Source organism: Flavobacterium sp. 1, assembly GCF_002797935.1.
Lineage (GTDB): Bacteria > Bacteroidota > Bacteroidia > Flavobacteriales > Flavobacteriaceae > Flavobacterium.
Genome location: NZ_PGER01000001.1, coordinates 1845483 through 1960825 on the forward strand (window position 1 = coordinate 1845483; position 115343 = coordinate 1960825).

The following is a 115343-nucleotide window of genomic DNA, read 5'->3' on the forward strand; positions in this document are numbered from 1 at the left end:
TTCTTTGGTATGCAACCATTTCAAGCGATTTAATCAGCTCTGAAACTGGCACCTCTACTCCAAATTGACTTCTGACTGCTTCGCCCATTGGAGTTCCACTAACTGCTACTACTGCTTTAAAACGTCGCTCTGTTTGTGCCACACTTAATGTATATCCACCACCTGCACAGATACCATATACTCCCATTCTTTCAGTGTCAACATAGGGCAATGTAGCTAAGAAGTCTGCTGCACAACGAGCGTCTTCAACACGAACAGCCGGGTCTTCAAGTAATCTTGGCTCACCCTCACTTGCTCCTTGATATGAGGAATCATAAACTAAAACAACGTAACCGTGTTTTGATAGTTTTTCAGCATACAAACCTATAGTTTGCTCTTTTACACCGCCCGCAGGATGAATGCCAACCAATGCAGGATATTTTTTATTTTCATCAAATCCTTCTGGTAAATGAAGGTTTGCAGCGAGTGTATTTGCTCTGTTTTTAAAGTTTACTGATTTAATCATTGTTTAATATTTTTTATTGTTGTAATAAATTATTGATACTGTTTTCATCTTATTATTAATTTTAAATCATTGAATTTTCCCAGGCTCCCTTAGTATCAATCCCAGTTTTATCGGCCAATTCTTCAATAAGTTTAATTTCTGATTCGGATAAATTGATTTTCATTGCGTTTTGAATATCATCTATTTGTGAAGTTTTGGTAACACCGATAATAGGAAGTGTATTTTTTGCAATAGCCCATGCAATTGCAATTTGGGCTGTAGAAGCATTTCTACTACTGCCAATTTCTTTCATGGCATTGGTTAATTCTTCCAACTGCGGAAGTACTTTATTGTAAGTGTTACCTCGTCCACTACCTTCCGGAAGCGGATTATGGGTGTTGTATTTTCCGGATAATGCACCTTGTTCCAGCACCATGTACGCAAAGAAAGTTATATTGTGCTTTTTGCAATAGTCTAATATCCCAGCTTCTTCGGACGAACGGTATAAAAGGCTGTAATGATTTTGCACTGCTGAAATCGAAAATCCATCTTTTGAAAGTATATCATTAGCATATTTGATTTCTTCCAAATTATGATTTGAAACACCAACATTTTTTACTTTACCACTCTTTAATAAGGGGATTAAATAAGGAGTCCATTTTTGAACATCTGTTGGATTATGAATCCAATAAATATCTATATAATCAGTCCCTAGGCGTTCCAAACTACTATTCAACATTTCTTCAACCGGATTTGAAGATGACCCGGCAAGTTGAGGAGTAAACTTAGTTGATAAAACTATTTTTTCACGTGGATAGTTTTTTATGGATTCACCTAAAATATTCTCTGATGACCCCATACCATAAACTGCTGCTGTGTCCCAAAGTACTAGGCCTGACTTATATGCTTCGTCAAAAACCTGTTTTACATCTTCAGAGTTCAAATTATTCCCAAAAACCTGATCCCCTCCGGCAAAGCCTGTCCCCCAAGACCAAGTACCAAGTGCTACTAATGGTAAATTTTTCATTGTGATTGTGTTTTAAATTGTGAAGTAAAATTACAATCACCACAAGAGTATTAATTGTACAAAACGGCTAACTTTAAAAGAACGGAGATAGTCTCAAAAAAGAGTAAGTGACATCTTTAATACAATGAAATCCTTTTTTTATCACCTATTGCTATGGGCAGGACTTCTGTCAGTTCAAGAGATTTTACCATATTCTCAACGGTAGATTTATATTTTTTGAAATGAAGTGCTTGTGTGTGCTCTTGATAAGCTGCTACGCTGGCATAAGTTTCTAAAATTGTAATATGAGCAGGATTATTTTTGTCCTGAACGGCTGAATATGCCAATACACCCTTTTCAAGTTTCAAGGCGGTTTTCATTTGCTCTTTCAGGGCAACTTTATAGTTTTCTAATTGGGTACTGTCCACCACAATTTTTGCAATACGCATATAATTGTTAGATGCTTGTGCAGAAACTTTAGCTGAAATAAATAATGACATAACCACAATTGTTAAGATTGATTTTAGTTGCATACCTAAATTATTTAAGGATTCATTCTTTTGAAAATACCTTGCAATTGTTCTGACCCGGCTTTTGACATCATTTCGCTAAGACCAAAAGTCAATTCGTTTTTACCTTCTTTTATTTGCTGAAAAATGGCATCAATAAAATCACTAACTGGTGGAAACTCATCGTGCAAACCAGCACCTCCAAGATCAGTATTCAATGCAGGTGGAATTATTTCAATCACTTCAATATTCTGAGGCAAAAGTAAATGTCTTAATGATAATGTTAATGAGTGAAAGAAGGCTTTTGTGCCACAATATACAGGCATTTGGGCCATTGGCGTAAACGCTAAACCCGATGTTACATTGATTACAGTATTTAAATTTTTCAACTGAGTAAATAAGGTAATTAAATGCAATGGTGCTAATACATTAATATTTATTTCAGTTTGTGCCTTTTCGTAATAATCTTTATCCATTGGATGAACTCTGTTTTGAATACCTGCATTATTTATCAAAACATTTAAGTCGCTGTGATTTTCGGCAATCCAATTATATAAATCAATACGGTCTGCTTCATTTGCTAAATCGCAAACTTTTGTTATTACGGAAGGATACTTATTTACAACTTCTTGTAACACATCTTGTCTTCTGCTACAAATAATTACTTGATTTCCCTCAGCAATAAATCTTTCGGTTAAACCTAAGCCTATTCCTGTAGCTCCGCCTGTTATTAGAATTTTGTTATTTGATAGTTTCATTTTCTTATTATTTTATAGTTTAAACCTGTTGGGTGAAATTATTAAAAACGGTTCTCGATAAATTTTTTGTTCCGTTTTACTACACAAAAAACACTCGAACTGACGTTTTTAATAATTTATAATCAAAATTTTAATTAAAAGATGTACGAAATTCTAAAGGAGACAAACTAGTTCTGGCTTTAAAAAGTTTACTGAAAGATTGTAAATGCTCAAAGCCCAATTCGTAAGCTATTTCACTTACTGTTAAATTTGTGGTAGATAGTTTTTCCTTTGCTTTTTCAATTAGTTTTTCGTGTATATGCTGTTGAGTGCTTTGCCCTGTATGGGACTTCAACAATCCGTTTAAATAACTTGGTGATATATTGAGTTTCTCAGATACATGTTTTACTGTTGGCAATCCTTTTTGCTTTGCTAAACTATCATCGAAATAATTGTTTAATAATTCTTCTAATTGACCCAAAACTTGATGATTGGCTATTTTTCTTGTGATAAATTGACGCTGATAAAACCGCTCCGAATAGTTCAATAAAGTTTCTATTTGGGATATGATAATATTGTCACTGAATTTATCAATGTTTGACAAGCATTCCTGCTTAATATTCTGTACAATTTGGCGCAAAGTGTTTTCTTCTTTTTCTGAAAGGAACAAGGCTTCATTTGTAGCATAATTAAAAAAATCGTATTTTTTTATTTGTTTTGCCAAAGAAGTATTCCATAGAAAATCGGGATGAAACAACAGAAACCAATCATCAGGATTCTGAATTGAATGTTCTTTTATATCAATTCCAAAAACCTGATTAGGTGCCATAAAAAACATTGTTCCTTCATCAAAATCATATTTTCGTTGTCCATATTTTAATTTGCCATCCATTTGCTTTTTAATGAAAACCTTATAAAAGCCAAGTGAAACATTTAAAAAAGCCTCTTTTTCAATTGGGATACCCGTGTAGCCATCTATCACACTTATTAGTGGGTGAAAAGGTGGTGGTAAGCCTCTTTTTTTATGATACTCACTAATAGATTCTATCTTTGTCAGGATACTACTTTTCATTATACAGAATTATGCTTTTCTTTTTAACAAGTACAAATTTGGGCAATTTAGAAATATACTATTTAGCTTAATCAACTTTTTGTTTAGTCAAAAGATGTAGTGTTTATTTTTAAAATACTTAATCCGTTATTTAACTCAAACTTTCAACTTCAAAAGTTTCTCTGCATTCCTGTAAGCTATTTTCTCTTTTGCTTCGTTGGGGATAGTGAATTCAGCAACTCTTTGCGAAATTTTTTTTAGTACAAAATGCTCTTCAATGGTAATTATTTTTTTTAATGGCTTCATTTTATTTTTATAACTGGTTTGTCCAAATACTGATTCACTATTTATAGCAGAACTTATTCCCACTAATCCTGCGGCATTTAAAAAATCTCGTCTATTCATCAGAATATTTTGTCACATTACCTTTTTTTGAAAATACTGCAAAAGCATAATTAAGCTGTATAAATACTAATAAACCAATACTTAAATAAGCATTGATAAAACAACACAGTGCCGCAATAGTATATAGTATTTGTGATTCAATTATTCTGTTTTTAATTGATTTAGTTACTTCTTTTTGCTCAGTATCATTAATGCTTAAAATGTTTTTTTTCTTTGCGTAATACCAATTGATCCCTAATAATTGCCCCAATAAGCTAAGATTGAACCAATAGATAAAAATTGAAAACTTAAAGTGGATATATTGGCTTAAAAAAGCTGTTGTAAAAGGCATTATTGAGATTGCCAGTAAAAAAAATAAGTTTATCCAGTTCAGGTTTCTATCGCTCTTGCTAATATAATGAAATTGACTTGATTGAGCCAGCCAATAAATACCCATAGTAACAAAACTCAGAAAGTAAGTGAGTAATTTAGGTGTAAGCTGAAGAAATGTAGTGATAAGATCTTTTTCGCTATGTATCAAATCATTTACAGGTACTTTAATATCTAAAGCCAGAAAGGTTAAGGCAATGGCGAATACACCATCGCTTATGGCTTCAATTCTTTGTATACGGAATCCTGAGATTAAATTGTATTTATTCATTTTGCCAAAAATTACTTTTGGCAAAAATCTCTATAATTCTGGGTAAATAAATTGTACAAAACGGCTATTTTTTAAAATAACGGTGGCGGAAATGCCAAACATTCTTTTAAAAAATCGGTTAAAATGAGATTGGTCGGTAAAACCATATTGAAGCGAAGCATCAAAAAAAGTTTGCTTGCTTTGTATTACAGAGGTTAGTACTGCTTTTATACGTTTCCAAAGAACATATTGCGAAAAAGGCAATTCTACTTGCTCTAAAAACAAGTGACGTGTTCTTTCCTGTGACAAATGAATATGATTTGCTACTTTTTCTAAAGTTAGGCTTTCACTTAAATTTTGATTAATAAATTCCTTTGCCTTTATAATTCGATCATCTGTGCTTTCTTTTGTAAGTGGTTTTATAGAAAGGCTAAAAATATCGTACAGCAAATTATCCGACAAGTTTTTAACATCAGTAGTAGTTAAATCAGGCTTAGAAAAATCCACCTCTAGTTTATCCAATTGTTCTTTTGAAAGGATGGTTTCAATATCAATAAAAATTTCTTTATTCAAAATTTTTTTAAGCTGTTTTCCAAGGAAACTTTTACTTTCTATATAATAAACTAAAAAACTCCCAATAGGTGCAGTGCAGGAATGCCTGGTGTATTTGTCAATAATAAAACCTTTTAGATTTTTATATTGTTTATTTTCTATTACACTATCATAAGTGAATTTTGTGCTTACAACGATTTGATAGCAACTATGATAATGTACATCTACCCTAGAAATATCAGTATAGAAGCACATTACATTTGTTGTGTCAATATTTACCATTTTACCTTGATTTGGAATGTAAATATAGTTTTTTATATTACATCACAAAGTGTGCATACTGATGCTGCTTCAGCTTTGCTGACTCGAAAATAAACTTTTCATTATAATAGCTCCTTTTTGCAAGCCTCTTATCCTGAAACTTACCTGCAAAATCTAATTCCATTCCTTGCTATAATAAAGCACTCATAGTTTTTATTTACATGTTCGGAAAGAAAAATTATATATTTTTTTAGACAAAAAAACTATGTTCAAAATAAATTAAGAAGTAGGCCAGTTTATTTCAAACTACCGTTAAATCAATATTATCAAGCAATTTTCCAATGTTTTGAAGTTTTATACTTGCCAATTTTTGAGCAATAGTAATACTTTCAACAATGGTTTTACTGTTCAATTTTGCATACAGAAAACCACTCCAAAAAACATCACCAGCACCGTATTTGTCTCATGACCAATAAAGTCAATTAGTACTTCGCCGATGCATATAATGTCTATGGTTTTCTTCATTTTAAACTAAAAAAATAAAATTTGTATGTATGCTTTGATGTAAAATCACTGCTGTTGCTGCACTCCATGCGCAAAAAGGAACTCCATTTGGTGGCTTTTGTTTCACTGTTGAAGTTTTCATAGAAACTATAATTCTCTATGGCATTTGCTTTATTTATGCTGTTTAATATCATTTCATCCTTATTTTTTTGTTTTTTGAAACCAAAGCCAGAGAATTGGCAAAAGCATCAAATTGCGTTTTATAACCAGCTGGATAAAAAGAACATGGCATGAAATCTTGAATTTTTACCTTATTATATGCTCTTTCGTAGTATTTCTCTCCAATAGAATTTGATGTGTAATTAATCTCAATTTGTTCTGTTATTTTTTCAATTCATCATAATAAAAAACTATTTCTTTGGATGGTACGTTTTCCTAATCCACTCACTGCTAGAGTAAAAATATATCGGCTTCTAGAGACATAAATTGTCCCCATTTTGTCTGTAAATTTTCTGAACTCATAATTTCATTTAACTACTTGTTAATCTATTGAATATAAGCAAAATACATGTGTTTTAAAACTGGTTTAAACATGTTTTTTATGAGCCAAAAACTACTAAAAACCTTATTGTTATGACCTGCGTTTCTTTATTTTTGCAATTACAGAATTGTATTCCCTGGTGTTATATTCTTAACCAATTCTCCACCTCTCCATTTCAAAATTATTTTTAAAGGTACATTTGTCTGGATTTTTAAAATTGGCTTTTTGGTAACATTATTTCTTTTCATACAATGAATATCAAGTAAACCAGATTTGCCATAAGGGTATTTGTTTATACCATATTCATCAGTTAAGTTCACATCAATTATTAATTCATTATTTGGCACATTAGGACGTATGCCAAATACGTATTCAAATAATACATTGATTGGGACTAAACCTGTCCAGCCAACAAAATTTGAATGGTCATTCCCTTGCGCTTTGTCCGGTGCATAGTTTTCCCAAAAAGTATTTGTTTTGTCAAATACTTCCACAACATTATTCAGGTGATTGATGGCAATCTGATAGGCCAACGGATCGAAACCGTATTTAGTGAGACCGCGTAATACCATGTAATTGGTAGGAGCCCAAACAGCTCCATTCCAATACCCACCGTCAGGATTAAAATTTGCATCATCGGCCGATAGGGTTGGAACCATGTGCTTACGTGCAAACATTGAAGTATCCTGAAGATGTTTAACAAAATCATTAATTCTATTTTCCGGAACTGCACCTGCTAATAATCCCCAATAGGAAGCTATACTTTTAGTTTTGCTTAAATCTCCATTTTTAAATCGATCAAAATAATATTTCTCTTTTTCATCCCACATATAATTGTTTATTTGACTGGAGAGCTTGTCAGTTTGGTTTTTAATATCAACAACATCGTTCTCACGCCCCAGCACTTTGGCCATTTCGATAAGTATTTTAGCAGAATAAACTTCTTGAAATGAAGTGTCAATCCATGACAAAAATCCGTGACTCCATGCCGCATTAAAGTTTTTTGCCATTCGGTGTTGATTATCCATTCCACAGCCCCATCCACTTGAGTAATAGGTTCCATCAGGCCAGGAACGATAGGTATAAAACCATTCATAATAAGCCAGAAGTACCGGAAAAACATTTTTTAACCTATCGGTATCATTATAATTTAAAAAATACTCCCATTCCGACCATGGCATAATATTAGGACCGGTGCTGGAAGGATCAAAGCGTTCGAAACAATCACTGCCGTCACTCTCTCTTATTTCACGACAGATAAATCCATCACTATGCTGCTTTGCATAAAAGTTATTTAATGTATTTTGGAAATTAAATACAGATTTGGCGTATTTACCATACATGGTCATAAAACTACAGTCCCACATAAAAATATTTCCGTTAAAAGCCGGATCGATAAATGGTGAAACAAAACCACTACTTTTATTGACTTGCTTAAGATTTGAAAAAGCAATTTCCCATGCTCTCCAATAACATTTTATCACATCAGGTCTGACATTCCAAAAAGGCTCTGGTAATCGTTCTTTTGCTTCAACAAAAGCAGGAGGAAGGGATGTATCAATAGCCTTCCCTATATAAGGATTTAGCTCAACTAACTTATTTTTTACGTGTGTATCGGCATAAGGTTGTCCAAAACATGTAAAACCCCATAGATTAATGATTAAACTAAAAGCTATCAATTCAGCAGTTCTTAGAATCTTGGAATTTCTCATATTAATTTTCATCATATTGGAATAATTTGTAAAATGATTCTCGTTTTAACATTGATTGTGGTTTAAGCATAATGCGTATGATTCTCTCAAAGAGAATATTATTTATCCAAAACTGTTGCTAATCAAGGAAACCTTAAAATTAATAAACTAATGTTTGAATTGCATGCGCAGGAATTACTACCACTGTTTTTTCTGAAGCAATGATCAAATTATACGTAATCTCTTTATCAGACTGATTCATGACTACAGTAGCTATTTTCCCATCCATATTTAGGAATGAAGTACTTAACAAACTGCTTCTGCTTACTGCTGTACTTATTCTTTTGGCATCAGGGTGAATAAATTTAGAGAAATGACCGATATAATAATAACTAGGGGTGTAAATTAATTCCCCTGAATTGATGTCAGCATGAATTGGAGCAAAACAAAAATTGCCCACATGGTTTGGACCTCCGTTTTGGTCCAAAAGAATATTCCAGTCTGTCCAGCCAACAGTTCCATTATTGAAATCATTAATCATAGAAATTCCATATCGTTCACCGTTTGCCCAAAATTGATATTTTTTGGCATCAAAACTCTCAACACAACCTTCAGTAAACAATAAATTTTTAGTTGGATATTCTTCCTTAACTTTACGAACATTATCAAACATGGATGCTCCTCCTGCCCAGGATTCATACCAATGAAATCCCATTCCCCAGGCATATTTTGAAGCTTCCGGGTCTGAAAAAATAACATTCGCTCTTTGATTTATCAAATCACGATTGTGATCCCAAACCACAATTTTTTTATCTCCCAAGCCTTCTTTTTTCATTGTTGGTCCAAGAAAGTTTTTCAGGAAATCTCTTTCAGCTTCAGCTGTATAGACGCAAGATTCCCAAGTTTGAACCGCCATAGGTTCATTTTGAACCGTAAGACCCCAAATTGGGATTCCTTCTTTTTCATAAGCTTTGATAAATTTTGTGTAATAATTTGCCCAAGACTGGTAATACTCCGGCAATAATGTACCACCTTTTAACATATGTTTATTGCTTTTCATAAAGGCCGGTGGACTCCATGGCGAAGCATAAATTGTTAATTTTCCCCCAGCAGTTTTCATGGCTTCTTTAATCATTGGAACACGATATTGTCTGTCGTGGTCAATACTGAAAGTCTTTAAATCGGTATCGCCTTCTTTGATATAAGTATAACTTCCACTGCTAAAATCTGAACTGTGAATTGTTGTTCTTAGCAATGAATAGCCTATCCCTTTTTCTTTATCATAGTAGGCGTTCATAAATTCTTGTTGCTTGTCTTTGGTCAATTTTGCAAAAACCTCAGCACTGGCGTCGGTAATTGCGCCTCCAATTCCCAAAAAGGTTTGGAACGTTTTTTTAGGTTCAACAAAAACGGAGACTTCGGATTCTAAAGGTTGTTTAGACGCCGAGAAAACTAATTTATCCGTAAGTGTCATCCTTAATTTTGTATTGTCTGCCGTGGTGTAAACGGTAACTGTTTTGCCACTTACTAAAAATGGTTTTGACTGGATTTTATTTTTTTGCTGGGAATATGTGTTGAATATAACCAGCAAAATCATTGCTAACATTGTTGCTTTCATAATTTATTTGATTGTTATCCTTATTTTTTCCGAAATATTATTTGATGAATTCCCTATATAAATTAGATAATCGCCTTTTTCCAGATTCCAATTTGAAATAGATTCATCATAAAAACTCAAACTATTTACGTCAATCGAAATTGTAAAATCAGCAGTTGAACCTTTTTTAACTGCAATTTTTTGAAAACCTTTCAACTCTTTTTCAGCTCTTTTAACTTTTGAATTTAGTTTTCCAATATATACTTGTATTACTTCTGAACCATCCCTGTTTCCGGTATTTGAAACATTTCCTGAAATTAAAATGGAATCGTTTTTCGCATATTCTTTCTTGTCTGTATTCAATTTCGAAAACTCAAATTTTGTATAAGACTGTCCTTCCCCAAAAGCAAATAAGGGCTTAATTTTCTTGGTATCGAACCATCTGTAACCAACCAAAATGTCTTCTTTGTAGTATTGATTGATACTGTCTCCAGGGTAGCTCAATTCTCCAAAAGAATGTGCCGCATTATCGCTTAATTTTTTAGGAAATGAAAAAGGCAGTTTTCCTGAAGGATTTACATCTCCACTAATCACATCGGCAATTGCATCCCCGGCAACACTGCCTAAATACCAAGCCTGCATTAAAGCTTTTACCTTAGAAATCCAGGGCATTTCAACAGCATTTCCACTTACTAATACAACTCCTGTATTTGGATTAACTTTTAAAAGTTCATTTAATAATTCGTCTTGTCCAAATGGTAATTTATACTCTTTTCTATCCGATCCTTCACAATCCTGAAGGTGATTTTTATTTAATCCGCCAAAAAACAATACAATATCTGCTTTTGAAGCTGCTTCAATTGCTTCTTGTTTTAGTTTATTTTCATCTAATCCTGAAGGAATAACCCTGTCATAGGCTGAAGGACCAGAGGCATAACCCATTGCGTGAATTATAGTGGCGTTTTTATATCGATTTTTCAATCCCTCCAAAGGAGAAATTTCTGTTTTGGCTTTCAATTCAGATGAACCGCCACCAATTGTCATTGGTTTTGTTGCATTTTCGCCAATAACTGCAATTGTTATTTCTTTTGAGTCATTGATGGGGAAAAAAGAGGCCTCATTTTTTAATAACACAATCCCTTCACCCGCAATTTTTCTGGCAACAACTATATGTTCCTGATTATTCACTCTTCCAAAAGGACGATTCGAAGCCATGTTTGTACGAAACATTAATCGTAAAATTCTTCTAACTTTATCATTTAAAACTTCCTCATCAATTTCGCCGCTTTTAAGTAATTTTAAAAAAGGATCAGCCAAATAATAGGAATCGTAAGCATTTTTTGTAGATGTTGTCAACCCATCAGTGCCAGTTCCCATTTCTATATCTAAACCATTAAGAGCCGCTTGTTTTGTATTATGTACGCCGCCCCAATCAGATATGACTACGCCATCAAAATTCCAATCTTTCTTTAATATAGAATTCAATAATATGCTATTATGACCGCAAAACTGACCTTTATACAGGTTATATGATCCCATAATTGACCAAACTTTTCCTTCTTCAACTGCTGCTTTAAATGCCGGTAAATAAATTTCGTGTAAGGCTCTGTCACTTACTTCAACATTTATATGACCTCTCCATAATTCCTGATTGTTGAGAGCATAATGTTTTACACAAGCAGCAACTCCATTTTGCTGTACGCCCTGAATGTATGGAACCACCATTTTCGAAGCCAAAAACGGATCTTCTCCCATATATTCAAAATTTCGACCATTTAAAGGGGAACGATACATATTCACGCCCGGACCTAATAACACATCCTTTTTTCTGTAACGAGCTTCTTCGCCAATACTTATTCCATAATCTTTAGACAAATTAGGATTAAATGTTGCCGCTAAACAAGTCAATGCAGGAAATGCAGTTATAGAATCGTTTGTCCATCCGGCATATCCCCAATTATCCCAATTAATTTCTCCGCGAACTCCATGAGGACCGTCAGACATCCATAATTCGGGAATGCCCAGTCTTTCGACTCCTGGAGTACTAAATTTAGATTGTGCATGACACATTGCCACTTTTTCCTCTATGGTTAAAGAAGAAATTATATGGTCTATTTTTGCTTCTACAGATTTTGTATTATTAATATCTTGAGCATTAGCAGTTATAACTGTCATTGTACAATAAATTATTAGTAATAATTTATTTTTTAAAATATTCCTAAACATAAATTTCAGTATTATTATTTGTTATTTAAAAAATGAAAAAGCCATGCTTCAAAACACTGTTTTTTAGCTAATTAAGACTAAAGCATAAGTAACCATTGATGAGTTTTTTTGCATGACATTATTTTTATGGTAATTAAAATAATAATTTTATAGAAAATGACCCATAATCAAAAGAGAATGGGCCATTCTACTAACTCAAACATTACTACTAATCCTAATTTTGTGTGAGCACATTATTATTGTTAATCTTTACAGCTGGTATTGAATATAATTTATATTTTTCTGCAAAGTTGCCATTATAATTTTTTTAAGATGCCGGTATTAATTTAAAATACCAAGCCCTTCCAGCTTCTGTTGCTCCTACTCTGATATACATATACGTTGGTGTTAAAACCAGAATTTCATATTCTTTCTGAGAAGATCCCATTCCAATATACGTATTAACACCCGCTAATAGGATACTTACCTGAGTAGATGGGGAATTTTCAGGTTTAGATGGAATAGCAGGCGCTCCTGATGATGCTGGAACGAAACTAAAACTAGAAGTTCCTCCGCCATAAGAATAGCATCCTTCTCCACCTGATGGAATTCCCGGAAGAGTTGTCGACGAACCTCCTTGTGTAAATGCCCCTTGTGGTGTGGCTACTTGTAAGGAATACGTTCCTGAAGCTACAACTTTAGAAAAAGTAAAAATGGTGGAATATAAACAATCTGCTTCACCTACTTTTTGATTTACTCCGGCTGACCACCAATTTGGATAAATCGATTCTGCATCGAATGCACCTGTAGCAAAATGCCCTGGTACACTTTTATCAACAATCCAGGATTTTGATGAATTGTTTGTTAAATTTGTAACAATGGCAGGGTCAACGGTAAAATCACTTCTTACCGTAACCTCCTTAGTAACATTTGTAGAAGAGCCGCCTTTACCATAAGCCACAACAGTAATCCTGTAGGTATTTACCCCAACAGTAGTGAATTTCTTGGTTGTAGTACCATTAGGTAAATTCACTAAATCTACTGCTGTACTGGCATCATAATCTATTTTATACCAAAGAGCATTATCTCCTGTTACAGAAATTTTTACGCTCCCCGAACCATCACCGTTTGGATGCGCTGCATCCTGTCCAATAACTTCTGTTTTGACAGCAATGTTTGATGGAGCTGTTAAATCTCCTAACGCATAGTCTTCCTTACTACAACTGTTTAATGTTAGAAGCAACACAAGAAAAACTCCAAAATTGAATTTTATATTTGTTTTCATATATGTAAAATTTATTTGATTAGTGGTCATATATGTTATCGCCTTTTTATTTATTAGTGTTTGCTTACGCAAACTTATTGTTAATGGCGATTTCATAGTTTTGTTTTAATTTGTTAATCTAATGTTATCCAAGTAAATAACTTCACCAACTCCTGAATCCGAATCATTGTAGCGCAAAACAAGCTGTGTAAATTTGGCTCCAGCAGGTATTCCAGAAATAGTGCCATAATCAAATACAATTTCTTCCCAAGCACCAGATGTAGCGAACGGCGCTTTTAGTACTGCAATCCCATTTCCTGGAGCTCCATCTACAGCCCATTCAAATTCAATATTTAATTTTTTACCAATATTTACAGGATTCGGATTGTAAGCCAAAACTTTGATTTTTTTTCCATAAGTAAAATTGACAGGGATATTCAATGGACTATAGGTACCGCTCCATGTAGCAGCTCCAACTGGTTTTGTATATTTAGCGACAGTTGCACTTGTATTTAAACCGGCAGCGTTTGGATTTGCCACTTTAGAAAAAGTCACATCACCAAAAGTTCCAAAAAAGTAATCTACTGCTCCGCTTTCAAAATCTATAGGCAATCCGAATAATGTTTTTGTCCATTGGGCTGTTGCAGCACCACCACTTTGAGCTATTACTTTCAAAACAAACGGACCTCCAGTTGCTGGGTAAGTATGAGCTGGCAATTCTTGGTCTATAGCCATAGGTGTACCTACTTCATTCGCGACATCTCCATAATATACTAAAAATGATTTAGCGTATAATGCCTCAGCTTTTACCTTCATTTCCCAAGAAGTAGTAACTTTTAATTTTTCAGGCACTCTATATACAACCTCTAATGGAAATGTTTGTTCCGTTTTAACACCAGAAATTGAAGTGGCGATAATTTTCACCGTGTATTTCCCTTCTGGATAAGCATGGGTTGTACTTGCTCCGGGAGCAATTGTCGCTGGTAATTCGGTACCTTCTCCATAAACTACTTGAAACGAAGTCGCACCATCAGCTGTTGGAGTTATTTTTACTATTCCCGAATTATCAGTACTGATGTCAAATATTTTATTGACATTCGCTGACGAATCAGTACCCAAAAGATCAATATCCTTATTAATTCCCTCAACAGTACAACTTATAGTGACAGCCAGTAAGAGTACAAAGCTGAAAATAGATTTTATTTTTTTCATAATTTTATCTTTTACTAATTATATCCAGGATTTTGTTTCAATTTAGTTCCTTGAAGCTCACTAGTTGGTATTGGCCAAATTTCATCTTTACCAGCAGCAAATCCTCTATTTGCTAATTTAGTCGCGGCATCTCCCCACCTTACTAAATCAAAGAATCGGTGACCTTCTCCTGCAAGTTCCATTCTTCTTTCGTTTTTAATAGCAGCAAGTGTAACCGGAACAGATGGCAAACCAACCCTTGCTCTTACTGCATCCAATAATGCTTGTGCTCTTGCACCAGAACCCAATGCTTCTGCTTCCATTAAATATGTATCTGCAAGTCTAATCACATAAGAATTCTGTTGGTAATTTATCTCTACAGCTCCACCACCAGTGGTCTTATCCGAATTTCTTGGCATAAATTTATTTAAGAAATACCCTGTATCCTGATAGCCTTCAACATAATCTGCCTGACCTGCTGCTTTTATTGCTTTCATGTCAAATATTGTTGCTCCAAATCTTGGGTCTGTTTTAATAGCATCGTACAAATCCTGCGTAATAACATCAAAGCTCCATCCTGGTGCCAAGTCTGCGGCAGTGGAACCTGAAGTTCTTGAGTAATTTCTAACCCCTACCATAACATTCAATGTATTTCCTTCATCCATTCCAGAACCCCAAAACCACCAATCAGAATTACCTTTATTTGTATGTGATACTTCTAAAAGTGACTCTGCATTAAATTTGTTGGAAAACACCCATAAATCACTATAGTTAGATAATAATTTATTGCCGTATTGATTTGCTGCACCCGGTGTACCATTTACCTGAGCCAAAACTGCGGCAGCTTCAGCCTTTTTGTTATCATATAAATATACTTTCCCAAGCATTGCTTGAGCAGCACCTTTGGTAATGCGTCCACCATCTGTTGCAACTGGAACACTAGTTGGCAAAACAGGTATTGCTTCTAATAAATCTTTTTCTATTTGGGCATAAACTGCTTCGGGAGCGGCCTGTTCTACGTCATACATATTAGTTGCAGTCAAAGGATCCAATAATAATGGAACATTCTTGAAGATTCGCACCAAATTGAAATAATAGATAGCGCGTAATGCTTTTGCTTCAGCAGCAAATCTGGCTTTCAGATTATCAGACATAGCAACATTTGGCAATTTTACAAGCAACATATTGGCTCTGAAAATTCCCTGATAATGGTCAGTCCAAAAAGGTCTTAGTACATTTATTGAAGTTAGCGTGTGTTTAGAGAAAGCTTGAATTCCCTCTCCGTCTGTAGCACTGCCACCACCTGCATAATGATCATCTGAACCTGCATTCATTACGGCAATCATATTTTCAAAACTGCCTGAATTTTTTCTGATTATATCATATACTCCAACAAGAGCAGCTGTTGCCTGTGCTTCATCTGCATAATAATTATCTGAAAGGAAAGATCCCTTTGGTTTTATATCCACAAACTCCTCAGAACAAGAACCTAAGGAAATCAGTGCTATCACAATAAATAAATATTTAAATTTTATCGTTTTCATAATTCTTGATTTAGTATTAAAATTGTAAATTAACTCCAAGCATAAACGTTCTTGCTTGCGGATAGATTCCTCTGTCTATTCCAAATACTCCCCCGCCAATTTCAGGATCATATCCAGTATATTTGGTTAATGTAAATAGGTTTTCAGCAGTTAAATACATACGAACTTTATTGGCTCCAATTTTGCTAATCACATCACTTGGTAATGAATATCCTAACTGAACTAATTTTAATCTCAAATAATCTCCTTTTTCAAGATAAAAGTCAGACATTTTACCAAAATTGCCATTGGTGTCATTATTTGTAAGTCTTGGATAATCATTTGATGTTCCTTCTCCTGTCCATCTGCTTAATGCAATAGTCTGATAATTGGCATCACCAACATCTAACCTACGCAATCCTTGAAAAATTTTATTCCCAGCCACGCCTTGGGTAAAAACCATAAAATCGAAATTTTTATAATCTAAATTCAAGGTCAAACCGAAAGTATATTTTGGAATATTACTTCCCAAAAATTGTTTGTCTTTATCATCTATAGAACCACTGCCATCTGTATCAACCCAACGAAAATCTCCCGGGTGTGCATTTGGCTGAATTAAGCCGCCTGAAGTATTTGTATAGGTATTAATTTCTGCTTGGTTTTGAAAAATGCCTGCTGTTTTAAATCCGTAGAAAGAATTGTAGGATTGCCCAACTTGCGTTCTTGTAACCTGTCCTATTGTTGGAAAACCTGCGTCTCCAGTAATATAATCTGAATCAGCAGCGATATAAGTAACTTCGTTTTTCAGGTAAGCTACGCTTCCATTAACCGAGAAATTCACTTCTCCTAATTTCTTTTTATACCCTAATTCAACCTCAATACCTTTATTTTCCATATCAGCAACGTTTCCTGCTGGATTTGTAGCTACCCCAACATATCCCGGAATGTTTATAGGTCGTAAAATTCCAGCAGTTTTTTTCTTGTATAAATCTACCGTAAGATTAAGCGCATTGAAAAATGTAGATTCAAAACCAATATTCGCTTGAGAAGTTTCTTCCCATTTTAAATCAGGATTATCAAGCGTAAGGTTAGCATAGCCACTGGCAATTGCCCCTGTATTTCCAAAAGAATAATTGTAGCCGCCATTAACTAAAGAAAGATATCTGAATTCTCCAATGTTATCATTTCCAACAATCCCATAACCTCCTCTAATTTTCAGTGTATTAAGTACATCGTTTTCTTTCCAAAAATCTTCTTTGGTTACTACCCACCCTAAATTGAATGAAGGAAATACTCCAAATTTATGATTGATTCCAAAACGGCTTGAACCATCTCGACGAACAATTCCAGTGAATAGGTATTTTTCTTTATAATCGTAATTTATACGTGAGAACAAAGAAGTTAATTTATGCTCCGTCAAATCATAAGTACTGCTTTCTCTGTTAGATTGTGGAATATCAAAGTTGAAAGAGGCATCACGATAATTTGTAATAGGCAATCCATACATTTTAGATGTAGATCCACCTCCGATATTATCTACATAAGATCCTTGTCCCAATAAAACTGTCAGGTTATGATTCCCGAATTTATTTGTATAGGTTACTATGTTTTCAATATTCCATGCAAAACTTTTGTTTTGACTTTTACTGAAACTATTTTTAGACACACTATAAGTAGCCCCTAAATAATAAACAGGTGTAAAAATTTGTGAATCCCAATAGCTTAATTTGCCTCCAAGAGTTGATCTCACTTTGATATGCTTGTTTATTGCAGCCTCCAAATAGGTGTTCCCAACAAGATCATCAGATGCACCATAAGCGCCTAATCTAATTTTGGTATAGGCCAAAGGGTTAACCATCCCTTGACCAACTAAACTTGAAATTCCGTAAGGATTTCCATTAGCGTCTCTAATTACAGCATTTCCGCTATATGGAGCTGAATTGGCTTTTATAGGATCCGTTTCAACCAAAGGAGTAATTGGATCCAGGTTGATTGCAGAAATTAATGGTCCATTGGATTCATTATTTGCATCGATGCCAGATGATTTAACATGAGTAAATGCTAATGTTTGTCCAAAAGTGAAAAATTTAGATAATTTATGAGTCGAATTTAAACGAAAACTCTTTTTGTTATATTTCGAATTTTCAGTGGTAACGATTCCTTCCTGATCCTGAATCCCAAAAGAAGCATAAAAAGTTGAAACATCATTTCCTCCACTAATACTTAATTCGTGTGAATAACGCATAGCATTAGTATTAAAAATAGCTTTTTGCCAATCTGTACCAGTACCTAGAGCAGATAAATCCGAAAATAGTACAGGTCCTCCAGTCGCAATTGATTTTTCATTCATTAAAGCACCATATTGTGTTGCATTTAATAAATTCAACGTCTTTTCCGGTGATGAAATTCCTGCGAAACCATTGTAGTTTACAGTCATTTTTCCTGATTTTCCTTTTTTGGTTGTAACCAAGATAACTCCTGATGCAGCACGTGTTCCATAAATGGCAGCTGAAGCGGCATCTTTAAGCACTTCAATGGACTCAATATCCGATTGATTAAGAAATCCAATTCCTCCTGCATCTACAACAACACCATCTACAACCCAAAGTGGGTCGTTACCGGCAAAAGTAGTCACGCCTCTAACCCGAACTGTAGAATTTGAACCAGGCTGACCAGAACTGGCGGCAATGGTAACTCCGGAAACTCTACCCTGCAGTGCTTGTTCTACACGTCCATTAGGAACTTTTTCCAAATCCCTAGCTCTTACGCTTGAAATCGCACCGGTTGTCACACTTTTCTTTTGGGTACCATACCCTACTACTATCACTTCATTTAAATCTTGTGATGCAGGATACATTTTTACCTCCACTGATGTTTGACCATTAACAGCCAAATCAACAGTTTTATAGCCGATAAAACTGATTGACAAAACTCCATTCTTAGGAGCATTAATTTGAAACCTACCATCAAAATCTGTCGCACCTGATAATGACGTTCCTTTTAAAATTATGGTTGCCCCTGAAATAGGCACTCCTTTTTCATCAATTACTTTTCCCTTAACAGTTAGGTCTTGAGCCTGCCCGTAAACTGAGAATAGAATAGATAAAAAGCAAAAAATAAACAATTTTGTTAATTTCATTTTTCTAAATTTTTTGGTTAATTAATTAGTAATTTGACGCAATATTAAAGATGTTTTTTTTGCTATTCGGAATTTTATTGCCAAACAAAACCTTATCAAGTCTAATTTTAAACCAAAACAAAACCTTAGCAAATTATTTTTAAATAATTGATTACCAATGATTTAAAAATAATTTTTATTACAAACTGAATTATATTTTTTCAAAAAGAAACTACATTAGCAAAAAAAGCAATAAATTTATCTGTTGAAATATTTTTTCCCGTAAAAAAGAGGAAATTGACTACTCCAATTTTAAAAAGAAAATATTTTTTCATACAAATCAAATTATTATATCTAAAATTGAGTTATGAGACATATAGAATTAAGTATGATTTTTTTCCTACTCTTTGTAACCACCTTTTTTGGTCAAATCAAAAGTATTGGAGTTCCAGACATTCGAAATTATAAAAGATCTGATTATAAAGGAGGCCCTCAAAACTGGAATATTGAGCAAGATAAAAATGGAAATATTTACTTTGCCAACAATAATGGTCTATTCCAATTTGACGGTGTATCATGGCGAAAGTATGCCCTGCCAAATTCTCCCCTTATTAGATCAGTAAAAATTGATGATTCGGGCAAAATATTTGTTGGAGGCTCTGATGATTTTGGCTATTTCAAACCTAATTCTAAAGGAAAACTGAAATATTTTTCTTTATCTAAAATGGTAAATACAGCTAAAGTCAAATTAACTGGCTTCATTTGGAAGATACATATACATAAAGGGGAAGTTATTTTTCAATCTTTTGAAAGAGCATATATCTATAAAAACAACAAAATTAGATTATTAGAGGCTCCCACAAAGTTCCAATTTTCATTCCTAGTAAATAACCACTTGTATTTTCAAGATAAGACAGCAGGGATAGTAGAGTATAAAAACGGAAAACTATTCCAGCTAAAAAATACCACCATTTTAAATAATACGGAAATCTGGGGTATCTTTCCTATGTCCGAGAACAAGTTGCTCGCCGCTACTTTAAACAAGGGGCTGTTTATTTACAAAAATGATAAAATGATACCATGGGGTACCGAAGCAAATGTTTTCATCAAAAAGAATGGTTCACTTGGAGGCGTAGCTATAAAAGATAAATTCATTGTTCTCAATTCAGTTTTAGACGGAATAATTATTTGTGATTTAAACGGGAAAATTATCCAGCATATTGATCGCACCAAAGGACTCCAGAATAATACCGTGCTAACCTCTTTTATTGACAACAAGAATAATCTTTGGCTTGGTTTAGATAGCGGAATTGCATTTATTAACGAAAACTCTCCCTTTAGCTATTTTGGTTTTAGTTATAATCTAGGTACTGTTTATGGATCAGTCGTTTATAAAGAAAATCTGTATGTGGCAACAAATCAAGGCGTTTTTTATCATCCTTGGAACAAAAACTTCAAAGAAAGTGGTTTTACACTAGTAACAGGAACGACAGGTCAAGCCTGGAATATTAAAGTAATCGAAAACCAATTATTATGTGCACATAACAATGGGGCTTTAGTCATTGAAGGCGGGAAGGTTATAAAAATACTGGATAAAAATGGTTATTTTGGATTTCGAACAATCCCCAGTCAGCCAAAATTTGTCATAGGATCAAATAATAGCAATGGGTTTGCCATATTTGAAAAGACAGCTAATGGTTTAGAATTCAGAAATCAAATTGAAGGCCTTTATAAATCTTCTATATCTTTCGAAATTGACAATGACTATTTATGGCTAAAAAATGATGGATTATTATATCAAATGGCACTGTCTTCAGATTTAAAAAATTTTAAATTCATAAAAACCATTCCTAATTTATCCGTTAATGATAAAGGAGTTGGAACGATTCAGAAAATAAATAACTGTATTTATTTTCAAACAAACAATCATTTTTACAAATATTCAAAAGAACTAGACTTATTTTATGAAGATAAAAAAATGAGTTTGATCTTTAAAGGCATTCCCAAAATTAAAGCACTAACTGAGGATACCAATGGAAACCTCTGGTATGCATTTAATGAATCATTAGGCGAATTAATGAAAAACAGCAACGGCAGCTATACAAATATTGTTGCCCCATTTTCAAACTTGACAGGTAATTTAGTCGATAATTATCTTTCTGTAAATACCATCAATCCCCAAGACATATTTATAGGACTTATAGACGGATTAGCACATTACGATTCCCAATTATTAAGCAATACGGTAAGTAAGCCTATCGTTTATATTCGAAGTTTTGCTTTTTCAGGCGACACAATAATCTTCGGGAACGAGAAAAAAATAGCTGAAAAATATTTAATCCCGTATTCTGCAAATCATGCAAAATTTACATTTTCATCCCCCACTTATGAAAATCTTGAAAATGTTGAATTCTCTTATCAATTAGAAGGTTTTGATGACAAATGGAGTAATTGGTCAACAATTTCATTTAAAGAATATAACTACTTAAGAGAAGGTAATTACAAGATGAAATTAAAAGTAAGAAATAGCTATGGAATTCAATCAGAAGAAACATTTATCCCTTTTACAGTTTCTCCACCATGGTATAGACATTTTTTAGCGTATTTAATTTATATTCTGCTTACAGTTTTATCAATATTTTATATGAGACAAAGAACAAAAATAAAAATAAGAAGGAACAAATATTATGAAACCATTGAGCAAAGAAAACTTTATCTGGAAAAGGAATCAAAAATCAGACAAGAACAATACGAGCTGGAGAAAGAAATTGAAAAACTAAAAAAAGACAAGCTTAAAACTAAGATTTTAGCAAAAGACAAGGAGCTGGTCAATAATTCTTTACAAGCAGTAAAGAAAAACAAAATTCTAAACGGAATCATTTATAAACTAAAAGACATTAATATAGAATCATTTGATGAATCTACTAAATCCCAATTTACTAAATTAAACAGAAGTATTGCAAAAGAGGTAAATACAGATAAAAGCTGGAAGGATTTAGAAAAACACATCAAAAATGTCCACTTTGATTTTTTGAAAAGATTAAAAGAAAAGCATCCGAGAATTTCACCTCGAGAACTAGATTTGTCTACTTATTTGTTAATTAATATGTCAACAAAAGAAATTGCGGAAATCATGAATGTTTCGAGTGGAGGAGTGGAAGTTGCCCGCCACCGTTTAAGAAAAAAAATTGGTCTGGATAAAAATGAAAATCTTGTTAGTTACTTGATGAGTGTATAAAAAATCCGCTTACGCCATATCCTAATTTTACTCACGCTTACAAACGGAACACCATTTGTAAGCGTTACTTTGGTTGCAAAAGTGTGTCAGGCAATATTCAAATTAATACTAAAGGTGCTGCCCAAACCCAGTTCACTTTCAACATTAATACTTCCGTTTTGTGCTTCAATAAATTCTTTGCTGATAGCTAATCCTAATCCAGTTCCAGATTTATTGCTTCCGGGAATTTGGAAATATTTATCGAAGACTTTTGTTTTGTAACGGCTGTCTATGCCTTTGCCAGTATCAATAACCTGAAAGGTAATCTGCTTGTTTTTTTGTTTTAATCTAACAATAATTTTGCTGTTCTCCGAAGAATAGGTAATGGCATTGGTTAAAAAATTAATTAAAACCCAGCTTGTTTTTTCGGTATCCGCTTTTACATTAGGCAAATCTGTTTCAGCATCGATAATTATTTCAATTTGTTTTTGTTCTGCTTTTACTTTAACAGCTTCGGTGGCATAATGAACTATTTCATACGGATTACTTTTTTCAATATTCAACTGTATATTTCCTGTTTCGACCTGTGCCAATTCGAGTAATTCCCCTGTGATTTTTAACAGCCGCTGGCTATCGTCTTTAATACTGTCAATCAAATGTTTTTGCTCTTCATTAATTGTTCCAGTGGTTTTGTTCTCAAGTAATTGCAAACTCATTTTTATGGATGAAATAGGAGTCTTTAATTCGTGAGAAACAGTAGCAATAAAATTTGTTTTGGCAAAATCTAATTCTTTAAAAACAGTGATGTTTCTTAAAATAATAACATCGCCTATAGGAATGGATTGTTCTTCTCCTGTTGGCACTATGGTAATGTTTACGATTTCTTTTTCGAAATAACTTTCTTTACCATCAGCAAAAATCTTCATCGGCTGTGCTTTTATACTATCAGATTCACTATTGATTAGAGATTTTATTAAATCATTTGTCTCTGCTAAAGTAGTCGCTGATTTTCCAATAACTTCTTCTTGACTCCTATTTATTATTTTCAGAGCCTGATTATTAATAAACAAAATGGCGCCCTGATTGTCCAAACCAATAATAGGATCATTCATCTGGTTGATTAAGGTTTCCAATCTTTTCTTTTCAAACAACAATTTATAAAGATTGCTATCATGGTACTCTTCTAATTTCTTTGCCATTGTATTGAAGGATTTTGCCAAATCGCCAAACTCATTATGACTTGTAAAATGCACTCGTTCTGAATAGTTTTTTTTGGCAATTTCTTTGATACTGGCTGTAAGCTCCTTAATTGGATTGGCAATATTATTGGGTAAATTCACTAACAGATTAAAAGCTATAAGAAAGCAAAGCGTACCTGTCATCGCAATCCACATATTAGCCGTTTCTGCGGTATGTTTAGCAATATCACTTTTCTGCTTAATGGCAGACATATTCAACTTCATAATCTCAAATATATCTTGCCGAATTTGGTTTTTTAATCCTTCATCTGTTCTGTTTGTTTTTAAAAGATTAAAAGATTTTTTCAAATTGAGGGTTGCATCATGTTCTCCAACTTCGGTAACATTATTAACTTGCTTATTGAGATTGTTTTCAAATGTAAGTATTGCATTCTCTGCGTTATTATTCATCTCGTCTAATGAAAGCAGCATATTCCGGGAATACTCCAATGTATTATAATTGGCTTTCAGTATGTTTTCAGTGTCTTTTTTTATCGAAAAAATATAAAAAGCACTCACTAACGTTAGGATGATTATCAGTAAAAATAACAATCCTACACTCAGGTTTAATTTAGTTTTAATTTTCATTTTATATATGGAATTACAAAGTCAATTTATGATAAAATTACAAGGTCAATGTTAGATAAAGATAAACTATTCAATAATCGATTAAAAATAGTGGTCGATAATATCACTTTAAACAAACTAAAATGCGGTTTCCCAACACAAACTGTTGTGATTTGTTTTTGCTCCACTATTTTAAGTATGCCATCACTGATATTTTTACTCTCGATTTTAATCACTTCAGCACCTAATTGTGTTGCTAATTTAAAATTATTAATCAAGTGCCGTTGTTTGTCAAGTGCTATTTTATCGGGGCTCTCTTTCGGAGTTTCCACATAAAGAACATACCAGTCACTATTGTAATAGCTGGCCAATCGTGCTGTTTTTCGAATAATTATTTTGGCCGTTTTATCGTTACTGCTAATGCAGGCCAGCAACTTTTCGTGTCGTAAAGCATGATTTTTAGGAACTTCATTTTCTACTTTTCGAACAACCTGGCTTGCAACTTCCCGCAAAGCCAATTCCCGCAATTGCAAAATTTGATCAGACTTAAAAAAATTACTCAAAGCTGTCTGAATTTTGTCGGCTGTATAAATTTTACCTTCTTTCAAGCGATCAATCAAGTCCTCCGAAGTCAAATCAATATTAACTACCTCATCGGCCAACCGCAGCACGTTATCAGGAATTCGCTCTAGAACGTCAACATTGGTGATTCGTTTTACGTCTTCATTTAAACTCTCAATATGCTGAATATTTACGGCAGAAATCACATTGATTCCTGCTTCCAGAATCTCTAAAACATCCTGCCAGCGCTTTTCATTTTTACTGCCTTCAATATTCGTGTGCGCCAATTCATCAACTATTACTACTTCAGGACGCAAATTGATAATCGCCTGCACATCCATTTCTTCGAGCTGTTTTCCTTTGTAAAAAATAGCCCGACGCGGAATTACTGGTAATCCTTCCAACAAATCGTGCGTTTCTTTACGATTGTGTGTTTCGATATACCCAATTTTCACATCAATTCCGTTTTTCAACAGCGTATGTGCTTCCTGTAGCATCCTGAAAGTTTTGCCCACACCGGCACTCATCCCAATATAGACTTTAAACTTTCCTTTGCGTGATTTTTGAATTAAATCCAGAAAGTGCTTGACATTATTTTCTTTTTCGTTATCCATAAATTAAACTAACGGTTGAATCATTTCATTTCAAATAAAACTTTTTTAACCATTAAGAAATTAAGCCTTATTAAACTTAATTCCTTAATGGTTTCCAATAAAGATTTTCTTTTTATTGTCTTTTTATCTTAGATTGATATCGCTAAAGATGTAGTTATGCACACATTACTATTTGTCGGATTATTATCCTTCAAAAAGATTTCATCTTTGCTATTCAAAGTTCGGGCTTCTATTCTAAACATTACATTTTCTACTGGCAAATAATCAAAGTTTGCCGAGAAACCATAAGTTTTAAAACCATTTGGCGTTCCTGTTGGAATAATTACCCCTTTTTCATCTTGGTAATATTCCCCTCTCGCAGCCAATTGAATTTTGTTTGTTGGCTTGTATTGAACGATTGCCGATGGAGTGTACCAAACATCATAATCACTGCTTCTTTTAGCGGATTGCTGCGCTCCAATATCAAAACCTGCGATTACACTTGTTTTATCCGTCAATTTGAATGTTCCATAAAAATCATTAAAATAACGCCATTTCTTATCAATATCCGGTTGTTCATTCCCTACATAAGTGCTCCAGTTTAATGCAACTTTTACCGTTGGTTTAAAAGTCACTTGAGTTCCAAAAGCTGGTGTATGATTACCATCAACTTTCTGAATTCGTTGCCAGCCATTTAAATACATTGCCGCCAAATACCATTTCTCAGATTTTGAAGTGTACCCTATTTTTACTCCAGATTCATAAAAAGGAGTATTATCGGCACCAATACTTCGGGTCAAAGTCATACAGTCTTTCCCAATTGCACTTTCAGAACCAATATGAGACGGCATAACTCCCGCATCAATCCATAGATTGTAATCTTTGGAAATTTTAACGCCTGCATTAGCTTCATAAATATTTTTCAACAAATCTTGTTCTGCTGCCATGTTGTATTGTGCATACGTTCCAGCCATAAGCGCAAAATTGGCTCGAACATTCTCTTTCGCATAATTCACTTTAGCCATGCCTAAATTCAAATTCACTTCATTGGATCGATTATAACTGTAAATAAATCCCGGTTTGGTATGATCATTCGGTTTCCCAAAATCATAACTGTAGTAGATATCTACATAACCAGAGAACGTAATTGGACTTTTAGACTCTACTTGAGCATAAATTGTTGTAAAACCAAAAGCTATTAAAGCAGTAACTAGTATTCTTTTCATTTTATTATTTTTAGGAGCTAATCCCGCTATCATTCCAAATCTTTTGTTTTTTTAAAAGAAAAAACAAAAGGATTTTCCCTTCTATCGGGGCTAGGGCATCACATTTTTTTTGATTTTTTTTTAATTCTTAGCCCTCATTATTTAAAATTGTCATTGATATTGAAATTTGACATTGCTATTTATCTTTATTTCAACTCATCCAGAGCTACATTCAACTCTAAAACATTTACGGTTGAAGTTCCCATTACCGATGGTTTATTGATTTTGGTTTCTACTAATGCTTTTACTTTATCTTCAGAAAGGTTTCTAACTTTTGCCACTCTTTTTACCTGAATCAAAGCGCCTTCCGGTGAAATATTTGGATCCAAGCCACTACCTGAAGCCGTTACCATATCCGATGGAATCTCTGATTTTTTCAAATATGGATGTACAATCAAAAACGTGTCGATTCTTTTTTGTACCAAAGCCAAATAATCTGGATTGCTAGGACCCTTATTGCTTCCAGCACTTCCGGCAGCATTGTAATCCACTGCTGATGGTCGTCCCCAGAAATAATTAGGCTTGTCAAATTTTTGACCAATTTTTTGGTAGCCTACCACTTTTCCATTTACAGAAATGGTTTCTCCTTTCCCTTTATTTGGGGCAAACTGTGCAATTCCTAAAATTGCCATAGTATAAATAACCGAGAATAAAATAACCAATAATGCGGTCAATTTTAATATTGAAAATATGTTTTTCATTTTGTTTGTTTTGTAAACCTAACAGGTTTTTGAAACCTGTTAGGTTTGATTTTACATAAATAAAGCCACTGCCAAATCAATTAATTTAATCCCTATAAAAGGAACAATTATTCCTCCCAAACCGTAAATCAACAGGTTTCTTTTCAAGATCGCACTCGCACCGATTGGTTTATAATCAACTCCTCTCAATGCCAGCGGAATCAATATCGGAATGATAATCGCGTTGAAAATTACCGCTGATAGAATCGCACTTTCCGGGCTGTGCAAGTGCATAATATTCAATCCTTCAAGTGCAGGAATCGCAGTGATGAAAAGTGCAGGAACAATGGCAAAATATTTGGCAACATCATTCGCAATCGAGAACGTGGTAAGCGTTCCTCTGGTCATTAACAATTGTTTTCCAATTTCAATAATTTCAATTAACTTGGTTGGGTCATTGTCAAGATCGACCATATTACCGGCTTCTTTTGCAGCTTGAGTTCCACTGTTCATTGCAACACCAACATCGGCTTGTGCAAGAGCGGGTGCATCATTTGTACCGTCACCCATCATCGCGACAAGTTTACCCATTTGTTGCTCATTCTTGATGTAATTCATTTTATCCTCAGGTTTGGCTTCGGCAATAAAATCATCGACACCGGCTTTTTCGGCAATGAATTTGGCAGTCAAAGGATTGTCACCAGTAACCATCACTGTTTTCACTCCCATTTTTCTTAAACGTTCAAAACGTTCTTTCATTCCGGTTTTGATGATATCCTGCAATTCGATAACACCTTGCACTTGGTTGTTTCTGATAACGACTAAAGGTGTTCCTCCATTCGAAGAAATATCAATTACTTTCTGCGCTATATCTTCCGGGAATGTGTTTCCAGCTTGTTTTACAATATTTTTGGCGGCATCCTGCGCTCCTTTTCGAATATTGGTACCGTCTTTTAAAACAACACCGCTCGTTCTGGTTTCGGCAGTAAATTTGATTAAAGCTGCACCTTCAATAGATAATTTTTTAGCAACAGCTGCACCAGCTAATTCCACAATACTTTTTCCTTCAGGGGTATTATCAGCTAATGAACTTAATACCGCAGATTGAATAAAGTCTTCTTGAGATATTCCATTTGCTGGATAGAAGTTGGTTGCTTTTCTGTTTCCGATAGTGATTGTTCCTGTTTTATCTAATAGTAATACATCAATATCACCAGCGGTTTCCACAGCTTTTCCTGATTTAGTTATGACATTGGCACGTAATGCTCTGTCCATCCCCGCAATGCCTATAGCTGATAATAATCCTCCTATTGTCGTTGGAATCAAACACACAAAAAGTGAAATGAAAGCGGCAATCGTGATTGGTGTATTCGCATAATCCGCAAATGGTTTTAGTGTCACACATACAATCACAAAGATTAAGGTAAACGCAGCCAATAAAATTGTCAATGCAATTTCGTTTGGCGTTTTTTGACGAGAAGCACCTTCAACCAAAGCTATCATTTTATCCAAAAAAGATTCACCGGGTTCTGTAGTAACTCTAACCGTTATTCTGTCGGTTAAAACTTTAGTTCCGCCAGTAACGGAACTTTTATCACCTCCCGCTTCACGAATAACTGGAGCACTTTCACCCGTAATGGCGCTTTCGTCAATAGTTGCTATACCTTCAATAATTTCTCCGTCTGTTGGGATAACATCTCCTGCTTCGCAGAAAAACATATCGTCCTTCTTTAATTGAGAAGAGGAAACCATGACAATTTCATGCGAATAGATTTTGCCTAATTCTATAACTTTCTTTGCAGGTGTTTCTTCACGGGTTTTTCTCAAACTGTCCGCCTGTGCTTTTCCTCTGGCTTCGGCAATTGCTTCGGCAAAATTGGCAAACAAAAGTGTTGCTAACAAAATTAAGAATACAATGAAATTGTAAATAAAACTACCTTGATCCTGTGCGCCAAACAAAATGGCAACACATACAGCAAACATAATAGCAGTACCTATTTCTACGGTAAACATTACCGGATTTTTGAACATTGTTTTTGGATTCAGCTTTACAAAAGACTGCACTAAGGCTTCTTTTACCTGCTTACGTTCAAACAATGAATTGGATTTATTTTTAGTCATTTTTATATTATTTTAATGTAAAATACTCCGCTAAAGGTCCAAGTGCCAATGCTGGAAAGAAAGACAAAGCGGCAATAATCGCGATTACAGCAAAAACCATTACACCAAAAATGGAAGTATCTGTTTTTAAAGTTCCTGCACTTTCTGGAATGTATTTTTTATTGGCTAACAATCCTGCAATCGCTAATGGACCAATTATAGGAATGAAACGGCCCAATAATAGTACAATCCCTGTTGTAATGTTCCAAAATGGATTGTTGTCTCCCAAACCTTCAAAACCAGAACCATTATTGGCTGCACTCGAAGTGTATTCATATAACATTTCAGAAAATCCGTGATGACCAGGATTATTCAGCCAGCCTGTTGCGTTACCGCTAAACCAATACCCCATTGCGGTATCATTTGCGGCAAAATAAGAAGCCAAAGCTGTCCCTGCCAATATCAATAAAGGATGAAGAATGGCAATGATCGCAGCGATTTTTACTTCTCTAGCTTCAATTTTCTTTCCTAAAAACTCCGGTGTTCGTCCCACCATTAAACCTGAAATAAATACTGCCAGAATTATAAAAATATAGAAATTCAGCCATCCTACGCCACAACCTCCATAAAAGGCATTGACCATCATAGCCAATAGCTGCATCGCTCCAGAAACTGGCATTGTACTATCATGCATGCCATTTACCGATCCTGTAGAAATTACCGTTGTGGCGATTTCCCAAAAACTGGTAACTGCAGTCCCAAAACGGATTTCCTTGCCTTCCATGGCACCGGTTGCTTGGGCAATACCCATTCTTTCAATTGCTGGATTTCCGTTAATTTCGCTTATCATTGTTGGTATGACTAGCATTAAGAAACCAACAGTCATAACACCAAAAACGACATAAGAAAATTTCCTTTTGTTAAGGAAAAATCCTAATGCAAAGATCATTGCAAATGGGATGATTAATTGTGCCCACAATTCAACTGCATTGGTAAAATAAGTTGGATTCTCCAAAGGATGTGCCGAATTGGCTCCAAAAAAACCACCGCCATTTGTACCTATATGTTTGATTCCAATAAATGCAGCCGCTGGACCACGGGAAACTTCAACTGTATCACCTTGCAAAGTCACGATTTTATCTTTTCCTTCAAACGTCATTGGAGTGCCGCTAAAGACTAAAACGATAGCAACAAGAGCAGAAAGAGGCAATAAAATACGAGTGCAGCTTTTGATGAAAAAATTATAAAAATTCCCTAATTTATCAGTAGTTTTTTCTCTCATAGCCACAAAAACCATAGCGGCGGCAGCCATACCTGTACCTGCAGAAACAAATTGCAGGAACATTAAAAACAGCTGTCCTAAATAAGAAAGACCTGATTCACCTGAATAATGCTGTAAATTACAGTTCACAACAAATGAAATGGCGGTATTGAATGCCAAATCGGGTGTCATGGATGGGTTTCCATCCGGATTTAGCGGTAAACTTCCTTGAAAAATTAAAACTAAAAAGCATAGAAAAAACCAAACCATGTTTACGCTTAAAAGTGCTTTCAGATGTTGTTTCCAGTTCATTTCTTCAGTGGAATTGATACCGCTGACTTTAAAAATAAATTTTTCAATTGGATTAAAAATTGCGTCAAGCATTGTTTTATCGCCTAAATACACTTTGGCTATATACCTTCCAACAGGAATAGCCAAAACTATCGAGGCGATAAAAATACTGATGACTCCAAAAAATTCTGTGTTCATATTTTTTTGTTAGAAATTAATTTTTTCGACTTTTATAAAAACATAATAAGCATCACAAAGGCTAATGCCCAAGCCGTAATTGCTATTGCTAGTTTTTTAAATTCTGCCTTTTTCATTTTTAAAATTTTTCAGGTTTGATTAATACATAAACCAAATAACCGAATACGGCAAGTGCGATAATAAATAGTGCTGTCATGATTTAGATTTTTTCAAAAAATTCGACGGATTTGAAACAAATCGCAAAAAGCAAAACCCCTAATGCGAGTAAAAGAATAGTGATTATCATATATAATTGTTTAAGTGTTAAAAATGAAAAGTAAAATGTAATAAGTTAGATATGAAATGATTAGTAAGTTACTTTTTTACTTTTCACATTTCACATAAAACATTTCACAATTATACTCCTGAAGTATTGATTTGCTTGATATACTCAGCCTTCAACGATTTTGGAAACAGATTCGAAATACTGCAATGGCGCAGTTCCATAAATGAGGAAACTGAAAAAATATATACATTCGTAATGGCATTTTTTGTTTCGCTGCTTCCAGATTCGAATAATTGTTCGGCTAGTCCCAAACATTTTTTTGCCCGATTTATATTTCCGGTAATGATTGCCGTTTTTGTTATTTCGGCAAAGCGTTCTGCTTTTTCGTAAATCGTTGCTATCTTGTTTTTCATTATTAGTAATGGTTTAATTTGTTCTTCCCCCCTTATGCCAAAAAGTATTCCAAAAAAAGAAAAAAAGCATAAAGCATTGTTTCCTATAACTTTAATACGACCGTGCCAAAAAATAGCATAAAAAAAGCCTATCATTTTGATAGGCTTTTATCAAAACGATACATTTACCTCTCGGTTTATTCCTAATCAAATATTGAGTTTAATACCAAAACCATTGAACTACAATATAAAAATCAGTCGTATAAATTACCCGATCGATGGCGATTTAAAAGTTAATAGTCATAAATTTGGATTAGAAAGTTAAGAGTTGTAAATTAGAAACTATAAAATTTATCTAAAAATTATCTTTTCCTTATAGAATCAATAATAATCACCTAATAGTTTTACAAATGAAAATAAAATTAAACTCAAGAATTGGATTGCTTTTTCTAATGATCATTTCCCTTTCATTAGTGAGTTCGTACTATAATTTTTCGATTAAAAATGATACTGAAAGCATTTTGAAAGCCAATTATAATACACTCGAGTACGCTAGAAACATGCTCCTTTCATTAGACGAAAATAATTCGAATAAAGAAAAAGCAATAGCACAATTTGAAGCCAATCTAACCAAACAAATGGGGAATATTACGGAAGTTGGCGAAGATAAAGCAACTTATACTCTGCAAAATAATTTCGCCTCTTTGAAAAAAAACTGGAATGATGAAACTTTGAAAAGTCAAATTCGTCATGACATATTCGAGATTTTAAAATTAAATACGGTCGCCATCAAAAAGAAGAGTGATATTGTCAAACATACAGCGGAAACCGCTAATTTCTGGATTGCTATTTTAGGAGCATTTTCTTTTTTGATAGCTTTTAATCTTCTGCTCACTTTGCCTAATAGTAGTTCCAATTCAAAAAAAGCTTACCGCAAGGATTAAAGAAATTATATAGCCTAGCAATTTTTACATCAAAAAAGATCATAAAAAGAACCCGCAATGCGACGCTATTCTCTAAACGGTAATTTTCTTACTGAATATTGTATTCGTCCAATTTTCGGTAAAGCGTTGCAACACCTATTTCAAGTAAACGTGCTGCTTCGGCTTTATTCCCTTTGGTATAGTTCAATACTTTTTGAATATGCAGTTTTTCAATACTTTGCATCGAAAACGCCGATAATGTTTTCTTTGAATGGTCAATCTGGTGTTGAATTTCATAAGGCAAAACATCTTGGGTCAAAACATCGTCATTCACTAGGATAACAGAACGCTCAATTACGTTTTTCAATTCACGGACATTACCAGGCCAATGGTAAGTTTCCATTTTAGACATAAAATCAGCATCGATGACCAATGTTTTCTTACTTCCTCTTAATGAAAATTTCTCTATAAAATAATAAGTTAAAGGTGCAATATCCTTTATTCTTTCACGCAAAGGCGGAATTTTAATCTCAAAAATATTCAATCTAAAATACAAATCCGAACGAAAACGGTGTTCATCACTTTCTGTTTTTAAATCGCGATTTGTAGCAGCAATCAACCGAAAATTTGATTTCCTTGGAGTTGTATCGCCAATTTGAATATATTCATTCGTTTCTAAAACTCGCAGTAGTTTGGCCTGTAATTCTAAAGGCATTTCGCCTATTTCGTCCAAAAATAGAGTACCGCCATTAGCTTCTTCGATAAATCCTTTTTTGTCTTTTATAGCTCCTGTAAAAGCCCCTTGCTTGTGTCCAAAGAGTTCGCTCTCTAAAATTTCTTTGCTGAAAGTACTGCAGTTTAAAGCCACGAATGATTTTCCTGCTCGATTGCTGTTTTCGTGGATTGCTTGTGCAAAAACTTCTTTTCCAGTTCCGGTTTCACCAGTTAAAAGTACTGTTGAATCGGTTTTTGCTACTTTTTTGGACAAATCAATGACTTGCTCCAATCCTTTTGATTTCCCAATAATATTGTCAAAAGAATATTTGTCGGAAATTCGTTTTTCAAGTTGTTTTACTTTTTTTTGAAGCAGCACTTTTTCTAATGCTCTGTATAAAAGAGGAATGATTTTATCGTTATCATCGCCTTTGACAATATAATCGAAAGCACCGTTTTTCATTGCTTGAACTCCATCGGAAATTTTGCCAAAAGCAGTCAACAAAATAATTTCTGTAAGCGGAAAACTGGCTTTGATTTTTTGAAGAAAATCTACGCCATTGCCATCGGGAAGTATTACATCACAAAGTATCACATCAATATCATTCTGCTCCAATTTCTTAAAACCTGATTTTAAATCGGGAGCTTCAAAGACATCAAAACCTTCAGATTTTATGATTCGGGCAAGAAGATGGCGTAATTTTTCTTCGTCGTCAATAATGAGGATATTTTTCAAAATGGCTTTTTTGTCAAAAATTTAGATTACAAATTTAAATGTTTTAGCACTGCAAATAAAGTTTTACAATATTAATCTATTTAATCAATTAATATAATTAATCTTTTCAGATTAGTTCAAGATTTGTGATCGGTTGATTAGACATGCTAACAAAAAGCGAACAGCCAGTTAAGAGAAATTAAAATTTATAGGTTGCTTTTTTTCTTCAATAACGAATGATAAAGCACAGGTAATTTCAAGAGTTTAACATATAAGTTTTAAAAAAAATAAGGAATTCGAACTGCAAACTCAACAAACATAAGGAGTTATTGATCAATCAAATCTCTCGATAATTTTGTCAAACCATAAAAAAGCCTGTACAGCCAAAGGCTTACAGACTTTTACAATATACCCGTGAAACCTTATAGGACAAAATTTGAAACTTTTAACGGAATGCTTTTGATTGATTATGATAGTAATAAATTAGAACTTAAAAATGAAAGTTCGATTTTCATTAGAACCACTAAGTAAAACTTCAGAGAAATTTCGATATTTTTTCATTCGATTTCTTTAGCTTGTTTGTATTAAACTTGAAAAAAATTAGCAGCTATCCAGCGTTCTTTCCAACTGCTCCACACTTGTTCAAATTGGACACCATTTTCTTTATAATGAATATGAAACAGTTCTTTTGCTATAGCAATATCTTTTTCCTTTTTCAAAAAATTCAAAAAGTCATATTGCTCTTTATGCAGATCATAAACTGCTAATTTGAATTTGTGCCGCAAAACCACACAATAATTTTCGTTTTCAAAAGGTAAGCCAGGTTGTTTGCCATTTTTAAATTCGGAATAGTATTTTCGTACTGGAAACTGGAATTTAAATAATTCGCATATCGGCACCAATTTCAGTTCCTCTTCTGGTGTACCCATCGTTGCCAATCGGTAATCTTCTTCCGCTTTCGCATCAAAAATAACACCAATAGCATATTCAAATCGAGCCAGTTCAATCATAAAATCAATCCAATCTTCTTTGACTTCTTCTTCGGCATCAGGTCTATTATTTTCAAGATATTCTGCAAAATGAGCTCCTAAAAAAGATAAGTTGTAATTATACGATGGTTTTGAAGCAAGATAATCATCAGCAAAGGCGCAAAAAATAGCCTCCCCCAAGGCATATTCTAATGCGCCGAATTGCTGTGACATGCAATTTCGCAAACGCGCGATATAGCTTCGCTGGTAAATACCCAAATGTTCCTGAGCAGTAAGTTTTTCAGAATGACAAATTATGTCTTCGATTGAAGCTGCGTTTGATGCATTTGAAAGCAAATCATTAGGATTCACTCCTGTTTGCTGGTAAGGATCCAGCAAAAGCTGCTGCATCCACTGTTGAAAATCTTTCAATGGTATTTTTACCGTTTTCTGCATCATTGATACTTATAAAAATTGATTCATCGCAACAATATTCAATGGATTTGAAATTTGTTCTATATCAACAGACAGAACTTCATTTTCAATTCCAATAAATGCTGCATCCATATATTGTTTTGATTTAAGCAATTCGGAATGATACACCTCAAAGGCTGGAATATTACCATCCCACTCCAATAAAACTGATGCTTCGCCTGACAATTGATATGCTAATTGAAACAATTTCCATACTTGATTAGTCACTTCCCTATCGTGTGTATCTATAATATAATTACCACAATTTTGATGACCTGCCAAGTGCATCTGCACTACTTTATCATGTGGAATTCCGTAGATATATTCCACAGGATCAAAATCATTATTAAAAGAAGATACATACACATTGTTTACATCCAAGAGTAATCCGCAACCTGTTTCTTCGGTCATAATTCGTAAAAACTCCCATTCCGGAAGAGTAGAATTATTAAAAGAGGCATAGGTACTTGGATTCTCTACAATCAGTGGCCGTTCTAAATAATCCTGAACCTGCCTGATTCGATTACAAACATGTTTTAATGATTCATCATTTAGCGGAAGCGGTAATAAATCGTGCGAATTGGTTGTTAAAACCCCTGTCCAGCACAAATGATCGCTAATCCAAGCTGGTTTTACTTCGGCTGCCAGTTGTTTTAAACTCTTTAAGTAATCAAAATTTAATGGATCGGTACTTCCAATAGACATCGATACCCCATGCATTACCACGGGATATTGTTCTGCTATCTGATGTAAAATATATCTTGGACGTCCATGTGAATCCATAAAATTTTCAGAAATTACCTCAAACCAATCTACTTCAGGCTTATTTTGAAGTATATGCTCAAAATGCTGACTTCTTAAACCTAAACCCAACCCTAAATTGGGTAATCCAAGTCTAATTGCCATCCTTTTTCGAACAACAATTTGAAATAGTCTCAGGCAGTTTTTTTGCACTCTCTTCCTCCATCTTCAAAACTCTTAGGTCGGCAGCAGTCTTTCTATCGGCAGGATTGTTTATGTAGGAACAAGATCTTGAACCACTTTGTCCACAAGAAGAATAATCTTTACCTGTAGTGCCGCGAACTGTGTTTACATATTCATCGCTTGGTCCGTATTGTTGTGGAGCCACGCCAAATGATTCACCACTTGCTTTCCTTTTTTCTTCGAAACGTACTCTTGCCAATTGCCAAACACTAAGTCCTTTATTAGGTCCTTGTGCCAAAAAACGAGAAGACAAAATAGGCACACCACAACTTCCTTGATAACGGCATTCATTTTCGCCTGGATGGCAAAGTTCTTCGGTAGTTCCAAAAATTCCACAGCCTCCTTGTCCTTTGCAGGCATTTAAAGTGTGGCAGGGATGACCAACAGCTGTTGAACAATCTCCTTTTCCGGCACAATCATTATTGCCTGAATATCCCGCATTCTTGCATGAATTAAGCCCCATGCATACATGAAGCTCTCTTGTTACTAATTCTGACATATTTTTTAATTTTTATTAATGATGGTGTGTATAAGGTGTACCTGGTACTTTTGGCATATCGGCTACAATACTGTGATCCATTCCTACGTCTGGTAAAGACGGAAAATAATTTTCGCTTTTTATTGCCCAACCCCAATTGCCAGGATCTGCTTTAGCCAATTGATCGACCAGATTCATAATTTGCGCTTTAGGTCTTAAGAAACTATTTTCGAACGAAAAAGGTTCAAATGTTAAAGCTCCTTTGTAAGCACGATTCCCTTTGGTATAGGTATAGTAATTTATCTGATTTCCTACACCACTCAAAAGCCAAATCATCGATTTATGAATACCGTACAGGAACAAATCGTATTGCGTACTTTCGTCTTTATAATAACAGGTTTCAATCATTAAAAGGATATAGGCAAAAACCGCATTACCTAATTCTGAACAAAGCGCTAGTGTTTCATTACCCGAAGCTCTATAATCTGCTATTGTTGGATTGGCATCGGTATCATACACGAAGTAGCTGAAAAAATCATCTAAGCCCTGAATATTGCTAAACTTTTCCTGATAATGGCCACCAAGACTATACGCTTCGAGGAATTTGGCAAAGTGTGCCACTTCTTTTCCTGTATCATCATAATCTCCTTCCCAAAACGTAACCTTGCCATCAATGACTTCCATTGGTACAGGCATTTTATTTTCTCCCCAAATCAGAGTATGCTGTTTCTCCTTGCTTCTTCCCTCTCCTTGTTCTACAATTCGTTCCAAAGCCTCAACTGCCGAATAAGCGTCGTACACCCCAACTAGTTCACCACTATCATTGCCATTTGCAAATTGAGGATTGTGCTCTCTGTCATAATGTACGGTATTCATCGAATTTTGAGAATAAAATGGTCTTGGACGTTCTGGATTATCTGGAGGGAGCAATTGTGGCCTATAATTATACGGACCAGGGAAATCCTCTTTTACACACTCAATAATCATTTGATACAAACGCCCAATGGTTTGATAATCAATTGTGTTTAGCAATTGTTTCTCTGCATAAGGATCTACAAACGGTTCAGGACTTTCTATTTGCAAAAAAGTAGTCAGTTGATTCAACGATAATTTTGCCGCATTAATTTGAAATTCAGGAATATGTCCGTCTAATTGTGTTGGAAATGACAGTCCTTTTCCAATCCCCATAAGATCCGGCTCAGTCTGACAAACCGCTTGTTTTACATTGCATGCAAGAGCCAGATGCAGCATTTCTTCGATAACAACGCTCATAATTAAAGCAGCCGATTTATTCGAATAAACCAATATATCCAGTTTCAGTTCTTGCGCCAATTCTTCAATTTCAGCAGCAGTACGTTCTCCCGATTCTGAAAGCTGCCCATGGATTTTAGCGTACAATTTATCTTGATCCTGCGCTCTGTTTATCGAATAATAAGTAGATAAATACGTTGGAATAGTAGCAAGCTCCAACGCAATTGCCTGTTGCATTACCTCTTTGATATTCTCTTTTGTTACCGCATTCGAAAGTGTAAAAAGTTTTTTGGTTTTCATGTGTTAGATTATTATCATTTTGAATTACTCCCAACGGGCTAAATAAATTACTTCGGACAAATAAATGGGTAATATTTTTCATCTATAATGGGTTCGATACCAAAAAAGTCATTCAGAACAGATTCGGCAGTACAAAAAGCACCTTCTACCCACGCCTGATCATTTGAATACGTTTCCCCAACTATAAAAATTTCGCAATCTGTTTTTGGAACAAGTTGTGATGGCTTTCTAATTTTTTGTTGCACATCGCCTAAATTATAGTGTGATTTATAAGCGTGATAACCTGCATTAAAAGGAGGAAGCGACCAGTCCATATACCTCGTTTCTAAAGGTTCAGGTACATAAGAATAATCGGCTTGTGGGCCAAAATGAAGTGACGCCAATTGCGAACGAAGCATTTTTACCATTACAGGCGTGGCTTCTCTTGGTCCTTCGAGTGGCTGGCAATCTCTGGACTCTGGGATTTTGCGTGTTGTTTTTGGACCAAGCTCTAAAGCTTTCCAAAATGTTGCGTATTGAATATCATCATAACTGGCAAGAATACCATATACTTTATCCCCTTTTTCATTTCTGGCATTATCACCAAAATAGACTACTTGTCGGATAGGCATATCTGTAATACTTGGTCCAATGGTATCTAATTCGGCAATAGTTGAGATTTGTTTTTCTTCTTTAAAAGTTAAACGCTCTTGAATTGCGTTTTCTACAGCAGCTATAAAACTGGCTTTATCATTAAAGGTATTAGCTATAATAACCGGATTTTTTGCCTTTTCTATTTCTTTGAGATATTTAGATGGAAAATTTTCTTTTTTTAATTTAGCTATTCCTTCTTGTGTTAAGAAGTAACTTGTTAGCTTAGCAGGATAAGCTGGACTTCCATCCAGGGTTTCTCTCCACCACGGAGTCTTGAAAAACATACCTACTTTGTATGAAGGTTCCATAAGTACAGACTCTAAATAAAGCTGCACTTTTTCGTGGTTTAACACATCAAAACCTTCTTTGTCGCTATATCTGGATGCTTGTGCCACTAATTCTATGGCCGCTCTTGGCATGGCAAGAAATGCTGCATGACATGTTTTACTTTCTGCAAGCGTATCAGGAGCATGGCGTGTTGCTGTTGTAAAAAGTATTTCTGCCTTGGTATGCAAAATGGAACGCAACCGGGTATTTGGAAAATAATTCAGCGTGATTCCTTTTTCTTTTGCCAATCTTTCAACTTCTTCAAATAAGCTGTCAAATAAGCTGGAATATCCTTTTATTAAAGTTTTGTATTCCGTTCCCGGAAGAAACTCATCATTGACATTAAACGACTGGGCACTATTGCTGTTTACTACGTTTGAACTATAGCCATTACCGTCGGATAAATAACTAAATCCTTCTTGTCCAAGTATATCGTAGCCTAGATTCCAATACCCAATCTCCTTTAGCAAGTCTCCTTTTTTAAAGATAGAACTGTCAGGCATTTCAATATTGATTTTCCCTTCTTCATAAAATTTGCACCATTCTCTTCGGGTGGTTGGCCCTTTTGTTGCTGTGATTGCTACAGATTGTATGGTTGTAAAACCATCATCTGGCGGAGCATCCTCAGCATAATTGTTTGCGAAATATGGTGCAGGCTGGTTAGAAGTAATATCTGAGATGTACATGTTTTTAGAACGCAAAGACATTAATGGATCTCCGGATTCATTAAATGGAATTGAATCTTTCTTTAGATCCAGTTTTTCTATTGCTTTAGTCACTAAACGATGCCCTGGTCCCTTAGGAGTGCCATCCCAATACAAATATCTCATACCGCCCAATTCCAAATACGAATTGTCTTTATCGTTTTTATAATGCCAGGTACAAACACGTGCGCCTGGTTCTCTGGTGCCTGGGTTTTTTTTAGAAAAATCATATTTACCCCAGTCGTAAAGTTCCAGCACGTCACCTTTAACAAGCATTTTTTCATTTTTTTCCTGTTTGGATTTTCCTTCAAGCAATCTCCAGGCAGTATAGAGTCCGGCTGCACCTGCTCCAAAAATAGAATACGTTTTCTTAGTCATGATTGTATGTTTTTAAAATTTTTATTCGGTTTTTTATTGGTAACATTTATTCATTACCCAATCTTTCCATTTGCTGTGCCAGATCTTTTTGAGGGATTACAATTTCTACCAGAGTAGGCAGATTTGTTTTTTTCTTAAGTTTAAGAAGCACTTCGTTTAACTCAGTAACTGTTTCTGCCCGGTAACTATTTGCTCCAAATGCTTTGGCAAGTGCCTGATAATCCCATTTTGGAAGGATATCAAATGCATCAAACTTATGAGATGGTCCTGCTTTAAACGAATCTATATCTACATAAACCTGCTCTATGGCATATACCCCATTACTCATCACAAAAATTACGGAGTTGATATTGTATTTTACAAGAGTCGAAAGTGACTGTGCGATCATCATAAAACCACCATCGCCGGCTACAGTCCAGGCCTGTTTGCCACTCCCAAGCTGAGCACCGGAAGCTGCACCGGTTTCAAAACCAATACACTGCCAGGCAGCCGAAGAAATATAGGCATTCTGAGATAATCCGTACATATTGGTAGCCACGTACATCGACGAACTTACACCAAAAGTCATTACAATATCTTTCAGCATTTTCTGCTTTTCCAGAAAAAACACCGTATGTTCAAAAAAGCGGTTAAACGTTATTACTTCGGGTGTTAAATCATATTTAGGATCTGAATTGGATCTCCATGGCTCAGGGAATTTTGGCTGAACCGGCGCCACCGTTTTTAAAGGATATCCTGAAACTTTTTTAAAACGTTCTGTTAATGCTTCAATAAAGTCTTTTAGAGTTACATTTTGATAAGTAAAATAACCAACCCGCATTTCCTGCGTAGTCGCCTGAATCATATCCGAAAATTTATTTTCTACCAACCATAAATAATCATCGGTAATGATCGTTCCTAAAGATAAAATACAATCAGAAGCTTCAACCAACCTGATAACTTCGGGTATTGAGGCCTGATCAGAATAGGTTCCTATAAATTTATCTCCTTTCTCCTCCAGTACCGTTTTCCCCAGTGAAGTTGTAGTGTACAACATCCCACTCGCTTTAATAAGCTCTTCTAATTGTTTTGATAAATTGTGTCGCAAGATCTCTACCCCTGCTAATATTAAAGGAGATTTTGCCTGACTAATTTGAGTCCAGGCCTGAGAAACAGCATTCTCAAGTGCCGCTGTTTCACTCTTTATTATTTGAGGTTCCAGTTTTTTATTAGAAGGTTTAGGGCAAGGTTCGCCCCAAACCTCTTTATAACATGCTATGTATACAGGGCGCTGGTGTGTAAGCGCTGCAATAATCAATTTATCGATTTTTTCAGGAGCACCTGCAGAAGTACTCAAGGTCTCGGCAGCAACAGTTACTCTTTCGTAAACTTCCTGATCTGCGTTGAGATTACCCGTCGAGTGATGATAAAGTACATTGTACATACTCCCAATTTGCCGTGCATCTGCTCCGGGAACAGCGCTGATTACCACAACAGGGCTGCGCTCTACATATGCTCCCGCAATAGCATTCAATGCACTAAAAGTACTCACCCCATATTGTAAAGACACAGCCGCTAAACCTCGGGTACGTGCATAAGCATCCGCGGCATAAGAAGCGTCCAATTCGTTAGAAGTTCCAATGGTTTCAATTCCATCAAAGTCTTCTAAAGCCTGTGTAAAATGTTTTACATAATCGCCCGGAATTTGAAAAATTTCGGTAACATTTAATTGCTTGAGTCGGGTGAGCAGATAATCTGCAACTGTAAATCCTTTTGTAGGTTTCATTTTTTTACTATTCTAAATTAAGCGTTGTATTTGTTTTCGGCTATAGATTCCTTCGTTCTTACTCTTTTGAAGACATCTTAATTCCAGTATTTTAAATTTTTATACGCACTAGTAAACTGCCAATGTTATCGGCTAATCCAGCTCCGTATTCAGCATTTAAATCATCGTTGATACATAATTTCAATGCTCCGCTTTGTCCTGCAGGAGTTGTAACCGGTCCATCTCCAATTAAGAATGGTGCATTAGTACCAACTTGTCCTATAAGTGCCCCCATATTTACATTTTGAACCGGATAGCCAGGTTGTGTTACAATAATATTAGGACATCCATTTGCTCCGTACAGATTACCGCCATTTGTAGCAGGATCTGCAGTCCATTGACCTGACTTGTAGCTTACAGTTATCGGATTCCCTGGTTGTACAGTAACTCCTGTATCCTGCCATGGCTGATTTGCATTAACGGGAACAAACGTTTCTACTAGCTGTAAGGTATTGGCATCAATATGTGAAAATTGGGTTTGTACACCATTAATTATAAATTCTAAAATGATATTTTGAATGTATTGTAACTGAACTGTTCCGTTACTCAAAGTTTCAACATACCAGGTGGTGTTCATTGAAATCACTTTTCCAAAAGAATTTTCAAAATTGATATTACTTACGGCACCTCCATGATTAGTAGTGCTAACATTTATACTTGAATAACTGGAAACAGTAACGCCATTAGCATTCAATGAATTCAATTGCTGAGTCAAATAGGTTGACGGATCGATAATAGAAGGATCTGTAAATGGCAGCTGAGTTCTGTCGGCGGTTGGAAAAACCGGATTTCCTGTTCCGGAAACAACTGGTCCTCCCGTCATCAAAACTGAAACACCATGAGGTACCGAAATTTGTTTGTTATATTGAGTTGCTGGATTTTGTACAGGAATTGGATTTGTGACTGGCACATTACCTGGTCCATAAGGTCCTTCTACTTGATTTTGTATTACATGATAAAGCCAAGTGCCGTTTTCAGCATGAATCAGGGTGTTTTGAATTGGCTGCGCTCCGCTTGGATCGGCATTGTCTGCGATATACACTCTTTGTTCATAAAATAAAACCGAGCTTGCCTGTGTATATTTGCCTTCTCTATTTGGCGCTCCACCAGCTATAGCCGAAAATGAAATTTCTTCAAAATAGGGAAAATTTTTAGTGATGTAACCATTTGGAGCATCTGCCTGAGGCAAAGGCATAACATTGTAGCCTGAAGCATCAGCTCCAGTAGGACTGTTCCAGGTACCAATAAAACTATTTAAAAGTCCAAGATTATCAGTTCCAATAACTGGCGGCTGATTAGTTGTTGTTACAAGCGGAGTTGTAATGTTTGGAATTACTGCTACTGTTGCAGCTGCTTGTTGAGCCTGATAAGGGCATGTTTGCTGTTTTAAACCGATTGAATTTTCCATTTTTTTTTATATTATTTGGTCCCTACTCATAAAACTTTTCAGGTTAGTTACGTCTCGTTTATTAAAAAAATTCTGGGTTGTACTTTACTTATGATTCTTATTACTATACTATAAAACCTAAAAATTTACAACTGCTATAAAAAACAATTAGGTTGATACTTTTTAAAGTATTAATTAAAAAACATATTTTGTAATCCCAGTTTTTCTATTATAAAATTACTATGATACCATAGCTCAAATTAAAAAAAGGTATGAGTGCCAAATTTTTATCCATGAAAGGTCGGAATAACAGCATAATAATATCATTTCTATGCTTTTTGGAGTATCAAATCTTATTTAAACATACTTAATCCAAATAATAAGACAACAGGCTGACCACAGAAAATATTAAAATGAGTATTATCAAAGAGTTAGTAAACTTTATATGTGATATTTGAGATCGTAAGTTCCTGTTTAAAAGATTTTTGTAGTGTGATGCATTATATCATCGATTCTTTTCCTCTAGCAGTTTGCAACAATATGTGAATTACAAATTGCAAAATTGTTACAGATAAGAAATGCAGAGGTTACACCACTTATTTGTTCTGGACAATTATCCTGTTAAGATATCTTATAGATTAGAATCTTTATTGTGATACTTTAACTCTAATAATTTATTCTCTTAAGAACTGAGATTAACCATAAAAAGAAGATTTTTGAAAATGCATAAATTAAAAGAAGCTGAAGTGAAATAGACATAGCAAACCCTTAATAAAATATGAAAAACCTCCAAAATCAATAACTTTGGAGGTTTGTAATTTTAACGCCAATAGGAACTTAATTTGGTGTCATTATAAAATGTGGGTTAGTCATTTAATTTTCATTTTCGATACTTGGAGGCATCAATTTATACATCACAGGAGTTACAATTCTTGAAAGAATCGTAGAGCTTATAAGTCCTCCAATTAATACAATTGCCAGTGGAGCAATCAAAGGATTTGAGTTCAATGCAAGAGGAATAAGCCCACAGATTGCCGTGATGGAAGTTAGTACCACCGGTAAAAAGCGGGTTTCTCCGGCAATAGCAATGGCTTCATCAATTGAATGTCCTTCTTGTCGTAATTGATTGGTAAAATCTACCAAAAGCAGTGAGTTTTTAACCTGAATACCGGAAAGACCGATAAAACCAATAATCGCTACCAATGACATAGGACTTCCGGTAATAAGCAGTAATACGACACCTCCTAAAACTCCTAACGGGATGATAGAAAGTACAATTATTATTCCTTTGAATGTTTTGAACTGCAATAGCAATACTCCAATAAAAAGGAATGTACTTAAAATAATTACCGCAAGGAAATTACCTCCCAATGCATCACCTTCAGATTCTTTTTCTCCTGATAATTTATAATAATATCCCTTTGGCATTTTTAGTTTATCCAATTTAGGTATAATATGCACCAGCAGATCATTAGCATAATAACCCTTTCCTGATAATGCAGTAACTTTTGAAAAACGCGATTTATTGAAATGATTAATTGTTGTTGGCGAAGTTTCAAAAGAGATTGTTGCAATTTGGTTCAGCGCTACAGGTGTTCCCTGAATATTATTTACATACAAATTTTTAAGCGCATCAAGATTCGAAAATTTATCTCTCGGCAGTGTGAGCGTAACATTTCTTGCATCACCACGGTCATCTATGTAATCTCCCACGGTTAATCCTGCTACTGCAAGACGAATTACCTTATCAACCTCGCTTGTTAAAACGCCAAGTGTTCTTGCTTTTTCTTTATTGATTTTTACCTTGACATCAGTTTTATATGTATTCAATTCGTTATTGATGTATACGGTACCTTCCTGATTTCGTAAAATATTCTCTACCTGAGATGAAAGCTGACGCAAAACCTTTTGGTCTTCGCCAAATAAACGAACCACGATATTGGCTTCAAGAGGCGTTCCCTGCTCAAAGTCTTTTACCTCTACTTTAGCATAGGGCATCGTCTTAAATTTATCTCTCAATTTTTCAATCAAAGCTGTTTTTTCAGTAGGTTTCGCTTCATCTTCCAATTGAACAAAAATCTGTGCAAAATCAGGCTTTCTGTCTTGTGGATGCACATTATAATAAATTTGTGGGTTCCCTTTACCGACATTGGCTGTATAAAACGCAATTTCTTTATGGTTTTTTAACTCTGCTTCCACAATTTTTGTCACCCTGTCACTCTCTGATATATTTGCCTGCAGTGGCATTTTTATATTGATTAAAAACATTGGCTTTTCAGAAGTTGGGAATAATTTAAATCCGGTTGCCTTAAACAATCCAAAAGCGGTAATGCTTAAAAATATTGATATAGCAATAGTTGTTCTTGGAAATTTTAAAGCTTTAGGCATTATATTCCTGTAACTTCTGGTAAGGAATTTTTGCAGATACTGCAGAAAAATGTTTCCTTCACCGTGCTCGTGTGTTTTTAGAAATCTGCTTCCCAAAAACGGAACTAATGTCAAAGCTACAATCATAGAAGCCAATACACTTGTAATAACTGCCATTGGAAGGCTTCTGATAAATTCACCCGAAACATCAGGAAGAAAAACCAATGGTAAAAAAGCAATGACAAGTGTTGCTGTACATCCCACAACTGCAATTCCTATTTGTTTTGTACCTTTTAAAACCGCATCCATTTTAGAATGACCTTCACGAAGCCAACGTTCGATGTTTTCTACAACTACAATACTGTCGTCCACCAATAATCCTAAAGCTACCACTAATCCAACAATACTTAACTGGTTTAAGGAATACCCTAAAGCATTCATTGCGATCAGTCCCAAAGCCAATGATAATGGTATCGAGATCATAACAATTAGAGATGCTCTTGACCCTAACGGCAACAATGTGATAATTACCAAAATGATCGCAAGTGCAAAATCAAAACCCAAATGCCCTAAACGCTGTGATACCATATTGGCCTGATCAAAGCTTTTAACCAGCTTGATGTTTTGTGGTAAGTCTTTCGAAAATTCTTCTACGATTGGTGAAAATTCTTTCTGAACATCGGTAATATTTACATTGTCCTTCATTCCGGCAGTAACCAAAACACATCGGTGTCCGTTGATACGGGTAATATGATCTACTGTTTGAGATTTGTAGCCTACTTCGGCAACATCTTTCATATAGATTATTTTTCCGTTTGCATTATAAATGACTGTATTGGCAACATCTTCTGCGTTCTTAAATTTACCGCTGGTTTTAACATTAAAGACTTTACTGTCAAGATCGATGCTTCCTCCCGGAATATCGGCGGCTTCACTTTGTAAACTTCCCATCACGAGATTTAACGGAATTTTTAATTGTGCCAGTTTATCCAATTGCAAATCAATACGAATTTCCTGTTCAGGAATTCCAAAGTATTTGACATTCTTAAGATTGGTTATTTTTTCTAATTTTGTTTTCAGTTTATCAGCCTCATCACGCAATTTTTTGTCGGAAGCATTTTCTGAAACTAAAGCCACCTGAAGAATTTTCACATCAGATGATGCAATTTTCTCCGTTTTGATCTGATAAATATCTTTTGGAAGTTCACTGCTTTTTAGCGCATTCATTTCAGTAGAAATCTCCTGATATTTATTATCGACGTCTACGCCATATTTAAATTTTACCTGAAAAGCGGCTACACCATCTTCTACTGTAGTTAATATTTTATCAATGTTTTCAAGTCCGTAAATTTTATTTTCGATAGGTTTTACGACTTGTTCCTCCATATCTTTTGGACTCGTCCCCGGATAAATAACCGTGATAAGATATTGGGGCGGATGAGTGGAAGGGTCTTCTGATCTCGGCATCGAAAATAAGGTAAGATAACCCACAACGGCCACCAGAAGAAATATGATCAGCGTAAACTGATAATTTTTAACGGCAAAGTTTGTAATCTTCATAATGCTAATTATTTAATGATCTTGATTGTTGATTGTTCGTTTAGATAAGCACTGTTGGATATCACTATCTGATCAGTTTTCTGAAGTCCGTCTTTTATGAATACCTTGTTATTTTCAAACTTATTAATCGTAACTGGCTGACGTTTTACTTTGTTATTTTCTACTATAAATACAAAGGCTTTGTTACCATCGGCTTCAATAAGCGAATTATAAGGGATGATGATAAAATCTTCTGCATTTTCTGCTTTAATTTCTGCTTTCCCGAACATACCAACTGCCGGTTTACTGTTTTTCATATTCAGTTTCAATTCCACCTGAAAAGAGCCTAATGCTGTATCTGCAGATTGTGACTTTCGAAAAACAAAAGCATCAAAGTGCTCTTCGGGATAACCATCAAGAGTAACAACTGCTTTCTGACCAATTTTTGTTGATGCCCATTCCTTATCTGTCAAACCGATTTTTAATAAATAGTTGTTATTTTGATTTGTTTCATTTATTGCCAAAATCGGAGATCCGGCACTAACAACTTCCCCTTCATTAGCGATCTTACTGGCTACAAAACCATCGGCAGAAGCATATATTTTAGCGTAACGCGCATTAAAAGCAACAGCATCTTTCTGCTTTCTGGCAATGTCCAGACCTGTTTTTGTATTTTGAAGCTGTTCTAAGGTGTACACACTGTCTTTGTACAAATTATTGGCACGGTTGTAATCACGTTCGTATTTTTTTACATTCAAATCCGTTTGATTTAAACCGGCATTAATTTCAGTTGCATCCAATGCTGCCAAAAGTTGGCCTTTTTTAAAAAACTGACCTTCCTCTACATATATTCGACTCACTACACCGCCTATTTTAAAACCATAATTGGCTTGGTTTTCTGTTGTTACCAATCCTGATGCACTTATATTATTTGCGAGTGCCAAAGATTGAACTGTTGCTGTTTTGATTGGAATAATATCAGCAGTTTCGAATGGAGTATGTTCTTTTTTTTCTTCTTTACACGCATAAAAAAGAGGAAAGGCAAGAAGAAATATTGCTATTGATTTTTTCATAATTATTATTTTTTGGATTATTTAAAAGTAAAAGTTGCATTGGCTCTTTCTAATTCTGCAAAAGCGATCCAGGAATTATAAAGGGCAATATTGGTGTTGAGCTGGGCGTTTACCCATTGATTTTGTGCATCCAGAAGTTCAATGTATATAGCCTGACCTTCCTTGTACAATTTGGTTATATCCTCATTATATTTTTTGGCGGATTCTTTTTGATTTTTATCAGCATAGAATTGTTCCAAAGCTGATTTTAAATTATTCTGGGAAACCTGAAACTGAAGTAATAACTGCTGTTTTACATTATCAATCTGCGAACTAATTTTTTTACTGTCTTCTTCAGTTTGTTTGAGTTTGAATTTATTTTTGTTGCCAGAAAAAATATTCCATTCTAAACCTACTCCTGCAAAATAGTAGCGTGACTGTTTATTTACTTCAAAATCAAAATCCTGAATTCCAAAATCAGCAAAACCGTTTACCTTTGGAAACCAATACGACTGCGTAAGTTTGCTTACATTATCGTTTATTTCTTTTGCCTGAGTAAGCTTTTGTAATTCTTCCCTGTTTTGAGTATTCTCTGAAACAGCGTCAATTGGTGGAGTTTCATTTTCATCGACTTCAATTACAGTATCCAGCTTTTCATTAAGCAAAAAGTTAAAATAAGATTGGGCATTATTACTGTTTTGCTTTGCCGTTTCAAGATTTGCCTGTATACGGATTACCTCATTATCACTTCGTAAAACAGCCGTACGGTTAATCTTTTCATTTTTAAATAAGGATTTGTTTACTCGTTGATTTTCCTTAACCAATGCTAAAGCATCCTGATAAATTTTAATTCCTTCAACCGATTGGAGGTATTTGTAGTAAGCTATTTTTATTTCCTTGACTAATTCCCTTTGATATATTTCCAGCTCAATTTTTTGTAATGAAGTCTGCTGATTTTTAATTCTCTTGTTGTAGATAATTTCAAAATTCAGCAAAGGCATTGTGGTATGAATTTTAGCATCATAGAAATTATCCGGATTAATTAGAACAGACTGATTCTCCAGAGTCGGAAAAGCATTCGAATTTGTAATTTGATTCAAAGTATTGTATACCGGATTCAGCATATCACCTATGGGAATATCAATTGTTCTTCCTCCTTCGGCCTTGGTATAACTTCCATTTAAGGAAACCGTAGGATAGAACAAGGATCTCGCTTCTTTTAAGGCATACATACTTTTGTTAATATCAAAGTTATGTTGCTTTATTACTTCGTTATTTTTTAGCCCGACTTCAATATAGCCGTCAAGCTTACTCTGTGAATATCCCAGATATCCAAATAAAATTAGTGTCAGAGTCAGTGTTTTTCTCATCATATTATACATTGTTTTTTAATTGAACGTTGTTCATTTTTTAAATCAAAAAATTTTTAGAGTTTTCTTATTATTTTTAAATATTCGTTGTATCCATCAAGCAGGATTGTATCGGGATTAGAAAATTTTACACCTTTTGTTCTCTGGCGTATTTCAAGACAGCACATTCCGTGTACCAAACTCCAAATCATAAACGAAAGTGGTTCTATATTATGCCCCTTAAAATGTCCTTTATTGATACATTCCTCAATTGTTTTTTTTACATAATTAAATGTATTTGCACCTTCGTCCCAATTTTCATTTTCAGATTTTTCCAAAAATTCCATTGGTGCTTTTAGGTTAAACATTAAATCATACATCTCCGGATTTTCTAAGGCAAATTTTATGTACATAAATCCCATTTTACGGATTCTTTCCATTGGATCTTCTAAAGTGAACAATTCCTTAAAATAACCACTCAATTCTTCAAAACCTATAGAATGCAGGTCATGTAAAATGGCATTTTTATCTTTAAAATAGACATATACGGTACCTACGCTATAGTCAATTTCATCAGCTATATTTCGAATAGTGGTCTGCTCAATACCTTTTTCAAGAAATAGCTTTTTAGCGCCTTTTAAAATTAGTGCTTTCAAAGCTTCTTTTTCACGTGCTTTTCTTTCTCCTGTACTCATATCTAAAATTTATTTTGCAAACATACAAATTTAAATTGAACAATGTTCATTTTTTATATGCCATATATATTTTAGATACAATTATAAATTCTAAGCTTGGAGTTTCTTAGCAATAGTATTTGGATTCAACAACTTATAAGCTATCTTTGGTAAAAAACGGTTCAATAAATAAATGGCTTTTGTATCACCAACACGAATCGTGTAATTGTCATTTTTTAATCCTTTAACCAAAGCATTTATTAGCACATCCGGCGTAATAGATTTACCATCCATTCCTTCTGCCATTTTGGTTGCCACAAGAGGAGGCAGTAATTCAAATACTTTTACTTTGCTGCCTATAATTTGCAAATGATCTCTTAGCGCTACAGTATAAAAACGCACAGCAGCCTTAGAAGCAGAATAAGTGGGCACCAAATTAGCCGGCATATAACTTAAGATAGAACTTGTGTTAATAATGGCTGTTTCTTTTCTAGATTTCAGCATATCCATAAATAGATTATTCAAAAGAATAACACCCAAATAGTTAGTATTCATTTCGGCTGTTGCTTTTTCGAAATGTTTTGTATTGCTAATCCCTAAATTATCCAAACCATTCATAACTCCAGCATTATTATACAATATGTCAATACCTCCCAGCTGCTTTATCTGGTTGTATAAAGCAACAGCAGAATCTTGATCGGAAGCATCACTTTTAATAGCAACAATAGACGGATACATTTTTTTTGCTGCATCCAATTTTGCTTGATCTCTTCCTGTTATAATTACCTTGCATCCCTCCTCTACAAATCGTTTTGCTGCCTCTAATCCTATACCCGCAGAACCGCCGGTAATCAAAATTGTTTTTCCTTTTAGTTCCATAATTTTTTTATTTATACTTTTTTATTTATACTTTTATACTTATAATTGCTTGTGAAATGCAAGTATAAGTGCAAATATATAAATATTTGCTTTTAAAATGCAAGTAATTTAAATTATATTTTATGAAAAACCAAAAAAAGAGATCAGACTGTCCTGTAAGTTATTCACTTGAAGCCTTTGGTGACAAGTGGTCACTGCTGATTGTGAGGGATTTAATGATAAAAAAAGAATGTACTTATGGAGACTTTGCTAAGGCCGATGAGAAAATAGCGACCAATATTTTAGCCGCAAGACTTCTTTCGTTAGAAAAAAATGGCATTATTCAAAAATTAGAACATCCTGACAGCAAAGCAAAAGTCTTATACCGCTTAACTCAAAAGGGAATTGATTTAGTTCCGATACTAGTTGAAATTAACTTATGGGCAGAAAAATATACTGAAATTCCAGATTGCAGAAAAGAAATAGTATCACAAATGCATACTAACAAGGAAGAGTTTATTAAAAATGCCATTAAAGATCTTAAAAAATAATTTTCACACTTCGTTATAACCTGAGTTCGATTAATACAGCATAAAACTTGCTTACAAATAAATTATATCAGTTAATGTTCCTGCAAGGTCTTTTTCGAGACCTTGTAGGTATCTTATCATTAGTATTCATACCTGCAAGGTTGAAAAAACCTTGCAGGATATCCAATAAATAACAAATTATTGAATAATCGAACTCAGGTTTATAGGGTTATCAATTTCTAAATCTATAAAATTTAATTGCACATTAAGGTCTGATAGTAGTAGGCTTATTTTGGAATTCACTATTATTAATTATGAATTTTTAGAGAATTTAATGTTGTATTATTAAAAAAATCAGAAGAATAATTTGAAATAAGTAAGGCGAACATTTTATTTGTTTCGTTATACTTATCAAAAGTTATTTTACAAACAGATATTCAATTTCATCATTTTCAAGATCTGCTGTTTTAATAAAACTCACACGTTCAAGAAGCTTTATTGCTCCGTCGTTTTGTTTGGATGTAATCGCTATTATTTTTGTAAGTTCCATATTTGTATGTCCAAATTCGGCAACAAATTTCATTGCACTAGTCAATTGTTCTGAAAGTTAAATTCACTCTTGGTTTTGTGATCAGCTTTGCAGGCGGTAGTCTATGAAGCCAGTTTGTTTGAGTCGTATCTTTCATAACCAATAAACTTCCGTGTTCAAGAATTAATGAAACAGTTTCTTTAGTTCTTTTATGTTTGAAAGCAAATTTCCGTTCTGCTCCAAAGCTCAATGAAGCAATTGCCCCGTTCTTTTTTAAGTCTTTTTCTGCATCACTATGCCAAGCCATTCCTTCATTTCCATTATGATACAAATTGAGCAAACAGGAATTAAATTTTTCTCCAGTTTGATTTTCGATGATGTTTTTCAATTCCAACAATTCTTTTGTCCAACTTAATGCCTGCTTCGTAGTTTTGGAATAGGTATAATTAAAATTAGTGTCTCCATACCAACCAACTTTTCGTTTAGTAATAATGCGTTTACCGAAAATAATGGCTTCATCATTTTTCCACTCAATAGTATTAAGAAAACATTCTAAATAATTATTAGCTTCTTTATGCGCAAATAGTTTTCCAAAATAATTTACCATTCCATCACTCGGTAATATATTTTCTGTATAGTCCATTTCGTTGCTAAATAGATTCATTCTTCCATTCTTTATAGTTAGTTTTCATACAATGTCCACAAGGTCGAAAACCATTTTTAACAGCTTCTTCTTTAGAAATAAAAAAAATACGATTCTCTTTTTTCATCCGCTTGCCAGATTTACATTGTAGTGTTCCATAAATTTTTAATTTGCTATTACCGCCAAAGCAGATTTCTTTTTGCTTGATTTGATATCGTAAATCACTATCGTTTATTGCAAGATGCTTAATCATTTTTTAAGTCAAAGCATCGTGAAAAATAATTCCCAAAGTGTGACGTTCGCCACTATGAATTTCACTCACACCGTGTTTCATATTTACACGGTAATAACCTTTACTGCCTTTAACTGGCCGAAAGTTAGTTGTAAAAATAAGCATATCTCCTTTCTTGGGTTTTAACACAATGGCTTTTGATTGTGCTCTTGGTGTTTGTTGTGTTAATACAAATTCACCACCTGTAAATTCTTGATCTGGCTCGTTAAGAAATAAAACGGTTTGAATAGGGAAATATACATCTCCATACAAATCTTGGTGCAAAGTATTGTGTCCGCCTTTACCATATTTCAAAATCAAAACGGTTGCCTTTAGCTGATTATTTACATTACACTGCTGCAAAAGTTCTTGATGTGTCTCTGGAAAAATTGTATCAATATTTAGCACTTTCATCCAAGTGTTTGCAATGGGTGCAAGTTTTAGATATATGCTTTCTCTCATGATTTGAATAAGATTTGGCAAGGGGTAATTGAAATATTTATATTCGCCCAAGCCAAAACGGTAGCGTTCCATCACTACCGTCTTTCTGTAAGCATTTAGATTTGCATAATTGTCAATAATCTCATTGCATTGATTATTTGACAATAAATCAGGAACAATTGCAAATCCTTTATCATTCATATCTTCTGTTATTGCCTGCCAGTCAATATTCAATAGTTTGGTTTTAATATTTTCCATTATTTAATTTTAGGAAATCCACCATCGACAAATATTTCTGTTCCGTGCATAAAAGAGGCATCTTCTGATGCAAGGAAAGTAATTACTTTTGCTACTTCAAAGGGTTTTCCAAAACGAGCAAGCGGAACTTGTGGCAGTACTGCCCCTGAGATTCCTTGTATTTGTTCAGCTGTTAAATTGGAACGGTCAAAATAATTAGTTGCAATTGGTCCTGGACTAACAGCATTAATTCTAATTTTTTTTGAAGCTAATTCTGATGCAAATGTTTTTACAAATGATTGAACTGCTGCTTTTGCTGCTGAATAAACAGAGGAATTTTGCATTCCAATTTCTGTTACAATGGAAGTATTTAAAATAATAACACCGCCTTCTTTCATTAACGGCAAAATTTGTTGAACAGTAAATAATGTTCCTTTTACAATTACATTAAACTGCTCATCAAAATGGTTTTCGTCTATTTCTTCAATTGAAGCATACTTTCCAAAGCCAGCATTAACATACAAAACATCAATTTGTGATGCAATTAATTTTACTTTCTCGCCTAATTGCAAAAGGTCTGCCATTTTCCCAGCATCAGAAACTATGCCTGTGGCTTTTTCTCCAAGCTCATTTATAGTTTCATCAATAGTGTTTTGAAATCGGCCTGTAATAATTACTGATGCTCCATTTTCTATAAAATCAATTGCTGTGGCTTTACCTATTCCGCTTGTTCCACCTGTAATTAGTGCTACTTTGTTTTTTAATTTTGTCATCCTTTTTTAATTTATGATGCAAAATTGCAACTGTATCTTATTTTAAAAAATCCGTTTCTTGCTCAATATTTATTTTTGTGGCTTCCCAACCAATAATTGCAGTTTTACGAGTTGTACCCCACATATAACCACCCAATTTTCCTGTTGATTGAATTACGCGATGGCAGGGAATAAGAAAAGCGATAGGATTGTCTCCAATTGCGGTACCTACTGCTCTTGAAGCATTTGGTTTATCAATTTGCTTCGCAATACTTCCATAAGAAGAAAGTTGTCCCATGGGGATTTTAAGTAAAGCTTCCCAAACTTTTAATTGAAAATCAGTACCTTTTAAATGCAGTTTTATTTGATTGAGCTTTTCCCAATCATAGTTAAAAATAGATAAGGCAGTTTGTTGAATATGGTCCAAATGCTGTTTGAAATTTGCATTAGGAAAATGATTTTGTAACACTGAAAATGCTTGGAATTCGTCTTCTACAAACGCTACATGGCAAATACCTTTTAATGTGGAAGCCACTAAAATATTACCAAATGGACTATTTGCAAAGCTATAATTTATCGAAAGATTTTTACCTCCGTTTTTGTATTCGGCTGGTGTCATACCTTCAATGTTAATAAACAGGTCATGTAGTCTGCTTGTTCCTGAAAGTCCTGTTTCGTAAGCTGTTTTAAATAAGGTAGATTTGTTCTCTTTTAGTATTTTTTTTGCGTATTCGATACTTGTATATTGTAAAAATTTTTTTGGACTTGTTCCTGCCCATTCAGTAAAAATACGTTGAAAATGAAATGGGCTTAAATGTATCTTTTCTGCTACTTTGTCTAAATTTGGCTGCTCTTTAAAATTAGTTTTAATGTAATTGATTGCTTCTGCAATGCGATGATAATTGATATCTTCCTGTATATTCATTTTGTCAAATTTTATGATGTAAATGTCGAGAATTTTTTGCTGTCATAAAATCCGATACTTGCGGTTTTAATTTATTAAATGAAGATGCATAAACGTTTATGTTTTATTTATTTTTTGATTGTCCGTTTTTAGTCATAATCCTTTGATCTCTACAATTACTAGTTCAACGTTCTGGCGGTTTGCAATTTATAAAAACAAGTGTTTTTCGGCTTAACAATACAATCAAAAACAACAATTACACCAAATTTAAAATGTCTAAAAATGTGTGTTATAGCCGGTATCTTTATCTAGATTTTTTGCTTAAACAAAAACATTTCTAATGATTCAATGACACAAAAAATTCACGTTGCTCTTCAACGCAGAATGATTAATAATTTGAGTAAAACCGCAGAAAGCTGTTATATTGAATTTTTAGAGAAATATCCTCAACTAATCCAAGACTTTCCAACATCCAAGCAACTAATTATATGAGTATTACAAATGCTTTTTTTGAGTAATATCCGAAAGAAAATTGGTAAAAAAATAATCTTGCGTCTATAAAATTGCATTCATTAATATTCATAGTCTTTTCATCATAAAAATATAAAAACAGCATTATTACTTTGCTGAAATTTCTTTTCGATAAGCTGTGCCCCAAATGGCAAGCTGTTCAATTGCAACTTTAAGTCTTTCTCCGTATTCTGTAAGTTCATATTGTACGGTTATTGGCTGCGTGCTTAAAACTGTTCTTTTTAAGAGCAGATTTAATTCCATATCCTTTAATTCTTTGCTCAACATTTTTCCTGATATTCCTTTAATTTCATTTAAAAGTTCCGAATACCTTTTTTTACTGAAACAAAGAACAGCAATAATTGGAATTTTCCATTTACCATTCAGTACGTCCATTGCATCGTGCGCTGCTCTAATGATTACTGTACACTCCGCTTTTTCATTTAGATTTGCTTCCATAAGTTACTTTGTTACCTTTTTGTTATCATTACTTTTTGTTACTATATTACGAAAGTAAACTAATTTGATTTAGTTTTGTTCACTGTAAAAGCAAATAAAACAGTAAATTTATAGGAAATACCTAGATTAGCATTTATAATTTTAGAAGCTATCAGACATACTCAATTATAAAAAAATAAAATTGAAGATTCACAAATACAAAATGACAATAGTAAACAATGAGTAAACTAATTTATGTAATGGATCCACTTTGTGGTTGGTGTTATGGAAACAGCAACAATACACAAAAACTGTATGATAAATACAAGAATGTACTTGATTTTGAGATTTTACCTGCCGGAATGTGGACTGGAGAAAACACCAGAAAACAATCTAAACAAATGGCACAATTTATCAAAAAACACGATCCACAAGTACAACAAACCACAGGAACTGCATTTGGGAAAGACTATTTTGATTCTATAGAAAATGAAAATATAATTTTAGATAGTGAAGTGCCGTCAAGAGCTATCGTTGCAATAAAAAAATTAACGGCTTCACAAGCTGTCCCTTTTGCTATTGAAGTTCAAAAAGCAAGGTATCTGCACGGAAAAGACTTAAATGAAGACAATACTTATTTAGGCATTTGTGAAAATTTAAAATTGGACAAAGAGGAATTTCTGAAAACGTTCCACTCTGAAAATATCAAAAAAGAAACACAAAAAACATTTGCTTTGGCACAACAATACACCAGTTCTTATCCTACCCTTTTAGCAGAAAAAGAAGGTAATACGTATGTTTTAGAACAAGGTTATGCACCACTTGGAGATATTATAAAACAGATTGAGACTCTTTTTTAACTAGTTTGATGGTTTGGAGATAACATACCGTTTCATCTTTGAACATTAATTTAAACATCAAAAAAATGAAATCGAAGATTATTCCATCCGTTCGCCCTACAGGCTCGGATAACAAACACGGAAAAACAAATAGTAAACCCGTGAGAAAATCAATTATCTCAACAGTATTTAAAAGGCAGTAAAATTATTAGTTTCGAGCAGTTTGTAGACAGTCAGCTTGTAAACGATGCAACAAAATAAAAATTATTTTTCTTGTATATTTACATAACCCTAATTTAATCAGAAATCAATGCATCAAAATCTGTTATCTTACATCAACAAATATTCTTCTTCACCTCTTACTAACGAAGAAGAAGCCTTAATTACAGCCACTTTTCAACCCAAAAAATTCAGAAAAAAACAATACTTTTTACAAGAAGGCGATGTATGTAAATACGCTGGTTTTATTGTAAAAGGAGCTATGCGCCAATACAGCGTTGATGATAAAGGAGGGGAACATATTGTACAGCTATTCATTGAAAACTATTGGGCAAACGACCGTGAAAGTTCTACTATGCTAACGCCTTCCGTTTATAATATTGATGCTTGGGAAGATACCGATATACTTCTTATAACTAGAGCCGATATGCTGGATTTAATGGCAAAAATACCTGCAATGGCAGAAATGATTCGCTTAATGGATGAAAGAAATGCTATTGCTAACCAACGAAGATTAAACTCTACTATCAGCAATACAGCAGAAAAGCGCTATGAAGAATTTGCTGTTCATCATCCACAATTTATTCAGCGATTTCCACAGCATCTTATCGCTTCTTTTTTGGGTATTACCAAAGAAACATTGAGCCGAATTAGAAAACAAGGAACGAAATAAACTCCATTTAAGTTTTAAATAGAAAAACCGTTGATGACTGTCAACGGTTTTTTGGATCTAGTTTTTATTTCAAATGTTCTTTAAAGAAAGCATCTAATTTATTAAAAGGAATAACATCCACTTTGTCATACAAATCTACGTGTACAGCGTTTGGGATAATTATTAATTCTTTTGGTTCATTTGCCACTTTATAAATATCTTCACTAAAATATCGTGAGTGCGCATTTTCTCCTGCGATTAAAAGCATTGGTCTTGGCGAAATTTCTTTTACATAAGTTAGTATTGGCATATTCATAAATGATATTGGATTGGTAATTAACCAGGCTCCGTTTGAGTTTACAGAATTGGGATGAAAGCCACGTGGCGTTCTGTAATAATCAAAATATTCTTTTATAAATTGCGGTTCGTCGCCTTTTAATGTTTCCGGTAAATTTCTTGGACCATCTGCAGGTTTTCCATTTTCGGCATCTTTCCAACGTTGCTGGCTCAAGCTTTCCAAGGTTTTGGTACGTTGTTCTGGCGTAACAACATCGTTGTAACCTTTCGACATTACTCTGGTCATATCATACAAACTTGTCGCAGCAACGGCTTTCACTCGCTTATCAATAGCAGTTGCGTTTAAAGCAAAACCACCAAAACCACAAATCCCGATGATACCAATTTTATTTCTATCTACATTTTTCTGCAACCCTAAAAAATCAACTGCAGCACTAAAATCTTCAGTATTGATTTCTGGCGAAGCTACATTTCTTGGTTCGCCACTGCTTTCTCCAGTATAAGACGGGTCGAAAGCCAAAGCTATAAAACCGCGTTCTGCCATTTGGCTAGCATATAATCCTGATGACTGTTGTTTCACTGCTCCAAAAGGGCCACTGATTGCTAATGCAGACAATTTTTCAGTTCCTTCATTTTTTGGAAGATATAAATCACCGCTTAATGTAATGCCGTAACGGTTTTTGAAAGTAACTCTTTGACGGGTAACTTTATCACTCAATTGAAAAGTATAATGTTCTTTTGTTTCCATTTTTTTTGATTTAGATTTTTTGTCTTGTGCAAATGCTTGTCCTGTTAAAAGAAGTATCATTGCGATTGCCAATTTTTTTTTCATTTTTATTAAATTAAATTGTTTTTAAACTTTTTGCAGGAATTCCGCCTACGATAGTATTGTCTGGCACATCCGTTGTTACAACCGAGCCCGATGCTACAATAGCATTTTCGCCAATCGTAACACCTTGCAAAATGGTTGCACTTGCACCAATCCAAGCATTTTTTTTGATGTGAATTGGTTTTGGAATTAAAGAATGCCGGTCTTCGATGGAGGTTGGATGTCCTTCGGATAATAAATTGACTTTCGGTGCTATCAATACATTATCTTCAATGGTAATTCCTCCTAAATCAAGAAAGACACAATCGAAGTTTATAAATACATTTTTGCCAATTTTGGTATGTTTTCCATAATTAATGTGCAATGGTGTAAATACAGTTACGCTTTCGTCAATTTCAGTCTCAGTAATTTGGCTTAAAAAATTTCTGATTTTAGCAGGATCTGATGCGTTATTCATCTCAACCGATAATTTCTTTGTTGCAAATGAAGCCTCACGCATTTTATAGGCGTCTTTATCGATTAGCGAAATGATTTCTCCATTTTTTAGTCGCTCGAATATAGTTGTTGTTTGCATTGTCTATTAAGATTAACATTGCAAAATTAAAGACAAAGCCTCACAGTGACTTTACTGCGAGGCTCAAAGAATCTTTCTGAGAAGCTCAATAAATTAAGAAATAGGTCTTTCTTCGATAATTAGAAAATGAGCTACACGGTCTTTGATGAACCATTTTCCATTTTGAAACACATAGCTATCATCATATTTTACACTGTAATCAGTCAAAATATCTTTTCCATCAACGGCTCTGATCATTTTGATTTGAGTAAAAGAAACTCCGGTAGCAGTTTCGCTGTCGATATTTACAGTATGCTGACCGTTCAATGTAAAATAGGTCTTTACCAGAGATGCGTGATGGTTGAAATCTTTTTCCATATTTTCCCTACCTGAAACATCGGCAACCAAAGCACCGCCCATATAAACTTTATACGTTACATCTGGTGTGAATAAATCCATTACTTCGGCGATTTTCCATTCATCACTTAAATAAGCATAATCATCAATTAAGTTTCTAAGTTCTTCTTTTGTTTTTAAAATTTCTAGTGTCATAATTTTGTTGTTTAATTGAAATTGAAAATTTATTTTCTGTAATTATTACTCAACAAAACTACCTTATATTTGATTACAATTTATTAGTCATTACCTAAAGGTTAGTAAATACATTTTTTAATATTTCTTTTGCAACTAAAAATTAAAGGCAGGCAAATAGAAGATTTCTAATTCTTCTCTTTGCCTGCTATTTTATTTAAAAAAAACAAACTAAATCTATAACTAACTTATTATTATTAATTTCTTATAAGATAAATCACGGAACAAGAATAATTTTCCCTACTGCATTTTTGGTCTGAATAATTTCGTGAGCTTTTGCCATATCTGCCAAAGGAAACAAATGCGAAATATGGGTTTTAATTTCACCCGCAGACAAAAGTTGGGAAATAGTTTCAATATCTTTTAGATAGGTATCATTTGGCGTCACATTTACCCGCTGAACCGTTACATTTTTGGTAGCTTTCGCGTTATCTATAAACTGCTGGTCGGGGTAAACGACAATACTCGACAAAATTCCTCCGGGTTTAAGTGTTTTTAATGAACGAGCCAAATGGGTATCTTCCGTACTGCTTACATCTGCTTCTACCCAAACGGCGTCGTGAACGATGTCGGCATCATTGATAAAATCTTCTACTGCCTGTGTTTTATAATCAAAGAATTCATCCGCACCTAAACTTAATACAAAATCTCTGTTTTCTGTCGATGCAACTCCAATTACATACGCTCCAAAATGCTTTGCAATCTGCACGGCATAATGTCCTACACCACCAGATGCACCGTAGATAATAACCTTGTCTCCTTTTTTTATTTTAGCAAACTTTATTAATGATGCCCATGCTGTCAAAGCAGCCATTGTTGCGCCTGCAACTTGTTCAAAACTTACATTGGCTGGTTTTATTACCAATTCGTCCTCTGGAGCAGCTACAAATTCAGCGTATGCGTTTGCCTGACCGATAAAATTAAAATTTCCAAAAACTTCATCGCCTGTTTTGAATCTTGTCACAGCATTGCCAACTTCAGTCACTATACCTGCAACATCCCATCCCAAAATGATATTTTCTTCATCACCTTTAAGAGCATAAATCATCTCTAGTGCGGCTTGATTTCTACGGACAAATGCATCTACAGGATTAATTGCTATTGCTTTCACTTGAACCAAGACTTCATTGTCTTTGATTGTTGGAACAGGAACTTCTGCTAAAATCAGGTTTTCAGGACCGCCTACTTCTTTTAAAACTATTGCTTTCATTGTTTTTGTATTTAAAATGTTTTGTCAAAGGTAGAAGCAGTTTGAATTTTTTGTTTTGTTCAAAATGTCAAATTTGCTTTGCTAAGATTGTCAAAAAAACTAGAATTTAAAATTTGATAGTGACCTTTTAAACAATGATTTTTTGATATTTTAAACAAAACGTCGATGTGGTTTCTGAACTAATTTTGTAGAAAAGTAACCAATCAGTAATTAATTAAAAACATTTAAAATGTCAGAACAATCAATTTTGAGGCTCACTATGTCCACAACGGTAAATCCCAATGAATGGAAAAAATTAGAACAATTTATGGCAGCAGCAAGAATCGCAGTGCCGAAAGAAGGAGACGGGGTTTTAATCCACGAATGTCATTATAATCCTGAGACTTTCGAAATCCTTTTCTTGGAATCTTACGCTAACGAAAATGAATTGATGAAACACGCACAAGCGTTTGCTCCAGTGATGAATAATCACAAAGTAGATTGGAAAATCAATAGAATTGACCTGCTTGGCAACTATTCTGACGAGATTTTTGCAATGATGAAAGGAATGGCAAATGGTGCGGCAGTAAATCTTTACAAAAAAGTATTTAAAAACAAATAATATTCCGCAATGGATTATTATTTGTTTGAATTTTGGCTTAATCCGATTATAATTCTGAAGGAGAATAGCCGAACTGTTTCTTAAAGGCAAAAGAAAAATGGGAGAGATTTTCAAAACCAATTTCCAAATAAATATCTCCCGCTTTCTTGTCCTTTTTGGAGAGTTGAAAATGAGCCAATTCCAAACGTTTTTTTGTCAGCCAGCGCTGAGGTGTAATTTTAAAAGCCTTTTTAAAATCCCTGATAAATGTTGATAGACTGCGACCCGTGAGATAGGCAAATTTTTCAAGGGGCATATTAAACTTGTAATGTTTTTCCATGAAATCAACCAGATTGATTTTTCCGGGTTCAGAGAAATCTGCCAAAACACTGTCTATATTTGGTTCAATAAATCGGAGGATGGAAATAGCTTCTTCAAATTTAAGCTTTGCAATATTTTCCGGGAGTTTTTGCTCCAGTTCAAAATAAGGAATGATAGAGGAAAAGAAACTTTTTAACAATGCCTGTTCACTTAAAATCCTAACAGAAAAGTCTGGGGAAACATTCAGATTTGGTTTTTCTTGTGTATAAAATGCTTTCAGTCTTTCTACCGTCAACCCAAAAACGACAGCCTTGTAAGGTCTCCCGTCTTTAGGCTGTTTTATGACGGCGGATATCTGATTTCTTGGAAAAAGCAACATACTGTCGGCACCAAATGTATACGATTTGTCTGCCTGTATAATTTTCATTTCACCGGAAATGATCAGCACAAAAGAATGAAATTCAAGACTTAAATCATCTTTGTAAATACCTTCTTCAGTAACCGTCCAAACAAGATCTGTAAATTTATTGAAATTTTGTTTTGCCATTGTTAATGATTTGAGATTTTGTAAATATTGGATTGAACCAAATACCAAAATTACAAATATTAGCATCAAATTAATTTGTTTAAAATGTCAATTACGCTTTGTTTAAATTGTCATTTTCTATTTTTGCCAGCCTGCGCTATTTGAATTGGCATTTAAAGTTTAAATTTGTTAATAAATTATTAGTTGTTGCTTAACGGTTATCGACTAATACAAAACAAATTTATGGAAGAAATAAAAGAAAATCAAACTGATAATAAAGCATTTACAGAGGAATGTCATAAAGTTTTAATGGCAGTTTCAGACGCATTATATGCCATTGGCGGTAAATGGAAACTGATGATTATCATCGCAATGGCAAGAGGAAATAAACGATTTACCGAAATTCAACGGCAGGTCACAGGAATTTCTGCACGGGTTCTTTCAAGCGAATTAAAAGAACTGGAAATGAATGGTTTTATTATCAAAAAAGTAGAAAATGGTTATCCGGTAACCATAGAATATGAACTGCTGCCCTACAGTCATACACTCGAAGAAGTTGTGGGAGCAATGACCAAATGGGGAATGCAGCATCGCGAAAAAATTAAAAGCGAACAATCTTCTGGAAAATTAAAAAATGATAAAAAGCCAAATAACTAAACTTCTGTTGGCGGAATTCCGTATTGTTTTTTAAATGCGGTTGAAAAATGAGAAGGATTCTTAAAGCCAACTTCCATATAAACGTCTTGTACTTTTTTGCCTTCTTCTTTTAGTTTTACGTAAGCCGTTTCCAAGCGTTTTTTTATCAGCCATTTTTGAGGTGTGAGGCTGCTTATTTTTTTGAAATCTCTTTTGAAAGTTGCCAAACTTCGTCCTGTGAATGAAGCGATTTGTTCCATCGAAAGTTCTTCCATATAGTTGCCGTTGAGGAATTCCAAAAGGTCAATTTTCCAAGGTTCGGCAAAATCAAAAAGTATTGGATAGAGTTGTTCGTTGCTGTTCAGTAAAGCATAAATCCCTTCCAATAATTTCAAATGTGTAACGCCTTCCGTTGGTTGTATGTTACTGTCAAAATAAGGTGTAAGCGATTGAAATAAACTTTCTATTGCGGGACTTGATTCTAACTTAAAGACCGTTTTGTCAGAAACTTTAACAGCTGTAGGTATTTCAGATTTATTCATTTTACTGTAAAAATCACGCAATACATTACGCTTAAATGTTAACGAAATGCCTTTGTACAAATCTTCACCTTTGCTGTTTTTGTACATTTTCAAGCGGTGATCTCTTCGGATAAAAGCACAATCTCCAGCCTGCAATTTTATTTTTTTGTTTCTATCCTCTATAATCTGTTCGCCGGAGTACAAATAAACCAAGACGTGTTCAGGCGTGGCGTGAATACACTTTTCGCTATAATCACTAAAGCAAGACAAGAATATTCCTGAATAGCTTAATGTTTTTAATTTATCGTCTTGTTGCACCTCCATAATCTTTATAGTTGTATTAGTAACGTACAAAAGTAAAATTTATATTTGTGAATTTCTTTGCTGTAAGGTTCATTTTGTCTTTCTGTAAGGCTCAATTATATTGTTGGACTATATAAAAGAAAACTAGTGCCAAATTAGAAAACAAGTAATGAAATAAACTCCATTTTAAGTTTTGAATTACAAAGACCATTGATATATGTCAACGGTTTTTTTTATCATATCTCATTGTCACAAGGCCTGCCTTTGATGCAACTTTGCCTTATCAAAATCAATAAAAATTTTAAAAAGTAAAACAATGAGTGATTTATCAAAAATGTCTAAAACGGTGGTTTTCCACGAAGCTGGAACTCCTGAAGTATTAAAAGTAGAACAAGTAAAAGTATCTTATCCTGGTTCTCAGGAAGTAAGAATTCAAGTAAAATCAATTGGTATAAACAGAGCTGATGCTATGTATCGCCAAGGAATGTACATAGAAAATCCTATTTTCCCAGCCCAATTAGGTTATGAAGCTGCCGGAATTGTCGAAGCTGTTGGTTCTGAAGTTTCGAATGTATCGGTTGGAGATGTCGTAAATGTTATACCTGGTTTTTCATTACATAACTATACCTCGTATGGAGAATATATCCTAATGCCAGCTTATGCAGTACATAAATATCCAGCCAATTTATCTTATGATGAAGCTGCGTCTTTGTGGACAAGTTACTCCACAATGTACGGAATGATTGTAAATTCCGGAAAATTAAAATCAGGAGAATTTGTGGTTATCAATGCAGCTTCAAGCAGTGCTGGTCTTGCTGCTATTCAAATAACAAATTATGTTGGAGGAATTTCAATTGCTTTAACTACTTCTGCAAAGAAAAAAGAAGCATTATTAAAAGCGGGTGCATCCCACGTAATTGTAACCTCTGAAGAAGACATTGCAACTGAAGTTTTAAAAATCACCAATAATGTAGGTGCTCATATCATTTTAGATCCTGTTGTGGGTGTTAAATTCAGCAACCTTTTAAGTTCAGTTGCCGAAAACGGGAAAGTGTTTGTTTACGGTGCATTGAGCCACGAACCTGCCAGTTTCCCAGCGTTTGACGTTCTCATGAAAACCCCAACCATTCGAGGATATTCTGCAATTGAAGTTTTAGGCAATATGGAAGTTTTGATGCAAGCCATCGCTTTTATTGACAAAGGTGTCGCCGAAGGGAAATTAAAACCCATTATTGATAAGGTTTTTAATCTAGATGAAATCGTTGCGTCTCATAACTATTTAGAATCCAACCAGCAATTTGGTAAGATTGTAGTGAATATATAGTTTCTATCACTTTTTTAACTAAGATATTTTTTAAAGTATCTTTAATAACTTTTAAACCGTTGATATTTACCAACGGTTTTTATTATTTCTCATCTTTGTCATTAACATTCTAAAAAATAAAATAAAATAAAAATGAAAGCATTTATAGAATACATTTTACAGTTTGGAAATTTAAACCAACAACAGCTTGACTTAATTTCAAAGAAGGCTGCCGTATTAGAACTTCGAAAAGATGACTATTTTTCGGAAGCGGGGAAAATTGTGCGACAAGTTGGTTTTATTGTAGAAGGCATTACCCGAGTTTGTTATTACAATAATAAAGGCGAAGAAATAACCAAATATTTCATTGATGAAAACAATATTGTGGTTGATTTAGACAGTTTTAACAATGAAATTTGTTCTTCGGCCTATGTGCAGGCTATTACTGATTGCAAACTTATTGTTTTTTCAAAAAAAGACTGGCAGGAATTGCTGGATACCATCGTTGGCTGGGATACTATTGTGCATAAAATCACTTCAAAAGCATTAATGCTAAAAGTAGCCAGAAGAAGCCCATTGGTTACAGAAGATGCTACTGAACGCTATTTGAAGTTTTTGGAAATTTTCCCCAATGTTGTCAACCGTGTTCCGCTTTCATATATCGCTTCTTATTTAGGCATTACTCAATCTTCATTAAGCAGAATCAGAAAAAATATCCGATAAATTGTTTTTTTGCCAAATGGCAAATGATTTCGTTTCTAAACGTTGCAATTTTGCTTTATTAATCTTAAAAACAATAAAAATGAAATCAGTATTAATAACAGGAGCCAACAGAAGCATTGGTCTGGAAATAGCAAAACAGCTTTCAAAAAAAGGCTTATGCGTCTATTTAGGAACACGTGACCTTGAAAAAGGCGAAGCAGTTGTAAAAGAGTTGGCCGAAAATGGCTTTCAAAACATCAAAGTTATTCAAATTGATGTGACTAATTATGATTCCATTTTATCTGCCAAAAATAGTATAGAAAAAGAGCAAGGCAAATTGGATATTTTAATTAACAATGCAGGAATTCTTGGAACAAATCCGCAACAGGCATCGGATACTCCGATTGAAGACATTCAAAAAGTATTTGATACCAACTTCTTTGGCGTAATCCAAGTGACGCAAACCTTTTTGGAATTGCTCAAAAAATCGGAAAGTCCAAGGATCAGCAATATTACTTCTGGACTGGGTTCTTTAACTTTGCACAGTGACCCAAATTGGAAATATTATGATTTTAAAACGGCAAGTTACGGAACTTCAAAGGCAGCTTTAAATGCATACACCATTGCATTGGCTTATGAACTAAAAAGCTTGTCTTTCAAAGTAAATGCAATTGATCCGGGTTATACTGCAACCGATTTTAATCATCATAGCGGACCAGGAACAATCGAAAGTGCGGCAGCTTTTATTATTAAACATACATTAACCGATAATAATGCACCAACGGGGAAATTTTTCAGCAATGACATAGAGGACGAAACCGAAGTAAGTCCGTGGTAAAAACAGCTTCATTATATTGATTTAATCATCACAAGAATAATTGAAAACCGTTGACAAATGTCAACGGTTTTTTTTATCAAATCGCATCTTTATCAGGTTTACTAGTGTCACATCTTTGCCTTATCAAAATCAATAAAAATAATAACATTAAAATTTAAACAAAAATGAAAAATTTAAAAAAAATACCGGCTACTCAACTTCTTCGTAACACTTTAGATAGATTTCTTGCCAAAGATATGAAAGGCTGGTCAGAGCTTTGTGCCGAAGACGTAGTAGCAGAATTCCCTTTTGCCCCAGAAGGTTCACAAGCAAAATTTGAAGGTAAAGAGGCTCTTTATGCTTATTTAAAAGATTACCCAACTTATATCGATATAAAATCATTACCAACCTTAAAAATCTATGGTACTGATGACGAAAATATTGCCATAGCAGAATGGAGTGCTTCTGGAGTTGTAATAGGAAATGGCAATCCCTATGAAATGAGCTATGCAACTTTCGTAACTTTCCGTGACGGTCTTGTTGTAAACTACCGTGAATACTGGAATCCACAAGCGTTTCAAAAAGCAATGAGTGGAGGGAATTTTGCTGAGTAACAAAATTAACTTTAAAAACCGTTGACATTTATCAACGGTTTTTTGTCAAATTGCATCGCAACAAGGCGGAAAATGCGAGTGCTTTTATCGTTAAACATACTTTGACAGATAATAATGCGCCAACGGGACAATTTTATAGTAATGACATAGAGGATAAAACAGAAGTAAATCCTTGGTAAAAAAAATACTGTATTTATTGATATGGTTTAACAAAAGTGACTTACAAACAGTCATTTAAAAAAAAGAATATAAAATGAAAGTAATTGTATTTGGAGCCACAGGATTAGTTGGCAAACAGATTGTAAAAGAGAGTTTAAAACTTGGAAATGAAGTAACCGTCTATACCCGACAAACTGATTTTCCAATTAAGGGTGTAAAAATCATTTCGGGAGAATTAGACGATGACGGTAAAATTGCTGCAATCATTAAGGATTATGATGCAATAGCTTGTGCTGTAGCCAATAGAGATCTTGAAGATCCTACACAAGTACTAACCCCATTTGTAAAATTAGTTACCAAGCACATTTCGCAAGAACAAAGATTGATTGTAGTGGCAGGTTCGGGTTTGACACTTTTAAATTTCAATACCATAAGAAGAGACTTGCCAGGACAGCCAGCATTTTTGAAAAATCCACGAGCTGATCATTGGGATGCTTATACTTATCTTGCAGCTATAGATGTCAATTATTTAGTTGTGTGCCCAACAATGGTTGTTGAGGGTGACTCTGATGGTAATTATATTTTTGAAGAAAAATATTTTCCACAAAGCGAAAGCAAAGAAATATTTGCAGGTAATGTAGGACATTATATTGCGAAAGAGCTTAATGAGCAAAATTTTAAACAAACAAAAATTGGTCTTGTAAACAAAGGATAACTTATAGTATCACCTTTAAAATAATTCAAAACCGTTGACATTTACCAACGGTTTTTTTGTCAAATTGCATCTTTTTAAGTCTCGCTTACAATGTAACTTTGCCTTATCAAAACGATAAAAAAACAACATTAAAATATAACAGCCACAAAAAATATTCCTTTGTGGCTGTTAAATTAATATATGAGCTCATTTTTAAACTAGCTCCGCAGCCAAAGTAATTTCAGCATTTAATAATTGTGAAATTGGGCAGTTTTCTTTTGCGTTTTGTGCAGCTTCTTGAAACTGTTCTTCAGTTATTCCATCAATTTTTGCTTTTAAACCTAGGTGGACTAGAGTTATTTTTCCATCTTCAAAAGTTACCTTTGCAGTAGTATCAATGTTTGTAGGCACAAAACCCATATCGGTTAGCACAAAACTTAATTTCATACTAAAACATCCTGAATGTGCCGCGGCAATAAGTTCCTCCGGATTAGTTCCCACGCCTTCTTCAAAACGGGTTTTAAAGGATAATTGGGCTTTGTCTAAAGTGGTACTTTGGGTAGATATTGTCCCTTTTCCTTCCATTCCTGTTCCTTGCCAATTGGCATTTGCTTGTCTTGTAAATTTCATTTTTATTTATTTTAATGGTTATTGAATATTATTTTTCTAAAAACTTGATTAATTCTGAATTGAATTTCCCAAGTTCCTCAATAAACAATCCGTGTCCGCTATTTTCAAATTTTACGATATACGAATTTTTAATTCCTTTTTGCATTTGCTCGGCTAATGCAAATTCACATATTTTGTCTTTTGTTCCGTGAAAAATAGCAGTTGGAATGTTTATTTTGGATAATTCAGCACGCAAATCGGTATCTCTCAAGGCTATCAAACATTGGGTTGTTGCATAAGGAGAAGCCTCTAAATTTATTCCTCCTAACCAATTACCAATGCCTTGTGACAATGCCGTTTCATTGGCAGCAAATATTTTTCCAAAATTTTCTAAAAGTTGCGGTCTATTTGTTTTGCTCAAAGCAATTAAACCGTTCACGTCTTCTTTAGAAAATCCATAAGAATAGTCATTTCTTTTAGTCCACAATGGTGCAGCTGCTCCAAACAAAGCCAGTTTGTTTACGTGGGCACTATTGTATTTAGCAACATAATGTATCGCTATGGCACCTCCCATTGAAAAACCTCCTAAAGTTGCATTTTGAATATTCAATTTATCCAATACCACTTTAATATCGTTGGCAAATACATCATAATCATATTTGCCATAAGGTTTGTCTGATTTACCAAAACCACGAAGTGTAATACCTATAACTCGGTATCCTTTTTCTACCAATTCCTGGTATTGGTATTCATACATTGCATCACTTAAAGGCCAACCGTGAATTAACACAACCGCTTTGCCAGTTCCCCAATCTGTAACGTGAAGGAGAACATTCTTTTCTACTTCAATAAATTCTTCACGCGTTGATGAAGCTTTTTTTTGTTGCGCAATTGCCGAAATAGATAATGCTAATAATGCTAAAGCAGTAAACAAAATTTTTGTTTGAGTTGCTAGATTTAATTTTAATTTCATTTTTTTATTGTTTTAAGTTATTTAACGATACAAAGGTGGTATGTTTGTAATTATAAATCAAATTAATAATTTTTATATATTATAAATAAAAAATATAATTATGACATTACAGCAATTAAAATACATCATTGCTTTAGACAAAGAAAGACACTTTGCGAGAGCTGCAGAAGCCTGTTTTGTATCACAACCCGGATTAACATTACAGCTAAAAAGTTTGGAAGAAGAGATAGGAATTAAAATATTTGATCGATCAACCGTTCCTCTCAAACCTACATCACTAGGCACAGTAATAATTGCAAAAGCTAAAAAAGTATTGAAAGAAGTAGATTCGATTAGAGATTTTGTAATTGATGAAAAAAATATGTTAGAAGGAGAAATAAAATTGGGTATTATTTCAACACTTTCACCTTATCTAATTCCTATATTAATTAAAGATTTAAGAGCCAAACTGCCCAAAATAATCTTTACCATTAAAGAAGTAACTACAGTAGGTTTAATGAACGATTTGGAAGAAGGAGCTATTGATATTGCCATAATGGCAACTCCAACTGGCAACTCTTCATTGCTGGAATTCCCTGTTTTTTATGAGCCATTTGTGGCTTTTATCAATAAATCGTATGGTTCAGATACTGGCATTCTTTTCAATCTTTTTGAAAGTAACAAAGCCGATTTGTTATTGCTTCAGGATGAATACTGTTTTAATGCACAACTGTTGGATATTTGTAATTTGAAGAGTGAAAACAAAGCACAGGAAAAATTCTTCTACAACATCAACTCAATTGAAACTTTAAAAAATCTAGTGCGAGCCGATTTAGGTTTTGCAATACTTCCTGAGTTATCTATCATTAATGAGGTACCAAATAACTGCTATAAATCTTTTGAAGACCCAAAACCAGTAAGAGAAATCAGTTTAGTGGTTTCGGACACATTTGCCAAAAATGTATTGCTTGAAAAAATAAGGGAAGTCATTTGGGATTGTTTGCCTCAAAAATTAAAGCAAACAGTCAACTATAAGAAGATAAGTTGGAATGACTCGCCTTATTTTAAAAAGGCTATAAGTTCGTCAATTAAGAGCAACTAACCGTAAGGTCTTGTTATAAACTACCTTGAATACTGGAATCCACAAGTTTTCCAAAAAGCAATGAGTGGCGGAAGTTTTGCAGAATAATAATTCAAATTAAAACCGTATCGTTTTAAACCAATATCAAAAACCGTTGACAAATGTATGAATCGATGTTAAAAATAATATGAAAACAACTTTTAAACTAACATTCTTTTGATAATTGATTATGAGTTTCACCCCACTCTGCCATAGCCTCTAGAACAGGTAGTAATGTTTTACCTTTTTCAGACAAATAATATTCTACGTGTGGGGGAACAATTTCTTTTGCATCTCTTACAACCAAGCCGTCTAGTTCTAACTGTTTCAGTTGTTGCGCCAGCATTTTCTCTGTAGTGTATATCAATATTTTTTTCAATTGCCCAAATCGCAATGGCTCATTTCGAAGTTGATATAGAATGATAGTTTTCCATCTCCCACCAATCATTTCAATGGTAAATGACATAGGACATTTAGTAAGGACATTATTGTTTAAGCTATTGGTTGAATTCTCTTTTCTCTGTGCCATTTATACGCTTACTTTTTAGGTAGTACTTGTTTTTATAATAGTGCAAATATACCTTTGTATTATTAAAAATCAAATAAAAATAAAAAACTATGAAAGTATTATTAATTGGAGGAACGGGCAACATTGGTCAGCGAATATTAAAAGAAGCTCTGGATAAAGAGTATGAAGTAACCGCAGTACAACGCAAACCAGAGGCATTAGAATTGAAACACCCAAATTTAACAGTAATCAAAGGCGACTTGCTGAACGAGGCAGAATTACCATCTTTAATAGCTGGCAAAGATGTTGTTGTATCTGCAATATCACTTTATGCAGGACTATCTCCTGAACAGTTTAAAAAAGCGCACCAAAACCTTATCAATGCTTTAAAAAAACAACCACAAACAAGAATTATTGCTGTGGGAGGAGGAACAAATAATGAGGTTGCACCAGGCTTAAGAATGTTGGATAGTGAAGATATTATGAAAAATATTCCAGAAGAATACAAACCTTCAATTTTTGCACACGGTGAAGTACAGAAATTATATGAAACTACAGGACTGGAAAACTGGACGTATTTTAACCCTGCTGCTATGATACAAGCAGGCGAACGCACAGGTAAATTTAGATTAGGAACTACTAATCTGGTTGCAGACGAAAACGGAGCAAGCAATATCTCATTCGAAGATTATGCAGTGGCGTTGGTTGATGAAATCAAAAATCAGCAATTTGTAGGTAAACCATTTACCATTGGTTATTAAATCAAATCATTATAAAATAAAATGGAAAATAAATTAGAACAATTACTGGTTCAGCATTTAAACGAAATTTGGAACCAACGTGACGAAACACTTAGGGTTACGGCTATTAAAAGAGTCTATGCGAAAGATATTGACTTATTTGAAGTTGGTGAAAAATTTACAGGATATGAGGATGTAAATCATAAAATTAGTAAGACATTAAATGGTCTTCCTCCGGTTTTTTCTATTGTACAGTTAAAACCAATTGTAATTAATAACAATGTAGGCAAGTTAGATTGGGGTGTTGGTCCAGAGGGAACGCCTCCAGTAGCAACGGGTACAGACATAGTAATTTTTGAAAACGGAAAAATAAAATCATTATATGTATTTCTTAACAAGTAAATAAAATAAAATGGAAAGAATCGTAAATCTAAGTGACGCTAAAGCTGTTCGCAACATGGAAAATATCATTAATCTTCATGAAATAATGATTAATCAGAGACAGCCAGAAGAAGCAGTTTTAAAATTTTTAGACCCAGAATATATTCAGCATGATCCTTTACTGGAAACGGGCGCAGCTGGTTTGATAAAATTTTTTAAGCAGGTAGTAGATGAACATCCAACAACAAGCTGGACGGCAAAACGCATCATTGCCGTTGACAACTATGTATGGGTACACTCTAACTTCCGAAACATTTTCAATGATGATCCTAATGACACTGGAATTGCAGGAGTTGATATCTTTAAAATGAATGACGAAGGTAAAGCTATAGAACATTGGGAAGTACTACAACTCGTTGGCACACCCGATAATGCAGCTCCATGGGTAGCCCAAAATTTAAAAGCAGCTAATATAAACGGCATATTTTAATATCTCTTTTAAGTATAGTGAGTTTGTGTTAGAGTGATTTTAAATTAATTAGTTCTAAAACCGTTGACAAATGTCAACGGTTTTTTTTATCATATCGCATCGATTTAAGGGGTACTTCTATCGCAATTTTACAGTATTAAAATTAACAAAAAATAACCATCTAAGAATTAGAAAAAATGAACAAGAACAAAATTATTTATTGGGCAACAACTGGAATTATTGCTGCTATGATGCTTTTTAGTGCATTCGGGTATTTTACTAACGCTGATATGAAAGCAGCATTTGTCCATTTAGGTTTCCCCGATTATTTCAGAATTGAACTAGGAGTTCTAAAGGTTTTAGGAGCATTAGTCTTAATCATTCCTATGATTTCTGCTAAAATTAAATCCTTCGCTTATTTTGGATTTGCATTGACATTCATTTCTGCATTTATTGCTCATATAGCGAGTGGTGATCCTATTTCTGTGGCTGTTGCACCAATTGTATTTTTAGCAATTTTGGGAGTGTCACATTATTATCACGATAAAATTTTAGTAATGAATCGCGACTAACAAAAAGTTTGCGTAAGCAACCATCAAAAACATAAAAAGGCGACACAATCTGGCGTAGCATACCCAAATAGAGCCGCTAAAAAAACAAACCCTACATCTATGAAAAAGGAAACCATTTTCTCTACACAAGGTAACAAAACCGATCTCGGTCCTCTGATTATCAATAGAATGTTACCCAATCGCTATGCAAAAAAAGTGGGGTCTTTTGTATTTCTCGATTATGTAGCACCAGCTATCAAAGAAGTCATCAATGAAAAAGGGATGGGGGCTCATCCCCATCGAGGTATTGCTACACTAACCTATATTATTCAAGGAGAAGTCGAACACTTTGACAGTGCAGGCAATACTGGAAAAATACATTCAGGAGGTATGCAATGGATGAAATCTGGTAATGGAATTATACATGATGAAAATTTTAATTACGACTCTCAAACAGAAAGTAAAATTGTCCACGGATTTCAGTTTTGGATCAATTTACCTGCAAAAAACAAAGCCGAAAGCCCTGCTCACATAGCGATTCAAGCAAAAGAAGTTCCTAAAAAAGAATTTACTAACAATATAGGTTGGATAAAAGTAATTGTAGGTAACTATGAAGAGTTGAGTTCTAAAATACCAAATTATTCCGAGCAGTTTTTATATCACATTCATTTGGAAATGGGAAAGCAATTTTCCATCAATTTAGCTGATAAAATAGAGGCTGCCGCATTTTTGACCACACAAAATACAATACTTAACGATGCCGAATTTCAAGCAGGAGAATTTGTAGAATTTGAAAGAAAAGCAGGAGAAATCGAAATAAAAAACACTTCTAAAACCGCTATTGATGTACTATTGTTTGGTGGCGAAGAATATACAGAACCTATTGTGTCAGAAGGTCCGTTTGTCATGAACTCACTAGCTGAAATATGCGACGCTTACCGAGATTTTTATGCGGGGAAATATGGCGAAATTAAATTTATAATGTAAGATAATTAACTTTTAAATTAAAAAAATATGAAGATTTTAGCATTCGCAGGAAGCAACAGTAGTACTTCCATCAATAAAAAATTAGTAACGCATACAGCATCTTTTTTTGATGACCATTTGGTAGAAATTTTGGATTTGAATGATTTCGAAATGCCAATATTTAGTGTAGATAAAATAGCCAAAACTGGAATACCGCAATTGGCTTTAGATTTTGCTGGTAAAATTGACGAAAGTGGTTTGCTTCTTATCGCTCTTGCCGAAAACAATGGAGCCTATTCTACTGCTTTCAAAAATATTTACGATTGGATTTCGGTTATTCCAGAACGCAAAGCATTTGGTAATAAACCCGTTTTTGTTTTAGCTACTTCTCCAGGAGAAAGAGGTGGAGCTACAGTATTAGAATTAGCAAAAAACACCCTTCCATACTATGGCGCAAATGTGATTGAAACATTTTCATTACCAAGTTTTTATGACAATTTTAATGATGAAAATGGAATCATAAATGATAGTCTTGTAGATGAATTGGAATCAAAAATTGAGACAATAAAAACAAATTTATTGATATAAATTAAAAAGAAATGAAACTATTACAATCAAATAAAATAGGGAATTTAACCCTAAATAATAGTGTAGCAATGGCACCAATGACACGTGCACGTGGCGAAGGAAATGGAGTAGCAAATGATTTGACCCTTTTATATTACACCCAAAGAGCAACTGCTGGGTTGATAATCACAGAAGGTATTAATATTTCGGAACAAGCATTAGGAAGTCCTTTCACGTTAGGAATTTATGCTGAAGAACAAATTGCAGGCTGGAAAAAAGTAACCGATGCCGTTCACGAAAAAGGAGGCAAAATTTTCGCCCAGCTTTGGCATACAGGTCGTGTAGCGCATTCGGCAGATAAAAATGGTGAATTACCCGTTGCTCCATCAGCAATTGCTATTACAGGACAACAACATTTTTCGTCACAAGGACTTGTAGATTATGAAATCCCGAGAGCATTGAGTATAGCTGAAACAAAACAAGTAATTCAAGACTACAAACAAGCTGCCATAAACGCCATTAAAGCAGGTTTTGATGGGGTAGAATTACACGCTGCCACAGGTTATTTGCCCAATCAGTTTTTAGCAGAAAGTTCCAATCTACGTACAGATGAATATGGTGGAAGCATTGAAAATCGCTGTCGCTTTATTCTTGAAGCAATGCAAGAAATGGTAACTGTCATTGGAGAAGAGAAAGTAGGTATCAAACTATCGCCAAGTCTTCCGTACAATAACATTCTTGAAAGCGATCCACTAGCAACTTACACCTATTTAATAATGCAGTTGAATAAGCTGCCATTAGCATACATTCACCTAATGAATCCCTTATTTCTTCCCGAAGATGGTTTCGACCAATATGCAAAAGATGTAATGGGAACCTTCGGAAAATTAACCAAACATTTGGTAATAGCCAATGCAGGATATAATCGTGAAACTGCCGAAGCTGAACTAAACAAAGGAATAGCTAAAATGATTTCCTTCGGGGTTCCGTTTATTGCCAATCCCGATTTAGTAAAACGTTTTGAACTAAACGCCGCACTCAATGAAGCTGATCGAACCACATTTTACGGAGGTAATGAAAAAGGCTATACCGATTATCCAAGTTTACAATAAATCAATTCACAAATTGAAAGTAAAATAGACCCTATTAGATAGGGATATAAAAAACAACAATTATGACTACATCAACAAATAAAACAGCAATCGTAACAGGAGCTGCAACAGGTATCGGTCGCGCGATTGCCATCCGTTTAGCCAAAGATGGAATTGCAGTAGCCGTTAATTATGTTGGAGATTCAAAACAAGCCGATGCCGTAGTGAATGAAATTAGAAAAGCTGGTGGTATTGCAAGAGGATTTCCTGCAGATGTGAGTAACGTATCAGCTATTATAACTCTTTTTGATACTGTAATCCAAGAATTTGGCGGAATCGATATTGTAGTAGCCAATGCAGGAACTGCTATTATGGGGATTCCTATTGCTGATGTTACCGAAGCGGACTTTGACCGTATCAATACGGTAAATTATAAAGGAACTTATTTTGTGCTGCAACAAGCTGCCAAACACATTAGAAATGGGGGACGCATTATTCAGATATCTTCAACAAGTTCGCTTTATCCCGCAGCGGGTCTTGGGATTTATGCTCCCAGTAAAGCAGCCGGGAAAGTGGTTACTGAAATTTTGGCTCAGGAACTTGGGCATCGTCAAATATCCGTAAATAGTGTTTTTCCTGGACCAACAAGAACTCCTTTAATGGAAAAAGAAGTTTCAAAAGAAGAAATGGAACGAATTGCCCAAGGAATGAATTTAGGAAGATTGGGCGAACCAGAGGACATTGCGGGCGCAGTAGCATTTCTTGCAAGTCCTGAAGGAGCTTGGATAAATGGGCAACAAATTATTGCAAACGGCGGTGGTAGAATATAACTTTTAACAAAAAAGCACTATGGAAATTGGAATAGACAGTTTTGCATCAGGCACCATTCAAAAAGCTATTGATGGAGCAAATATATTAGAAGAATTATTGACCAGAATAGAACAAGCGGATCAAGCTGGTTTGGCAATATTTGGAATTGGAGAACACCATCGCCGTGAATTTTTTGATTCGTCACCAGCCATAATTTTGGCAGCCGCAGCCGCCAGAACTAAAAAAATAAAGCTAACCAGTGCAGTTACTGTTTTGAGTGCTGCCGATCCAGTTCGAGTTTTTCAAGAATTTGCCACACTTGACCTCATTTCGAGAGGAAGAACAGAATTAGTGGTAGGTCGTGGCTCGTTTACAGAATCATTTCCATTGTTCGGATTCAATCTTCAGGATTATGATGCACTTTTTTTGGAAAAGTTGGAATTGTTAATCCAAATACAAAATAATGAAAAGGTAAACTGGTCTGGAAAATTCAGAACTCCTTTAGTCAATCAGCCTATATATCCAAGACCATTTCAGGATCAAATGCCTTTATGGATTGGTGTTGGGGGAACTCCAGAATCCTTTGTAAGAGCTGGAAAATTAGGATTGCCACTAATGGTTGCCATCATCGGAGGAGAAACAAGACGTTTTCGAGGCTTGGTCGATATGTATAGAAAAGCAGGAAAACAAGCAGGACATTCACCAGAAAAATTAAAAGTGGGTGTACATTCATTAGGTTATGTAGCCAATAGCAAGAGTAAGGCATTATCTGATTATTATCCTGGCTATGCCGAAACCTTTACCCGAATGGGAAGAGAAAGAGGTTGCCCCCCCATTACACCTGCCCATTTTAATGCTCAAGTGGGCAGGAATGGTGCATTATTAGTTGGTGAACCCGATGAAATAGCCGATAAAATAATGCGTTTCAGTGAGGATTTAGGAGGCGTTTCCAGATTTACTTTCCAAATGGACAATGCAGGTTTAACACATTCACAATTAATGGAATCCATTGAATTAATTGGAAGTAAAGTTATTCCAATAATTAATTCTTAAAAATGATATGTCTGATATCGAACTCTTTTGTTTGTGTCAGACATTCACTATTCAATATAAATTGAATTTGTAAAAGCCAAATATTGCTTAATAACTTTTTAAAATCACTATGAAAAATCACTACAAAAAAACAATACAAATACTTGTACTTTCTTTATTTTCAATCTCTTCTATAATGGGGCAATCTTCAGTTTTTAAAAAACGAAGTTCTTACCAAAGGCTTTCAGATATATGGGAATTAGATCCAGAAACCAATAAGGAAACCTTTTTGATAACGACCTATAAACCAGTTTATACTTTACCATTTCGATTTTCGAGCCATAGGCGTGAAGTTCCTTTTGTAGTGCCTGTTGACGAAGTTCCAACCGATAAACCAATTGAATTAGACAATATGGAAGCTACAATACAATTAAGTTTCAAAGCTAAAATAGCTCATAATATCATTGGGAAAGGCGATTTATGGCTGGCATACACTCAAAAATCTTTTTGGCAGGTCTATAATGTCGAATTTTCAAGACCTTTTAGAGAAACCAATTATGAACCTGAACTGATCTTTAACTATCCTATAAAATATAATTTTTTAGGATTAAAGACCAGAATGATTGGGTTTGCCTTTAACCATCAATCAAATGGTCGAGAAGGTAAACAGTTTTCCCGCAGCTGGAATCGATTTATTATGCATGCTGGCTTTGAGGACAAGGATTGGAGTTTGGTCTTTAGAACCTGGGTAGCCGCTGAAATTAATGAAAATCCAGATATTAAAAATTATATGGGTAGAGCGGATGCTACTTTTAATTATAGATTAAACAAACATTTATTGACATTACGCGCACAGCATTCTTTAAGAACTGGAGATGACAATCACGGAAATATTGAACTGGACTGGGCTTTTCCTATATACGGAAACTTAACCGGCTACGGACAGTTTTTTCACGGATACGGAGATGCTATGATCGATTATAATCAAATACATACTATTGCTGGTATTGGGATTGTATTTGCAGGAACTTTATAAATTAATAAAAAAGATCTTTTAATATTTAATGACTATAATTCAAAATTACAAATACTTAAGTCCTTTCGAAATCTTGATTTCTTTTCATAAATTAATCGAAGGATTGGAACAAACAGCAGTATCCGATATTAACTATAAATCTAATTATGCCAAGGAATTATTGAATAAATAAAAGACAAACCTGAATTGATAACATGGTATTGATAATTTGGATATAATCGAAAATAATCAGGAATTAATAAAGTATTTACTAGCCGATTTATTTCCCACAGCATTGACTCATGATGAAATAAAAGCAGTAACATTCCCTTTTTACGACATTACATTTAATTATTCCGAACGATTAAAAAAAAATTAAATGATGTCAGAGTAACATTTGATATGAGCATTCGAGACATAGATGAACATCAGTTTTATATAATGAACTGTACACTCATATTGAATGCGTATTACAATCAAAATGTTGATTTTGGGAAACCCTTATTTTATGATATTCCAGACAAAAATGGTATCATTAAGCATTATAGAATATTGTATAATGCTGACTTTCTTGAAATATATCCAACTGAAAATACCCGATTTTTAACCCAATCAGAAATTGAAGAATTAATCGATAATTATGACAACATCGATTTATGGAAAAAAGCATTTCCTGAAAATTCTTGGTATTTAAAAGGATTTTCCATAATATCATTGGTAGATGTAACTGTAAAAAGTGCCGTTTCCAATCTAAAATCAAACCTATTTAAAAAAAATACAGAAAAATCAAAACTGAATGATAGTTTCGAATCTATTTTTAGATCCGTGCTAAAAATTCCAGATTTAAAAATTGGTTTAACTTTTTATGATGAAGAAGAAGCCAGTTTTGTAACACCTCCTTTCAATGAGAGTAAATCAAAAAGCTTTTTATTATTGGATGTTCAGGAAGCCGATTGTAAAAATGCGCTTTGTAGTTGTTCTTATGAAAGTTTGAATGAATTACCCCAAGGCAGAGCCTCGAGGAATTCAACTGATTCAATATAATGACCAAAAATCATAACTATTTCAATATAAATATAAATCTAAATTTCATTTGAAGGTTTTCCTATAGTTGCCAATATACCTCCATCTACGTAAAGAATGTGACCGTTAACAAAATCACTTGCTTTAGAGCTCAAGAAAATAGCGGCTCCTTGTAAATCGTCAGGATCTCCCCAGCGGCCAGCTGGAGTTCTTCCCATAATAAATTCGTTGAAAGGATGTCCATCTACTCTAATTGGAGCTGTTTGGCTTGTGGCAAAATAGCCTGGCCCAATTCCATTTGTTTGAATATTGAATTTAGCCCATTCCGTAGCCATATTTTTGGTCAACATTTTAAGTCCCCCTTTAGCGGCAGCATAGGCACTTACGGAGTCTCTCCCCAATTCACTCATCATGGAGCAGATGTTTATGATTTTTCCTCCTCCACGTTGAATCATACCTTTGGCAACATTTTTTGAAACAATAAAAGGGCTAATTAAATCTACTTTGATTACCGCCGCAAAATCTTCGACTTCCATTTCAATAATCGGAGTTCTTTTTATAATTCCAGCATTGTTAATCAAGATATCAATTGGACCCACTTCGTCCTCTATTTTGGTAATGTTTGCAATTACGGCAGCTTCATCTGTAACATCAAATATGTATCCATAGGCTTCAATTCCTACAGATTTGTATTCAGCAACTGCATTGTCCACCGCTTCTTGTGATGAACGATCATTTACAACAATTTTAGCACCTGCATGTCCAAGTCCTTTGGCCATAGCCATTCCTAATCCGTGAACGCCACCGGTAATTAAAGCTGTTTTACCTGTTAAATCAAATAAGTTTATCGACATAAGCATTTATTTTAAAGTTTATTTTAATTCATTTATTTTACAAAAATCCATATCGCCATAATCTAAGTTCTCACCGGCCATCCCCCAGATAAAGGTATAATTGCTTGTTCCTGAACCCGAATGTATCGACCACGGGGGAGAAATAACGGCCTGATTATTTCCCATCCAAATGTGTCTCGTTTCTTGTGGTTCACCCATAAAATGACATACTGCCTGATCTTCGGGAATCTCAAAATAAAAATAAACCTCCATTCGTCTATCATGCACGTGAGCCGGCATGGTATTCCAAACACTTCCGGATTTTAATTCCGTCATTCCCATTTGAACCTGACAGGTTTCCGCCACGCTGTTGACTATTAACTTTTTTATTGTTCTTGCATTTGCAGTCTCCATTGAACCTAGCTCCACAACTTCCGCATCATTTTTACTTATTTTTTTAGTTGGAAACACTTTGTGTGCTGGTGCCGAATTCAAATAAAATTTAGCTGGATTCGTAGCATCGTCGCTATCAAAAATCACTTCTTGATGGGAACGCCCTACATATAACGCTTCTTTATAATCCAATTCAAATAGTTCTCCATCAACCAAAACAGAACCGCTGCCTCCGACATTAATAATCCCCAATTCTCTTCTATCCAAAAAACAATCTGATTTCAAAGCTTCAAAAGTTTCCAGTTTCAAAGAAAAATCAGTTGGGACAACACCACCAACAATAAAACGGTCATAATGAGTATAGACCAGATTTATGGAATTGTTTTCCATTAAATTCTCAATCAAAAATTCTTCCCTCAATCTAACCGTATCAAAACTTTTAACTTCTTTTGGAGAAGCTGCATACCGTACATTAAAATTATTTTTCATCATAATATTTATCAAGTACTATTTACTTTTTTAGATCTAAAAACTTCCAAAAATCGAAATTTTTGTCAAAAGTAATATTTATTTTTTAAAATACAATCGATTGTATTTTAAAATTTGTATTTTTGTTTTATAACAGATATCATTTCAACACATAAAATTTTTATAAAGAAGTATTCTTCACATGGACATTCATAACATCACAATTCCTTGAAATATTGATAAAAATTTAATATTAAAAAAGCTATTCCAACAGAATAAAACTATTTTTGCAATAATTAATTTACTTGTCAATGAGTAAATAAAAATCATAATTCAACGCTTGAGGTCACAATGGAGAACAGTAAAATAACAATACATGACATTGCTAGAGAATTAAACATTGACAGTTCCACTGTTTCAAGAGCTTTAAGCAATAATCCCAGAGTAACCCAAAAAACGAAAGACAAGGTAAATGCCAAAGCTTTGGAACTTGGATACCAAAGGAACCTCTTAGCTTCAAGTTTACGCAACAACAAAACCAACACCATTGGTGTTATCGTTCCCAGAATATCGCGTCATTTCTTTTCGTCTGCGATTGCCGGCATTGAAGAAACTGCCTATGAAGCAGGATACAATGTCACAATTTCTCAATCATTGGAACAATTGGAAAGAGAACAGAAAATAGCACATACATTTTTAGCAAACAGAGTTGATGGTGTTTTAATTTCGGTGTCTATGGAAACCAAAGACAACGATTATTTGAAATTTTTTAAAAACAGTGGCACTCCATTGGTGTTTTTCGACAGGCATATAGAAATGCCGGACAACAGCAATGTGCTTATCGATGATTTTCTGGGAGGCTTTGAGGCTACGGAACATCTTATTTTACAAGGATGCAAAAAAATTGCTCATTTCTCAGGTCCTCAAGAATTGGAAATTTACAAAAATCGATTCTATGGATATAAGGCTGCTTTAAAAAAACATGATATTCCCTTAGATCAAAATTTAATTATCAGCTCAAAACTAATGGAAGCTGACGGCATTGAAAGCGCAAAAAAAATACTTTCCTTAAATGTTTCCATAGACGCTATCTTTTCTTCCAATGATACTGCAGCTATTAGCGCTTTGCAATATCTAAAAGAACAAGGCATTAGGATTCCGAAAGACATAGCAATTGTGGGTTTTAGTAACGAACCTATCTCATCTGTCATAGAACCATCACTTACCACTATTGACCAACCTGGGTTTGAGATGGGAAAAATTGCAACCAATTTACTGCTGAAACAAATTAAGGACAAACAAGTACATAACAGTCCTGAAACTATAATTTTGAAACCAATTTTAATCAAAAGAAATTCTTCAAAAAGACTTGGTTAATGTCTCTTTTACAAATAAAAGCTATCCTGAAATAGTAAATTTTAACAAACAGTTCAGAATAGTATTCTTATAATTAAAATATACTTTTGAAATTAATTTAATAAAAAATATGTTTTTTAACAAATTCGATTTTTTAAAATCCCAAATAATATCATTTACCATTTCACAAGTCCTATTCATTAATTTTTGTGAAGTACAAAACAAGAGCAATTTAAATGCTCAAGATCTAAAAATTATAATACAGTAAACCTCTCCAGAAGTGGGTCGAAGCTTTGCCAGTAGAAAATGGTAAAAAAGGACTTAAAGCAAGAGATGGATTTGAAATAAATATGGATTGGAACAACCAATAACTCAACAGTGCCTCCATTAAATCATTAAACGGTACTGAATGTATAATTCATACCAGCGTCCCAATAAAAAATCATGAATTCGGATATTGTTTCCCAGAAAACGGCAAATGGTTTCCAAATTTCATTTAAAACAATTAAAGACAGAAGCCAATCAATTAACCAAATTATAAAATATATCTATTTTGCAAACAGACCAAATTTCCAAATTTTTACGCAGTCGTTTTAAAATTACTGCAGTGGCATTATCTATAATCGGCGCGCAGGCATCCTTTGCCCAAAATGCTGAAAAGTTTTTTTATAAAAAAGACCTTATGCTAGTAGGCAGTTATTATTACCCGGAACAATGGCCGGAATCCAATTGGGAAAGGGATATCAAAAAAATGGCTGACCTTGGTTTTGAATTTACCCATTTTGGTGAATTTGCTTGGTCAACTATGGAACCTCAAGAAGGTAAATACAATTTTGAATGGCTCGACAAAGCAGTGGCTTTAGCAGAAAAAAACAATCTCAAAGTAGTATTATGCACACCTACACCCACTCCCCCAGCCTGGCTCACTCAAAAACATCCTGACATATTAATGGTAAATGCCGAAGGGCGCACGATACAACATGGTGCTAGGCAACAAGGATCATGGTCAAGTAAAACCTACGAAGAATATGTTACTAAAATAGTAACTTTACTGGCTGAGCGTTATGGCAACAATAAAACCGTTTGGGGATGGCAAATTGATAATGAGCCCTCTCATTATGGAGCTTCTTTTGATTATAGTGAAAATGCGCAAAAGGCCTATCGAATTTGGCTTGCCGAAAAATACAAAACCATCGACAATCTAAATAAAGTTTGGGGAAATGCCTTCTGGAGCCAGACTTATAATAATTTCGAGCAGATACACATTCCTAACTCAAAAGAATTGGTGCAACAGGCAAACCCTCATGCCATTTTAGATTTCAAACGCTTTTCAGCAGATGAAGCAGCTCGTTTTATTATTATGCAAAAAGATATACTTCGTAAATACATTAAGCCTACTCAATGGGTAACTACCAACCTTATGCCTACCCATTCTGCGGTTGATCCGCTGCGGATGAAAGAACTGGATTTTCAAACCTATACCAAATACCTCGCAGAAGGATATGATTTAGGACACGGAGAACAAGGTTTCCGTATGGGATCGGCAAACAGCATCGGCTTTTCAAATGATTTCTTCAGACCGATAAATGGCGTAAGCGGTGTAATGGAATTACAACCCGGACAAGTAAACTGGGGATTATTCAATCCTCAAACTATGCCTGGAACTGTTCGCATGTGGATGTATCATGTCATGGCAGGAGGCAATAAATTTGTATGCAATTACCGTTTCAGACAACCGTTGTCCGGAGGAGAACAATACCATTATGGCATAATGAAAACAGATGGCACTACCGTGAGCCGCTCAGGAGATGAATACATCAAAGTAATTAAGGAATTAAAAGAGCTACGCAAATGGTATAAGCCTGAAACAGCATTGCCTGCAATTCTTTCCCAACGCAAAACAGCAATTCTTTACAATCCGGATAACCGTTGGGAAATGGAATATCAGCCACAAACCAACCAGTGGGATTACATGGCACATGTAAATCGCTATTACAAAGCTTTAAAATCTATGGGAGCACCAGTAGATGTAATTGATGAAAGCCACGATTTTTCTAAATATCCATTTATGATAGCACCAGCTTATCAGCTCTTAGACGATAAACTGGTGGCTCGTTGGAAAACCTATGTTGAGAATGGAGGTAACTTAGTGTTAAGCTGTCGCACAGGACAAAAAGACAGGGAAGCACACTTATGGGAAGCCTTATTCCAAAAGCCTATTTTAGAATTAGTTGGGGCAAAAGAAATATATTTTGATTTACTGCCTACTGCCTTAATGGGGAAAGTAAAAATGGACGAGACCACTTACCAGTGGAACAACTGGGGCGATGTCATCGAACCACAGGAATCCACAACCGTTTGGGCGAACTATGACGACCAGTTCTATAAAGGCAAAGCAGCCGTTCTACATCGTAAATTAGGAAAAGGAACCATTACTTATATAGGTCCCGATACAGATGATGGACAACTGGAAAAAGAAGTGTTGCATAAAATATTCAACAAAGCAAACGTACCTACATTGGCATTGGCCGAAGGAGTATTGGTGGAATACAGTAACGGTTTCTGGTATGGATTTAACTATTCTTCTGAAAATCAAGAAATTCAAATACCAGCAAATGCAAAAGTCTTGATAGGTCAAAAATCACTGAAACCTGCAGAAGTTGTCATTTGGAAAGAATAATGTGTGACTATGAAACAAATGACGATTTAACAAACTGTTCAGAATAGTTTTCTCTGAATTAAAATATAAATTTGAGTTTTATTTTAAAATAGAAATGGCATTAAAAATTTTTAATGCCATTTTTAGTTCGAAAAAATTAAAATTCAGAATATATTAGAAAAGCAGTCTAGCCCGAATTTAAAATGAAGATGAAAATAAATTTAAAAACAAAATCCTTTTTTACTTTTCTATCAGTATTCCTATTGAGTTACTTTGCTAATGCCCAATACCAGTGGTCAGTTCCAATTACTCAAATAATTTCAAACGAAACCAAAGGACATCCTCAAGCCTTTTTATGGATTCCTGAAAATTGCAAACAAGTCCGCGCTGTGGTTTTAGGTCAGCACAATATGACTGAGGAAACAATTTTTGACCATCCTCAATTTAGAAAAACAATGGCTAAGTTAGGCATTGCCATCGTCTGGGTTAGTCCAGGATTCAGCATGAACTTTGACCCTAATACGGATGCCGGTAAATTGTTTAAAACTATGATGACCGATTTAGCTTCAGTATCAGGCTATAAAGAACTTCAATTTGTTCCAGCAATTCCAATTGGACATTCCGCTTATGCTACATACCCTTGGAATTTTGCAGCATCAAATCCAGATCGAACTTTAGCTATTATTTCAATACACGGTGATGCTCCCCAAACGAAGCTTACAGGATATGGAGGAAAAAACATCGATTGGAATACTAAAAACATTGATGGTATTCCTGGTTTAATGGTAGAAGGAGAATACGAATGGTGGGAAGCACGCGTACAACCCGCTCTTGATTTCAAACAACGCTTTCCTAATTCCGCCATATCTTTTTTATGTGATGCAGGACATGGTCATTTTGATATCTCAAACAAACTAATTGATTATCTTAATTTATTCATTAAAAAAGCAATTGAAAATCGTTTACCTCAAAAAATGCCTCTTGACAAACCTATTCGTTTAAGACCAATAGTTCCACAAGAAGGTTGGTTGAAAGAAAGATGGAAAAAAGACACAAAACCAACTTTTCCCGCAACACAATACAATGTCTATCAAGGTGATAAAAAAGAGGCTTTTTGGTATTTCGACAAAGAAATGGCAAAAGCTACTGAACAGTTTTATTCAAGAGAAAGAAGCAAAAAAGAACAGTATTTAGGATTTATTCAAAATGGAAAGTTACTCCCATTCAATCCAAAATCACATGCTCGCATTGTTGGTTCATTTACTCCAGAAACGGATGGACTCAGCTTCCATCTAAAATCAGTTTTTACAGATACTTTAAGAACTAAAACTACAAATGATCATGCAAAAGGAAATTCTATAATTACGCGGATTTGCGGACCCGTCGAAAAAGTCAACGATACCACTTTTACCATTCGTTTTTACAGAATGGGACTTAATAACGAAAAAAGGACGGGAGATATTTGGCTTATGGCCAGTCATGCTGGAGACAGAAATTACAAAAGTACCGTTCAACAATTCAATATGCGTATCCCTTTGCGAAATACAGAAGGTATGCAACAAAAAATAACATTTGAACCTATAGAGAATCAAAAAACAGGAACAAAAAAAATCACCCTTAAAGCACACTCAAATAGTCAATTACCTATATATTTTTATATCCAAGAAGGCCCTGCTGAAATAAAAAATGGTAAATTAGTAATCACAAAAATTCCTAAACGAACTAAATTTCCTTTAAAAGTAACTGTAGTTGCTTGGCAATACGGTCGATCCATTGAACCTAAAATACAATCAGCTGAACCCGTTGTTCAAAGTTTCTATCTGTCCAAATAATTATTCTAAATGCAAAATACAAACATGAAAAAAATACTATCTCTATTCATTATCTGCTTCTTTTATAATACTGTTGCTGCTCAACAGCGCAACTATTTATTGCATACGGATACCAATATTTCCCGTTTGAAAGAACAGATAAAAAAGGATCCAGAGGTACAAAAAGCTTGGAAAAATCAATTGCAAAAAGCAAAAGACTTATTGAAAAAAGAACAATCTGGAACTCCCGATTTACAAGAATTGGGATTAGCTTATCGCATGACAAATGATAAACGTTTTGCTGAAAGAATTAAAAAAACATTACTAAATGCCATTAATCAAAAAACCTGGGAAGGAAAAGAATTACTTCAACGCACTCCTGCTTGGAAAGGCGGTTTGGGTACGGCTCATACAAGTTTTTACATGGCTATTGGTTTTGACTGTGCCTACAATTATTTAACTTCCACTGAAAGAATGCAAATTGCTCAAGGTATTGTCAAGTTAGGAATCAAACCCGCAATGGATGACTGGCTTAATCCAGAAACCAATATTCACACCTTTGATACGATGGGACACAATTGGTGGAGCGCCTGTGTGGATATGGCTGGATTTGCTGCACTGGCTGTAATAAATGAAATTCCTGATGCTAAAAAATGGGCGAACGAAATTTCTGCAACTGCAACCGAATGGATTAATTATTCTGGAAATGTGTTAGAGAATAAACCCATGACTTTTGGTCGAGATGGCGGTTTTTATGAAAGCATTAACTATGCTAATTTTGGTTTTTCCCAATATTTACTTTTTCGATATGCTTTTCAAAATGTTTTACCCGAAGTAAAACAACCGGAAATATCGATTTTGGAAAAAATGGCTGATTTTTTCATTCATACCACTTATTATACTACCGAAGGTCCTTTATCTGTTAACTTTGGAGATGGCAGTACGAAACGAAATGGAAATGCTTGCGTTCTTTTACTTTGGAATTTAGGACTCCACAAAGAAAAATATGCTTGGTATTTACAAAAAACCATGAAAGGCTCTGATAAAGAAGGTATGGAACTTGATAGTCCACAAGGTTTAATTTTAAATCCTGATTTAACCGATTATGCAAACATCAAATCTCTAGACTTAACGGAATCAAAACTTTTTTCCGATTTGGGTTGGGCCACTTTGCGTGATTCATGGAAAGACAATGCCACCATGTTAGGTGTAAAAAGTGGCTTTTCTTGGAACCATGCTCATGCCGATGCAGGTTCTTTTATCTTATTCCACAAAGGAAAATATTTAATCATTGACTCTGGAAATTCTTCTTACGGAAGACCAGAATACACCGAATATTATTGCCAAAGTGAAGCACACAATGTCGCTCTTTTTGATGGAAAAGCCCAAAGTAGAAAAGATCCTTATTTTGGAATAAAAAATGAAGGACACCTTTATAATTTGCTTGAAACTGACAAAATGAAGTATATTTTTTCCGATGCTAGCGGCCCAACTTCCCAATGGTTTTCTCGCAACTACCGTCACTTTTTATGGGTGGGTGATGTGATTCTCGTATTAGATGATTTAGAATCTTACACACCTGGAAAATTTGAATGGTTATTGCATTACAACGGAGTTTCAAAACGCAACGGCTTGGATTTATCGATCAAAGATGGCGATGCCGAAGTATTAGTTCGTCCTCTTTATCCAGAAACCTTCCCAGACGGTGGCTTACCTCATGACTTCCCAGAAAAAATGCGTCTCGAAGAAAAATCAGGATTAAAAGATCACGAACCCGATGTGAAACAACCCTATTGGTCTATCAGCCATTTTCAAGAAACCAATCGTACCAAATTTATTTCGGCTATTACATTAAAAAGTGATGAGAATAAAGATAAATTACCTGTAATTGAACGATTTGAAGGAAAAGATTTTCTAGGCATCCGCATTACACAAAATGGAGAAACAACCGAAATTTATCTTAACCTTTTAGCTGACGGACGAATTAAACATCGCAATAGTCTTAATATTATGAACGGTTGGGATACCGATGCTTACTTAATGGCACTTACTTTCCCTGAAGGGACTGACAGTAGTAATCCAAAAAACATAAAACGTCTGTTTATGTCTGATGGAAGTTATTTACGCAAAGAAGGAAAACCATTGATTCATGCACTTTCTAAGTTCTTTACCATTGTTGATTTTGATGCCAAATCACCAACGCTACAATTTCAAGGACAAGATGGAGCAACCGTTTCATTAGCTTCTGAAAATACTAATGCTGTAATCGTTAATGGAAAAGCCACTGATGTAGATTATAATTCCGAAACAAAACTTTCAAAATTTGTAATAAAAAAATAATTTATCTATAAAACCTCTCGTTATAACACCCTATTTATGAAAAAAACAATCTTTATATTTCTTTTTATCACTATCAATTTTAATTTAAACGCCCAAAAATTAATTACTTTCCCAGTATCGGATAGTATTCCTCATAATGATGATTTTACTGTAAAAGTGAGAATTGCTGGAGGACAATGGCAAGATTTATACGAATACGAAGCCTTAGTCGATATGCATAATGTGACTAAAAGTTCTATGGTATATTTTGACTTTAAAGGAACGGTAGAGTTTGCCATTACTTACAATCGAGGAACAGTCCATTCAGCACGAATTCGTCCCCTATCATACGGCTTTGAACCCTCAATAGAAGGAAACACACTTCGTTTTTCACTTTCGAAACCTTGCAATCTTTCTTTAGAAGTAAATGGAGATATTTTTCACAATCTGCAAATTTTCACAAATACACCCGAAACCTACAACCCTAATCCCAAAGACAAATCAGTAATTTATTTTGCTCCAGGATTTCATAAAATCAAGGACAATGTATTGCATGTACCAAGTGGCAAAACTGTCTATCTGGCAGGAGGAGCGATTTTGAATGCTTCTATTCATTGTGACAGCGTTAAAAATGTACGTATTTGTGGCCGTGGAATTATTTATAAAGCCGATGATGGTGTGGGAGTAAATTTTTCAGACCAAGTGCAGATTGAAGATCTAGTTTTTCTGAATCCAAACCATTATACGGTATCCAGTGGTCAATCTAACAATTTAACCATTAAAAACATTCGATCTTTCAGTTCCAAAGGTTGGGGTGATGGTATTGATTTGTTTTCCAATAACAATGTACTGATTGATGGCGTTTTTATGCGTAATTCTGACGATTGTATCGCTATTTATGGCCACCGCTGGAAATTTTATGGCGATTGCAAAAATATAACAGTTCAAAATGCTACGCTTTGGGCCGATGTAGCCCATCCTATTTTAATTGGAACTCACGGAAATCCTGAGCCTGGTCAATCTGAAGTAATCGAAAATATAAAATTCAACAATATTGATATTTTGAACCATGATGAACCTCAAATTAATTACCAAGGTTGTATGTCTATTAATGTATCTGATGAAAATTTAGCCCGAAACATCTATTTTGAAAATATCCGTGTTGAAGATTTCGAACAGGGACAATTGATCAATTTACGTGTTACTTATAACAAAAAATATGCAAAAGCTCCCGGTCGTGGGATCGAAAATGTATTTTTTAAAAATGTGAGCTATAACGGGAAAAATGCCAATCTTTCTATTATTGAAGGCTATTCTCCTGAACGAGGTATTAAAAATATTGTATTCGAAGGCTTAAAAATTAATGGAACGGAAATCTCAGATAAATCGATTAACAAACGCCATATGCAGCTATCTGATTTTGCCCATTTTTACGAAGGTTTATATATAGAAGGTCTTGTATACAAAACATTAAACGATGGCGTAAAATAAAATTTATAATATAACATGATGAGGATTAGTTAATCCTTTAATTTAAAAACAGGAAATCTTCTCGATTTCCTGTTTTTTTTTTTTGAACTGATTTATGATTTATCAATTATATTATTGAAACCCATAAATTTATTATCCTAACAAAAAACATTGTGCCTTTTGGCTACTATTCTGACCAAACAAAGGCATTCAAAACCATCTTAAATCACAGTAAGCATACTTCATTATTTTTTCAACAATTTAAAACAATTAATAATAAATTATATTTAAAATTATTTTAAGTGTTTTTTATTATTAAAAAACAATAAAAATACAATTACATCAGCATGGTTCAGAACAGTTAGATGGTTTTAAAGCAATAATTTTGTTTGATTACTAAAGACAAGATTGATACATAAGTCTTTATAAGTTAAAAAAACAGAATTCGTTTTAAATAAACCATATTATAAAATGACTGAATAATAAAACGATAAATTTTAATAAAAAAATTGCCTATGACGAAATAAAAAAAGTTAAACAGCACATTATTAACTAGTTATATTAAAAAGCATCTAAAAAAATACAATTGAAGTTAATGACAAGAAGTTAAATTCATCTGAACCTACAAAATACAATCTAACTTTTTACATAAAAAATAATTATGGTTCAATTGCATTAAATACCAAAATCAAATCTAAAAAATAAATTAATGAAAAACATTTACTCCATCTTTCTGTATGGAACCTTGTTACTAATTCTCGGGTTTACCCAGCAGATTTCAGCACAACAACCGTTCGTACATCCGGGTATCCCTTTCACCCAGTCCGATTTGGATCAATTGAAAGTTAATATTACCAAGGAACCTTGGCTTTCGGCTTACAATGCATTTAAAAATGACTCAAGATCTAGACTAGACTATTGGATGCGGGGTCCCTTTGCTTCGGTGAGCCGTGCTCCAAACTTGAATAATGACCAATGGAAGAGTGATATGCAAGCCATACACAACCTGGCATTTATGTGGTGGTTTACCGGCGATACTGCTTATGCCCAAAAAGCTACTGATATGCTTGATGCCTGGGCAGTAACAAACACCAGCTGGGGAGGTAATGAATCCATGCTGGATATTGGAGACTATGCCCATTACTGGGCAACTGGTGCCGAAATACTCCGTTATACTTATCCTGGCTGGACCCAAGCAAATACTGAACATGTAGAGAAGTATTTTTCTCAGGTGTTATTCCCTACTTCCTTTGTACCTTATCCATTACGCGATCAGAACAAAGGTGCTATACAGCTAAAAATAGCCCTGGGCGCAGCGGTTTTTTGTAATGATGTCACTAAATTTAATCAGGCGGTGGAAGTCTACAGAATGGATGCAGGTGGAGGTATGCGTAACTCGCTACCCAATGGCGAAGTGGGAGATACAGGCCGCGACGACCACTGGCGTGTGCAGGCCGCAGCTCTGGCCTGGGGCGCAGAAGTTGCCTACAAGCAGAATGTAGATATGTTTTCCGAGTTGGACAATCGAGTATTGGCTATCGGTGAATTATATCATAAATATGCCTTTGACGGAGCTACAATGACCTATGTTCCCTTTGGAGGTTATGCAAGTTATTGGACCGGCTGGGGAATTCAGCCTGGAGCAAGAGTGGGCGATATGACCAATCTTATTTACAGCGCTTATAATGTACGTAAGGGAATACCAACACCTGAAACCGACAGGATGCGAGCTGCTTTGGGTGGTGCCGGAGGTGATTTCTTATATCTAAAATCGTCAGATACTTCTACCGCAGTTAGTTTACCTCCTGTATATTATCCTGCCGATCATGTGCAACCGGTGAACAGCCTAACCAATATAGATATCGGTAATACCGGATTGGCAGGCAGCGCTTCGTTCAATAACGGAATCTGGACGCTTAAAGGTGCCGGAACTTCTACCAGTACTGCCTTCAGTTTCAATTTTAAAAAAGTTAGCGGTGATGCCGGTCTGGTAGTAAAAATAGACAATATGTCGCTCACTACCGGAGGTTGCGGCGTCATGTTACGCGAGTCATTAGCGCCAGGTTCCCCTTTTTGGGATATTTATCTTAACGCTACCGGCGGTGTTGGTAGACATTACCAACCCAAAGCACCTTGGTGGTTAAAAATTGAGCGTGTGGGTACCAGGATATTTACGTATCATTCGCAGGATGGTGTTAATTGGACCAATCTTGGTTGTGCCTATTCTGCAACGGGTTTCCCAACTGATTTGTATGCTGGATTTTATACCATTTCAAATAATGCATCAGTACAGAATACTGCCACGTTCAGTAATGTCGCATTTAGTCAAACCGCAGCAACCGGATCTCCGGAGATCAGCAGTGCTACCACGGCCACAGCTACCATTGGTATGCCTTTTAGCTATAACATCATTGCTAATGCTAATCCATCTTCTTATAATGCCAGCGGATTGCCGGCAGGATTAAGTATCAATACATCTACAGGGGTTATTTCCGGTACAGCTACCGAGTTAGGACAAAACGAAGTTACCATAACTGCTGCCAATGCCAGTGGAACAGGTACAGCCACTTTAATCCTGAAAGTGATTAATAGTGAGGCACCTGTAGCTCCATCGAGTTTACTGGCAAGCATTGTTAACTCTACGCGAATCAGTCTTTCTTGGACAGCTCCCTCTGGCGCTACCAGTTATTCGGTAAAACGTTCGCTTTCTGCTGGTGGACCATATACTATTGTACAATCTGGCATAATCGGTACATCTTATGTAGATGCAATGCCAGAGCCAGAACTCAACAATTATTATGTAGTGACAGCACTAGCTGGAGAACTGGAAAGCGAAATTTCAAATGAGGTTTTTGCATCAGTTCCACCGGCAGTACCTTCTAAACCTGTCATTGTTAACAAAGACCAGCAAATAGATCTAAGCTGGGAACCGGCTTCAGGAGCTAAAACCTATAATGTAAAGCGCAGCGTAGCTATGGGTGGCCCATATACCACTATTGCTTCCGTTACATCAAACTCTTACTCAGACATCAATCTTACTAACGGAAATGCTTATTATTATGTAATTTCTTCAGTTGGTAATACCCAAGAAAGTGGGAATTCGCCAGAAACTTTCGGAGTTGCTGGTTCAAATGCCGTTACTTGGAGTCCTACCCCATCATCAGCAATCTGGAATCAGGCATCTAACTGGGTAGAAGAAGCAGTACCTACAAACCCTGCCATTATAACTTTCAACGCTTCAGCAGAAAGTACTTTAACCAATGACATGACTGGTCTGGAAATTTCCAGAATACTTTTTGATTCTGATGCCAATGCCTATACTATTGGAGGAAACAGTATCACTTTGAAAAGCGACCTTGTCAACAATTCTGCAAGTTATCAAACCATAACTACGCCAGTGGTTTTAAACAACCAATTAAATATAAATACCAATACAGAGGGTATAAGTCTTTCAGGAGGTATCACTGGTACGGGAAGTCTTCTAAAAACCGGAAGCAGACTCCTGTTTATCTCAGGGATTAATACCTATTCGGGCGATACAACCATCAACGGAACTACCGGTGGTTGGCCTCCACAAAATGGAATTGGAATAGCTGGCACCGGAACGGGAACTCAAAGCGTGCCAACTGCTGGTCCTTTAGGAACTGGAAAAATTATCATGAATGGAGGTTCATTATACTCTGAATCGGGAGATGCTACCATTTACAATGATATTGAAGTAACTTCGGGAAAAAAAAGCTACATGTATGAAACCAGTTGGGCGCTGAACCTAAGAGGAAGGCTTATTGGTAGCGGTACATTGGAACACGATGGAAATACCTATGCCGGTTTACATCTTTTGGGAGATAACAGCGGGTTTACAGGAACATTTATATCGAAACTGCGTAGTGGTAACCAAAGGGTACGTTTTGAAGTACCGGAATCAGGAAGCGCCAAAGCACATTGGTTGCTAGATGCAAATGGTGTTGACTGCCATAGCATTCAGTTTCAAACAGGCACCCTGCATTTTGGAGGACTTTCAGGAAGAGGTTATCTGCGTAACAACGTAGGAGGTTCTCCCGTAATCAGTATCGGTGCTTTAAATACCAATTGCTATTTTACAGGAACCTTTGCTAATTTTCTTAATGTAGAAAAAGTGGGGACTGGCGACTTGGCTTTTGCTGGGAATCATGCCTACTCTGGTACCACCACAGTTAAAAAAGGAAGATTCCTTTTGGCAAATAACCCAACCTCAGGTGCTTTTGTCAGCCCTGTAATTGTAGAAGAAGGAATATTTGCCGGATCAGGAAAAAGTACAGCTCCAGCCACCATTGGAACTGGATCAGGATCAGGTGCTATCCTTGAACCAGGATATCTAGGAATAGGTACGCTTACTATAGGAGCACTTACCCTAAATGCAGATGCCACTTATAAAGGAGAAATTAATCTGGATACTGCCATAGGAGACAAAATCAATGCAACTAGTGTAAACTTACTTAACAGTCCTAAATTAACCATAAGCAGTATTGGAAATATACTACCATCGGGAACAGCATATATGCTTATCGATAATACAGGGACAGCGGCTATAACAGGAACCTTTAAGGATTTACCGGAAATGGCCTTACTTAACATAGGAGGTTATAATCTACGCATCACCTATAAAGGGGGAACAGGTAATGATGTACAGTTATTAGACGACCGTACCCTACCAGTTGTTATTACTAGTTCAGCAACAGAAACTACGTTGCTAAACAAACCATTTACTTATACTATTACAGGTATCAAATCCCCGACCAGCTTTAATGCTACTGGATTGCCTGCTGGTTTAAGCATTGACATCACTACGGGTGTAATATCTGGATTACCAACAGAATATGGTATTTTTCCTATTGGATTAACAGCTTCCAACAGCAGTACAACAGGTACTCAAATTTTAACTTTGACAGTACAAGATATTGTAGTAAACAATGTTATAGTGGCATCAGGTGACTCTAAAAACATTATTGAATGGGAACCTATTCAAGATCTCAGCTACAATGTTAAACGCTCTGCTACTTCAGGTGGTCCTTATACGATCGTCGGAACTGTTGCCGGAACAAAATATACTGATACAACGGTCAGTAATGGAACTGCTTATTACTATGTAGTGTCTTCTATTGACAGTACGGGAGAAAATCCTAACAGTACTGAAGTAAAAGCAACTCCAAATATCGGACAAGTTACTTACCTTAAATTTGATGAATTAAGTGGAACACGCAGTATTGATAACTGGGGCGCCAATCATGGTACATTAAACACCACAGCAAATCGCAGTGAGGGTAGAAACGGACAAGCCCTTAAACTGGACGGAACTGCCAGTTCTTATGCTAGCTTACCTACTGGAATTGTGAGCACTTTAGCTGACTATTCAATAACAGCATGGGTAAATATGGATGAGTTGGCTAACTGGATGCGTGTTTTTGACTTTGGAACCGGAACATCTAAGTACATGTTTTTATCCGCACAGGCAGGAGCATCAGGTCAGGTACGTTTTGCAATTAAAAACGGTGGGACAGAACAAGGGATGACTTATAATTATACTACTCCTCTTAAAACCTGGACTCACTTTGCAATTACCCAATCTGGAAGCACTTGTAGCATGTACATTAACGGAGCGTTAGTTGCAACTAATACTGCTGTAACTATTAAACCGTCAGACTTGGGAAGCACTAATCAAAACTATCTGGGTAAATCTCAATGGCCTGACCCAATGTTTAAAGGTGCTATTGATGAGTTCAAGATATACAGTAGAGCATTAAGTACAGCAGAGATTGCTGGAAGTTATTCAAGTCAAACTCTAACCCTAAATCCAATTGCCCAAAAAGTAATGGGTGACGATGATTTTGACCCTTCTGCTACCACTTCTTCAGGTCTTCCTGTAACTTATACCAGTTCAAACGAAGCTGTGGCAACCATTGTAAATGGCAAAGTCCATATTGTTTCTACCGGAACTGCAACTATTACTGCTTCACAGGCAGGAAATAGCGTATACTGGCCAGCACCATCACAAGCAAAAGTTTTGACGGTTGTTCTTACAAACGACACACAACTCACTGCTTTGATTAGTAAACCATTTACTTATACCATTAGTAACAAAGCATTAAGCAATTTTACTGCAACAGGCTTACCTACTGGTTTAACTGTTGACAGCGTTACAGGGATAATATCAGGCACTCCTACACAATTCGGTGTTTTTACTGTAACCTTAACTGCGACTAACGGTAGCAATACAGGTTCGCAAACAATAACTTTAACAGTACAAAACAATGTAGTAAGCAATGTTATTGTGGCATCTGGTGATGCTAAAAATATCATCGAATGGGATCCTATTCAGAATTTTAGCTATAACATCAAACGTGCTACTACATCTGGTGGACCTTATACTATTATCGGAAATACTGCCAGTACAAAATATACTGATACTTCGATTAGTAATGGTACCATTTATTACTATGTAGTTTCTTCTGTTGATGGCACTACAGAAAATTCTTCCAGCACCGAAGTGGTGGCAACTCCTAATACAGGACAAATTACTTACCTGAAATTTGATGAACAAAGTGGAACTCGTGCTATTGACAACTGGGGAGCTAACCATGGAACATTGGCATCCACAGCTACTAGAGCTACAAGTAAATACAGTCAGGCACTTAAACTGGATGGAACAGCCAATGCTTATGCTACGTTGCCAACTGGAATTGTAAGTACACTAAATGATTTTACCATATCATCATGGGTAAAAATGGATGCTTTGGCTAACTGGATGCGCGTTTTTGACTTCGGAACAGGAACATCAAAATATATGTTTTTATCCGTTCAAACGGGAAGTGCAGGTTCGATTCGTTATGCTATTAAAAACGGAGGCTCAGAACAGGGTATTACCTATAATTTTGCCACTCCCCTTAACACTTGGACACACTTTGCAGTTACCCAGTCAGGAAATACCTGTCGTATATATATTAATGGAACTTTAGTGGCAACGAATACCGGTATCACTATAAAACCTTCAACGATAGGCAGTACAAATCAAAACTATTTGGGTAAATCTCAATGGCCTGATCCAATGTTTAAAGGCTCAATTGATGAATTTAAAATTTACAACAAAGCTTTAAGTGCCTCTGAGATTGCCGAAAGTGCTAAATCAAGTCAAACTATAGCTCTAAGTACTGTTGCTCAAAAAGAGATGGGTACTCCTGATTTTTCTCCTGCAACAGCAACTTCAGGACTGGCTGTTAGTTATACCAGTTCAAATACAGCTGTAGCAAGTATAGTAGACGGAAAGCTGCATATTGTTGCTCCTGGAACCTCAACTATTACCGCTACGCAGGCAGGAAATACAGATTACAATGCTGCACCAACCCATACGCAAGTTTTAACGGTAGTAAAAAAAGAACAAACTATTAGTTTTGCTTCAATTGGAGCTAAATCTATCAGCGATGCTGATTTTGATGCTGGAGCGACTACATCTTCAGGACTTCCTGTAACATATAGCAGTTCAAATACCGCTGTAGCAACAATTGTGGACAACAAAATTCATATTACAGGTGCAGGTTCTGCTGTAATCACTGCTTCACAAGTGGGTAATGACATCTACAATGCTGCGACTTCAGTAACACAACAGTTAACTGTTAATAAAGAGTATTATTTAGATGCAGATAAAGATGGTTTTGGTTCAACAACTACCGCTTTATTCCCGGTAAACGAAGCACCTGAAGGTTATGCTATCAACAATACCGATTGTAATGATAGCGATGCGACTGTTCATGAACCAATCCAATATTATGTAGATGCTGACAAGGATGGATTCGGATCGACTACAACAGCAATGTTGTGTTCATCAATTGCTCCTGAAGGTTATGCTACCAACAATACCGATTGTAATGATAGCGATGCGACTGTTCATCAGCCAATCCAATATTATGTAGATGCTGACAAGGATGGATTCGGATCGACTACAACAGCAATGTTGTGTTCATCAATTGCTCCTGAAGGTTATGCTACCAACAATACCGATTGTAATGATAGCGATGCGACTGTTCATCAGCCAATTCAATATTATGTAGATGCAGACAAGGATGGATTTGGATCGACTACAACAGCAATGTTGTGTTCATCAATTGCTCCTGAAGGTTATGCTATTAACAATACCGATTGTAATGATAGCGATGCGACTGTTCATGAACCAATCCAATATTATATAGATGCTGACAAGGATGGATTCGGATCAACTACAACAACAATGTTGTGTTCATCAATTGCTCCTGAAGGTTATGCTATTAACAATACCGATTGTAATGATAGCGATGCGACTGTTCATCAGCCAATTCAATATTATGTAGATACCGACAAGGATGGATTTGGATCGACCGCAACAGCAATGTTGTGCGCATCAGTTGCTCCTCAAGGTTATGCTACCAACAACACTGATTGTGATGATAGCGATGCGACTGTTCATCAGCCAATTCAATATTATGTAGATGCCGATAAGGATGGATTCGGGTCAACTGCAACAGCAATGTTATGCGCATCAGTTGCTCCTCAAGGTTATGCTACCAACAACACTGATTGTGATGACAGCAAAATTTTATATGCTGATAACGATGGAGATGGATTAGGTTCAAATACTCTTGCAGCCTGTGGTGTAACTAACCATACGGATTGTGACGATACCAATGCGTTTCAATTGACAGCAACGATTCCAAATGTGTATGCCCTTAACGCTGCTGTAGATGAGAAAAACACCATCTATATTGGTTATGGACCATCATTTCTTAGCATTACAGCGACTCCCGCTGGAGGAACAGCTCCTTACACTTATTTATGGAGTACAAACCAAACAGCGCAAACCATCTCGGTATCAGCTGTAGGAACATATACTGTGATAGTAACTGATACTAAAGGTTGTCAAACAACGGCTTCTATCGTGATAAAAACGATAAATGTACAGTGTGGCAACTCTAATGATAAAGTTATGGTTTGTCATAATAATAAAGAAATTTGTGTAAGTCCCAATTCGGTTCAATCGCATTTGGATCACGGTGACAAACTAGGTTCTTGCACAGCTTCGGCTAGAATAGAAAGCAAAAACAATGGTAAAACCTCGAATACAGAAAATCAAAATACTGCTAAAGATGTAACAGTTTATCCTAATCCTGTTACCAGCCTATTGAATGTAAAAGTAAGTGAAGTCCGTAGCGGTGCTACACTTGAACTATACAATTCATTAGGAATGAAATTGCAGTCCCAAACTTTGACCAGTACTTTAGAAGTGGTGTCTTTGGATAAATTGCCTACCGGAATGTATTTCTTGAACATCAAAAATGGTAATGAAATTACCGTGAAAAAGATCATCAAAGAATAACGGATTCTTTTCTGAAAACAATAAACCAGCTCTTGTGAAAACTTGAGCTGGCTTTTTTTTCTATTACGTGCTGAAATAAAAAATATTCAAAATCTATCCGATAACATTCTAAGTATAGCCTTTCTATTATGAAACCAACTTTTATAAAGAAAAAATCTGCTAAATTATTTTCAAATAAGTCTAAAGAAAACAATCTGTTTTGCTTTTGTCTTGCACTTAAAAATATTAGTAATAGTTAGGTTTCAATAATTAAAAATTTATTATTTTGTAATAGAACCAAAAACCTCAAATTCAGCCAGTTTTGCTGATTCCCCCTCAGGTAATTTGGTAAAAGTTACTCTTATAAAACGTCCAAATATTTTTTCATTTATATTTTCAATACGGATTCTATCTGTTGAAGTCGTTTTGGATTGGTCGATTACTAACTTCCAGTTATTATCAGCATCTAATGTTTCAATTTTATAGCCGAAACTAGCCTCTTCCGGAAAGGTCAGTTTCACTTGAACAATATCAACATTTCGTTCCAAATCCACTTGCCACCAGTTCCCAATATCGGTATTGGCGGCCTGCCAAAAAGAATTCAGATTACCATCGCCAACTAAACTAGGAGAACGACCTGGAGCTTCACTACTGGTTCGCGTTGGATTATCAAGACCGAAACTGCTAGTGCTTTCTTTTGCCTCTTTTCCTGTAAAACGTACATACGGATGCTCAGTCACAGCAGGAGTTTTCCCTTCCGTAAATAAAGGCAATCCTTTTGTTTTTATTTTTATAATGGCATCTTTCAAACCAGGTGAAGTGGCACGAATAACCGTTTCTCCACCAAAATATGAACGAAATTCAGTAGCGGCTAATCCATCAATAATCTCAATATCCGACTTGGGATCGAAAGTAATAGAAGTACCTGTGGGAAATTCTCCCGGACCAGATTCAATGCTTAATTTGACAGAGGCTGAATTGCTAATTCCTCTTCCATTTGCATCCACAATATTAACAAGCAAATAGGCGTCATCTGTGCCATCATTTGTAATCAGCGTTTTATCTGTAATCAGTTTAATCGCAGCACCTATCCCTTCCTCTCTCTCAGGTGGAGCCGGTACTCCTGTATATTCATTTCTATACCAGTAAAATAATCTTTTAGGAATACGGGCATAATCGACAATCCCCATCGAGCCAAATCGCTTTCCGGCGACACTCCCATGATCAAAACCGCACCAAATAGCTTCACCACTTCGCCACTCGTAATGCCATGGATATTTTTGACTTTTATCCTGATTTTCTCCAAGAGGCAAATCACCCCAACCCGGTATATATTTCCCAGGACGGAAACCTTCTGTAGATCCATATTCACTCACCACACTGGCTACTCCCGGATTAATAAAAAGACGCGCTCCGTCGCCATTATAACCTGCCACATCACCAATTTTATCCATTTCTCCACGCTGGCATCCGCCAATAGCCACCGGACGCGTAGGATCTAGCTGGTGTCCTAATTCGACTTCTTTTTTCAACAATTCACGTGTTTGATCTAATGTTTCTTTGGTTGTAAAGAACGGTTCATTGCTGGTACTCCATACAATAACAGAAGGATGATTACGATGAATTCGAATCATGTCTCTTAACTGTTCCAAAACACTTTGGTCAAATGCGGCCCAATCATCGGGATTTGTTGGATAGGCATTACTCCCTTCATAATCCCCTTCAGTTCGTGAACCTCCGGAACCCCAAAATGGAGTTTCAGACCAAAATAACATTCCTTCCTTATCACAGGCTTCGACAAAAGCAGGATCATGCGGATAATGAGACCCACGAATAAAATCAAATCCGGCCTCTTTCATCATTTTGATATCTCGCAAAAAAGCATTGTTGGTCACCGCATCACCCCAACCCGCTCTGTCCTGATGTACATTGGCACCCTTGAAATAGAAGCGTTTCCCATTCAGGAAAAATCCTTTATCGGCAGTAAACTTAATACTACGGAAACCCAATGGAGAAATAAAATCATCTACTGCTTTACCATTGACAAGCACGATTGTTTTTACCGAATAAAGATTTGGTGTTTTTGGACTCCATAGCTTAGGATTTTTTATTTGATTACTGGTTTGGTCAAAAATAATGGTTTGACCTGCCGCAATGGTTTTGACAGATGAAAATTCTGTTACTTTCTTTCCATTAAAATCCAGTATTGTCGTTTTAACAGTAGTCAAAACTTCAATGTTTTTTTCATTGACAACCTCCGTTTTTACATTTACCGTTGCCAAATCTTTAGAAACAATTGGAGTCGTAACAAAAGTGCCGTACCACGCAACGTGCAATGGATCGCTAACAACCAGTTTCACGTCACGATAAATTCCTCCACTGAAAACGTGTTCTCCGGCACGCGGTGCAACACGGGAATCCCAAAGATTATTAAGTCTGACCGCAACCGTATTCTGCCCTTTTTTAATGGCATTGGTAATATCAATTTCAAAACCAGTATACCCTGAATTGTGTTTTCCAACTAATTTTCCATTGACATAAATTGCTGCGGTTCGATAGGCACCTTCAAAATCAAGGCTAACTCTTTTCCCAATCCACTCTTCCGGAATAGTAATATTTTTACGATACCAACCATATCCTTTATAAAACTTGGCCGACTGATAATATGGCATGCTGAACGAATGTGGAATTCCAATATTATCCCATTTTGAATCATCGAAGGCAGGTTCTTCCGCTCCGGAATAATCCCCCAACTTGAATTTCCATTCTCTATTGATGTTGATGTTTTTTCTGATTGTTTGTGCATTTATAGTAGTTTGAAAAACTATAAACATCATAAACAAAATAATATTTTTGATTAATTTCATAGAATGTTTTTTATTAAGAATTAATAACATGAATATTAAATTTGACTTTCACCAAACAATGTAACCTTCCTGTTTTTTTTCAGTTTGATTGAATTGATTTAATATTTTCAGTACCAATCATCCATTTTTCCCGAAGTCTTTTAGCTTCTTTGTTCGTAATGGACATGACTGTTCCATGGCGCGGATGAAAGTCCATTGTCACTTGTTCATCAATTACCTTGAAATTTTCAAGATCATCGCTTTTGGTAAATTGGAACTGCCCCTTTCTGTACACATCATACATTAAAATCCAGGAATCCAAATTATTTAGTTTAAAAACGCAGGATCCTTCAACTGATTCCGTAGTTTGCTGTAGCGGTTTGTCCTGCTTTAGATAACCTTCCGTCAGTTGGTTCGATACCGCTTTTTTGATTCCATTCAGATTACCCTCATCCTTGTAAAACAAGTGATATTTACCTTTATAGTAAATAATATCGCCATCAATACAAGCTTTGTTATTGGGTTCGAAAAACAGTTGCTTGGGTTCGGTTTCGAGTGCCGTGAAGCCTTTATTTGCATAGGCATAATAGATTTTATCAGGTTCATTCCCAGATCGCATTGACCAGTAAATCATGTATTTCTTTTTTACAGAATCATAAATTGTTTGAGGAGCCCATACACGATTTACTGATTTAAACGCTAAAAATGTATTAGGAACATTAATTATAGTAGATTTCCAGTCTAATAAATTAGTTGATTTGAGCAAGACCAATCCCCTGTTTGAATCCCATCCTTTGGCAGCGACCATATCTGTAGCCACCATGTAGAATGTTTTGCCATCAATAGCACGCATAATATGTGGATCGCGAATTCCCCCGCTTTCACTAATTTTCTCTGAACTTAAAATAGGCTGATTATGATTTAATGCCTTAAAATTATATCCATCATTGCTCAAAGCAAATCGAATTTGCTCTTCATCTTTACTACTACTTGCCGTAAAATAAACAAAGAGGTAAGAACTATATTTATTTTTCGTTGAGTTGAGTTTATCCTTTATGTTTTCCGTATTTGTTTTTTGTTGACCATATATAGTCATTAACATACATAAAGTAAACGAGATACTCAATCCAATTTTTCTATACATTTCCATTTGATTAGAATTATTTTAGATTCTTGATATAATAATTTTCATGATGTAGAATTCAGCAAAATTTCTATTTAAAATCTTCTGGCGACAAAATTCTTATTTGATTCTTTTGAAAAATGAAATCAACAATTTTTCCATTATAACGAACTTTACACGCTGTACCGCCAACGCTTTTTATTCTTACTGTTTTCATTAACTTATTTTCCCAAATAACATCTATCCCAAAGCCTCCTCTTGCCCGTAGTCCTTTTACAGAACCATTTACCCAAGCATCCGGTAAAGCAGGCAACAAATCAATAACACCTGTCTGGCTTTGCAATAACATTTCGGTTAGACCTGCAGTTGCTCCAAAGTTTCCATCAATTTGAAAAGGAGGATGTGCATCAAAAAAATTAGGGTAAGTACCTCCACCAGTTACGCCGCCTTTCTGGTCATCAGTGTATTTTAAAATATCACGGAGCATCTTATAAGCGTGATTCCCATCTCTTAATCTTGCCCAAAAATTGATTTTCCAAGCCTTGCTCCAGCCCGTTCCTTCGTCACCTCTAAGTTCTAATGATTTTTTACAAGCTTCCGCAAAATCCGGTGTAGTGATTGGAGAAATCTGGCGTCCAGGATGCAAGCCGAATAATTGCGAAGCGTGACGCTGACGAGGGGTTGATTCTTCGTACTCTTCACTCCACTCCAGTAATTGTCCCTTGCTTCCGATTTTAAGAGGTAATAATTTTGCTCGTTTTTCAATTAATCGGTCACGAAATTCAGCATCAATATTGAGAACTTTTGAAGCTTCAATTAGATTGGTAAACAAATCCCAACAAATAGACATATCCATAGTTGAAGCTACAGTTACACCATAATTTTTTCCGTTTACACGAAATTCATTTTCTGGAGATGTAGATGGAGCGGTTACCAAATAACCGTTTTTTTCTATCAGCCAATCAAAACAAAAGAGAGCCGCCTCTTTCATCACGGGATAAGCTTTGGTTCTTAAATACTCTTTGTCTCCCGTAAAACTATAATGCTCCCAAAGGTGTTGGCAAAGCCAAGTTCCGCCCATATACCAATTGGCCCAGGTTGGAGCACCATCTCCCTTATCACCAACCGCATTACTCAATCCCCATATATCAGAATTATGATGTGCGACCCAACCTCTAGCTTTATAGTATTCATTTGCTGTAACCTTTCCAGTCTTCGACAAATCAGTAATCCAATCCAACAACGGTTCATGCATTTCAGAAAGGTTGGTTTGTTCTGCCAACCAATAATTCATTTGAGTATTAATATTTATAGTGTAATTAGAACTCCAAGGCGCACGCATTTCTTTATTCCAAATCCCTTGCAGATTAGCAGGGCGTCCTCCTGAACGAGAAGATGAAATCAATAAATAACGGCCGTATTGGTAAAAAAGCCGCTCCAACTGAGGATCAGATGCGCCATTAGTATACGCTTTGAGACGCTCATCAGAGGGCAATGACAACTGGTTAGCATCAGTTTTATTGTTTGACAAATCAAGATTTACCCGATTAAAATACTTCTGAAAATCATCAAGGTGTTTCTTCTTTAAATTATTGTACGATAATTTTAATGCATTTTTCAAGAGATTCGAAGCAATTGCTTTTTCATCTTTTCCTTGTGAATCGGGACATTTGTCAAAACCATTAAAACTGGTCGCGGCAGTTAGATAAAGAATTACTTCCGATGCATTATTGATATGGAGACCTTCAGCATCAGCTTTTATGAAACCATCTTTGAGAACCGCTTTTAGATTGGATTGAAAACGCATTCCGTTGCATCCTGATGTATCTGCCCATAAAATAGGCTCACGTCCTTTAGGATTAAAATAACTTGGATCAACACGGCTTGGCGCTTTTCCATTCATAACCAACAGATTATTGCTTTTAGCAATCACGGATTTGGTCAAAAGACTGCTTAAATTAATGTCAAGCGTAAGCGATTTTGATTTGGATGCCATAATACGTATTGTCATTACATTATTAGGAGCAGAAATAAAAATTTCACGAACATATTCGACATTATTAACCGTAAAACGTGTTGTTGATAATGCGTTGTTCAAACTTAAATCCCTATAATATTGAGTTGGTTGAGCACCTTTAAAATCTTGTTTAATGACCAAATCGCCCAATGGCAAAAAACTTTCACTATAATAACCCTGCATTTTTTTGCATAAATCAGTGGCAAGCTGGTAATCGTTATTTTTCAATGCCTCACGAATCGGTTCCAAATATTGATTGGCTTCAGGATTGACATTTTTTTTCATCGGACCACCAGACCACAATGAACCTTCGTTGAGTTGAATCAGTTCTTTTTCTACTCCCCCAAACACCATTGCTCCTATCTGTCCGTTTCCTACAGGCAATGCTTCAACCCACTGTGATGCAGGTTTATTATACCAAAGCTTTAGATTTTGCTGAGCTAAACTAGTAACCGAGACAAATAAAAGCGCTAATCCAATAATTACTTTTTTCATTATAAAAATTTTATTTATTGAATGATTCTTATGTTAATAATTCAATATTTAGACTAATCTAAACTACTTCTGCTTAAAAACCGTTTCCTGCAATTCTTCTAATGATTTTCCTTTAGTTTCTGGCATTATGAAGATTACAAAAAACAACTACATACTAATATTATTTATTCATCCAAGTAAAAGTATTAACAGATTTTCTTTTCATTTTTATTTTAACGATTTTCCCATTGACTGAAACACTAATATCTTTATCAGCATCATCAGTATTAACGTATATTAGTATCACCTCCCCGTTTGGATTAATAAAAGCTAAATGTTCTTTACCTCCTGTTGTTTTCAATCGAAATGCTCCTGGTAACACATAATGACTCAAATGTTTCATTAAATAATATTCAGGATTATATTTCACTTCTTTGGTTTCTTTATTTATTGAAATCATCATATTCTGATTCCATCCCCAAGTACTTTTTCCCGAATTATCAAGTACCATATTCCAATACATATAACTATTTGTTCCATTATTAAGGTAATGATTGATTAATGACCAAGTATACTCTGCCGAATTCCAGTTATTCTCTCCATTCCCACATTCAGACTCAGTTTGCATTATAGGATAATTAGGATACTCGCTGTGAATAGTCGGAATAGATTGTTTTGCATCCCACTGTACGCCTATTCCTTTGATATATGATGCAGCATCTTTGTTATTTAAAACCGTACGCATAAAGTTAGGATCGGAACTATTAACCGTTCCCAACCATATTTCCGTATTAAGAGAATCCTGTTTGAATTGAGGTCCCAAAAACCTCCCTACAAAATATGCCATATCATCTGGTCGCCATGTGCAGCTTTGCCAGTGGGGTTGATAAACCGGCTCATTTTGTACCATCACCCTAGAAATATCAATTCCTTCCTCTTTGTACGCCTTAACAAACTTAGAAAAATACAAACCATATGCTGATAAATACCTGTCTTCCATTTTAAATGCTGTTGCATTATTTGATATTTTCATTCCAGGAAGCATTTGCTTTACATTGCTTACCCCCATAGCATAGTGATTATTTACTTTCATCCATACTGGCGGACTCCAAGGTGAGGCCCATATCTTTATATCTGGATTAATTTTTTTGGCCGCTTTTATATATGGAATCATTATGTAACGATCTCTGTCTATATTAAAATTTTTCATTTCAAAATCTTCAGGAACGTCATTATACGAATAATAACTTAATGAATAATCGTTTGAACCTAATGGTATGCGACACAAAGTAAAATTAGCTCCTTCTTTAGAAAATAAATTTTTAAGAATTTTATTTTTTTCTGTTTCAGACAAACTCAACAAAGCCTCCCAGCCCAATTCATTAAAACAAGCTCCAAAACCTTCAATCTGTTGTAATTTCTCATCAGAATAAATATTGATATCCGATTTATCTAGAGATGGATTAAAATCCAATTTAGCTCCTTTAGACCAAGCTTCTGTTTGGGTGGTATAAGTCCACGAAATTTTTTGAGATTTAACACTTAATGTAACAACAAGCAATAAAGCAAGTAAAATGTGTTTTTTCATTTTTCAAAGCGATTTAATTTTGTTTTATTATATTAATAATTTAAACTATATTCTGATAATCTATTTTTTAAAAACCGTTTCCTGCAATTCTTCTAATGATTTTCCTTTCGTTTCTGGCATCATAAAAATTACAAAAAGTAATTGGAAAACCATCATCACCGCAAAAATTAAAAACACCGTTCCTGCCCCAATGGTCGAGAATAAAAACGGTACCATTGATGGTATAATGGCTGCCAACACCCAGTGTGTTGAAGAACCGAATGCCTGTCCGCTGGCGCGTAAGTGATTTGGGAAAATTTCAGAAATAAATACCCAAATTACTGCACCTTGACCAATGGCGTGTGAAGCGATGAACATAAATAAGAAAATAGGCACTGCCATTCCTTGCCATTTTAGAAAAAAAGCTAACGAAACTAAGCCAAGAGAAATAATGTATCCTATAGATCCAATAAACATAAGCACTTTACGCCCTAAAACATCAATCAAAAAGACTCCAAAAAGAGTAAACACTAAGTTGGTAAAACCAATTCCGATACTGCTCATCAAAGCTGCGCTCTCTTCTAATCCTGCTTCTGCAAAAATTCTTGGCGCATAATACAAAAACGCATTAATACCCGAAAATTGATTGAATATCGCGATTAAAAAAGCTAGCATCAATGGAAATCGATACTTCTTTAAAAAGATAGTTTCCCCTTTTATATGATGCTCTTCACCACTCTGAAGTTCGTCCATTAAATCCTCAATTTTGGCATCAGGATTAATTTGTACCAATACTAATTTAGCTTCTTCATTTCTTGATTGTGATACTAACCATCTTGGACTTTCAGGAATAGCAAATACTATAATCGTGTAAAAGAAAGAGGGGAATGCCATAACTCCTATCATCCAGCGCCAAGCATTTTCACCAACATCCCTCAATAAATAATTCGACAAAAAAGCCACTAAAATTCCCAATACAATATTAAATTGATATAAAGACACCAAACGTCCTCTGTCTTTTGCGGGTGCAATTTCGGATACATAAGCGGGTGCTGCAATGGTAGAAGCTCCAATTCCTAATCCCCCTAAAAATCTAAAAAAAGCAAATGTATACGGATCATTAGCTAAAGCGGAACCAATTGCCGAAATCAGAAACAAAACTCCAATTGCAATCAAAGTCTTTTTTCTTCCAAGCTTATTAGTAGGAATTCCTCCAAAAATAGCTCCTATTACTGTTCCCCACAATGCCATAGCCATGACTACCGAACCATGAAAAACATCAGAAGTATGCCATAATTCTTGTAATTTTTTATCGGCACCCGAAATTACAACGGTATCAAAACCGAATAAAAAACCAGCTAAAGCAGCTGTAATAGACCATAAAAGTATCTTTTTCATAATTGTTTAATTATTTTGATAGTAAAAAATTCCGTTTAAAGATGAATTGCTTATCAACTCAAGATTAATTTCTAATTATTTTTTTAAAGCAATTTCCTTATTGATTTGAAAGGGAGCTAAAATATTTTTCCCCTCTTTTAGTTTTTTCAAACGAATTAAAGCTTCTATATAATAATAATCGGCATAGATGATAGAATAATCAATTTCACTTTTATTCGGATAATGTCCTGTTGAATGCAATAAAAATGAAGGATTGACATTAGCACTTTGGTACTTTGAACTTGATAATTCTGCCAGCATTCCCTCAGCTTTATTCAAATACATTTTAGCTAATGCTTTATCTTTGGTGTAAGTTGATAATTCAATTAATCCAGAAGCAACAAGCGCTGCAGCCGAAGCATCTCTAGGTTCTTTAGTAACATTTGGTGCATCAAAATCCCAATACGGAATTAAATCTTTTGGCAAGCGATCCAGATAGACTTTGGTTACTTTATGAGCAAAATCTAAAAATTTAGGATCTTTAGTTTCTCTATAGACCATCGTATAACCATAAATCGCCCAACCCTGACCTCGTGCCCACATCGAATCATCTGAATACCCCTGATGTGTGATTGCTTTTATTTTTTTGCCTGTAACAGTATCATAGACTACCACATGATAAACTGAATAATCTTTTCTGAATTGGTTTTTCTTCGTAGTCTCAGCGTGCTTTACGGCCATGTCATATAATGCTTTACCGCCTCCCATTTTTGAAGCTTCAAATAACATTTCGAGATTTATCATATTATCAATTATCGTATTGTGAGGCCAATTCTTTTCTTTCACCATACCCGGCCAAGATAAAATTGTACCTACCTTAGGATTGAATAAAGTTGCCAAAGTATCAGCTGTTTTAAGAATAATATTTTTATAGTCTTGATTTTTAGTCAATCGAAAACCATTACCAAAACTACAATACACCTGAAAACCTAAATCATGATCGGTCGCAGAACGCACAGACAATGGTGTTAAAAAACGAGAGTATTTATCCGCTCTTTGCCTCCAAATAGTATTTCCTGTATATTCATATAAATACCATAAAACACCAGGCCAAAACCCACTGGTCCAATCCTCATAGCCTACATAATTCCAATCCTTAGCACCTGGAGCAATATTTCTGGGGATAGCTAATGCATCAGGTGCTGCAGATATGGTCTTGCTAGCTTGTGCCACACAATACGCTAGATTTTTATCTACTTCAAAAACTTTTGGTTTCTTGTTTTGGCAACTAGCTATTGCAATTGTCATTGTCATGGCAAAAAATAATATTTTTTTCATTTTACTGATTTACTTTTACTTTACTATTTTCTTTTAATTTTTTAAATCTATTTAGGCTTATTTTGACACTTTAAACCAATCAAAATCGGCATAGCTTCCCATTCTGACATTGGCTTCACTTATGGAAAAAATTCCCATTTTGGCACTGATCCATAAATCTTTTTGCGCTTTAAAACTTTCACCAATCGGTTGAAAGTTTTTACCGTCTTCGCTAAAACTAAACAAACAGTTTGCATCGGGTGACTTAACTTCCATTCTTAAAAAAACTTCATTTTTTTGAAGTTTTTTCTTTGCGATAACTTTCTCTTTGGCTCCTGCTATCGCATCAGTACAGACAACTTGTTTTACCCAAAAACTTCCTTCTTCAAAACTGATTCCTGCATAAGCGTACGATTGTCCCATCATTAATAATCCAGCTGTTTTTCCAGCTGTCTCCCATTCGATATTCAACTTTACTTTTGTAGTTGTAGTAAAATTTTCTGCCGGTAATTTTTGCAATAGTAAATTGGGAGCATCCCATAAATTGGGCAACTCTTTTTTACTCATACAAAAAAGTCTCAAATAATCAGTTCCCGGAATCTGGGCGCTCCACTTGATCGACGGATTCCCGTACCATTGCCATTGAATTCCATATTTACCATTATTAAAATCATCGTTTTCCTGTGGCGTTTGAATGGGATATTGTTTTCCAACATTTGGTTTTTTTTCTTTTAAAACTGGTTCGCCTATTCCATTACCGTCTAAATCTTTTCCTATTACAGGCCAATCCTTTTCCCAACTCAACGGTTCTAAAAACAAAACTCTTCCATACACCTCTTTATCCTGAAAATGAAAAAACCAGGAATCTCCATTAGGTGTCGTTATCCAAGCTCCTTGATGCGGACCATTAATTGCTGTACTTCCTTGTTCTAATACTACTTTTTCTTCATAAGGTCCATAAATATTTTTGGAACGCAATACCAATTGCCATCCTGTAGCTACGCCTCCTGCTGGAGCAAAAACATAATAGTAACCGTCTTTTTTATACAACTTTGGACCTTCCAGCGTATGATGTTTTTCATGTCCGTCAAAAACATGTTTCCCTTCATCAATCACTTTTGTTCCTTCACTATTCATTTGATTGATGGTCAATACGCTGTTAATTCCAGCGCGACTCCCCGCCCAAGCATGAATCAAATAAGTGTTTTCACCATCCCATAACGGACAAGGATCTATAATTCCTTTGCCTTCCATAACTAAAACTGGGGCTTCCCAAAGACCAGCAGGGTTTTTGGTTTTTACCATATATACCCCAAAATCTGGATCTCCCCAATAGATATAAAATTCATTTTTATGGTATCTGATTACTGGAGCCCAAACTCCTTTGCTATGCTGAGGAACATCAAAAACATATTCGGGTACTATTTTGTTAATCGCATAATTAATAATTGTCCAATTCACCAAATCCTTGGAATGTAAAATCGGTAAACCCGGAGCACAATTAAAACTGCTGACGGTCATATAATAATCATCTCCCACGCGAATCACATCGGGATCAGAATAATCAGCATGCAGAATCGGGTTGATAAAAGTTCCATCACCTTGATCCGATTTCCAAACCTCGGACACATAATATTCTGTTTTATTTTCTGGATAAATACCGGCACTATTTTTTTTATCAACAGAACTACATCCATTGATAATCAAAATACCCATACCCAGAAAAAGACTTTTTTTCTCATTATTAATCTGTTATTTGATTGTAACCAATAATGGATTTTGAATAATTTGTGCTTGTTTTTCCAACATTGCATCCCAATCCTGAACGGATTGTACCTGAGCACTTCCTGTCCAGGCAAAACCTACGTAATAAGTCAATGTGTTATTTTCAGGTGTTGTTGCCACCAAAATCTGACTTTGGTCAACTACTTTAGAACGATGATCCATTGCCATTTTTACTACACTCGGATTGATAACAATTCCTTCTCCGACGAAAGAATCATCAATAGGTTCCCAATGACGAAAAATTCCTTTTTGGGTATTAATACCCACGACTCCTTTTTCCTTATGAAGTGTAATTCCTAAAGTATAGTTTGGTATTTTACTTGTTGCAGAAATTTTATTTTCAAATTTTGAAAAATTAGAACCCAGATCAAGAGAGATTCTTTTGGTTTCTGTAACCTCATATTTACTCCAAGGAGCGTAATCCAATTCGAAAATAGTGCGCAAAGGACCTGTCGTAATTAATCGGTATTTAGTATAGTTTTTAGAAATGTATAAGCTGTCATTCTCCCAAATTCCTGTTCCTCCAGTACCTCTGCTGCTTCCCACATGATATGGATCATATCCTTCGCCATGTTCAATATGATAATACCCTGGCGTGGTAACATTTTTAGCATACCAAGAATCAATAATCGAATAATTTACTTTTTTCAACCAAAGATCGATACCACTTGAAAGTGTACCCCCTTCTTTCCCTTCTTCTACTAAACGTTGAGCTTCTGGACCATAAGTCCGAAAAGCGACTCTGTCATTTTCCCATGCAAAATCATCTATTCTTTCGGGTACAAAACGGGCATAAGTTGTATTAGAACTCTTAGGTGTTTTAAGTTTAGAATTTGTAAAAATGGTATAACTTACTTTTGATTTTGCAGGAACAGTTGCCTGAAACAACAACTCATCTGGAGTGCCGTCAAGATTAGTGTCTATTAATTGGGTTACCAATAGTTTCCCGC

General features: G+C 35.0%; 93 protein-coding genes and 1 pseudogene (2 of these 94 cut by a window edge). 31 read left to right on the forward strand and 63 right to left on the reverse strand.

What is annotated here, in order from left to right:
• The 16 genes and pseudogenes from CLU83_RS07475 to CLU83_RS07550 form a co-directional block, all read right to left on the reverse strand.
• Positions 1-505, reverse strand: partial view of an alpha/beta hydrolase gene (locus tag CLU83_RS07475; RefSeq protein WP_100431030.1) — the 5' portion only. Its footprint begins 407 nt before the window's first position; the window shows 505 of its 912 coding nt (coding positions 1-505); the start codon lies at positions 503-505; the stop codon falls past the left edge of the window.
• A 61-nt stretch (positions 506-566) separates the two neighbouring features.
• The gene (locus CLU83_RS07480) at positions 567-1511 is read right to left on the reverse strand and encodes an aldo/keto reductase (protein WP_100431031.1); all 945 of its coding nucleotides are present in this window, start codon (positions 1509-1511) and stop codon (positions 567-569) included.
• Positions 1512-1627: 116 nt separating this feature from the next.
• The gene (locus CLU83_RS07485) at positions 1628-2023 is read right to left on the reverse strand and encodes a putative quinol monooxygenase (RefSeq protein ID WP_198512268.1); all 396 of its coding nucleotides are present in this window, start codon (positions 2021-2023) and stop codon (positions 1628-1630) included.
• Positions 2024-2034: 11 nt separating this feature from the next.
• A complete protein-coding gene (locus tag CLU83_RS07490; RefSeq protein ID WP_100431032.1) occupies positions 2035-2757 on the reverse strand; it encodes an SDR family oxidoreductase in 723 nt (240 codons plus the stop codon).
• Between the two features lie 130 nt (positions 2758-2887).
• Positions 2888-3808 (reverse strand): AraC family transcriptional regulator, encoded by a 921-nt coding sequence (locus tag CLU83_RS07495; protein ID WP_100431033.1) that lies wholly within the window; start codon positions 3806-3808, stop codon positions 2888-2890.
• 135 nt (positions 3809-3943) lie between these two features.
• The gene (locus tag CLU83_RS07500) at positions 3944-4192 is read right to left on the reverse strand and encodes a hypothetical protein (RefSeq protein WP_198512269.1); all 249 of its coding nucleotides are present in this window, start codon (positions 4190-4192) and stop codon (positions 3944-3946) included.
• Positions 4185-4832 carry a TMEM175 family protein gene (locus tag CLU83_RS07505; protein ID WP_100433658.1) on the reverse strand — a complete coding sequence of 216 codons (648 nt, stop codon included), beginning with the start codon at positions 4830-4832 and terminating at the stop codon, positions 4185-4187. Before CLU83_RS07505 ends, CLU83_RS07500 begins: the two co-directional genes overlap by 8 nt.
• 30 nt (positions 4833-4862) lie before the next feature.
• Positions 4863-5384 carry a helix-turn-helix transcriptional regulator gene (locus CLU83_RS07510; RefSeq protein ID WP_157802028.1) on the reverse strand — a complete coding sequence of 174 codons (522 nt, stop codon included), beginning with the start codon at positions 5382-5384 and terminating at the stop codon, positions 4863-4865.
• Between the two features lie 541 nt (positions 5385-5925).
• A pseudogene (locus CLU83_RS07515) lies at positions 5926-6069 on the reverse strand (carbohydrate kinase); the annotation flags it as partial.
• Positions 6070-6788: 719 nt separating this feature from the next.
• A complete protein-coding gene (locus CLU83_RS07520) occupies positions 6789-8396 on the reverse strand; it encodes a trehalase family glycosidase (protein WP_100431036.1) in 1608 nt (535 codons plus the stop codon).
• Positions 8397-8520: 124 nt separating this feature from the next.
• Positions 8521-9978: a glycoside hydrolase family 30 beta sandwich domain-containing protein gene (locus CLU83_RS07525; protein WP_100431037.1), complete on the reverse strand. Its 1458-nt coding sequence runs from the start codon at positions 9976-9978 to the stop codon at positions 8521-8523.
• A gap of 3 nt (positions 9979-9981) precedes the next feature.
• A complete protein-coding gene (locus CLU83_RS07530) occupies positions 9982-12132 on the reverse strand; it encodes a glycoside hydrolase family 3 protein (RefSeq protein ID WP_232727010.1) in 2151 nt (716 codons plus the stop codon).
• Between the two features lie 358 nt (positions 12133-12490).
• Positions 12491-13447 carry a hypothetical protein gene (locus tag CLU83_RS07535; RefSeq protein ID WP_100431039.1) on the reverse strand — a complete coding sequence of 319 codons (957 nt, stop codon included), beginning with the start codon at positions 13445-13447 and terminating at the stop codon, positions 12491-12493.
• A 105-nt stretch (positions 13448-13552) separates the two neighbouring features.
• Positions 13553-14638, reverse strand: a complete 1086-nt coding sequence (locus tag CLU83_RS07540) for a hypothetical protein (protein ID WP_100431040.1) — start codon at positions 14636-14638, stop codon at positions 13553-13555.
• Positions 14639-14652: 14 nt separating this feature from the next.
• The gene (locus tag CLU83_RS07545; RefSeq protein WP_100433659.1) at positions 14653-16161 is read right to left on the reverse strand and encodes a RagB/SusD family nutrient uptake outer membrane protein; all 1509 of its coding nucleotides are present in this window, start codon (positions 16159-16161) and stop codon (positions 14653-14655) included.
• A gap of 16 nt (positions 16162-16177) precedes the next feature.
• On the reverse strand, positions 16178-19279 hold the full coding sequence (locus CLU83_RS07550; RefSeq protein WP_100431041.1) for a TonB-dependent receptor: 3102 nt from the start codon (positions 19277-19279) through the stop codon (positions 16178-16180).
• Positions 19280-19625: 346 nt separating this feature from the next.
• On the opposite strand from CLU83_RS07550, the gene CLU83_RS07555 reads away from it, so the two are divergent.
• Positions 19626-22496 (forward strand): triple tyrosine motif-containing protein, encoded by a 2871-nt coding sequence (locus tag CLU83_RS07555; protein WP_100431042.1) that lies wholly within the window; start codon positions 19626-19628, stop codon positions 22494-22496.
• Between the two features lie 86 nt (positions 22497-22582).
• On the opposite strand, the gene CLU83_RS07560 is transcribed toward CLU83_RS07555, so the two are convergent.
• From CLU83_RS07560 to CLU83_RS07595, 8 genes are all read right to left on the reverse strand, one after another.
• Positions 22583-24301 (reverse strand): ATP-binding protein, encoded by a 1719-nt coding sequence (locus CLU83_RS07560; protein WP_100431043.1) that lies wholly within the window; start codon positions 24299-24301, stop codon positions 22583-22585.
• Between the two features lie 26 nt (positions 24302-24327).
• Complete coding sequence (locus CLU83_RS07565) at positions 24328-25455, reverse strand: histidine kinase (protein ID WP_100431044.1); 1128 nt, start codon at positions 25453-25455, stop codon at positions 24328-24330.
• 128 nt (positions 25456-25583) lie between these two features.
• Positions 25584-26660: a porin gene (locus tag CLU83_RS07570; RefSeq protein WP_100433660.1), complete on the reverse strand. Its 1077-nt coding sequence runs from the start codon at positions 26658-26660 to the stop codon at positions 25584-25586.
• 185 nt (positions 26661-26845) lie between these two features.
• Positions 26846-27400: a K(+)-transporting ATPase subunit C gene (locus tag CLU83_RS07575; RefSeq protein ID WP_100431045.1), complete on the reverse strand. Its 555-nt coding sequence runs from the start codon at positions 27398-27400 to the stop codon at positions 26846-26848.
• A gap of 51 nt (positions 27401-27451) precedes the next feature.
• A complete protein-coding gene (kdpB, locus tag CLU83_RS07580) occupies positions 27452-29500 on the reverse strand; it encodes a potassium-transporting ATPase subunit KdpB (protein ID WP_100431046.1) in 2049 nt (682 codons plus the stop codon).
• 7 nt (positions 29501-29507) lie between these two features.
• Entirely contained in the window at positions 29508-31229 is a 1722-nt protein-coding gene (gene kdpA, locus CLU83_RS07585; protein ID WP_100431047.1) for a potassium-transporting ATPase subunit KdpA, read from the reverse strand.
• 118 nt (positions 31230-31347) lie between these two features.
• Positions 31348-31425, reverse strand: a complete 78-nt coding sequence (gene kdpF, locus CLU83_RS22810) for a K(+)-transporting ATPase subunit F (RefSeq protein WP_016362011.1) — start codon at positions 31423-31425, stop codon at positions 31348-31350.
• A 200-nt stretch (positions 31426-31625) separates the two neighbouring features.
• Positions 31626-31907, reverse strand: coding sequence for a hypothetical protein (locus CLU83_RS07595; protein WP_100433661.1), 282 nt, complete (start codon positions 31905-31907; stop codon positions 31626-31628).
• A 389-nt stretch (positions 31908-32296) separates the two neighbouring features.
• On the opposite strand from CLU83_RS07595, the gene CLU83_RS07600 reads away from it, so the two are divergent.
• Complete coding sequence (locus CLU83_RS07600) at positions 32297-32830, forward strand: hypothetical protein (RefSeq protein ID WP_100431048.1); 534 nt, start codon at positions 32297-32299, stop codon at positions 32828-32830.
• Between the two features lie 88 nt (positions 32831-32918).
• Here CLU83_RS07600 and CLU83_RS07605 read toward each other — a convergent pair whose 3' ends face one another.
• From CLU83_RS07605 to CLU83_RS07665, 13 genes are all read right to left on the reverse strand, one after another.
• Entirely contained in the window at positions 32919-34262 is a 1344-nt protein-coding gene (locus CLU83_RS07605; protein ID WP_198512343.1) for a sigma-54 dependent transcriptional regulator, read from the reverse strand.
• Positions 34263-34822: 560 nt separating this feature from the next.
• Positions 34823-35665 carry a DNA-binding domain-containing protein gene (locus CLU83_RS07610; RefSeq protein ID WP_100431050.1) on the reverse strand — a complete coding sequence of 281 codons (843 nt, stop codon included), beginning with the start codon at positions 35663-35665 and terminating at the stop codon, positions 34823-34825.
• A gap of 6 nt (positions 35666-35671) precedes the next feature.
• Positions 35672-36586, reverse strand: coding sequence for a DUF692 domain-containing protein (locus CLU83_RS07615; RefSeq protein ID WP_100431051.1), 915 nt, complete (start codon positions 36584-36586; stop codon positions 35672-35674).
• A complete protein-coding gene (locus CLU83_RS07620; RefSeq protein WP_157802030.1) occupies positions 36576-37163 on the reverse strand; it encodes a hypothetical protein in 588 nt (195 codons plus the stop codon). Before CLU83_RS07620 ends, CLU83_RS07615 begins: the two co-directional genes overlap by 11 nt.
• 15 nt (positions 37164-37178) lie before the next feature.
• Positions 37179-38693, reverse strand: a complete 1515-nt coding sequence (locus tag CLU83_RS07625; protein ID WP_100431053.1) for a ferritin-like domain-containing protein — start codon at positions 38691-38693, stop codon at positions 37179-37181.
• Positions 38694-38740: 47 nt separating this feature from the next.
• Positions 38741-40735, reverse strand: a complete 1995-nt coding sequence (locus tag CLU83_RS07630; protein WP_100431054.1) for a hypothetical protein — start codon at positions 40733-40735, stop codon at positions 38741-38743.
• Positions 40736-40781: 46 nt separating this feature from the next.
• A complete protein-coding gene (locus CLU83_RS07635; protein ID WP_100431055.1) occupies positions 40782-42500 on the reverse strand; it encodes an alpha-keto acid decarboxylase family protein in 1719 nt (572 codons plus the stop codon).
• Between the two features lie 91 nt (positions 42501-42591).
• On the reverse strand, positions 42592-43947 hold the full coding sequence (locus CLU83_RS07640) for a heme-binding protein (RefSeq protein ID WP_100431056.1): 1356 nt from the start codon (positions 43945-43947) through the stop codon (positions 42592-42594).
• An 852-nt stretch (positions 43948-44799) separates the two neighbouring features.
• The gene (locus CLU83_RS07645) at positions 44800-47853 is read right to left on the reverse strand and encodes an efflux RND transporter permease subunit (RefSeq protein ID WP_100431057.1); all 3054 of its coding nucleotides are present in this window, start codon (positions 47851-47853) and stop codon (positions 44800-44802) included.
• A gap of 8 nt (positions 47854-47861) precedes the next feature.
• Positions 47862-48905 carry an efflux RND transporter periplasmic adaptor subunit gene (locus CLU83_RS07650; protein ID WP_100431058.1) on the reverse strand — a complete coding sequence of 348 codons (1044 nt, stop codon included), beginning with the start codon at positions 48903-48905 and terminating at the stop codon, positions 47862-47864.
• Positions 48906-48922: 17 nt separating this feature from the next.
• Positions 48923-50257, reverse strand: a complete 1335-nt coding sequence (locus CLU83_RS07655; RefSeq protein ID WP_232727012.1) for a TolC family protein — start codon at positions 50255-50257, stop codon at positions 48923-48925.
• A gap of 53 nt (positions 50258-50310) precedes the next feature.
• Complete coding sequence (locus CLU83_RS07660) at positions 50311-50928, reverse strand: TetR/AcrR family transcriptional regulator (RefSeq protein ID WP_100431059.1); 618 nt, start codon at positions 50926-50928, stop codon at positions 50311-50313.
• A gap of 90 nt (positions 50929-51018) precedes the next feature.
• Positions 51019-51786: an SDR family oxidoreductase gene (locus CLU83_RS07665; RefSeq protein ID WP_100431060.1), complete on the reverse strand. Its 768-nt coding sequence runs from the start codon at positions 51784-51786 to the stop codon at positions 51019-51021.
• A 122-nt stretch (positions 51787-51908) separates the two neighbouring features.
• Here CLU83_RS07665 and CLU83_RS07670 point away from each other — a divergent pair, with 122 nt between their 5' ends.
• Positions 51909-52316: a helix-turn-helix domain-containing protein gene (locus CLU83_RS07670; protein WP_100431061.1), complete on the forward strand. Its 408-nt coding sequence runs from the start codon at positions 51909-51911 to the stop codon at positions 52314-52316.
• Between the two features lie 397 nt (positions 52317-52713).
• Here CLU83_RS07670 and CLU83_RS22040 read toward each other — a convergent pair whose 3' ends face one another.
• The 7 genes from CLU83_RS22040 to CLU83_RS07700 all read right to left on the reverse strand — a co-directional run bounded on the left by CLU83_RS22040 (position 52714) and on the right by CLU83_RS07700 (position 57041).
• A complete protein-coding gene (locus tag CLU83_RS22040) occupies positions 52714-52878 on the reverse strand; it encodes a hypothetical protein (protein WP_157802031.1) in 165 nt (54 codons plus the stop codon).
• A gap of 4 nt (positions 52879-52882) precedes the next feature.
• Positions 52883-53488 carry an alpha-ketoglutarate-dependent dioxygenase AlkB gene (locus tag CLU83_RS07675; protein WP_100431062.1) on the reverse strand — a complete coding sequence of 202 codons (606 nt, stop codon included), beginning with the start codon at positions 53486-53488 and terminating at the stop codon, positions 52883-52885.
• Positions 53475-53720 carry an Ada metal-binding domain-containing protein gene (locus CLU83_RS07680; protein ID WP_100431063.1) on the reverse strand — a complete coding sequence of 82 codons (246 nt, stop codon included), beginning with the start codon at positions 53718-53720 and terminating at the stop codon, positions 53475-53477. The genes CLU83_RS07675 and CLU83_RS07680 overlap by 14 nt, the downstream gene beginning before the upstream one ends.
• 3 nt (positions 53721-53723) lie before the next feature.
• On the reverse strand, positions 53724-54437 hold the full coding sequence (locus CLU83_RS07685) for a 2OG-Fe(II) oxygenase (protein WP_100431064.1): 714 nt from the start codon (positions 54435-54437) through the stop codon (positions 53724-53726).
• Positions 54437-55189 (reverse strand): SDR family oxidoreductase, encoded by a 753-nt coding sequence (locus CLU83_RS07690; protein ID WP_100431065.1) that lies wholly within the window; start codon positions 55187-55189, stop codon positions 54437-54439. Before CLU83_RS07690 ends, CLU83_RS07685 begins: the two co-directional genes overlap by 1 nt.
• A 37-nt stretch (positions 55190-55226) precedes the next feature.
• Positions 55227-56093 (reverse strand): methylated-DNA--[protein]-cysteine S-methyltransferase, encoded by an 867-nt coding sequence (locus CLU83_RS07695; RefSeq protein ID WP_100431066.1) that lies wholly within the window; start codon positions 56091-56093, stop codon positions 55227-55229.
• Positions 56094-56690: 597 nt separating this feature from the next.
• A complete protein-coding gene (locus tag CLU83_RS07700; RefSeq protein WP_100431067.1) occupies positions 56691-57041 on the reverse strand; it encodes a helix-turn-helix domain-containing protein in 351 nt (116 codons plus the stop codon).
• A 218-nt stretch (positions 57042-57259) separates the two neighbouring features.
• Here CLU83_RS07700 and CLU83_RS07705 point away from each other — a divergent pair, with 218 nt between their 5' ends.
• Complete coding sequence (locus CLU83_RS07705) at positions 57260-57880, forward strand: DsbA family protein (protein ID WP_232727013.1); 621 nt, start codon at positions 57260-57262, stop codon at positions 57878-57880.
• 289 nt (positions 57881-58169) lie between these two features.
• Positions 58170-58751 carry a Crp/Fnr family transcriptional regulator gene (locus CLU83_RS07710; protein WP_100431068.1) on the forward strand — a complete coding sequence of 194 codons (582 nt, stop codon included), beginning with the start codon at positions 58170-58172 and terminating at the stop codon, positions 58749-58751.
• A 64-nt stretch (positions 58752-58815) separates the two neighbouring features.
• On the opposite strand, the gene CLU83_RS07715 is transcribed toward CLU83_RS07710, so the two are convergent.
• The 4 genes from CLU83_RS07715 to CLU83_RS07730 all read right to left on the reverse strand — a co-directional run bounded on the left by CLU83_RS07715 (position 58816) and on the right by CLU83_RS07730 (position 62210).
• On the reverse strand, positions 58816-59859 hold the full coding sequence (locus tag CLU83_RS07715) for an alpha/beta hydrolase (protein WP_100431069.1): 1044 nt from the start codon (positions 59857-59859) through the stop codon (positions 58816-58818).
• Between the two features lie 10 nt (positions 59860-59869).
• Positions 59870-60430, reverse strand: coding sequence for a DapH/DapD/GlmU-related protein (locus CLU83_RS07720; protein ID WP_100431070.1), 561 nt, complete (start codon positions 60428-60430; stop codon positions 59870-59872).
• 93 nt (positions 60431-60523) lie between these two features.
• On the reverse strand, positions 60524-60961 hold the full coding sequence (locus CLU83_RS07725; protein WP_100431071.1) for a nuclear transport factor 2 family protein: 438 nt from the start codon (positions 60959-60961) through the stop codon (positions 60524-60526).
• A gap of 256 nt (positions 60962-61217) precedes the next feature.
• A complete protein-coding gene (locus CLU83_RS07730) occupies positions 61218-62210 on the reverse strand; it encodes an NADP-dependent oxidoreductase (RefSeq protein ID WP_100431072.1) in 993 nt (330 codons plus the stop codon).
• A 229-nt stretch (positions 62211-62439) separates the two neighbouring features.
• Here CLU83_RS07730 and CLU83_RS07735 point away from each other — a divergent pair, with 229 nt between their 5' ends.
• On the forward strand, positions 62440-62811 hold the full coding sequence (locus tag CLU83_RS07735) for a hypothetical protein (RefSeq protein ID WP_157802033.1): 372 nt from the start codon (positions 62440-62442) through the stop codon (positions 62809-62811).
• A 46-nt stretch (positions 62812-62857) separates the two neighbouring features.
• On the opposite strand, the gene CLU83_RS07740 is transcribed toward CLU83_RS07735, so the two are convergent.
• The gene (locus CLU83_RS07740) at positions 62858-63658 is read right to left on the reverse strand and encodes an AraC family transcriptional regulator (protein WP_100433664.1); all 801 of its coding nucleotides are present in this window, start codon (positions 63656-63658) and stop codon (positions 62858-62860) included.
• A gap of 222 nt (positions 63659-63880) precedes the next feature.
• Between CLU83_RS07740 and CLU83_RS07745 the strand changes: the two genes are divergently transcribed.
• Positions 63881-64294 carry a helix-turn-helix domain-containing protein gene (locus CLU83_RS07745; RefSeq protein ID WP_100431074.1) on the forward strand — a complete coding sequence of 138 codons (414 nt, stop codon included), beginning with the start codon at positions 63881-63883 and terminating at the stop codon, positions 64292-64294.
• On the opposite strand, the gene CLU83_RS07750 is transcribed toward CLU83_RS07745, so the two are convergent.
• Complete coding sequence (locus tag CLU83_RS07750) at positions 64291-65118, reverse strand: AraC family transcriptional regulator (protein ID WP_100431075.1); 828 nt, start codon at positions 65116-65118, stop codon at positions 64291-64293. The genes CLU83_RS07745 and CLU83_RS07750 overlap by 4 nt on opposite strands.
• 295 nt (positions 65119-65413) lie before the next feature.
• On the opposite strand from CLU83_RS07750, the gene CLU83_RS07755 reads away from it, so the two are divergent.
• The 5 genes from CLU83_RS07755 to CLU83_RS07780 all read left to right on the forward strand — a co-directional run bounded on the left by CLU83_RS07755 (position 65414) and on the right by CLU83_RS07780 (position 69407).
• Entirely contained in the window at positions 65414-66421 is a 1008-nt protein-coding gene (locus tag CLU83_RS07755; RefSeq protein WP_100431076.1) for a zinc-dependent alcohol dehydrogenase family protein, read from the forward strand.
• 132 nt (positions 66422-66553) lie between these two features.
• Positions 66554-67123 (forward strand): Crp/Fnr family transcriptional regulator, encoded by a 570-nt coding sequence (locus CLU83_RS07760; protein ID WP_100431077.1) that lies wholly within the window; start codon positions 66554-66556, stop codon positions 67121-67123.
• A gap of 79 nt (positions 67124-67202) precedes the next feature.
• Positions 67203-67940, forward strand: coding sequence for an SDR family oxidoreductase (locus tag CLU83_RS07765; protein WP_100433665.1), 738 nt, complete (start codon positions 67203-67205; stop codon positions 67938-67940).
• A 164-nt stretch (positions 67941-68104) separates the two neighbouring features.
• The gene (locus CLU83_RS07770; RefSeq protein WP_100431078.1) at positions 68105-68533 is read left to right on the forward strand and encodes a nuclear transport factor 2 family protein; all 429 of its coding nucleotides are present in this window, start codon (positions 68105-68107) and stop codon (positions 68531-68533) included.
• A gap of 253 nt (positions 68534-68786) precedes the next feature.
• The gene (locus tag CLU83_RS07780) at positions 68787-69407 is read left to right on the forward strand and encodes an NAD(P)-dependent oxidoreductase (RefSeq protein WP_100431079.1); all 621 of its coding nucleotides are present in this window, start codon (positions 68787-68789) and stop codon (positions 69405-69407) included.
• Positions 69408-69599: 192 nt separating this feature from the next.
• Here the strand turns inward: CLU83_RS07780 and CLU83_RS07785 are convergent, their stop codons facing one another.
• A complete protein-coding gene (locus CLU83_RS07785; RefSeq protein ID WP_100431080.1) occupies positions 69600-70016 on the reverse strand; it encodes an OsmC family protein in 417 nt (138 codons plus the stop codon).
• Positions 70017-70044: 28 nt separating this feature from the next.
• Positions 70045-70968 (reverse strand): alpha/beta fold hydrolase, encoded by a 924-nt coding sequence (locus CLU83_RS07790; protein WP_100431081.1) that lies wholly within the window; start codon positions 70966-70968, stop codon positions 70045-70047.
• A gap of 100 nt (positions 70969-71068) precedes the next feature.
• Here CLU83_RS07790 and CLU83_RS07795 point away from each other — a divergent pair, with 100 nt between their 5' ends.
• Complete coding sequence (locus tag CLU83_RS07795; protein ID WP_100431082.1) at positions 71069-72049, forward strand: hydrogen peroxide-inducible genes activator; 981 nt, start codon at positions 71069-71071, stop codon at positions 72047-72049.
• Positions 72050-72233: 184 nt separating this feature from the next.
• On the opposite strand, the gene CLU83_RS07805 is transcribed toward CLU83_RS07795, so the two are convergent.
• On the reverse strand, positions 72234-72596 hold the full coding sequence (locus CLU83_RS07805; RefSeq protein ID WP_100431083.1) for a helix-turn-helix domain-containing protein: 363 nt from the start codon (positions 72594-72596) through the stop codon (positions 72234-72236).
• Between the two features lie 89 nt (positions 72597-72685).
• Between CLU83_RS07805 and CLU83_RS07810 the strand changes: the two genes are divergently transcribed.
• From CLU83_RS07810 to CLU83_RS07860, 12 genes are all read left to right on the forward strand, one after another.
• On the forward strand, positions 72686-73336 hold the full coding sequence (locus CLU83_RS07810) for an NAD(P)-dependent oxidoreductase (RefSeq protein WP_100431084.1): 651 nt from the start codon (positions 72686-72688) through the stop codon (positions 73334-73336).
• Positions 73337-73357: 21 nt separating this feature from the next.
• On the forward strand, positions 73358-73717 hold the full coding sequence (locus CLU83_RS07815; RefSeq protein WP_100431085.1) for a nuclear transport factor 2 family protein: 360 nt from the start codon (positions 73358-73360) through the stop codon (positions 73715-73717).
• Positions 73718-73727: 10 nt separating this feature from the next.
• Positions 73728-74186 (forward strand): nuclear transport factor 2 family protein, encoded by a 459-nt coding sequence (locus CLU83_RS07820; protein ID WP_100431086.1) that lies wholly within the window; start codon positions 73728-73730, stop codon positions 74184-74186.
• 176 nt (positions 74187-74362) lie between these two features.
• Positions 74363-74737, forward strand: coding sequence for a DoxX family protein (locus CLU83_RS07825; protein WP_100431087.1), 375 nt, complete (start codon positions 74363-74365; stop codon positions 74735-74737).
• A gap of 99 nt (positions 74738-74836) precedes the next feature.
• Positions 74837-75703 (forward strand): pirin family protein, encoded by an 867-nt coding sequence (locus CLU83_RS07830; protein WP_100431088.1) that lies wholly within the window; start codon positions 74837-74839, stop codon positions 75701-75703.
• Positions 75704-75730: 27 nt separating this feature from the next.
• On the forward strand, positions 75731-76270 hold the full coding sequence (locus CLU83_RS07835; RefSeq protein ID WP_100431089.1) for an NADPH-dependent FMN reductase: 540 nt from the start codon (positions 75731-75733) through the stop codon (positions 76268-76270).
• 11 nt (positions 76271-76281) lie between these two features.
• On the forward strand, positions 76282-77361 hold the full coding sequence (locus CLU83_RS07840; protein ID WP_100431090.1) for an alkene reductase: 1080 nt from the start codon (positions 76282-76284) through the stop codon (positions 77359-77361).
• Positions 77362-77423: 62 nt separating this feature from the next.
• Entirely contained in the window at positions 77424-78170 is a 747-nt protein-coding gene (locus tag CLU83_RS07845; RefSeq protein ID WP_100431091.1) for a glucose 1-dehydrogenase, read from the forward strand.
• Positions 78171-78189: 19 nt separating this feature from the next.
• On the forward strand, positions 78190-79203 hold the full coding sequence (locus tag CLU83_RS07850) for an Atu2307/SP_0267 family LLM class monooxygenase (protein ID WP_100431092.1): 1014 nt from the start codon (positions 78190-78192) through the stop codon (positions 79201-79203).
• A gap of 109 nt (positions 79204-79312) precedes the next feature.
• Positions 79313-80218, forward strand: coding sequence for a phospholipase A (locus tag CLU83_RS07855; RefSeq protein ID WP_100431093.1), 906 nt, complete (start codon positions 79313-79315; stop codon positions 80216-80218).
• Positions 80219-80246: 28 nt separating this feature from the next.
• Positions 80247-80390, forward strand: coding sequence for a hypothetical protein (locus CLU83_RS22045; protein ID WP_157802035.1), 144 nt, complete (start codon positions 80247-80249; stop codon positions 80388-80390).
• 248 nt (positions 80391-80638) lie between these two features.
• Positions 80639-81241: a hypothetical protein gene (locus CLU83_RS07860; RefSeq protein WP_157802037.1), complete on the forward strand. Its 603-nt coding sequence runs from the start codon at positions 80639-80641 to the stop codon at positions 81239-81241.
• A 38-nt stretch (positions 81242-81279) separates the two neighbouring features.
• Here CLU83_RS07860 and CLU83_RS07865 read toward each other — a convergent pair whose 3' ends face one another.
• The gene (locus CLU83_RS07865) at positions 81280-82074 is read right to left on the reverse strand and encodes a gluconate 5-dehydrogenase (protein WP_100433666.1); all 795 of its coding nucleotides are present in this window, start codon (positions 82072-82074) and stop codon (positions 81280-81282) included.
• 18 nt (positions 82075-82092) lie between these two features.
• Positions 82093-82935, reverse strand: a complete 843-nt coding sequence (gene kduI / locus CLU83_RS07870) for a 5-dehydro-4-deoxy-D-glucuronate isomerase (RefSeq protein WP_100433667.1) — start codon at positions 82933-82935, stop codon at positions 82093-82095.
• Between the two features lie 330 nt (positions 82936-83265).
• On the opposite strand from kduI, the gene CLU83_RS07875 reads away from it, so the two are divergent.
• The 6 genes from CLU83_RS07875 (at position 83266) to CLU83_RS07900 (ending at position 101908) form a co-directional block, all read left to right on the forward strand.
• Positions 83266-84291: a LacI family DNA-binding transcriptional regulator gene (locus CLU83_RS07875; protein WP_100431095.1), complete on the forward strand. Its 1026-nt coding sequence runs from the start codon at positions 83266-83268 to the stop codon at positions 84289-84291.
• A gap of 586 nt (positions 84292-84877) precedes the next feature.
• Positions 84878-86950, forward strand: a complete 2073-nt coding sequence (locus tag CLU83_RS07880) for a beta-galactosidase (RefSeq protein ID WP_232727015.1) — start codon at positions 84878-84880, stop codon at positions 86948-86950.
• Positions 86951-87138: 188 nt separating this feature from the next.
• A complete protein-coding gene (locus tag CLU83_RS07885; RefSeq protein ID WP_100431096.1) occupies positions 87139-88761 on the forward strand; it encodes a hypothetical protein in 1623 nt (540 codons plus the stop codon).
• 24 nt (positions 88762-88785) lie between these two features.
• On the forward strand, positions 88786-91080 hold the full coding sequence (locus CLU83_RS07890; protein ID WP_198512270.1) for a heparinase II/III family protein: 2295 nt from the start codon (positions 88786-88788) through the stop codon (positions 91078-91080).
• Positions 91081-91116: 36 nt separating this feature from the next.
• Positions 91117-92550 (forward strand): glycosyl hydrolase family 28 protein, encoded by a 1434-nt coding sequence (locus CLU83_RS07895; RefSeq protein ID WP_100431098.1) that lies wholly within the window; start codon positions 91117-91119, stop codon positions 92548-92550.
• A gap of 688 nt (positions 92551-93238) precedes the next feature.
• Positions 93239-101908, forward strand: coding sequence for a LamG-like jellyroll fold domain-containing protein (locus CLU83_RS07900; RefSeq protein ID WP_100431099.1), 8670 nt, complete (start codon positions 93239-93241; stop codon positions 101906-101908).
• Between the two features lie 260 nt (positions 101909-102168).
• Here the strand turns inward: CLU83_RS07900 and CLU83_RS07910 are convergent, their stop codons facing one another.
• The 8 genes from CLU83_RS07910 to CLU83_RS07945 form a co-directional block, all read right to left on the reverse strand.
• Positions 102169-104754 carry a glycoside hydrolase family 2 TIM barrel-domain containing protein gene (locus tag CLU83_RS07910; RefSeq protein ID WP_100433669.1) on the reverse strand — a complete coding sequence of 862 codons (2586 nt, stop codon included), beginning with the start codon at positions 104752-104754 and terminating at the stop codon, positions 102169-102171.
• A 79-nt stretch (positions 104755-104833) separates the two neighbouring features.
• Positions 104834-105883: a glycoside hydrolase family 43 protein gene (locus CLU83_RS07915; protein ID WP_198512271.1), complete on the reverse strand. Its 1050-nt coding sequence runs from the start codon at positions 105881-105883 to the stop codon at positions 104834-104836.
• A 64-nt stretch (positions 105884-105947) separates the two neighbouring features.
• On the reverse strand, positions 105948-108368 hold the full coding sequence (locus CLU83_RS07920; protein WP_100431101.1) for a glycoside hydrolase N-terminal domain-containing protein: 2421 nt from the start codon (positions 108366-108368) through the stop codon (positions 105948-105950).
• A gap of 160 nt (positions 108369-108528) precedes the next feature.
• Positions 108529-109935 carry a glycoside hydrolase family 30 beta sandwich domain-containing protein gene (locus CLU83_RS07925; RefSeq protein WP_100431102.1) on the reverse strand — a complete coding sequence of 469 codons (1407 nt, stop codon included), beginning with the start codon at positions 109933-109935 and terminating at the stop codon, positions 108529-108531.
• A gap of 60 nt (positions 109936-109995) precedes the next feature.
• Entirely contained in the window at positions 109996-111312 is a 1317-nt protein-coding gene (locus CLU83_RS07930; protein WP_100431103.1) for a sugar porter family MFS transporter, read from the reverse strand.
• Positions 111313-111387: 75 nt separating this feature from the next.
• Positions 111388-112629, reverse strand: a complete 1242-nt coding sequence (locus CLU83_RS07935) for a glycoside hydrolase family 88 protein (protein ID WP_198512272.1) — start codon at positions 112627-112629, stop codon at positions 111388-111390.
• A 57-nt stretch (positions 112630-112686) separates the two neighbouring features.
• Positions 112687-114324 (reverse strand): glycoside hydrolase 43 family protein, encoded by a 1638-nt coding sequence (locus CLU83_RS07940; protein ID WP_100431104.1) that lies wholly within the window; start codon positions 114322-114324, stop codon positions 112687-112689.
• A gap of 36 nt (positions 114325-114360) precedes the next feature.
• Positions 114361-115343, reverse strand: the 3' portion of a protein-coding gene (locus CLU83_RS07945) for a DUF4861 family protein (protein ID WP_100431105.1). It continues 208 nt past the right edge of the window; the window shows 983 of its 1191 coding nt (coding positions 209-1191); the start codon falls outside the window, past its right edge; it ends in the stop codon at positions 114361-114363.

Coding starts and splice junctions, on each gene's coding strand:
- CLU83_RS07860 (WP_157802037.1), top strand. CDS start 80,639: ATGAACTGTACACTCATATTGAATGCGTATTACAATCAAAATGTTGAT.
- kdpF (WP_016362011.1), bottom strand. CDS start 31,425: ATGACAGCACTATTTATTATCGCACTTGCCGTATTCGGTTATTTGGTT.
- CLU83_RS07760 (WP_100431077.1), top strand. CDS start 66,554: ATGAAAGCATTTATAGAATACATTTTACAGTTTGGAAATTTAAACCAA.
- CLU83_RS07710 (WP_100431068.1), top strand. CDS start 58,170: ATGCATCAAAATCTGTTATCTTACATCAACAAATATTCTTCTTCACCT.
- CLU83_RS07780 (WP_100431079.1), top strand. CDS start 68,787: ATGAAAGTAATTGTATTTGGAGCCACAGGATTAGTTGGCAAACAGATT.
- CLU83_RS07550 (WP_100431041.1), bottom strand. CDS start 19,279: ATGAAATTAACAAAATTGTTTATTTTTTGCTTTTTATCTATTCTATTC.
- CLU83_RS07575 (WP_100431045.1), bottom strand. CDS start 27,400: ATGAAAAACATATTTTCAATATTAAAATTGACCGCATTATTGGTTATT.
- CLU83_RS07820 (WP_100431086.1), top strand. CDS start 73,728: ATGGAAAGAATCGTAAATCTAAGTGACGCTAAAGCTGTTCGCAACATG.
- CLU83_RS07795 (WP_100431082.1), top strand. CDS start 71,069: ATGACATTACAGCAATTAAAATACATCATTGCTTTAGACAAAGAAAGA.
- CLU83_RS07720 (WP_100431070.1), bottom strand. CDS start 60,430: ATGCAAACAACAACTATATTCGAGCGACTAAAAAATGGAGAAATCATT.
- CLU83_RS07625 (WP_100431053.1), bottom strand. CDS start 38,693: ATGAAAACCAAAAAACTTTTTACACTTTCGAATGCGGTAACAAAAGAG.
- CLU83_RS07695 (WP_100431066.1), bottom strand. CDS start 56,093: ATGAATATACAGGAAGATATCAATTATCATCGCATTGCAGAAGCAATC.
- CLU83_RS07565 (WP_100431044.1), bottom strand. CDS start 25,455: ATGGATAACGAAAAAGAAAATAATGTCAAGCACTTTCTGGATTTAATT.
- CLU83_RS07915 (WP_198512271.1), bottom strand. CDS start 105,883: ATGGAAATGTATAGAAAAATTGGATTGAGTATCTCGTTTACTTTATGT.
- CLU83_RS07545 (WP_100433659.1), bottom strand. CDS start 16,161: ATGAAAACGATAAAATTTAAATATTTATTTATTGTGATAGCACTGATT.
- CLU83_RS07790 (WP_100431081.1), bottom strand. CDS start 70,968: ATGAAATTAAAATTAAATCTAGCAACTCAAACAAAAATTTTGTTTACT.
- CLU83_RS07635 (WP_100431055.1), bottom strand. CDS start 42,500: ATGAAACCTACAAAAGGATTTACAGTTGCAGATTATCTGCTCACCCGA.
- CLU83_RS22045 (WP_157802035.1), top strand. CDS start 80,247: ATGACTATAATTCAAAATTACAAATACTTAAGTCCTTTCGAAATCTTG.
- CLU83_RS07785 (WP_100431080.1), bottom strand. CDS start 70,016: ATGAAATTTACAAGACAAGCAAATGCCAATTGGCAAGGAACAGGAATG.
- CLU83_RS07655 (WP_232727012.1), bottom strand. CDS start 50,257: ATGATGAGAAAAACACTGACTCTGACACTAATTTTATTTGGATATCTG.
- CLU83_RS07740 (WP_100433664.1), bottom strand. CDS start 63,658: ATGGCAAAACAAAATTTCAATAAATTTACAGATCTTGTTTGGACGGTT.
- CLU83_RS07540 (WP_100431040.1), bottom strand. CDS start 14,638: ATGAAAAAAATAAAATCTATTTTCAGCTTTGTACTCTTACTGGCTGTC.
- CLU83_RS07875 (WP_100431095.1), top strand. CDS start 83,266: ATGGAGAACAGTAAAATAACAATACATGACATTGCTAGAGAATTAAAC.
- CLU83_RS07885 (WP_100431096.1), top strand. CDS start 87,139: ATGAAAATAAATTTAAAAACAAAATCCTTTTTTACTTTTCTATCAGTA.
- CLU83_RS07895 (WP_100431098.1), top strand. CDS start 91,117: ATGAAAAAAACAATCTTTATATTTCTTTTTATCACTATCAATTTTAAT.
- CLU83_RS07495 (WP_100431033.1), bottom strand. CDS start 3,808: ATGAAAAGTAGTATCCTGACAAAGATAGAATCTATTAGTGAGTATCAT.
- CLU83_RS07535 (WP_100431039.1), bottom strand. CDS start 13,447: ATGAAAACAAATATAAAATTCAATTTTGGAGTTTTTCTTGTGTTGCTT.
- CLU83_RS07700 (WP_100431067.1), bottom strand. CDS start 57,041: ATGGAAGCAAATCTAAATGAAAAAGCGGAGTGTACAGTAATCATTAGA.
- CLU83_RS07805 (WP_100431083.1), bottom strand. CDS start 72,596: ATGGCACAGAGAAAAGAGAATTCAACCAATAGCTTAAACAATAATGTC.
- CLU83_RS07715 (WP_100431069.1), bottom strand. CDS start 59,859: ATGAAAAAAAAATTGGCAATCGCAATGATACTTCTTTTAACAGGACAA.
- CLU83_RS07845 (WP_100431091.1), top strand. CDS start 77,424: ATGACTACATCAACAAATAAAACAGCAATCGTAACAGGAGCTGCAACA.
- CLU83_RS07525 (WP_100431037.1), bottom strand. CDS start 9,978: ATGAAAGCAACAATGTTAGCAATGATTTTGCTGGTTATATTCAACACA.
- kdpB (WP_100431046.1), bottom strand. CDS start 29,500: ATGACTAAAAATAAATCCAATTCATTGTTTGAACGTAAGCAGGTAAAA.
- CLU83_RS07650 (WP_100431058.1), bottom strand. CDS start 48,905: ATGAAAAAATCAATAGCAATATTTCTTCTTGCCTTTCCTCTTTTTTAT.
- CLU83_RS07900 (WP_100431099.1), top strand. CDS start 93,239: ATGAAAAACATTTACTCCATCTTTCTGTATGGAACCTTGTTACTAATT.
- CLU83_RS07485 (WP_198512268.1), bottom strand. CDS start 2,023: ATGCAACTAAAATCAATCTTAACAATTGTGGTTATGTCATTATTTATT.
- CLU83_RS07500 (WP_198512269.1), bottom strand. CDS start 4,192: ATGAATAGACGAGATTTTTTAAATGCCGCAGGATTAGTGGGAATAAGT.
- CLU83_RS07865 (WP_100433666.1), bottom strand. CDS start 82,074: ATGTCGATAAACTTATTTGATTTAACAGGTAAAACAGCTTTAATTACC.
- CLU83_RS07490 (WP_100431032.1), bottom strand. CDS start 2,757: ATGAAACTATCAAATAACAAAATTCTAATAACAGGCGGAGCTACAGGA.
- CLU83_RS07735 (WP_157802033.1), top strand. CDS start 62,440: ATGTCAGAACAATCAATTTTGAGGCTCACTATGTCCACAACGGTAAAT.
- CLU83_RS07520 (WP_100431036.1), bottom strand. CDS start 8,396: ATGATGAAAATTAATATGAGAAATTCCAAGATTCTAAGAACTGCTGAA.
- CLU83_RS22040 (WP_157802031.1), bottom strand. CDS start 52,878: ATGAAATTTGTTGCCGAATTTGGACATACAAATATGGAACTTACAAAA.
- CLU83_RS07505 (WP_100433658.1), bottom strand. CDS start 4,832: ATGAATAAATACAATTTAATCTCAGGATTCCGTATACAAAGAATTGAA.
- CLU83_RS07930 (WP_100431103.1), bottom strand. CDS start 111,312: ATGAAAAAGATACTTTTATGGTCTATTACAGCTGCTTTAGCTGGTTTT.
- CLU83_RS07755 (WP_100431076.1), top strand. CDS start 65,414: ATGAGTGATTTATCAAAAATGTCTAAAACGGTGGTTTTCCACGAAGCT.
- CLU83_RS07480 (WP_100431031.1), bottom strand. CDS start 1,511: ATGAAAAATTTACCATTAGTAGCACTTGGTACTTGGTCTTGGGGGACA.
- CLU83_RS07810 (WP_100431084.1), top strand. CDS start 72,686: ATGAAAGTATTATTAATTGGAGGAACGGGCAACATTGGTCAGCGAATA.
- CLU83_RS07670 (WP_100431061.1), top strand. CDS start 51,909: ATGAAAAACCAAAAAAAGAGATCAGACTGTCCTGTAAGTTATTCACTT.
- CLU83_RS07705 (WP_232727013.1), top strand. CDS start 57,260: ATGAGTAAACTAATTTATGTAATGGATCCACTTTGTGGTTGGTGTTAT.
- CLU83_RS07645 (WP_100431057.1), bottom strand. CDS start 47,853: ATGAAGATTACAAACTTTGCCGTTAAAAATTATCAGTTTACGCTGATC.
- CLU83_RS07840 (WP_100431090.1), top strand. CDS start 76,282: ATGAAACTATTACAATCAAATAAAATAGGGAATTTAACCCTAAATAAT.
- CLU83_RS07600 (WP_100431048.1), top strand. CDS start 32,297: ATGAAAATAAAATTAAACTCAAGAATTGGATTGCTTTTTCTAATGATC.
- CLU83_RS07660 (WP_100431059.1), bottom strand. CDS start 50,928: ATGAGTACAGGAGAAAGAAAAGCACGTGAAAAAGAAGCTTTGAAAGCA.
- CLU83_RS07620 (WP_157802030.1), bottom strand. CDS start 37,163: ATGTCAGAATTAGTAACAAGAGAGCTTCATGTATGCATGGGGCTTAAT.
- CLU83_RS07855 (WP_100431093.1), top strand. CDS start 79,313: ATGAAAAATCACTACAAAAAAACAATACAAATACTTGTACTTTCTTTA.
- kdpA (WP_100431047.1), bottom strand. CDS start 31,229: ATGAACACAGAATTTTTTGGAGTCATCAGTATTTTTATCGCCTCGATA.
- CLU83_RS07725 (WP_100431071.1), bottom strand. CDS start 60,961: ATGACACTAGAAATTTTAAAAACAAAAGAAGAACTTAGAAACTTAATT.
- CLU83_RS07555 (WP_100431042.1), top strand. CDS start 19,626: ATGAGACATATAGAATTAAGTATGATTTTTTTCCTACTCTTTGTAACC.
- CLU83_RS07640 (WP_100431056.1), bottom strand. CDS start 43,947: ATGGAAAATTCAATCGGTTTAAAACAGCAAACATGCCCTTATCAGGCT.
- CLU83_RS07680 (WP_100431063.1), bottom strand. CDS start 53,720: ATGATTAAGCATCTTGCAATAAACGATAGTGATTTACGATATCAAATC.
- CLU83_RS07940 (WP_100431104.1), bottom strand. CDS start 114,324: ATGGGTATTTTGATTATCAATGGATGTAGTTCTGTTGATAAAAAAAAT.
- CLU83_RS07925 (WP_100431102.1), bottom strand. CDS start 109,935: ATGAAAAAACACATTTTACTTGCTTTATTGCTTGTTGTTACATTAAGT.
- CLU83_RS07910 (WP_100433669.1), bottom strand. CDS start 104,754: ATGAAATTAATCAAAAATATTATTTTGTTTATGATGTTTATAGTTTTT.
- CLU83_RS07560 (WP_100431043.1), bottom strand. CDS start 24,301: ATGAAAATTAAAACTAAATTAAACCTGAGTGTAGGATTGTTATTTTTA.
- CLU83_RS07935 (WP_198512272.1), bottom strand. CDS start 112,629: ATGAAAAAAATATTATTTTTTGCCATGACAATGACAATTGCAATAGCT.
- CLU83_RS07610 (WP_100431050.1), bottom strand. CDS start 35,665: ATGATGCAGAAAACGGTAAAAATACCATTGAAAGATTTTCAACAGTGG.
- CLU83_RS07665 (WP_100431060.1), bottom strand. CDS start 51,786: ATGGAACTAAAAGGAAAAACAATTTTGATTACCGGCGGTTCTGCGGGT.
- CLU83_RS07630 (WP_100431054.1), bottom strand. CDS start 40,735: ATGACTAAGAAAACGTATTCTATTTTTGGAGCAGGTGCAGCCGGACTC.
- CLU83_RS07765 (WP_100433665.1), top strand. CDS start 67,203: ATGAAATCAGTATTAATAACAGGAGCCAACAGAAGCATTGGTCTGGAA.
- CLU83_RS07850 (WP_100431092.1), top strand. CDS start 78,190: ATGGAAATTGGAATAGACAGTTTTGCATCAGGCACCATTCAAAAAGCT.
- CLU83_RS07530 (WP_232727010.1), bottom strand. CDS start 12,132: ATGACAGTTATAACTGCTAATGCTCAAGATATTAATAATACAAAATCT.
- CLU83_RS07745 (WP_100431074.1), top strand. CDS start 63,881: ATGGAAGAAATAAAAGAAAATCAAACTGATAATAAAGCATTTACAGAG.
- CLU83_RS07595 (WP_100433661.1), bottom strand. CDS start 31,907: ATGAAAAACAAGATAGCAACGATTTACGAAAAAGCAGAACGCTTTGCC.
- kduI (WP_100433667.1), bottom strand. CDS start 82,935: ATGAAAAATAATTTTAATGTACGGTATGCAGCTTCTCCAAAAGAAGTT.
- CLU83_RS07815 (WP_100431085.1), top strand. CDS start 73,358: ATGGAAAATAAATTAGAACAATTACTGGTTCAGCATTTAAACGAAATT.
- CLU83_RS07690 (WP_100431065.1), bottom strand. CDS start 55,189: ATGACAAAATTAAAAAACAAAGTAGCACTAATTACAGGTGGAACAAGC.
- CLU83_RS07730 (WP_100431072.1), bottom strand. CDS start 62,210: ATGAAAGCAATAGTTTTAAAAGAAGTAGGCGGTCCTGAAAACCTGATT.
- CLU83_RS07825 (WP_100431087.1), top strand. CDS start 74,363: ATGAACAAGAACAAAATTATTTATTGGGCAACAACTGGAATTATTGCT.
- CLU83_RS07570 (WP_100433660.1), bottom strand. CDS start 26,660: ATGAAAAGAATACTAGTTACTGCTTTAATAGCTTTTGGTTTTACAACA.
- CLU83_RS07770 (WP_100431078.1), top strand. CDS start 68,105: ATGAAAAATTTAAAAAAAATACCGGCTACTCAACTTCTTCGTAACACT.
- CLU83_RS07615 (WP_100431051.1), bottom strand. CDS start 36,586: ATGGCAATTAGACTTGGATTACCCAATTTAGGGTTGGGTTTAGGTTTA.
- CLU83_RS07920 (WP_100431101.1), bottom strand. CDS start 108,368: ATGAAAAAAGTAATTATTGGATTAGCGCTTTTATTTGTCTCGGTTACT.
- CLU83_RS07675 (WP_100431062.1), bottom strand. CDS start 53,488: ATGAATCTATTTAGCAACGAAATGGACTATACAGAAAATATATTACCG.
- CLU83_RS07685 (WP_100431064.1), bottom strand. CDS start 54,437: ATGGAAAATATTAAAACCAAACTATTGAATATTGACTGGCAGGCAATA.
- CLU83_RS07750 (WP_100431075.1), bottom strand. CDS start 65,118: ATGGAGGTGCAACAAGACGATAAATTAAAAACATTAAGCTATTCAGGA.
- CLU83_RS07830 (WP_100431088.1), top strand. CDS start 74,837: ATGAAAAAGGAAACCATTTTCTCTACACAAGGTAACAAAACCGATCTC.
- CLU83_RS07835 (WP_100431089.1), top strand. CDS start 75,731: ATGAAGATTTTAGCATTCGCAGGAAGCAACAGTAGTACTTCCATCAAT.
- CLU83_RS07890 (WP_198512270.1), top strand. CDS start 88,786: ATGAAAAAAATACTATCTCTATTCATTATCTGCTTCTTTTATAATACT.